The 115,343-nt window shown below is 39.5% G+C and carries 70 protein-coding genes (2 of these 70 running past the window's edge); 58 read left to right on the forward strand and 12 right to left on the reverse strand.

What is annotated here, in order from left to right:
• Nucleotides 1-2,801, forward strand: partial view of a SusC/RagA family TonB-linked outer membrane protein gene (locus H7U17_RS04045; RefSeq protein ID WP_186755122.1) — the 3' portion only. It extends 487 nt beyond the left edge of the window; 2,801 of the gene's 3,288 nt are visible here — the last part of the coding sequence; its start codon lies off the left edge, out of view; its stop codon occupies nt 2,799-2,801.
• A gap of 19 nt (nt 2,802-2,820) precedes the next feature.
• Complete coding sequence (locus tag H7U17_RS04050; RefSeq protein ID WP_186755124.1) at nt 2,821-4,356, forward strand: SusD/RagB family nutrient-binding outer membrane lipoprotein; 1,536 nt, start codon at nt 2,821-2,823, stop codon at nt 4,354-4,356.
• Between the two features lie 369 nt (nt 4,357-4,725).
• Here H7U17_RS04050 and H7U17_RS04055 read toward each other — a convergent pair whose 3' ends face one another.
• Nucleotides 4,726-4,980 carry a hypothetical protein gene (locus H7U17_RS04055; protein ID WP_186755126.1) on the reverse strand — a complete coding sequence of 85 codons (255 nt, stop codon included), beginning with the start codon at nt 4,978-4,980 and terminating at the stop codon, nt 4,726-4,728.
• A gap of 1,128 nt (nt 4,981-6,108) precedes the next feature.
• Here H7U17_RS04055 and H7U17_RS04060 point away from each other — a divergent pair.
• From H7U17_RS04060 to H7U17_RS04085, 6 genes are all read left to right on the forward strand, one after another.
• Nucleotides 6,109-9,636, forward strand: a complete 3,528-nt coding sequence (locus H7U17_RS04060; RefSeq protein WP_186755128.1) for a sulfatase-like hydrolase/transferase — start codon at nt 6,109-6,111, stop codon at nt 9,634-9,636.
• 133 nt (nt 9,637-9,769) lie between these two features.
• Complete coding sequence (locus H7U17_RS04065; protein ID WP_186755130.1) at nt 9,770-10,147, forward strand: nuclear transport factor 2 family protein; 378 nt, start codon at nt 9,770-9,772, stop codon at nt 10,145-10,147.
• A 299-nt stretch (nt 10,148-10,446) separates the two neighbouring features.
• Nucleotides 10,447-12,078, forward strand: coding sequence for a peptidase domain-containing ABC transporter (locus H7U17_RS04070; protein WP_186755138.1), 1,632 nt, complete (start codon nt 10,447-10,449; stop codon nt 12,076-12,078).
• 6 nt (nt 12,079-12,084) lie between these two features.
• Nucleotides 12,085-13,461, forward strand: a complete 1,377-nt coding sequence (locus H7U17_RS04075) for an HlyD family secretion protein (protein ID WP_186755140.1) — start codon at nt 12,085-12,087, stop codon at nt 13,459-13,461.
• An 8-nt stretch (nt 13,462-13,469) separates the two neighbouring features.
• Entirely contained in the window at nt 13,470-14,870 is a 1,401-nt protein-coding gene (locus H7U17_RS04080) for a TolC family protein (RefSeq protein ID WP_186755142.1), read from the forward strand.
• 262 nt (nt 14,871-15,132) lie between these two features.
• Nucleotides 15,133-15,702 (forward strand): hypothetical protein, encoded by a 570-nt coding sequence (locus H7U17_RS04085; RefSeq protein WP_186755144.1) that lies wholly within the window; start codon nt 15,133-15,135, stop codon nt 15,700-15,702.
• A gap of 12 nt (nt 15,703-15,714) precedes the next feature.
• On the opposite strand, the gene H7U17_RS04090 is transcribed toward H7U17_RS04085, so the two are convergent.
• Nucleotides 15,715-19,806, reverse strand: a complete 4,092-nt coding sequence (locus H7U17_RS04090; protein ID WP_186755146.1) for a hybrid sensor histidine kinase/response regulator transcription factor — start codon at nt 19,804-19,806, stop codon at nt 15,715-15,717.
• A gap of 211 nt (nt 19,807-20,017) precedes the next feature.
• Between H7U17_RS04090 and H7U17_RS04095 the strand changes: the two genes are divergently transcribed.
• The 22 genes from H7U17_RS04095 (at nt 20,018) to H7U17_RS04200 (ending at nt 52,681) form a co-directional block, all read left to right on the forward strand.
• Nucleotides 20,018-23,113 (forward strand): SusC/RagA family TonB-linked outer membrane protein, encoded by a 3,096-nt coding sequence (locus tag H7U17_RS04095; RefSeq protein ID WP_186755148.1) that lies wholly within the window; start codon nt 20,018-20,020, stop codon nt 23,111-23,113.
• Between the two features lie 11 nt (nt 23,114-23,124).
• Nucleotides 23,125-24,825 carry a RagB/SusD family nutrient uptake outer membrane protein gene (locus H7U17_RS04100; RefSeq protein WP_186755150.1) on the forward strand — a complete coding sequence of 567 codons (1,701 nt, stop codon included), beginning with the start codon at nt 23,125-23,127 and terminating at the stop codon, nt 24,823-24,825.
• A 62-nt stretch (nt 24,826-24,887) separates the two neighbouring features.
• The gene (locus H7U17_RS04105; RefSeq protein WP_230981258.1) at nt 24,888-26,459 is read left to right on the forward strand and encodes a glycoside hydrolase; all 1,572 of its coding nucleotides are present in this window, start codon (nt 24,888-24,890) and stop codon (nt 26,457-26,459) included.
• A gap of 14 nt (nt 26,460-26,473) precedes the next feature.
• A complete protein-coding gene (locus H7U17_RS04110; protein WP_186755152.1) occupies nt 26,474-28,876 on the forward strand; it encodes a glycoside hydrolase family 2 TIM barrel-domain containing protein in 2,403 nt (800 codons plus the stop codon).
• Nucleotides 28,877-29,204: 328 nt separating this feature from the next.
• The gene (locus H7U17_RS04115) at nt 29,205-31,496 is read left to right on the forward strand and encodes an FdhF/YdeP family oxidoreductase (RefSeq protein ID WP_186755154.1); all 2,292 of its coding nucleotides are present in this window, start codon (nt 29,205-29,207) and stop codon (nt 31,494-31,496) included.
• Between the two features lie 222 nt (nt 31,497-31,718).
• Nucleotides 31,719-33,032 carry a Gfo/Idh/MocA family protein gene (locus tag H7U17_RS04120; protein ID WP_186755156.1) on the forward strand — a complete coding sequence of 438 codons (1,314 nt, stop codon included), beginning with the start codon at nt 31,719-31,721 and terminating at the stop codon, nt 33,030-33,032.
• A 315-nt stretch (nt 33,033-33,347) separates the two neighbouring features.
• On the forward strand, nt 33,348-33,968 hold the full coding sequence (locus H7U17_RS04125; protein ID WP_186755158.1) for an RNA polymerase sigma factor: 621 nt from the start codon (nt 33,348-33,350) through the stop codon (nt 33,966-33,968).
• A 9-nt stretch (nt 33,969-33,977) separates the two neighbouring features.
• Nucleotides 33,978-35,036, forward strand: coding sequence for a FecR family protein (locus H7U17_RS04130; protein ID WP_186755160.1), 1,059 nt, complete (start codon nt 33,978-33,980; stop codon nt 35,034-35,036).
• A gap of 164 nt (nt 35,037-35,200) precedes the next feature.
• Entirely contained in the window at nt 35,201-38,587 is a 3,387-nt protein-coding gene (locus tag H7U17_RS04135) for a SusC/RagA family TonB-linked outer membrane protein (protein ID WP_186755162.1), read from the forward strand.
• 12 nt (nt 38,588-38,599) lie between these two features.
• A complete protein-coding gene (locus tag H7U17_RS04140) occupies nt 38,600-40,063 on the forward strand; it encodes a RagB/SusD family nutrient uptake outer membrane protein (protein ID WP_186755164.1) in 1,464 nt (487 codons plus the stop codon).
• 323 nt (nt 40,064-40,386) lie between these two features.
• Nucleotides 40,387-41,085, forward strand: coding sequence for a response regulator transcription factor (locus H7U17_RS04145; RefSeq protein WP_186755166.1), 699 nt, complete (start codon nt 40,387-40,389; stop codon nt 41,083-41,085).
• A complete protein-coding gene (locus tag H7U17_RS04150; protein ID WP_186755168.1) occupies nt 41,082-42,467 on the forward strand; it encodes a sensor histidine kinase in 1,386 nt (461 codons plus the stop codon). The genes H7U17_RS04145 and H7U17_RS04150 overlap by 4 nt, the downstream gene beginning before the upstream one ends.
• A gap of 84 nt (nt 42,468-42,551) precedes the next feature.
• A complete protein-coding gene (locus tag H7U17_RS04155) occupies nt 42,552-43,058 on the forward strand; it encodes an adenine nucleotide alpha hydrolase family protein (RefSeq protein WP_186755170.1) in 507 nt (168 codons plus the stop codon).
• An 11-nt stretch (nt 43,059-43,069) separates the two neighbouring features.
• Nucleotides 43,070-43,546 (forward strand): hypothetical protein, encoded by a 477-nt coding sequence (locus H7U17_RS04160; protein WP_186755172.1) that lies wholly within the window; start codon nt 43,070-43,072, stop codon nt 43,544-43,546.
• Nucleotides 43,547-43,548: 2 nt separating this feature from the next.
• Nucleotides 43,549-44,346: a YoaK family protein gene (locus tag H7U17_RS04165; RefSeq protein WP_186755174.1), complete on the forward strand. Its 798-nt coding sequence runs from the start codon at nt 43,549-43,551 to the stop codon at nt 44,344-44,346.
• Between the two features lie 260 nt (nt 44,347-44,606).
• Nucleotides 44,607-45,350 carry a FadR/GntR family transcriptional regulator gene (locus H7U17_RS04170; RefSeq protein ID WP_186755176.1) on the forward strand — a complete coding sequence of 248 codons (744 nt, stop codon included), beginning with the start codon at nt 44,607-44,609 and terminating at the stop codon, nt 45,348-45,350.
• Between the two features lie 9 nt (nt 45,351-45,359).
• The gene (locus H7U17_RS04175; RefSeq protein WP_222439132.1) at nt 45,360-46,007 is read left to right on the forward strand and encodes a bifunctional 4-hydroxy-2-oxoglutarate aldolase/2-dehydro-3-deoxy-phosphogluconate aldolase; all 648 of its coding nucleotides are present in this window, start codon (nt 45,360-45,362) and stop codon (nt 46,005-46,007) included.
• Nucleotides 45,994-47,151 (forward strand): galactonate dehydratase, encoded by a 1,158-nt coding sequence (dgoD, locus tag H7U17_RS04180; RefSeq protein ID WP_186755178.1) that lies wholly within the window; start codon nt 45,994-45,996, stop codon nt 47,149-47,151. The genes H7U17_RS04175 and dgoD overlap by 14 nt, the downstream gene beginning before the upstream one ends.
• 311 nt (nt 47,152-47,462) lie before the next feature.
• Entirely contained in the window at nt 47,463-48,785 is a 1,323-nt protein-coding gene (locus H7U17_RS04185) for a GntP family permease (protein ID WP_186755180.1), read from the forward strand.
• Nucleotide 48,786: 1 nt separating this feature from the next.
• Complete coding sequence (locus H7U17_RS04190) at nt 48,787-49,827, forward strand: SMP-30/gluconolactonase/LRE family protein (protein ID WP_186755182.1); 1,041 nt, start codon at nt 48,787-48,789, stop codon at nt 49,825-49,827.
• A gap of 446 nt (nt 49,828-50,273) precedes the next feature.
• Nucleotides 50,274-51,329, forward strand: coding sequence for a c-type cytochrome (locus H7U17_RS04195; protein WP_186755184.1), 1,056 nt, complete (start codon nt 50,274-50,276; stop codon nt 51,327-51,329).
• Nucleotides 51,326-52,681, forward strand: coding sequence for a hypothetical protein (locus H7U17_RS04200; RefSeq protein WP_186755186.1), 1,356 nt, complete (start codon nt 51,326-51,328; stop codon nt 52,679-52,681). Before H7U17_RS04195 ends, H7U17_RS04200 begins: the two co-directional genes overlap by 4 nt.
• 55 nt (nt 52,682-52,736) lie before the next feature.
• On the opposite strand, the gene H7U17_RS04205 is transcribed toward H7U17_RS04200, so the two are convergent.
• Nucleotides 52,737-53,102 carry a winged helix-turn-helix transcriptional regulator gene (locus tag H7U17_RS04205; protein WP_186755188.1) on the reverse strand — a complete coding sequence of 122 codons (366 nt, stop codon included), beginning with the start codon at nt 53,100-53,102 and terminating at the stop codon, nt 52,737-52,739.
• Between the two features lie 131 nt (nt 53,103-53,233).
• Here H7U17_RS04205 and H7U17_RS04210 point away from each other — a divergent pair, with 131 nt between their 5' ends.
• Nucleotides 53,234-54,121, forward strand: a complete 888-nt coding sequence (locus H7U17_RS04210; RefSeq protein WP_186755190.1) for an SDR family oxidoreductase — start codon at nt 53,234-53,236, stop codon at nt 54,119-54,121.
• 466 nt (nt 54,122-54,587) lie between these two features.
• Nucleotides 54,588-56,111 (forward strand): arylsulfatase, encoded by a 1,524-nt coding sequence (locus tag H7U17_RS04215; protein WP_186755192.1) that lies wholly within the window; start codon nt 54,588-54,590, stop codon nt 56,109-56,111.
• Nucleotides 56,112-56,674: 563 nt separating this feature from the next.
• On the opposite strand, the gene H7U17_RS04220 is transcribed toward H7U17_RS04215, so the two are convergent.
• Nucleotides 56,675-57,532, reverse strand: a complete 858-nt coding sequence (locus tag H7U17_RS04220) for a phytanoyl-CoA dioxygenase family protein (protein WP_186755194.1) — start codon at nt 57,530-57,532, stop codon at nt 56,675-56,677.
• Between the two features lie 103 nt (nt 57,533-57,635).
• Between H7U17_RS04220 and H7U17_RS04225 the strand changes: the two genes are divergently transcribed.
• The 4 genes from H7U17_RS04225 to H7U17_RS04240 all read left to right on the forward strand — a co-directional run bounded on the left by H7U17_RS04225 (nt 57,636) and on the right by H7U17_RS04240 (nt 61,047).
• On the forward strand, nt 57,636-58,529 hold the full coding sequence (locus H7U17_RS04225; RefSeq protein WP_186755196.1) for an AraC family transcriptional regulator: 894 nt from the start codon (nt 57,636-57,638) through the stop codon (nt 58,527-58,529).
• A gap of 310 nt (nt 58,530-58,839) precedes the next feature.
• Complete coding sequence (locus H7U17_RS04230; protein ID WP_186755198.1) at nt 58,840-59,679, forward strand: PAS domain-containing protein; 840 nt, start codon at nt 58,840-58,842, stop codon at nt 59,677-59,679.
• Between the two features lie 69 nt (nt 59,680-59,748).
• A complete protein-coding gene (locus tag H7U17_RS04235; protein ID WP_186755200.1) occupies nt 59,749-60,453 on the forward strand; it encodes a DUF434 domain-containing protein in 705 nt (234 codons plus the stop codon).
• A gap of 219 nt (nt 60,454-60,672) precedes the next feature.
• A complete protein-coding gene (locus H7U17_RS04240) occupies nt 60,673-61,047 on the forward strand; it encodes a c-type cytochrome (protein ID WP_230981259.1) in 375 nt (124 codons plus the stop codon).
• A 60-nt stretch (nt 61,048-61,107) separates the two neighbouring features.
• On the opposite strand, the gene H7U17_RS04245 is transcribed toward H7U17_RS04240, so the two are convergent.
• Nucleotides 61,108-61,488 (reverse strand): hypothetical protein, encoded by a 381-nt coding sequence (locus H7U17_RS04245; protein ID WP_186755204.1) that lies wholly within the window; start codon nt 61,486-61,488, stop codon nt 61,108-61,110.
• A 450-nt stretch (nt 61,489-61,938) separates the two neighbouring features.
• On the opposite strand from H7U17_RS04245, the gene H7U17_RS04250 reads away from it, so the two are divergent.
• Nucleotides 61,939-64,830, forward strand: coding sequence for an NPCBM/NEW2 domain-containing protein (locus tag H7U17_RS04250; RefSeq protein WP_317172683.1), 2,892 nt, complete (start codon nt 61,939-61,941; stop codon nt 64,828-64,830).
• Between the two features lie 360 nt (nt 64,831-65,190).
• Here H7U17_RS04250 and H7U17_RS04255 read toward each other — a convergent pair whose 3' ends face one another.
• The 4 genes from H7U17_RS04255 to H7U17_RS04270 all read right to left on the reverse strand — a co-directional run bounded on the left by H7U17_RS04255 (nt 65,191) and on the right by H7U17_RS04270 (nt 70,945).
• Nucleotides 65,191-65,559, reverse strand: a complete 369-nt coding sequence (locus H7U17_RS04255; RefSeq protein WP_186755206.1) for a GreA/GreB family elongation factor — start codon at nt 65,557-65,559, stop codon at nt 65,191-65,193.
• Nucleotides 65,560-65,823: 264 nt separating this feature from the next.
• Nucleotides 65,824-65,991 carry a hypothetical protein gene (locus H7U17_RS04260; protein ID WP_186755208.1) on the reverse strand — a complete coding sequence of 56 codons (168 nt, stop codon included), beginning with the start codon at nt 65,989-65,991 and terminating at the stop codon, nt 65,824-65,826.
• A 54-nt stretch (nt 65,992-66,045) separates the two neighbouring features.
• Complete coding sequence (locus H7U17_RS04265; RefSeq protein WP_186755210.1) at nt 66,046-66,858, reverse strand: LytR/AlgR family response regulator transcription factor; 813 nt, start codon at nt 66,856-66,858, stop codon at nt 66,046-66,048.
• A 64-nt stretch (nt 66,859-66,922) separates the two neighbouring features.
• On the reverse strand, nt 66,923-70,945 hold the full coding sequence (locus H7U17_RS04270; RefSeq protein ID WP_186755212.1) for a hybrid sensor histidine kinase/response regulator transcription factor: 4,023 nt from the start codon (nt 70,943-70,945) through the stop codon (nt 66,923-66,925).
• Nucleotides 70,946-71,356: 411 nt separating this feature from the next.
• On the opposite strand from H7U17_RS04270, the gene H7U17_RS04275 reads away from it, so the two are divergent.
• From H7U17_RS04275 to H7U17_RS04300, 6 genes are all read left to right on the forward strand, one after another.
• Complete coding sequence (locus tag H7U17_RS04275; RefSeq protein WP_186755214.1) at nt 71,357-74,443, forward strand: SusC/RagA family TonB-linked outer membrane protein; 3,087 nt, start codon at nt 71,357-71,359, stop codon at nt 74,441-74,443.
• A gap of 30 nt (nt 74,444-74,473) precedes the next feature.
• Entirely contained in the window at nt 74,474-75,976 is a 1,503-nt protein-coding gene (locus tag H7U17_RS04280; RefSeq protein WP_186755215.1) for a SusD/RagB family nutrient-binding outer membrane lipoprotein, read from the forward strand.
• A 119-nt stretch (nt 75,977-76,095) separates the two neighbouring features.
• A complete protein-coding gene (locus H7U17_RS04285; protein WP_186755222.1) occupies nt 76,096-77,031 on the forward strand; it encodes an alkaline phosphatase family protein in 936 nt (311 codons plus the stop codon).
• A gap of 14 nt (nt 77,032-77,045) precedes the next feature.
• Nucleotides 77,046-77,966: an endonuclease/exonuclease/phosphatase family protein gene (locus H7U17_RS04290; RefSeq protein WP_186755224.1), complete on the forward strand. Its 921-nt coding sequence runs from the start codon at nt 77,046-77,048 to the stop codon at nt 77,964-77,966.
• A 318-nt stretch (nt 77,967-78,284) separates the two neighbouring features.
• Nucleotides 78,285-79,802 (forward strand): sulfatase, encoded by a 1,518-nt coding sequence (locus H7U17_RS04295; protein WP_230981260.1) that lies wholly within the window; start codon nt 78,285-78,287, stop codon nt 79,800-79,802.
• Between the two features lie 202 nt (nt 79,803-80,004).
• Entirely contained in the window at nt 80,005-81,609 is a 1,605-nt protein-coding gene (locus H7U17_RS04300; protein WP_186755226.1) for a sulfatase family protein, read from the forward strand.
• A gap of 28 nt (nt 81,610-81,637) precedes the next feature.
• Here the strand turns inward: H7U17_RS04300 and H7U17_RS04305 are convergent, their stop codons facing one another.
• The 3 genes from H7U17_RS04305 to H7U17_RS04315 are packed head-to-tail and all read right to left on the reverse strand — an operon-like array spanning nt 81,638 to nt 87,330.
• Entirely contained in the window at nt 81,638-82,516 is an 879-nt protein-coding gene (locus H7U17_RS04305) for an AraC family transcriptional regulator (protein ID WP_186755228.1), read from the reverse strand.
• 28 nt (nt 82,517-82,544) lie between these two features.
• A complete protein-coding gene (locus H7U17_RS04310) occupies nt 82,545-84,074 on the reverse strand; it encodes a sulfatase family protein (protein WP_186755230.1) in 1,530 nt (509 codons plus the stop codon).
• A 16-nt stretch (nt 84,075-84,090) separates the two neighbouring features.
• Complete coding sequence (locus H7U17_RS04315; RefSeq protein WP_186755232.1) at nt 84,091-87,330, reverse strand: glycoside hydrolase family 2 TIM barrel-domain containing protein; 3,240 nt, start codon at nt 87,328-87,330, stop codon at nt 84,091-84,093.
• Nucleotides 87,331-88,255: 925 nt separating this feature from the next.
• Here H7U17_RS04315 and H7U17_RS04320 point away from each other — a divergent pair.
• The 15 genes from H7U17_RS04320 to H7U17_RS04385 form a co-directional block, all read left to right on the forward strand.
• Entirely contained in the window at nt 88,256-88,885 is a 630-nt protein-coding gene (locus H7U17_RS04320) for an RNA polymerase sigma factor (RefSeq protein WP_186755234.1), read from the forward strand.
• A 134-nt stretch (nt 88,886-89,019) separates the two neighbouring features.
• Nucleotides 89,020-90,048 carry a FecR family protein gene (locus tag H7U17_RS04325; RefSeq protein ID WP_186755236.1) on the forward strand — a complete coding sequence of 343 codons (1,029 nt, stop codon included), beginning with the start codon at nt 89,020-89,022 and terminating at the stop codon, nt 90,046-90,048.
• A gap of 129 nt (nt 90,049-90,177) precedes the next feature.
• On the forward strand, nt 90,178-93,672 hold the full coding sequence (locus H7U17_RS04330) for a TonB-dependent receptor (RefSeq protein ID WP_230981262.1): 3,495 nt from the start codon (nt 90,178-90,180) through the stop codon (nt 93,670-93,672).
• Between the two features lie 13 nt (nt 93,673-93,685).
• A complete protein-coding gene (locus tag H7U17_RS04335) occupies nt 93,686-95,665 on the forward strand; it encodes a RagB/SusD family nutrient uptake outer membrane protein (protein ID WP_186755238.1) in 1,980 nt (659 codons plus the stop codon).
• A gap of 115 nt (nt 95,666-95,780) precedes the next feature.
• On the forward strand, nt 95,781-96,644 hold the full coding sequence (locus H7U17_RS04340) for a glycoside hydrolase family 16 protein (protein WP_186755240.1): 864 nt from the start codon (nt 95,781-95,783) through the stop codon (nt 96,642-96,644).
• A 176-nt stretch (nt 96,645-96,820) separates the two neighbouring features.
• Nucleotides 96,821-97,342 (forward strand): glycoside hydrolase family 20 zincin-like fold domain-containing protein, encoded by a 522-nt coding sequence (locus H7U17_RS20560; protein ID WP_222439133.1) that lies wholly within the window; start codon nt 96,821-96,823, stop codon nt 97,340-97,342.
• On the forward strand, nt 97,300-98,904 hold the full coding sequence (locus tag H7U17_RS04345) for a family 20 glycosylhydrolase (protein WP_222439134.1): 1,605 nt from the start codon (nt 97,300-97,302) through the stop codon (nt 98,902-98,904). The genes H7U17_RS20560 and H7U17_RS04345 overlap by 43 nt, the downstream gene beginning before the upstream one ends.
• A gap of 216 nt (nt 98,905-99,120) precedes the next feature.
• Entirely contained in the window at nt 99,121-101,361 is a 2,241-nt protein-coding gene (locus H7U17_RS04350; RefSeq protein WP_186755247.1) for an alpha-L-fucosidase, read from the forward strand.
• Nucleotides 101,362-101,701: 340 nt separating this feature from the next.
• A complete protein-coding gene (locus H7U17_RS04355) occupies nt 101,702-102,313 on the forward strand; it encodes an RNA polymerase sigma factor (protein ID WP_186755249.1) in 612 nt (203 codons plus the stop codon).
• A 161-nt stretch (nt 102,314-102,474) separates the two neighbouring features.
• Nucleotides 102,475-103,524 (forward strand): FecR family protein, encoded by a 1,050-nt coding sequence (locus tag H7U17_RS04360; RefSeq protein ID WP_186755251.1) that lies wholly within the window; start codon nt 102,475-102,477, stop codon nt 103,522-103,524.
• A gap of 160 nt (nt 103,525-103,684) precedes the next feature.
• On the forward strand, nt 103,685-107,152 hold the full coding sequence (locus H7U17_RS04365; RefSeq protein ID WP_222439135.1) for a TonB-dependent receptor: 3,468 nt from the start codon (nt 103,685-103,687) through the stop codon (nt 107,150-107,152).
• Nucleotides 107,153-107,170: 18 nt separating this feature from the next.
• Nucleotides 107,171-108,937, forward strand: a complete 1,767-nt coding sequence (locus tag H7U17_RS04370; protein ID WP_222439136.1) for a RagB/SusD family nutrient uptake outer membrane protein — start codon at nt 107,171-107,173, stop codon at nt 108,935-108,937.
• 84 nt (nt 108,938-109,021) lie between these two features.
• On the forward strand, nt 109,022-111,445 hold the full coding sequence (locus tag H7U17_RS04375; RefSeq protein ID WP_186755253.1) for a hypothetical protein: 2,424 nt from the start codon (nt 109,022-109,024) through the stop codon (nt 111,443-111,445).
• Nucleotides 111,446-111,466: 21 nt separating this feature from the next.
• Nucleotides 111,467-114,331, forward strand: a complete 2,865-nt coding sequence (locus H7U17_RS04380; RefSeq protein ID WP_186755255.1) for a hypothetical protein — start codon at nt 111,467-111,469, stop codon at nt 114,329-114,331.
• 36 nt (nt 114,332-114,367) lie between these two features.
• Nucleotides 114,368-115,343: the beginning of an alpha-galactosidase gene (locus tag H7U17_RS04385; RefSeq protein ID WP_186755257.1), read on the forward strand. Its footprint extends 1,106 nt past the window's final position; only the first 976 of its 2,082 coding nucleotides appear in the window; the start codon lies at nt 114,368-114,370; its stop codon lies beyond the right edge, outside the window.

Below are 115,343 nucleotides of genomic sequence, written 5' to 3' on the forward strand. Positions count from 1 at the left end.
CTACCGAGGTGGTGGTATCTCCCGGTCAGACTTTGGTGAATATTAGTCTGAGTGAAGATGTCAACGAATTGGAGCAGGTGGTTGTAACAGCGTTAGGAGTGAAGCGTGAAGAAAAAGCTTTGGGCTATGCTGTTCAAAAGATTTCTGGAGAAACCTTGCAAAAAGTGAAAGGGGTGGATATTGGTACCACTTTGACAGGCAAAGTTGCAGGGTTAACGGTTAAGAACTCCACAGAGTTTTTTGAAAAGCCCACAATTACCCTTCGTGGGGCTTCACCGCTTTTAGTGATCGATGGCGTACCTTACGGAAACATGACTCTTCGAGACATCAGTATGGATGATGTAAAGAGCATGGATGTCCTTAAAGGTCCAACAGCGTCAGCACTTTATGGTGCTAGAGGAGGAAACGGTGCCATTATCATCACCACAAAAAGGGGAGCTGATAAAAAGGGTGTTACCGTTTCAGTTAACAGTAATAATATGGTTTTTTCTGGCTTCTTGATGCTGCCTGAGGTTCAGTCTTCCTACAGTGCCGGTTATAATGGCCAATACAATACCGATGACTACGTATGGGGAGATAAGCTGGACATAGGAAGAACAGCCATGCAGTGGGATCCAATTGCCAAAGAAATGAGGGAAACTGAACTTACTTCAAAGGGGAAAAACAATTTCAGAAACTTCCTTCAGCCTAGCTTTATTACCAATAATAATGTCAACATCACCCAGCAAGGGGAATTTGGAAGTGTTAGGGCATCCTTAACCCACGTACTCAATAAGGGACAGTATCCTAATACCAAGTTGAATATGATCAACTATTCCATAGGCGGAGAGATGAAGTTGGGCGAAAAATTCCATTTGGATGGAACCATGGGCTATAACAAAAGAAAAGCCCCTCAAATCGCCGGTACAGGCTATGGTTCACAGGGGTATATCTATAACCTTTTGGTTTGGACAGGTCCTGAATATGATGTAACCCAATTTAAGGATTATTGGATCAAGAAGGATGAAGTACAAAACTGGCATTACACCGCTTGGTATGATAATCCATATATGATGGCTTATGAAAAACTTCATAGCATAGACCAAAACACCTTCAATACGGCGATGACAGCCAATTACAAACTGGCTGAAGGGGTAAAGATCTTATTCCGTAGTGGTTTAGATTATTATATCAACCAAGATATCAGAAGAAATCCTCCAGGTATTTTCAGTACCAGGGGATGGGATGCCAAGGGGCTGTATTCTGTGGATCAAAGAAAGGGCTTCAGTATTAACTCTGACCTGATGTTGATGGGGGAGAAGAAAATTGGAGACTTTGGATTTGAGGGTATCTTGGGAGGAACCATCTATTACTATGAAGATGAAGGTTTGAGCAGTAGTACTAGAAGTGGTTTGGCCATTCCAGGTTTCTATTCCCTTAATTCCAGTGTGGAAACTCCAAATGTTTCGAACTGGATCAGTAGAAAACAAGTGAATAGTATGTTTGCCAAAGCAGGCCTATCCTATAAAACCAGCGTGTTCTTGGATTTGACAGGAAGAAATGATTGGTCTTCTACCTTGCCGCAAAGTACTAGATCTTATTTCTATCCGTCTGTGGGTTCCAGTGTGGTGCTTTCAGAAATGATCTCCAGTCTTCCTAAGTGGGTTGATTTCTTGAAACTTAGAGGCTCATGGGCATTGTCCAAGCGGGATTTGGGAGTATATGCCACTAACAGCGTGTTCTCTGTAAGCAATAATGTTTGGGACGGTATGAATACTGGAAGGTATCCGGACAATATTAGGGGGGCAGAAGTAGCACCGCAGACCGAAAGGACTTATGAGTTTGGATTGGCTACGCATGTTTTGAATAATAAGTTGAAATTGGATGTGGCTTACTTCAATAAGTATATCTATAATATCCAAGCTAATGCAACCATATCAGCCTCATCTGGGTTTAGCAGTAGACTGATCAACACTGATGAGACCTTTGAGCGTAAAGGATTGGAAGTGACAGCAGAGGTAACTCCAATTAAGAATGAGAAGCTACAATGGAATGTGATTGCTAACTGGTCAAAGAGCCATCGTTACTATAAACAACTGGATCCAGTTTATTCGCCTGACAATCCTTGGGTGAAAGAAGGTGGAAGAACGGATTTGTATTTATCCAGAGATTGGGAAAAGGATCCTTCGGGGAATTTGATCAATTATAATGGATTCCCGCAAAGAAGCCGATATAATTCACTTATTGGGACATTTGATCCTAATTGGATTTGGGGATTGACCAATGTGGTTAACCTTGGGCAGTTCACCTTTAGCTTAAGCTTTGACGGTCGAGTTGGAGGACTTTCTTATTCCTCAACCAACGCAAGATTGTTCCAAACAGGAGCCCATCCTGATTTGGATAATGAATATAGGTATGAGGAGGTTGTGAATGATAACCTGACTTTTGTAGGACCTGGTGTGAAAGTAGTGTCAGGAGATGTGATCTACGATAATTATGGAAATATTGTAGAGGACTCTAGGGTGTTTGAGGCTAATGATCAGATTGTGTCCTTTGAGTCATATTACAAAGGTTATGGTACAGGAAGCCAAAATATCTTTGATGAAACCTTCCTGAAGCTTAGAGAAGTATCCATTGCCTATCAGTTGCCTACTTATTGGGCATCCAAAATCAAGGCTAGATCCGCTTCAGTGGCCTTGACAGGACAGAACTTGTTCATCTGGACAAAAGAGTATCGCTTCTCTGATCCTGACAAAGCTTCAGATGATTTGAACTCACCATCCATCCGATATACAGGGCTTAATCTTAAGTTAACTTTCTAACATGCCAAAACACTCTAATATGAAAAGTAGCAAGCAAATAATTGCCATCTTCCTGTTTTTGGCAATGATCATTAATACAGGTTGTTCAAACTTTGATGAAATCAATACCAATCCGAATACACCAAGTAGGGTTAGTTCTCAAATGTTGGCGACCACCTTGATTTTAGATATCATTCGGCAGCCAACCCAGAAATCGTTCCTTATCGATGATTTGATGGGGAAATATATTGCTTGGTCCGAATTTGTTCAGGGAGAGCAATATAACAGAATCGAGAGGGTTGATTTTGATGAATTGATTGTATTGAACAATATCGATAAAATGGTAGCGTTCGCTCCGAGTGATGAACTTAGAAATAGTTATATGGCACTTGGTCATTTTGTGAAGGCCTATAAATATTTTGAATTGACCATGCGGGTAGGAGATGTTCCCTTTAATGACGCTTTAAAAGGGGAATCTGAAACGATTTATTATCCAGCTTATGATAGCCAAAAAGAGGTGTTTATTGGAATTCTGAATGAATTGGCTGAAGCGGACCGATTGTTTGCAATAGGTGCTGATTTTGATGGTGATCCAATTTATGGAGGCAGCACAGTGCGCTGGAGAAAGCTGGCTAATACATTTGCACTAAAGGTTTTGATCAATCTTAGCAAGAAGGAAGGAGATGCTGATTTGAACGTAAAGGGTCGTTTTTATGAAATTTTGAATACTAAGCCGATCTTTGAATCAAATGGTGATAATTTTCAGATAGTCTATTCCGATAAACAAAACCAGCGATATCCTTTTCATAAACTGGGCAACAACTTCATTATTTATAATATGGTAGGATCACCAATTATTGATAGTTTGAAGTCGCTCCAGGATTATCGGTTGTTTTACTATGCAAAACCTTCTCCTGTAGCCTTGTCAGGAGGAGCACAAGCCAATGAGTGGGACGCATATAAGGGAATAGATCCATCTGTGGAGTTTACTGCGTTGAGTGAGGTAGCTTCTTCGAAGGATTATTCACCAATGAATGACCGGTATACGGAAATTCCTGAAGGGGAACCCACATTCTTGATGAGCTACAGTCAGATGAACTTTATCATAGCTGAAGCAGCTGCCAGAAATTGGGTTAGTGAGAATGTTGCTGAATACTATGAAGAGGGTATTCGATCTGCCATGAATTTTGTGGCAAGCCATACACCGGATAATGAGCAGTTCCACCATGGTAGGCAGATCACATCAGCCTATGTGGACCAGTATTTGGCCTCAGCTCCTGTACAGTTAAAAAGCACCTTTGAGGAGCAGCTTAAGCAGATCATGACACAGAAGTATATAGCAAACTATTTGCAAACTCCTTGGGAAACCTATTTCGAATATCGCAGAACAGGTTATCCTGAGTTGCCAGTAAATCCCCAAACCAATCTGAATGAGGTGAAAACCCAACTTCCTAAAAGATGGATGTATCCGCAGGATGAGTTGGATTATAATATGGAGAATGTAAGTTCAGCGATCGATTCACAGTTTGGAGGCAACGACAATGTCAATGCCATCATGTGGTTGATCAAGGAATAAATGAGTACCCAATAATAAGAAGGAGATTTCGTCTAAACTTCATAATTCTCATTATGAAAGGATAGTTTTTGTAGAAAGCCAAGCTGGAAACCAGTTTGGCTTTCTTATGAAAAATATTACCCTAAATAAAGATAGATTATGCTAATTAAAAGTTAAAAATACCCTAAGTGGGGTATTTTTTGGTTTCTGGATATTTAGTAGGTTTAACGATTAATTTGTTTGGATACGATTTTTCAAGTGAACATCCGAAGAGAATTACCCATAGTTTGAGTGCTTTAATTAACAACCTAAATCCAGTGCATAGAATGCGCTGTAGCTAGGATAACCAATAGGAGATATCATGACACCAAATTCACAAAATCAATACGGTCAAAAAGTGATTTTTTCGCCGGATCCAATTGCTTCCAATGGAGTAGGAATTGCAGGACTTGTCATTTCTGTACTGGGGATTTTTCTAGGCTGGCTACCATTTTTTGGATGGATAGTTTGGGGCGTCGGTTTCGTATTGTCACTTATTGGTGTTTTTAAGCCAAAGCCTATTACCGCAATTGTAGGTTTAGTGATCTCGGCACTTACAGGTTGTTTCGTGATTCTGCCATTTATCTTATCGGTTTTGGCAGCCATTTTTGGTGTTTTCTTTATTTTTTAGAAAAGTCAAATAGTATCTCATCTGAGAGAAATGTATACCCAAATTCACACAGTCTGTATCTAATTGTCCTATAGATGGATTTTATTAGAATTAAAAAAGGTTAGAATTTTGTTTGAAGGAAATCAAAAACCTTATCCTCTTTAATTTTTTTATCTGATTATCCGCAATGATTCCAGTAACCATAAATCCTGTGCTCAAGTGGTCAGAAGCCTGTCTAACTGCCAAGTAGAACTGAAGACTGAAGCAGTGGATTCTTAAATCAATCAAAATGATCGTTTCCAATCGCTATTAATCTTTACTTGTACAGTTTGGGATACCCCTATTGTTAAAAATGTTTCCCTATAAGTAAATCACTTGTTTAACCTATTAAATGTATTAAAACAAGCATTTACAATATAGCTGTTCCTTCAGTATGCATTTATTAAAGCTCGATGCTACAATTTGACCAGGGGAGGATAGAAACCTTTGTGTTCATTGAAATCTGTTGCATGAAAGAAAATCTTATCTGAGCTATATGATACCCCAACAATTCGAAAAATCAAATCAGCCATTCAGATCCTTAATGGTTGGAATAATATTGGCTTATCGCGATGATGGCAAGAAGGGTTTTGAAGCTTCTTATAGGCAAAATATTGAAAGGTGTGCCACCTTGCTTTTTGAGGACTTAAGGTGTAGACTACCCTAAGTCCCTGATAAGTGAAACACGGCTAAAACACGGCTAAAACACGGGATAAACACGGCTTAACTAGGGGTTAAATACGGGTTAAAGAAGGAAGGTTAAAAAGGTTACATTCATTAATATGGACCATTTTCATACCATTAACCTGATTTCTCAAAGCCCGACCGCCCACCGCGGGGGGCCATAGACCAAGCTGGCCGGCGGACAGATTTAATTAATCATTTCTGTGAGATCTGTACTGTTTTTGAGGCTAAAATATACTGGTGAATTGTGGACATACAGATTTTTTTATTAAAAATGTAGAAAACCAATAAGTACAGGACAGTCATGTTATTTGTTTGATGTAGCTTGATGATTACTCTCTGGATTATTTTAAATTAAGGGTAGTTTAAGTTTTTGGAGACCAAAAAATAACCGACATTAAATGAATAAGTATACTGTTTTTTTTATTCTGATTTTAATTGTTTTTGGATTTAGACAAGGATTTTCTCAAGTGGCTAGGGATGAGGGAGAAAAGCCTAATATTATTTTTATTTTAACTGATGACCAGCGTTTTGATGCTCTCGGGTATGCAGGGAATAGATATATTGAAACTCCAGAAATGGATGATCTGGCCAGATCAGGCTCCTTTTTCGAAACAGCTATTGTCACCACCCCGATCTGTGCAGCAAGTAGGGCCAGTATTTTTACAGGACTCCATGAAAGGTCCCATAATTATAATTTCCAAACAGGAAATATTAGGGAGCAGTACATGGAGGATGCCTATCCAGTTGTTCTCAGAAACAATGGATACTATACAGGGTTCTACGGGAAATATGGTGTAGGGTATGAAAACCTTTCTGAGCAATTTAATGAGTTTGAATCCTATGATCGCAATAATCGCTTTAAAGATAGAAGGGGGTATTATTATAAAACCTTGGAAGGTGATACAGTGCACTTGACCCGATATACCGGCCAGCAAGCATTGGACTTCATTGATCGAGCTCCTAGGGATCAGCCTTTCTGTTTGTCTTTGAGTTTTAGCGCACCACATGCGCATGATGGAGCACCGGAACAATATTTTTGGCAAAAATCAACTGATGAAATATTAGAAGATATTACAATACCAGGTCCCTATTTGGGAGAAGATAAGTTTTTTGAATCACTACCTTCATTTGTAAAAGAAGGGTTTAATAGACTCAGGTGGACTTGGAGATATGATAGTCCAGAGAAATACCAAAATAGCCTTAAAGGTTACTACAGGATGATTTCTGGAATTGATAAGGAAATAGGAAAAATTCGTAAAAAGCTGAAAGAAAATGGGTTGGATGAAAATACAGTAATTATTATCATGGGCGATAATGGCTACTTTTTGGGAGAACGACAATTGGCAGGTAAATGGTTGATGTATGATAATTCCATAAGGGTTCCCTTGATAATATACGATCCAAGAGTTTGGTGGCAACGAAATATCAAGGATATGGTTTTAAATATTGATGTGCCTCCTACTATTGCTGACCTTGCTGGAGTAGATGCCCCTGATAGTTGGCAAGGACAAAGTTTATTGCCTTTGGTAAACAGAGATGAAAGGCATATTGCGCGGGATACGGTACTCATTGAGCATATTTGGGAATTTGATCATATTCCTCCAAGTGAAGGAGTACGTACCGAGGACTGGAAGTATTTCCGCTACCTCAATGACAAATCCACTGAAGAGTTATATCATCTTAAAAAGGATCCAAATGAAATCAATAACCTGATCAACGATGTAGAATATAAGGAAGTTGCAGATAAGTTGCGGTTGAAATGTGATGAGTTAATCAAGGAATTTGGCAACAAATATAGAGAAGGACCTTCAGCGCTAACTGTTGAGCTAATCAGAGCCCCTGAGCAAGGGGTGAAGGTATTGGATAAGCAACCTGAGTTTGGTTGGAAAGTGCCTGAACTATTAAAATACCAGTCTGCCTATCAGATTTTGGTCGCTTCTGAGAAGGAATTTATTGATTTGAATAGTGGGGATGTTTGGAACAGTGGGCAGATTAGATCTAGTAATTCCACTAATGTAGAGTATGAAGGCAACTCATTGGAAATTGGGAAGACCTATTATTGGAAAGTCAGAATTTGGGATGAAGAAAACCGATTGGTAGATTATTCGAAGCCCCAGAAGTTTACAGTAGGGGAAAGTAATGATTATATGATCTCTACTGAAAATTCCAATGAGGTTAGTAGAATAAATCCAGAGTTGTTTGAAAAGAGAGGAAATGTTTATTTCATGGATTTTGGCAAAGCAGCTTTTGCCACCATGGAGTTTAATTATAAGACTGATAAAGTGGATACTTTGATTTTTAGACTGGGTGAAATGCTGGATGGGAAAACTATAAACCGTACACCGCCCAAGAAGAGTACAATTCGGTATCAGGAAATAAAGGTAGTTGTAGGTCCTGAAAGTAGTATATACCAATTGCCGATTAAAAAGGATATTAGAAACACTTTACCCAATAAGGCCTTGGCTTTACCGGCCGGAATCCCAGTTTTGATGCCCTTTAGGTATGTGGAGCTTGAGGTGGGCAGGGAATCCCTTGATAAAAATGATTTTGTTCAGTTGGCTTACCATACCTATTTTGATGATCATGCAAGTGATTTTCAAAGTTCTGACAGTATCATAAACCAAGTATGGGACTTGTGCAAATATTCTATAAAGGCCACCACTTTTAACGGCCTATATGTTGATGGCGATAGAGAGCGAATTCCTTATGAGGCAGATGCCTATCTAAACCAGTTAAGCCATTATACCACAGATAGGGAGTATGCGATGGCCAGAAGAACCATAGAGTATTTTATGGAACATCCCACATGGCCCACAGAATGGCAGCAGCATGTGGCTTTAATGTTCTATGCAGATTATATGTACACGGGAAATACAGAACTTATTGAGCGTTATTATGAAGCCTTGAAGCACAAAACACTTTTTGAATTGGCCAATGAGGAGGGATTAATAAGCTCTACCAAGGTGGATCACGATTTTATGTTGAAATTGGGTTTTAAGGAGGGATACAGTAAAATGTTGACAGATATAGTTGATTGGCCTCCGGGCTCCTTTACAGGTTCGAAAGCTTCATTAGGTGAAAGGGATGGATTTGAATTTATGCCTTATAACACGGTGATCAATGCCTTTTATTATAAGAATATGCTGATCATGGCCGAGTTTGCAAAAATCATGGGCAAACCTCAAGAATCTATTGATTTTGCTCTGAGGGCAGCGAAAGTTAAAAAGGCATTAAATGAAAGGATGTTTGACCAAGAAAGGGGAGTGTATATAGATGGTATTGGTACTGGACATGCTTCTTTGCATGCCAACATGCTTCCTTTGGCCTTTGATCTAGTTCCTGAAGAACATAAAGAATCGGTATTGAAATTTATCCAATCCAGAGGTATGGCATGTAGTGTTTATGGTGCACAATATTTAATGGATGGGCTCTATAATGCTGCTGCGGAGGATTATGCTTTGGAGCTTTTGACCGACACCAGTGATAGGAGTTGGTATAATATGATTCGAGTGGGATCTACCATTACGCTAGAGGCATGGGATTATAAGTATAAAAACAATTTGGACTGGAATCATGCGTGGGGGGCTGTTCCTGCAAATATAATCCCAAGGGGCTTATGGGGAATCAAACCCAAAACACCAGGCTTTGGGATTGCCACTATCCATCCTCAGCTAAGTAATCTGAAATCTAGTTCAATTGTAGTTCCCACAGTAAAAGGAGGCATAAAGGGGAGGTATATAAATCACGGCCCTAGATTGCAGACCTATGAAATCGAAATTCCTGCTAATATGGTAGCTGAATTTTCATTGAATGAGATGAAAGAGAAAGAGATCATACATAATGGAAAAAAAGTGTCTTCTGCATTTGAAACAGTTCGGTTGACACCGGGCAAGCATACCATTGTATTAAGGATAAACTCTTTTTAGTCCTAGTTTTACTTAGGAGTAGTTATTTCTGTCCTTCCTTTATCAATTAATTATGACAGTTTTATAGGTAATTTAATAAAACGATTAATATCATTAAATTGGAGATAGCTTTTTTCAATTGATACTGTCAAACATGGATTTACAGAAGAACAAAGAAAATGCGATTGCATTTTATAAAATGACCTATGAAGGCAAGCCAAAGCTGGCTTTAGATAAATATGTAGGAAAGGAATATATTCAGCATAATCCAGATGTGGCGGATGGTCTAAATGTGTTTGAGGAATATTTCGATAGCATGGAAAGAGAATATCCCGAAAAATCAATTGAGTTTGTAAGGTGTATCGGAGAAGGGGACTTGGTAGCGCTTCATACCCATCCGATTTGGCCAGGAAATGAAGAGTATGTGACCATGGATTTCTTTCGTTTTGATAAGAAGGGAAAAATCTGCGACCATTGGGATGCCATACAAAAGATTCCTCCAGAGCCAAAAAACAATAATAAAATGTATTGACAATAATTGGCCGTGAATATTATCCCATTGATTGGGAGGGATTAGTTAAATTGAGCAAAAATGTTACACTGAATATAAATCATTCTTTATTGTATGTTGAAAAATATGAAACTTGACATTCTCTTTAAATACTATAATCATCTTTCAAGAAGGAGATAGGACATTAGAATGTGATTAGAATAATATTAGAGTGAAACTTTTTTTTTGTTCATTGGTTTATATTTGTTGATCTAAGAGCGAAGTTTTTAGTATTACAGTGGAAATAAGCCAAACGGTTTAATTAATTCTCGATCAATATAATGACGACACTAACACCTATACAGCGGCTTTGGAGGCTGTTAAAAATATATAAACCAGAAATAAGACAAATTTATACCTATGCATTGTTCATTGGTATAGTAAACCTGTCTTTACCGCTAGGGATTCAGGCCATTATCAATTATCTGCAAACAGGAGAGCTTTCCTCTTCTTGGGTAATACTTGTTACTGTGGTATTGGTAGGTATCACTACAGCTGGTTTGCTTCAAGTGCTTCAGTTAAGGATCGTTGAAAATATTCAACAGGACATATTCGCCAGGTCTGCTTTTGAGTTTGCTTTTCGACTTCCCCAAATTAAGCCGAAAGAATTAGACGGTCAGCATGCGCCTGAATTGGCCAATAGGTTTTTTGATACATTGACCATACAGAAAGGATTGCCCAAAATGTTGATAGACCTTTCTGTGTCTGCGTTTCAGATTTTGTTTGGCATGATACTGCTTTCCATTTATAGCCTTTATTTTATTTTACTTGGCCTTGTTTTGGGCTTTGCCCTTTTTATGTTAGTAAAGGTGACGGGGCGTATTGGATTGGAAACCAGTATTAAGGAAAGCAAGTACAAATATAACCTGGCACATTGGCTGGAGGAAATTGGTCGCGTGAGAAGGACTTTTCACCTCTCTCAAGACCCATCCTTTCATTTGAAGAAAAGCGACGATATTACTGTGGATTATATAAGGTCAAGAGAGTCACATTTCAGGGTATTATTGGATCAATTTAAAGCCATTATTGGATTTAAGGTTTTTATAGGGGCTGGAATTTTGGTTGTTGGAGGTGTTTTGGTATTCAACAATCAAATGAATATTGGACAATTTGTGGCTGCTGAGATTGTAATTATCTTGGTGATCAACTCTGTGGAAAAGCTGTTGAATGTATGGGATAATGTATATGATGTACTTACTGCTTTTGAAAAAATAGGTTTTGTAACTGATATGAGCTTACAAAGTGAATCAGGAAACCAGAAAATCAAAAAGGAATCTCCCAGTTCGATAGTATTAAAAAATGCCACTTTTAAATACCCTACTGATCAGTCACCGGTATTTAAAAATCTCAATTTTGAAATACCCGAAAGTTCACGTGCAGTAATCACAGGTAAGACAGGGGCAGGAAAATCCACTTTATTACAGATTTTGGCAGGTATCCAGTTTATTGACTCAGGGGATATCCTCATCAATGATATTCCTTATGAGAAGCTTGATAAGAAAAGCTTCCATCAAAACCTTGGTGTGGTATTGGCTTCCAATCAAATTTTTGAAGCCAGCATTCGTGAGAATATCCTTGTAGGAAGGAATATACCAGATAGTGCCTTGGCCGAAATGCTCCAGAACTTGGGGCTAGCATCTTATATTAAAGAATTACCCAAAGGATTGGATACGGTATTGGATAGCGGTGGTCGCAGAACGCCTCGCTGTATCATCCAAAAGATTCATTTGGCCAGAGCTATTTGTCATCAACCTGGTCTTTTGTTAATGGAAGACCCTTTGGTCAATATTCCAAAAAACGAAAGGCATGACCTTATCAAATTCTTAACAGAGAAGAGGCATAATTGGACTTTGGTAGTCATCACCGATGAGGATGATTGGATAGAAAACAGTACCCAAACTATTAAGTTGTAATCAGCCATGTTGAATATATCTGAAAATAGTATAGCCAAGCATATCAAAAAGAATGACTTTAGGGCGTTTAGGGTGCTTAAAGAATTCAGCTACTTCCAGTTTTCCAGGAAATCAGTTTCTGTAATTTTTGCTGTTTTATTCATTTCACTCTTTTTACCCTGGACACAAAATATCCAAACCGATGGATATGTAACGACTTTGTTTCCAGAGCAACGACCCCAAGCCATTCAGTCTGTCATCTCTGGAAGATTGGAAAAATGGTATGTTAGGGAAGGGGATTTTGTGGAAAAAGGAGATACTGTGGTGTTTATTTCCGATGCAAAAAGTGAGTATTTTGATCCTAAGTTGATTGAGCGGACCCAAGAACAATTGGATGCTAAAATTGGGAGCTCTTCCTCTTATGAAGCAAAAATAGCCGCCATAAATGCCCAATCAATCGCCCTTCAAGAGGCCATGCAGCTAAAGCTTCGTCAACTGGAAAATAAGATTCTTCAAGCCAATAATAAGGTTCAAATGGATAGCATTGATTTGGTCGCTTATAAGACCAATCTTCGCATAGCTGAGAACCAATTGACACGAACGCAGGAATTATACGACAAGGGACTTAAATCCCTCACTGAGCTTCAGGAGAAAGAAATGAAAGTGCAAGAGGCAAATGCCAAGGTGACCGTGCAAAGTAATAAGCTGGTCAATCAGCGCAATGAGTTATTGAACCTTGATCTTGAGATGTCTTCGGTGGAGAGAGATTATCGTGATAAGCTGGCAAAGACGCAGTCGGATACCCAGTCTGCCTTGTCTGCCAAACTCGGTACAATGGCCGAAGTGTCAAAGCTGCAGAATCAATTGAGCAATTATGGCCAAAGAGCTAGCTTGTATTATGTTACGGCCCCGCAATCCGGATATATCACCAAAGCAGTAAAGAAGGGCATAGGGGAGTTGATCAAAGAAGGGGCAGACATCGTGTCCATAATGCCTCAGGAATATGATGTGGCAGTGGAGGTATACGTAAGACCTCAGGATTTGCCCCTTATTCGACAGGACAATAAAGTGAGCTTACGTTTTGACGGTTGGCCAGCGATTGTTATCAGCGGATGGCCAGAAGCCTCGACGGGTGTCTTTACTGGTAAAGTGGTGGCCATTGACCGTTTTATTAGCGCAAACGGCTATTACAGACTACTTGTCAGCCCAGATCCAGACGATAGGCCATGGCCAGAAAAACTGAGTATGGGGACTGGAGTAAGGACCTTTTTATTGCTGAATAATGTGCCTATTTGGTATGAACTATGGAGACAGCTGAATGGTTTCCCTGCCGATTATTATACAAAGGAAAAAACCAATCCTAAGCCATTAAAATTGAAGGCACCATTGAAATCGGTAAAATAATTCCCGAAATGCGTACAAGAATATCGATATATTATCTTCTTTTTATACTGCTGAGTTGGCCTGTTTTCAGTGATGCCCAGTCTATGGATACTTTGGATTATGAGGTGTTTATAGAAAAAGTAATCAATCATCATCCGCTTTCACAAAAAGCCAAATTAAATGACCTCAAGGCTGAAGCAAGTATAAGGGCGGCTAGAGGGAATTTTGATCCGGTATTGGAATCTGATTTTAATCAAAAGCATTACGCAGATAAGATGTATTACCGGAGATCAGCTTCAAGTTTGAGGATTCCTACAGTTGCTGGACTTGATGTGGTAGCTGGTTATGAGAAAAATTCAGGAACATACCTGAACCCCGAAAGCCAAACCGGATCAAATGGCCTTTGGAATGCAGGCATAGAACTTAATGTTTTGCAGGGATTGCTGATGGATGAGGGGAGGACCGCTCTGAGGCAAGGGAAAGCATATGCTGCTATAGCAGAGCAACAAAGGACCCTTCAAACCAATGACCTTTATTTCAGTGCAACTGAAGCTTATCTTTATTGGGCAAACAGTCATGAAGCCTTGAAAATTGTTAACGAAAGCATACGCTTGGCCGAAAATTATTTTCAGAATACGAAAACATCTTTTATTAATGGTGAAAAAACAGCCATTGATACTGTGGAGGCTTATATAATGTGGCAAGACAGGAAGAACCTTCTCCAATCTGTAAAATCAAGTAATACTGCTACGCAAAAAAATCTTGAAAATTATCTTTGGGATGAAGATGGTTGGTATGCCTCTGATCAAATGATTCCAGATAGTCTGTTGGTTATAAATCAGCAGGATGCTATTGATAACTTTTCTTTGGATACCTTGGACAGCCATCCCATGATTCAAGAGGCCAGATCCAAAGTGGCTGTAATGGAAGCAGAAAGAAGGATGAAACAAGAAAAGCTACTGCCTAAACTGAAATTGAAATACATGCCCTTGTTGACCCCTGATGGGGAGGGACTGCCGGGCTATAATAACAATGACTACAAATGGGGCTTTTCTTTTAGCTTCCCGCTGCTTTTAAGAGGAGAAAGGGGGAATTTACAGTTGGGCAAGGTAAAGGTGATGGAAAAACAGCTGGAGTTGGAGAATAAAACCATTAAACTTCAAAATAAGGTCCTCAATAGCTTAGCACAGATTGATTACTTAAAGGCCCAGGAGTCTATTCAGATGGAAAATGTCCAAGGTTATCGAAAGTTATTATGGGCAGAAAATGAGAAGTTTAAAATGGGGGAAAGTTCAGTTTTTCTCCTAAATAAAAGGCAAGAAAAATACCTCGAGGGGCAGTTGAAATTAATTGATCTCATCACCAAGCGCCAACTGGAGCAACTGAAGTTCAGGTATTATACCAATACCTTGGTTCCTGTAGGTGAATAAGCATGGTTCAATAGAAAAATTAGTAAAAAGCTTTATCAATAATTGTGTATGAATCCCTTTGTACATTAAGTTCAAGGGGATTTTTTATTTGGAATTTCAAGTCATTTGAGGTTTTTATTTTTAGAAAAGACTAACTAAATTATAAAGGGCTGTTGCATAGCTATTTGTTTAATTTTTTAAATGAAATGTTTCAAGGATTAAAGGTAAATGGTTTTGTTTTATCAGTAAAATAGGATTGTTCTTGGAAAAAAAATATAAGGTAATGAAACTGAAGGAGCTAGCTATCAAGAAGAAATTAAAAGATCCAGAAGCTAGTTTGATTTGGGATGAATATAAGTATCGGCATGACCTTATCTGGAAACATATGATCAGGTCTACTATTGCAGTAATCGGATCCATTACTCTTCCATTTACAAAAAGCTATCTCTTGGAAAATAGCGCAAAATCATATCCTTTGCTAATAATGCTTTCAGTTGCCCTGTTAATATATGTTCTTTATACTGTTTTAATAGTTAATAAAGAAATTAACATATTAAATACGATAAAGGAAATTCATAGGTCAGATCAACATATTAAATTTGGAGCTCATTCAGAATATGTACATAAAAAAGAACAAGGATCTGACAAAGTTATGATACGAGATACAGGGAGTAATCATTCTTCTGTATTTATTGAAATGTTTGAAAAGTTCAATTTTAGAAAGCGGGTGAATGTTTTTTTGATTTTACTTTTAATTGTAGCACTTTTTAGTCTCATATTACTATTTCAAAGAAGCATTACAATAGATTTGGTTGATTTGGATGGGAATGTAAAGAATGGAGTGATTTTTTGAATTAGTTGCTTGTTAATTGCTTGTTTTTTTGTTGGAGGTGATTTCAGATGGTAAAAATCCGTATTGTTCTTTGAACAGTTTTCTGAAATACTTGGGATTGCTAAAGCCTATTTCATAAGCTGCTTGGGCAACACCCAGGTTTTCCTCTTTGATCAAATAGGCTGCTCTTTTGATCTTTACACTGCGTACATATTGGTTGATGTTCTTGCCTGTTAAAGCCTTCAATTTACGGAAGAGAGAGGTCCGGCTCATTCCCATCAATTGGGAAAGTGTATCCACGTCAGTTTGTTGTTCAGCAAGCTGTTCCAATATATGATTTTCCAAGCTCTGAAGGAATGCTTTCTCTTTTGAAATCGCTGTTTTCTGTCCATCATTTAGCTTATGATCATCGGCCAGTTCACCAAGATAATAGTCTCTCAATCTGATTTTTGCATCAAGCAGATTTTTTATTCTCGATTGAAGAATTTGACCATTAAAGGGTTTGGTAAGGTAGTCATCTGCTCCCTCGCCAAATCCACTGGTGATGCTTTCTACATTGCCTTTCGCAGAAAGTAAAATTATGGGAATATGGGTAGTGGCCTTTTTGCTTTTTAGCTCTCCACATAGATCGATTCCATTTTTTACAGGCATCATAATATCGGAAATGATGATATCAGGTACATACTGGAGGGCCTTCTCCAATCCTTCTTGTCCATCTCCTGCATGAATAAGATCGTAGCTTTCTCCAAGCAATTGATCCAAATAGGATAATATCTGTGGATTGTCATCTATCAGGAGTACAACTTGTTTTTCTTCTTTAAGATCCAAGTTCGATTTGGGAATGGGCAGTGTTTGATTGTCCAACTGAGGAGACCAAAGAGTTGTATTGGGAAGATGGCTGTTTTCAATCATTTCTGTATCAGCTTCCAATTTTTGTAAGGGCAAAGTCACTGAAAAAGTGCAGCCCATTCCTGGTTGGCTGTCTAAGGAGATATGTCCTTGATGTTCTTCTACCAGTCGCTTGGTAAGTGCTAGTCCGATGCCTGTTCCCTGTGAGGTATTGGTAGCCCCACTTTGATAATACCAGTTGAAGATCCTGGTTTGATTTTCTATGGGGATGCCAGGACCATTATCGCTGACCTTGATGGTATATTGTTTCGTATATGTTTGCAAGCTGATGCTAACCTTATCACCAGGTCGGCAGTATTTCAGGGCATTGGAAAGCAAGTTGTTTACGATGATATGAAGCTTTTCTAAGTCAATAGCCGTTACAAAGTCCTCATGAGGAAACTTGGCCTCCAGTGCTATTTTTCTATGTTGTGCCAGTGGTTGGTATTCTTCCACCCATTGCTGTATAGGGTGTAGGATATAATGATTTTTTAATTGCAGTTTATTGATGTCCAGTTCTGACTTTCTAAATTCCAATAACTTATTGATCATTTCCAACAGGTACTGGGCATTTTTTTGGACAAGTAATAAGCCCTTTTTTTGTGGGGTGTTTTTGGCCTCTAGAAGCATATCCTCGACTGGGGCCATGATCAAGGTCAGTGGCGTTTTAAGTTCATGGGAGAAGCCTGTAAAGAATCTTGCACGTTCTTCATTGAGCTCATGTTCTAAGCTTCTCTGCTTCTTCTCAAAAAGTAGAGAGCTTTTTAATTTCAATCGATCGGCATAATATTTCATTCCTCCTGTAATCAGTCCCATCAATACGATGAAGTATATCAAATAGGCTGGCCAGGTCTTCCAAAAGGGAGGAGAAATGATTATTGCCATTTGATTTTCTGCAAAATGACTGGAATTGCTATGGGCACGGACTTTCAATACATAATCTCCAGGAGGAATATTACTCAGGTTGGCCGTGCCTATATGACTGGTTTCTATCCATTGGTCATGAAAAGGTTCAAGTTTATAAGCGTAACTGATATCATTTCCATTGGGAAACTTTAGTGCCACAAAATCTAAGGAGACCAAAGATTGATCATGGTCAAGCTTAAGTTCCTGTAAATAGGGGATGTTTTGCGAGATGCTAAGCTCTTCTTCCTTATTGCCAATATTTACTTCTTTGTTCATCAGCCTTAGTCCAGTGAAGATTAAGGGGTATTTATTGGTTTGTTGTTTTAGCGCCGTTGGAGAGAATACATTGATGCCCTTGTTTCCACCAAAATAGATCAGTCCAGCCTTACTGGTCAAGGCAGCGCCTATATTAAATTCACTTTGTTGGATATTATTGAAAGCGTTAAGATTACCTGCTTCATTGGTGATTGGATCAAAAAAACTGATTCCCCTAAAAGTTCCCAACCAAATTTTGCCGTCATCACCTACAGTGATGCTGTTGATGGTATTGTTGCTTAATCCTTGGTCTTCTGTGAATACAGCCACGGTTTTGTTGTCGGGGTCTAAGCGGATCAAGCCTTCATAGCGGCTGCCAGCTAGTATATCACCATTTTTTAATCGTTCTATGCTAAAGATGATATTGCTCGGAAACCCATAGACGGTAGATTCATTGAAGTGTTCTTGCTCTCCTGTAAGGTAGTTATATCGTATGATCCCATTACTAAAAGTCGCCAACCAAAGGTTCCCCAGATCATCTTCCGTGATATCACGGATATCTATTTTCCCAAGCTGTTTGACATAGTCAAAATCGTCAATAGGAGGATGATAGCGATAAAGCCCACCACGGTTGGTGCCGACCCAAATTTGCCCCTTTTGTCCCTCGAAGATAATCCGTACATCATTGCCCTTTTCTTGCCCCCCTTGCAAATATTTTTTGAACTCTCCTTTGGGGTCAACCAAACGATTAAGCCCTCCCTGATAGGTTCCTGCCCAAACCCTTCCTTTGCTATCTTCTAGGATGGAAAGGATATAATTATTGGATAAGCTTTTTGCTTGATTTGGCTGATGCTCATAATGGGTGATTTGGCCTGTTTGGGGGATATAATGATCCAGCCCACCGCCATCTGTTCCTATCCAGATGCCATGGTTTTTTCCAGATGCCAGGGAACCAATTCTGTTATGGGAGATCGTTTCACTTATAGATAAATTGCGTTGGATCAATTGTATAGGGTCACCATTTGGGTTGACTACATTTACTCCTGTACTGGTGCCGATCCACATATTGCCATCCTTGGCGAGTTTCAATGAAGCGACCGTCCTATTATAAACACTCGCTCCATCATTTCTAGGAAGAAACCATTGAATGGCCAGTTGGTTCTTATTCAATAATTTGGGTGGATCAATGATGTTTAGACCGCCATTTCGAGTACCTACCCACATCTTCCCTTGTTGGTCTTTTTCAAAACAAAGGATGTTTTCATCAGAAAGACCACCTTTGGGAGAGGAAGCGGCCTGTATATTGAGGGTGTCTCCTTTATTGGTAATAACTTGAATTCCTTTGTTACCACCAATCCATAAATTTCCCAAATCATCGGCGAAAAGGCTGTTGATAGTTGAAGGGATTTTTCTTGAGTTGACGCGCTGAAGGGTCTTGGATTTATAGTTTATCTTATTCAGTCCGTTGTCAAATGTCCCCACCCATAAAATGGAATCCCCCTGAAAGGCCAAAGCGTTTACCTGGTTGGAGGAAAGAGATTGTTTGTTTTCTGCTTGATGAGAAAAAGAATAAAGTACCTTTTCGTGGTCAATGATCTGTAAACCTCCCTGGTAGATGCCAAGGGCTGTATGTCCATCAGGTGTATTGATAGTGCAATTAACGTTGTCTTCAATAAGTCCGAAGTTTTTTCCCTTCAATTCAAAAAGATCAGTTTTGGGATCATATATGCTGAGCCCAGCCCCTGTAGAAAGTAACAGTTGATTGTCTCGGTTCAGCTGGATTTGCTGAATATAATTATCTGCGGGTCCTTTATTGGGGACGTTATTTCGTTTGCGATAGACAGCGAATTTTTGGCCGTCATATCGATTCAAGCCCTCCAAGGTGGCAATCCAAATAAAGCCTAAGGAATCCTGTTCGATACTATTAATATAATTATGGGAAAGTCCAGACTCTACATCCAAGAGGTAAAAGGTGAGCTTGTTTTGATCCTCAAAAATAGATCTTTTTTGGTCTTCCTGAGCAAAGCTGGCAGTAATGAAACTGAAGGTAAATAGGGTTATTAGGGAAATTTTCATCGGTGTACAATCACGATATTTGGACTCAAAAATGCCAATAAAATCGAAAATAAACATCATTTGGCCATTTTATACCCCATAGTTTGCTGATTTATATCCCCTCTCAATCTAATACAATTCCGAAAATTGCTTAAGTATTTGATGCAATAGGAAAAGCCTGTTGGGCATCGAAACTTAAATCAAGAATTATAAACAATTAACCTAAAAGAACATGCCAACAAAATTACAAGCCAAATTATGGCTTTTTTGCATGTCATTAGTTTTTCTAATGCTGTGCACAGTGCCTAATGTTTTTGGTCAGCAACAAGTAAATGGCCAAGTTTTCGATGAGAACGGTATTGGACTTCCAGGTGCGTCTGTACTTGTATTGGGAACTTCCAATGGAACCGTCACCGATTTGGACGGTAATTTTAAATTAGTTATTTCATCAGAAAATCCTGTATTAAAAGTTTCCTTTATCGGGTATGAGTCACAGGAAATTACTTTGGATGGTAGAAGTGCTATTGAAGTAAATCTTCAGCCAGACATGCAATCTCTCAATGAGGTAGTGGTAGTGGGCTATGGTGAGCAAAAGAAAGCTACTTTGACCGGTTCTGTTTCCCAAGTAGATGGTAGGGATTTACAAAACAGTCCCCAGCCAAACGTCTCCAATTCACTCGCAGGTAGGTTTTCAGGAATTATTGCCAATAACCGGGGTGGAGAGCCAGGGTATGACGGGTCCAGTTTTAATATCCGTGGATTGGCTACTACTGGCAATAATGATGTATTGGTGGTGATTGATGGTGTCCCAGGACAGATAGGAGGATTGGAGCGTTTGAATCCAAATGATATAGAGAGCGTATCTGTATTGAAAGATGCATCTGCTGCGATTTATGGTTCCAGAGCTGCCAATGGAGTGATTTTGGTAACTACCAAAAGAGGCCAAGAAGGCAAGCCAGTCATTTCTTATAGCTTTAACCAAGGCTTTTCCTCACCTACAAGGATGCCGGAGATGGCTGATGCTGTGACTTATGGACAGATTAGGAATGAAATTGCCTATTATAATAACCCAGATGGGGGACTCAACCAAATTTATTCCGAGGAGCAATTGGGACTTTTTGGCAATGGCTCGGACCCATTGAATTACCCAAATACAGATTGGGCAGCGGCTGCGCTGAACAATGTAGCATTACAAAATCAACATAATTTAAGTGTTCGTGGTGGATCAGAATCAGTGAATTATTTTGTGTCGTTGGGTAAAACTGGCCAAAATGGTTTATATAAAGATGGAGCAACCCGATACGATCAATATAGCTTTAGGACCAACTTGGATGCAGACATTACTGACAGACTTACTGTAGGTCTTTCCCTAGCTGGTAGAAAAGAAGATCGTCAATTCCCAACTTCAAGTGCAGGATCGATATTTAGATCTATTTACCGTGCTTATCCTACCGTATCTGCCGTTTATCCAAATGGACTGCCTTCTTCAGGTATTGAGAACAGTAATCCTGTGATGATGGCAACTGAAGCAGGCGGTTTAACACAAAATCCGAAATATGTGTTTAACGGGATTTTGAGGGCCAGTTATGATTTGCCTTTCCTTGAGGGCCTATCTGTGGATGGTTTCTTCTCTGTTGACGAAAGCTCCAATAGAAGCAGGACATTCAGTACACCTTATACACTCTATAACTATGATTCAGGTTCGGATGCTTACAATCCAGTAGTAGTAGGAGGAGGTCCTGATCAACAGGCTACACTCTCTGAAGAACATTATACCCAATCCATGATGGTATCCAATATCAAACTGAACTTTAAGCATTATTTCGGAGATCATTTTGTGGATGCATTTGTGGGCTATGAACAGAGTGAAAACAGAACCCATACCATGGGGGCTTCCCGACTGCATTTTCCGACAACAGAAACACCTGAATTGTCTCAGGGAGGTGCCGCAGCATCCGATTATGACAACTGGGGTAGCAGCTATAACTATACCCGAAAAAGTTATATTGGTCGTTTAGCCTATAATTTTCAGGAAAAATATCTTGCTGAAGTACAAATGAGGGTAGACGGTTCTTCTAACTTTCCTTCTGGTGAACGATATGGTTTTTTCCCTTCAGTGTCCGCAGGTTACAGGATTTCAGAAGAAAATTGGTTCCGTAATAATGTAGGATTCTTCGATGATCTTAAAATAAGGGCATCCTATGGTAAGCTAGGAAATGATAATGTGGGACAATTCCAATATTATGATAACTACTCCTTTAATAACCGTTATGTGATCGGTGATGAAGTGGTAACAGGGATTGATTTGACAAGATTGGGTAACCCTAATATTACCTGGGAGGTAGCTACCAAAACCGATATTGGATTCAATGCAGTTTGGTTACAGAACTTTACCACTGAATTTATTTATTTCCGACAAGACAGAAGTAAAATATTGACCACTAGAAATGCTTCTATTCCAGGTACTTCAGGTATAGTGAACCCTTATGATGGAGAAACTTTAGTTCCTGCAGAAAATATAGGAGAGGTGAAAAGCCAAGGTATCGAAGCCACTTTAGGTTATAACAACAGCAAAGGTGAATTTACCTATGGAGTGTCTGGAAACTTTACCTATGCCAAAAATGAATTGTTGTTCATCGATGAAGCAGCAGGGGTGTTGGATTACCAGCGTCAGACAGGTCGCCCGATGAATACTTATTTACTGTACAACGCCATTGGTATTTTTAGAACCCAAGAGGATTTGGACAACTATCCTCATGTGCCTGGTGCACAGCTTGGGGACTTGATCTATGAAGATTACGATGGTGATGGGGAAATCACCGCAGATGATATGACCCGTTCCAAATACGGAAATATTCCTCAAATTACTTTTGGTATGACCCTGCATGCAGAGTATAAGAATTTTGATTTCTCTGCAGTCATCTCAGGACAAAGTCAGGTTAACCAGTATGTACTGCCAGAGTCAGGTACTGTAGGGAATTTCTATAGCAGCTGGGCAGATAACCGTTGGAGCCCTACCAATACCGAAGGGAGCTTTCCAAGAGTAAGTGAAAGGGCTTCTTCTGCTGTAAGTGGAGGGCTTTACCGAAATAATTTCTGGTTGAATGATGCCACCTTTGCCAGATTGAAAAATATTCAGATCGGCTATAATCTTCCTCAAAGCTTTTTGGATAAGTACTCTCTTGGTAGCCTAAGGGTGTATGCCAATGCATTTAACTTGTTAACCGTTACAGGTGTAAAAGATTATGATCCAGAAGGATCCAGCGAAAGTGGACAATTCTACCCGCAGCAAAAGATCATTAACCTGGGTGTAAATATTCAATTTTAATTCCGATCGAAATGAAAAGTAACTATATCATCAAACCATTTATGGTCATTGCACTGATCGGTTCATTACTGGTCGGTTGTAAAGAAGACTTTCTGGACATTGTTCCTACAGACAGGGTCTCCGACGCCTCCATTCTTTCTGATTCCACTTTGTTTGAAGCCTATGTCATTAATCGTTATTTGGGCACTAGGTTGACCAATAAAGAAGGTGATGCCTATCAGCCAGGATTTGGGCGTGGCTTTGAATATGCACTTTGGAGTTCATTGACTGATGAGTCCATTTATAATAATGACGATAATACCTGGTTTATTCAGCAAGGTCAGCTTTCTCCTGAAAACACGGGGATTGCCGGTACATTTTGGGGTCGTTCATATCGCAGTATTAGGGAATGTAACTATGCCTTGACCAATATCAGTGAATTAGATATGAGCCAAACAGGTAAAGATCGTTTGATTGCAGAATTGAGGTTTATCCGAGCTTTCCGATACCACGACCTTATCCGTAATTACGGAGATGTAGTGATGATGGGGGATCGTGTTCCTGAATTAGGAGAAGATTTTACAGACCCATCTTTCTATGATAGAGTGGAAAAGCAAGTCGCGATTGATTATGTAGTGGAAGAGCTTGATGCTGCAGCAGCAGGTTTGCCATTAGTGAATGATGGGACTTGGCAGGAAGGAAGGGCCACAAGAGGAGCTGCTTTGGCCTTGAAGTCGAGGTTGTTATTGTATGCTGCCAGTCCATTGTATACAGATGGAAGTAATGATATCCAAAAGTGGCAAGCAGCGGCAAATGCTGCAAAAGCAGTGATGGATTTGCAGCAGTATAGCCTTTACCAAGGAGGTTACAGTCAGTTATTTCTTACTCCAAACAGTAATGAGGAAATTATTTTTGCCCGCTATTATAATATCAATGCCCGTCATACGGCACTTGAAATTGCCAATGGTCCAAATGGCTATGATGGCTGGGGGGGGAATGTTCCTTTGCAGAACTTGGTAGATGACTATGAGATGATGGATGGTACTCCTTTTAGTTGGGACAATGAAGCCCAAGCGAGTGCTCCTTATGAAAATAGAGATCCAAGGTTTTATGAGACCATATTATATAATGGTGCAGATTATCGCGATCGCCAAGTGGAAACTTTCCTTCCGGGAGGAAGAGATAGCCAGGATGGGCCTTCCAACTGGAATACTACGAAGAGTGGCTACTATTTGAGGAAATTTATCAATGAGGAATTGCCAATTAGAAATCCTTGGGAAGTAGCAGGGACACAAAACTGGATTTATTTCCGCTACGCTGAAATGCTATTGAATTATGCCGAAGCGCAAAATGAAGCAGTAGGGCCAGATGCCAGTGTTTATGATGCTGTCAATGCCATCAGAAGCCGTTCTGGTGTAGAAATGCCAGCATTGCCAGTTGGTCTGAGCCAAGATGAAATGAGGGAGAGAATTCGTCATGAGCGAAGGATTGAGTTGGCTTTTGAAGAGCACCGCTATTATGATGTGAGAAGATGGATGATTGCTGATGAGGAAGAGAATGAGCCTGCTTATGGTATAAATATCACCAAAGCAGCGGATGGTACACTTAGCTATGAGCGTAAGATAGCCTTGGAAGGCAAAAGTTTTATGGATAGACATTATTGGTTACCAATTCCTCGATCAGAGATCTTGGCATCTGATAACCAGCTTGATCAAAACCCTGGTTATAATTAATTTATTCGGAAAGAGAAGCCATATTGGTTTCTCTTTTTCCTATTTTCAAGGGAGAAGAATTTATGATGAAAAAAGAGAATTGGAGTCTTTATGCTTGCCTTTTTGCCATAGGCATGATTATCTCTTCTTGCAATTCAGAGGGTAGAGAAAAACAAGTAGATCCTGAGCGTAAGGAAGTAGTCAGTATTGACGCAAATACGACAGTTGCCTATCAGAGGGTGGAGCATTTTGGTGCTTCAGATGCTTGGTCTTGTCAGTTTGTAGGTTTATGGCCGGAGGAGAAAAAAAGAAATATTGCTGAATTGTTATTTAGTCAGCAAAGAGATGAGACAGGACAACCAAAAGGTATTGGACTGTCCTTATGGCGTTTTAATATTGGCGCAGGAAGTGCTGAGCAAGGAGAACAAAGTGGAATTGGAGATGAATGGCGTAGAGCAGAATCCTTCCTCAACAGTGATGGGACTTATGATTGGGAAAAGCAGGCTGGACAGGTTTGGTTTGCCCAAGCTGCCCAGGAGTTTGGTGTAGAGCACCTGTTGGTATTTCCCAACAGTCCACCAGTCCAGATGACACGAACAGGTAAGGCCTATGCAGAAAATGGTCAATCCAATTTGGATTTTGAAAATTATGATGACTTTGGTGAATACCTGACCAATGTGATCAAAGGCCTGCAGGAAAAAGGCCTGAAGGTAGATTATATCAGTCCGGTCAATGAGCCACAATGGGACTGGTCGGATGGTGGCCAGGAAGGTACACCGTTTTGGAATAATGAAATAGCAGGAATTGCCAGGGCCTTAAATGATGCATTGGCGGCTGAAAATTTGGAAACCAAGATTGATATAGCTGAAGCAGGAAAAATCAATTATTTGTATGAGCAAGCAGATAAAGAAGGTAGAGGGCAACAAGTAGCTGACTTTTTTGATGCTTCTTCCAAGAATTATATTGGGGATTTAAGCCATATGGGCAATGCTATTTCTGGGCATAGTTATTTTACTACTTCTCCTTATGAAGTGGCTGTACAGCTTAGAAATAAGGTAAAGACTGCATTGGAAGGAATGGAGGGCAGGAACTTTTGGATGAGTGAATACTGCATTTTAGGTGATAATGCTGGGGAAATTAATGGCTCTGGTAGGGATTTGGGCATTGATCCTGCCTTGTACATGGCCAGGGTGATTCATAACGACCTTACTGTATCCAATGCAAGTGCCTGGCATTGGTGGTTGGGGGTTTCACCTTATGATTATAAAGATGGCTTGGTATATATCGACTATCAAAAGCAAGATGGTAACTATTATGAAAGCAAAATGCTATGGGCACTTGGAAATTATAGCTTTTTTATCCGTCCGGGTTATCAAAGGATTGAAACTACCATTGCCGGAAGGTCCAACCAATCTCCTGATTTGTTAGTGTCTGCCTATCAACATCCAGACAAAGAGGAGGTAGTCTATGTTATCATCAATTCGGCCAATAAGGAAGCTGATGTGGCCCTGACCCTTGATGGTTCAGTCCTAGAGGATCCAAAATATTATATTACCAATAAGGACATGGATTTGACCCCAGTAGAACAGGAAGAGCAATCCGGTAAATTGCTTATTCCTGCTAGGTCAATCATGACTATTGTTTCTAAACCCTAAAACTCATTGTAACCGTGTTAAATAACCTGAAGCATATAACCCTTTTATTCGTCCTATTTCTTTTTTGTAATTGTCCGCTGCTTTTTGGTCAAGAGCAAGCTAAGGTATTATTTAATGACAATTGGGAATTTGTTAAAGCTGATGATATTACAAGCCTTAGAGCTCTTGAAGCTGCTTCTGGCGATGAACTCCCATGGAAATCCATCACCTTGCCCCATGATTGGTCAGTAGAAGGTCCTTTTAGTAGTGAATGGGCCAGCGGTACAGGGTTCTTGCCTGGAGGTATTGGCTGGTACAGGAAGAGGTTTGATCTTAAAACATTGGAGGATGACAAAGAATATGAACTTTATTTCGATGGGGTTTATAAAAACAGTGAGGTGTGGATCAATGGTCATTATCTAGGTAAAAGGCCTAATGGATTTATTTCATTCTTCTATGAAATAGGACAATATCTTAAGCCCACCGAGAATGAGATAATTGTCAAGGTTGATCACAGTGAATATGCAGATTCAAGGTATTATACTGGTTCAGGTATTTATAGAAATGTCTATCTGATTACCAAATCACCTATTCACTTCAAAACTTGGGGCGTGTTTTTCAGTACGCCTGAGGTGAGCAGTGAGAAAGCCATGGTAAAGGTCCAGGTTGATATTAAAAGTAACGATGAGAAGACTACTGCTGTACAAATAAAGGCCCGATTATTGGATGCTTCCAATGAGGTAGCCGCGACAGAATTTGGTTCATTTGTTCCTGCGGGAGATGAAAACCATGAAGCATTGTATATGGAGGTGGATCGACCAAAACTATGGTCTCCTGATGATCCAAATTTATATAAACTGGAAGTGAGTCTTTGGACTGATGGTCAGCTACTCGATAAATATGTGGACCAAGTTGGATTTAGAAGTATTCGTTTTGATGCTAATGAAGGCTTTTTTCTCAATGGTGAGAATATGTTGATCAAAGGAGTATGCATACACCATGATGCAGGTACATTTGGTGCGGCTGTACCAAAGGCTGTTTGGGCAAAGCGCTTAGAAACGTTAAAGGATTTAGGCTGTAATGCAATTAGAATGAGTCATTACCCTCATCAAGATTATATTTATGACTTGTGTGATGAAATGGGCTTCTTGGTACAGGATGAGGCCTTTGATGAGTGGGAAAGGGGCAAGAATAAATGGATAGAAGGCTGGAATGTGGGTACGCCAGGCAATGACGGTTCTTATGATGCATTTGAAGAGTGGGGACATCGGGATGTTCAGGACATGGTATTAAGATCGAGAAACCATCCTTCTATTATCATGTGGAGTGTTGGGAATGAAATTGACTATCCAAATGACCCTTATAGTCACCCGGTTTTGGATGAAGGTAGGAATCCTCAGATTTACGGTAAAGGGTATCAAAAAGCTAATCCGCCGGCCTCTCAGTTGGGACCTCTGGCAGAGGGATTGGTGGCAGCAGTAAAGGCTGCAGACACTACCAGGCCAGTTACCGCTGCATTGGCTGGAGTGACCATGTCCAACCATACCAGTTATCCGGAAGCATTGGATATTGTTGGGTATAACTATCAAGAGTACCGATATCAAGAAGATCATGAAGCCTATCCAGATCGCGTGATTTATGGTAGTGAAAATGGAGATGCCTTGTCTGCTTGGCAGGCCGTGACAGAGAATAAGTTTATTGCTTCCCAGTTTTTATGGACGGCATTTGACTTTTTAGGTGAAGCCAGACCTTGGCCGGTGAGGAGTAGTGGGGCTGGAATCATTGATATGGCTGGCTATCCTAAGCCTGATTTTTATTTCAGGAAGAGTTTATGGAATGACACTCCCATGGTCTATATGGGGGTAACAGAAAAGGAGGAAAATGTACACAGACGTAGGAGAATTCAGGATAGCTGGACTGGTGAGGATGGAGAAGAAAAATGGGTAGCTGTCTATGCCAATGTTGATGAGGTAGAATTGTGGCTAAACGGTAAATCCCTCGGGAGAAAAGCTATAGAATATTCTTCAGAGGGAATGCCAGGATGGCCAGTTATATTTGAGAAGGGAACCTTGAAGGCTGTGGGCTTTAATAATGGAGAAGAGGTAGCTACTTATAAAATCAATAGTCCCGGAAAGACAGATCATTTGGCAGTTAGTTTTGATGAGGGAGAAAGTGGTATTGTATTGATGGATATTGAGTTTCAGGATAAAGATGGAAACAGGGTGTTTTCCGATGACAGAGATATTCAATTTGAATTTGATGGATCAGCGAAACTGTTGGGACTGGAGAGTGGTGATTTGAGCAGTCATGAGGATTACCGTGCTGATCACCATAAGACCTATCAGGGAAGGCTGAGGGCCTATATTCAGGTTAAGGGCGAAGCAAAAACAAAAATCAGTACCAAAGGATTAAAGCCAGTAAGATTAAAAATGAAGTAAATAACAAAATGGGTTTATTGAGATTAAAAAGCTGTCTGATTACAGGCAGCTTTTTTTGTATAATTGATTGTCAAAAACTGTCAGTACTTAGTTGTTTATATGTTTTTTCAATATCCAAGCTGATACATTAGTTAATATATCCATTATAAATTCAGAGGATTTATAATGTAGAAATAACCAACATTATATTCCTGGAAAAGTGGGTCATTATGCATGATTATTTCTTATTATGGCTCAGGTTAATTTTTCAAGTGTATTTTCAATTCAAATAATCTTAACTTGGGATTAGCAATATTAATTGCTATTAATAGGCTTACTTTTCAAGAAAATGGACAAAGACGATCGAGCTAAGATTTCCCTTATTGGACCTGATGATGTTATTGGAGGTAGAATTACTACCCCTCAAAAATATGCTGCGGGCATTCCGGCTGTAAAGGTGGCCTTGGAGCACGCAATGAAGGAAATGGGGCTCAAAAGATCAATAGCTACCCTTTCCAAGCTTAATCAAAAAGAAGGTATTGACTGTCCAGGCTGTGCCTGGCCTGATCCAAAGAAACGATCTTCTTTAGGGGAATTTTGTGAAAACGGAGTCAAAGCCATCGCTGAGGAAGCCACCACTCATACGGTCGGGCCTGATTTTTTTAAGGCACATTCCATTAGCGAGATTTCTACTTGGACAGACTATGAGATTGGGAAAAGTGGTCGCCTTACAGAACCAATGGTGCTTCGGCCAGGCAGAAACCATTATGAACCTATTTCTTGGGAAGCGGCATTCGAATTGATCGCTGAGAACTTACATTCTCTGACAGACCCCAATGAGGCGGTTTTTTATACTTCTGGTAGGTCTAGTAATGAAGCTGCTTTTTTATATGGCCTGTTTGCCAGAAGTTTTGGTACCAATAATATGCCTGATTGTTCGAATATGTGCCATGAATCCAGTGGCGTGGCACTCACAGAGACACTTGGTATAGGAAAGGGATCTGCAAGCTTGGAGGATCTATATGAGGCAGAACTGGTCATGGTCATTGGCCAAAACCCTGGGACGAATCACCCAAGGATGCTTTCAGCATTGGAAAAATGTAAGGAAAATGGAGGAAAGATCATTGCAGTAAATCCATTGGAGGAAGCTGGTTTGATCCGCTTTAAAAATCCTCAGGAATTTTCAGGGGTCTTGGGTGGAGGGACGGCCATTACTGATCTATTCTTGCAGGTGAAAATCAATCAAGACGTAGCCTTGCTCAACCTTTTAATTAAGAAACTGATTGAAAGGGATGAAAAGGTAGGAGGGATAGTTGACCATGAATTTATCCAAAAAAACACCCAAGGTTTTGAAGAACTAAAGCAAGACCTTGAAAAATACGGCGAAGAAGAGCTTTTAGCATTATGTGGAGTTCCTGAAGCAGAGGTGGAAAAAGCAGTTGAGCTATTGGTGGAGCGGAAAAAGGTCGTGGTTTGCTGGGCAATGGGGCTTACCCAGCACAAAAATGGAGTGGATAATATCAAGGCTTGTGTGAATTTGTTATTGCTCAAGGGAAGCATTGGCAAAAAAGGTACCGGCACCTGTCCTGTAAGGGGGCATAGCAATGTTCAGGGTGACAGGACCGTAGGAATTACCCATCATGTTTCCAAAAATCTCAATGATGCATTTCAACGGGTATTTGGTTTCAATCCGCCAGAAAAGGAAGGCTTGGATGTGGTGAAGTCGATCAAAGCCATGTATGAGGGGCAAGCCAAGGTTTTTGTCGCTTTGGGAGGCAACTTCCTCTCTGCAGCATCTGACACCTTGTATACTGCAAAGGCCCTTCAAAATTGTGAATTGACTGTTTCCATCAGTACAAAACTGAACAGAACCCATGTTGTCACTGGAAAGACAGCCTTGATCTTGCCGACTTTGGGCAGGACAGAGCTGGATGTGCAGGATGGTCATAGAAGGTATGTAACTGTGGAAAATAGCATGGGTAGAGTGCATAGATCCATGGGGAATTTGGCCCCTCATTCATCAAAGCTTAAAAGTGAAACTGAAATCGTCAGTCAAATAGCCCAAGCCTATTTCCAATCGAACTCAAGTATTGACTGGGAAGCACTGGGCAAGGATTATGATTTGGTTAGAACCAAAATCTCCCAAATGTTCAAGGGATTTGAGCAATATTCTGATCGGTCAAAAGGGGCTGGGTTTGATTTGCCAAACAATGCCAGAATGGGTGATTTTTCCATGCTGCCAAATGGAAGGGCCCAGTTTAGTGTTTGTAGGCTCCCAAATCATCAGTTGACCTCTGCACGGTTTTTATTGATGACCATCCGATCTCATGATCAATTTAACACCACAATTTATGGTTTGGATGATCGCTATAGAGGTGTTTTCAATGAAAGGAGGGTCTTGTTTATTAATCCAATCGACATTGAGGAATTGGGCTTGAAAAAGATGGATATAGTCAATTTGGTGAGCAACTACGATGGTGTTGAAAGAATGGCCAAAAACTTTTTGATAGCTCCTTATAATATCCCGAAGGGAAACCTGGCAGCTTATTTTCCAGAAACCAATGTTTTGGTTCCAAATAATCATTATGCAGATAAAAGTCATACCCCCATCAGCAAATCTATTGAAGTGGACATTGTATAGAATAGTTAGAAGCTATCATGAGTATTCACCCAGTATTTGAACTGTTTGTAGGATGTGAAAATAGCAAGAGAGGTTGGCGAGGTTTTCTTCCTGAAAATATTACCCTTTTTATCAAGTAATTTTGCCTTTTGTGTAGGTTTATACTTTCAATTTTAATTTTAGCCTTATATTATTTTTCAATTTCGTATAAAGTGTAGAATAATTAACAATAACCCTATTGAAATGAATGATGATAAATTATCCAAGGGACTAAAAAAGTCCGACAGAAGAGATTTTTTGAAATCTTCCTTACTGGCCTTGGGAGGAATAGCTATAGTGCCACGACACGTACTTGGAGCGGGATACACAGCTCCTAGTGATATGATCAACCTTGGCGTAATTGGCCTAGGTAAACAAGGAGGAATTCTTAGCAATGCATTTTCAGGCCAAAAAGGAGCACGTATCGTGGCGGGAGCAGATGTGTGGAGCACCAAGAGAGACTGGTTCAAAGGTTTTGTTGCTGAAGCATATGCCAAGCATGATGTGAAAGTGAAGCCTCAGGATGTTATTACCTACAGTAACTATAAGGAATTACTTGAAGATAAAAACATAGACGGAGTCATTATAGCTACCCCAGACCATTGGCATGCATTAAATGCTATTGATGCGATGAAGGCGGGGAAGGATGTGTATTGTGAAAAGCCACTTACCCTAAAAATAGATGAGGGTATCAAAATGGTGGACACTTCCAGAAAAACCAAAAGGGTGGTACAGACAGGCAGTATGCAGCGTTCTTGGGATGGATTTATCAAGGGCTGTGAGTTAGTAAGAAACGGATATATTGGTGAGGTCAAGCAAGTTTTGGTTCAAGTGGGGGCACCGTCCCGGCCATATGATTTGCCAAAAGAACCTTTGCCTGCAGAGGTGGATTGGGATCAATGGTGCGGTCCAGCTCCAATTTTAGGCTATCACCATACAATTGCTCCAGCGGTCAATGAAACCTATCCTGATTGGAGGCTTTTTGATGAAACTGGAGGAGGTATTTTGACTGATTGGGGGGCACATATGTTTGATATAGCTCAATGGGGCTTGGGCATGGACCGCACAGGACCTGTTAAGTTTATTGCTCCATCGGGAGTGTCCAGTCCTCAGACAGGCCTTAAAATGTACTATGAGAATGGTGTCGAAATGATCCACCAAGATTTTGGACGTGGTTTTGGGCTTAGATTTATCGGTACAGAAGGAAGCCTTGATGTAAGCCGTAGCTATATGGATCCATCCAATGCTGCACTTAAGGATATTCAGTTGAAGGCTGATGATATTCGTTTGGGTAATCCCGATGGGGACCATTATAAAAACTTCTTGGAATCAATGAAGTCCAGAAAACAACCTCATTGTGATGTGGAAATAGGTCACCGTTCTGCAACCATCGGCAATATTGCCAATATCGCTTACCGTTTGAACAAAGATCTAGATTGGGATCCAAAAAAAGAAAAATTCATTGGAGACAAGGATGCCAATAAAATGATGAGTTATAAGTATAGAAAAATGGTTTAAAAACTATCCTTTAGTTGACAGATATAGGATAAGCCTTGGCATTTTGTCAAGGCTTTTTTGTGTCTTACGGTCCAATGTAATTTTACTTATTGTATGGTTTTACACTTAATCTTGAAAAATTAAGTTTTAAAAGTTGATGTTTTGTTGAAATATTGGGTGGTTTATTGAGTGATTTTTAAAGATAACGTTTGCAATATTTAAAATGTGTAAATGTTTTAGTTTTGGTATGTTTTTTTTCGATTTCATGGGGTTATTTTCCTTAAATTCTATCTCTTTATGCTGTATGATGGCGGTATTGCCAAAATAAAATTTGATATGGAACCCATCAAATCACCCGAAATAACCGATTCGACCCAAAGGAAGTATACAGAAAAGGAGTACCAAGAGATGCCAGATGAGCTGGTTTGGAAATTCTTTTGTAAGGGCAATGAATTTGCTTTTAATTATATCTATAAAAATTATGCTTCCGACATTTTTTCTTTTGGATACCAGTTCTGCGGAGATTCCCACCTCGTGGAAGATTGTATACAAAATGTTTTTATTTATCTAAGAAGGAAACGAGAAAAGCTTGGTGAAGTCAAAAGTATCAAGTCCTACCTTTTTAGATGTATCCAATGTGAAATCATCAAAAGACTTAAAGAACGGGGGATGCTGGTGGATACTGACCAACTCCAATATAAAAAGGCTTTCAATATTACCCTATCTCCCGAAACGATTATGATCGAGTCCGAATCACAAGAACAGAAAAAACGGATGATCAATACAGCGCTAGACAAGCTAACGGTGAGGCAGCGTCAAGCCCTTATTTTACTCTATGAAGAAGAGATGAGTTATAGCGAAATCGCTGAAGTGATGGGCTTTAATGAAGTGAAATCAGCAAGAAAGCTAGTATATCGGGCACTTGCTAGTTTGAAAGAAGTCATTAATCCATTTTAATGTCATACCATGGATAAGGAAAAAAATATATTGAAATATAAAGATTATAAACTGGAGGATTTTCTGGGCGATGAATATTTCATTTCTTGGGTAAAGAATCCAAAGGGAAACAACAATCATTTTTGGGATAAGTGGATAGCAGAAAATGGGGACAAAAGCGATATGGTGATACAGGCCGCTTCCATTATTCGATCTATGAGTTATGAGCATAAGCCTTCATTGTCTGACAAGGCTTATTTGGAGATTTTTGAGAATGTGTTGAAATCCGAGCCTAGGATTGACCATAAAGAGAAAAACAAGAGACAAAACAATAGGTCTATTTGGAGAAGTCTGTTTGGTTTACAGAAAGTAGCAGCAGCTATTTTACTTATTTTTTGTGCTTGGGTGATCATCGATATTTATTGGGTGGAAGAAGAACAGGTACCTGTTCCCATAAAATGGGAAGTACGCGAAAATCCTCCAGGGATCAAATCGACCATTAAGATGGGCGACGGTTCAGTAGTTAACCTCAATGCCAACAGTAAGCTGAGTTTTATGGAGAAGTTTTCTGACAGCCTCAGGATGGTAAAACTTGAAGGTGAGGCTTTCTTTGATGTGGAGAAGGAGGATAGACCTTTTATAGTGGATTTGGGTGAAAGCCAAATAGAAGTCATGGGCACCACCTTTAACGTCAAAAACACCCATGTGGGTAATGTTTCAGTGGCATTGGTTAGTGGGAAGGTAAAAGTTAAGGATGAATCTGGAAATCAGGTAATCCTACATCCTTCAGAAATGCTGGAAATCAATGAAAAGGGAAAGCTTACCATCGCCACTTTTGATGTAAGGGAAATTACTGCTTGGAAAGATAAGCTACTTATTTTTAAAAACAGCAATAAATCAGAAGTTATCCAAAAGATCAGTGATTGGTATGGTGTGGTAGTGGATGCTGATGAAGGGATCAAGGATAACTGGGCATATTCAGGAGAATACCATAATGAATCCCTTGAAAATGTACTTGAAGGAATAAAAAGAACATTGAATATAGGATATAAAATCAGCGGAAAGAAAGTACAATTAATTAAAAATTAACCCTAAAATAACCTAAAACTATGGTGGAAAAAAACAATTCTAGTTAGCAAAGAGACAGATAGAATTCCGGTGAGAATTCCATCTGCCATACTCTATTCCTGTCCAATGCTTTGGTCGGTACAGACAGGATATTTAAGCAGTTACTACTTAAACATTTTAAAACTATGGAAAAAAAAATACTGAGACAACTAATAATGATGTCCATGAGAGTTTTATATGGCTTTCTCATACAGCTGATATTCTGTTCGGTGCTGCTAGCCAATACTAGCAATGCCCAACGGAAGACAATAGAAGATGTTCGTGTGGAACTACAGTTTGAAAATAAGAGCCTAAGAGCAGTTTTCAACGATATTGAGAGAAAAACAGATTTTAGGTTTACTTTCGATGCCAATAATATCGATACATCTACACGTTTGAATGCGATTTCGCATTCAGGGACTGTGTATGACCTGCTCGTTAGCCTATCTCGTCAGACAGGCCTAAGTTTTACGCAGATCAATGATAATATTCATGTAAATGCCAATTCCCAAAATAAGGCTGTGGCCATTGCTGAAGCAGTAGAGATCAAGGTCTCAGGAACAGTGGTGGACGAAACAGGAGCCGCAATGCCAGGGGTGACGGTAAAAGTAGAAAGTACAGGTCAAGGTACGGTGACAGATTTGGATGGCAAATACCAAATCGAAGTAGAAGAAGGTGAGGTGTTGATTTTCTCCTTTATAGGTTTTGTGACCGAAAGAATAGAAATAGGTAATCAGTCCATCATAGATGTGGAAATGCAAGAAGATACCCAAGCTTTGGAAGAAGTTGTAGTGGTTGGATACGGAACAGTCAAAAAAAGCGATTTGACAGGATCAGTAGTTTCCCTAAGATCAGATGAACAGAATCAAGGAGTTAATACCTCAGTGGACCAACTGCTAAAAGGAAAGGCCGCCGGTGTGAACGTGGTACAAAACAGTTCCGAACCGGGAGGAGGAATCTCTATTAGTATCCGAGGTGCCAGTTCGGTAAATGCTGGAACAGGTCCGTTATATGTTATTGATGGTTTGCCAATTGATAATAGCGCAATGACTACAGGTGGAGGTAGCAACTATCCAAGTGTTCGTACGCCTACCAATCCTTTGGCGGCAATCAACCCTAATGATATTGAATCCATTGAAATCTTAAAAGATGCTTCTGCTACTGCTATATACGGTGCACGTGGTGCTAATGGAGTGATCATGGTGACCACAAAGAAAGGTAGAGCAGGACAGATGAGAATCAATTATGATGGCTATGTAGGGGTGCAAAATGTGGCCAGAAGACTGGATATCCTCAACCCGGAGCAATACCAAATGGTCATGAATGATATCATCGCTGATGGCGGTGGGATTGCAGATCAAATGGTCGATGTGATTGAGGATGGAGGTACCGACTGGCAAGATGAGCTTTTCCGTTCAAATGCACCGGTGACCAATCAAAACCTTTCTTTTTCTGGAGGAAATGAAAAGACAAATTATTTTGCCGCTTTGAATTACTTCAACCAAGAAGGTGTGGTGAAGAGTTCTGCCTTTGAAAGGTACAGTGCTCGCTTAAATCTGGAAACCAAGTTTTCAGATCGTCTGACATTGGGATTGAATATGAATGCCTCTTTCAGTGAAAATGATCAGGTACCGGCACAGTCTTTTGGAGTGAACGAAAATAATGGAGCCCTATATGCTGCATACAATTTTGATCCTACATTGAGTATTTATGGCGATGATGATCGCTATAGGATTTCTCCTTTTATCTCGATAGATAACCCACTGGCCATCGCCTATGGAAAAAATGCCATGATCGAGCGTTATAGGAATATGGCAGTGGCATATGCTGATTATAAAATTCTTCCAGAATGGTCGGTAAAAGTGAATGTTGGTACAGATGTGACCAATCAAAGAAGAGATGTATATATCGATCGTTCTACAAAAGACGGTTTGGCCAATGGAGGGATTGCGACGATCTTGCAAGAGCGTCAGTCCAATTACTTGATGGAGCTGACGACCACTTATGATAAGACCTTTGATGATCATCACCTTACTGCAGTGGCAGGTGTGACCACCCAGAAATTTGCTAGGGCCAATACGACCAGTCATGGAAAGAGTTTCCCTTCTGATGCTACAGGAACGGACAATATAGGTCTGGGTGATCCTTCCCAGTTTAATATCAATAGTTTCCGTGCTACCAACCGCTTACTTTCTTATTTAGGCAGGGTAAACTATACCTTGATGGACAAGTACCTTCTTACAGGAACACTTCGTGTAGATGGCTCGTCCAGATTTGGAGAGAACAATAAGTTCGGTTATTTCCCATCAGGTGCTTTTGCCTGGAAGGTGAATGAGGAGCCCTTTATGCAGGATTTGGAAACCTTGAGTACCTTGAAATTCAGGGCCAGCTGGGGACAGACTGGTAATCAGGAGATTGGTAATTACCTTTCCATTAGTACTTTCGTTCCTGGACCGGATGCTGTTTTCAATGATCAAAAAGTATCCACCACCCAGCCAGCGCGTATTCCAAACCCTGACTTGAAATGGGAAACTACTGAGCAGTGGGACATCGGATTGGACTTTGGTCTGTTTAGGGATAGGGTTTTTGGTAGCTTGGATTATTTCAGGAAGAATACATTTGATATGCTCCTTTATCTACCAATTCCTACTTCTACAGGATATACCAATAGGATCACCAATATAGGTAGTGTGAAAAATTCTGGTATTGAAGCAGCCATTACTTCGGTGAATTTCGATGGGGAGTTTTCTTGGACCACAACACTTAATCTGGCAACTGTGAAAAATGAGGTGACCAGCCTTGGTGGAGTAGATCAAATCATTGGAGGAAGTGCTGGATTTGCCAACCAAATTTGGATTATCAAGGAGGGCTTACCGATGTATTCCTTTTATGGTTACCAAGTTGATGGGGTTTGGCAGGAAGGTGATGACTTTGATCAAACCACTGACAATGTCGCACCAGGAGATTTGAAGTTTAGGGATGTCAATGGCGACCAAACGGTCAATGCGGACGATAGGGAAGTCTTGGGGAATTCCTTCCCAGAGCTTGCCTATTCCTTTGCCAATACTTTCGAATACAAAGGATTCAGCTTATATGTTTTCTTTGAAGGGGTACATGGTATCAGCATGTTGAACAATAACCTGGTGGACACCTATTTCCCGATCAACTTTAGAAGAAACAAGTTTGCAGAACCTTATCTCAACAGATGGACGCCAGAAAATCCTTCTACACTTTATCCTTCTTTTGTTAACCCAACTGCACAAGGGCAGAAAGAAGTTAATTCCTACACTGTGCAGGATGCATCTTATTTGAGATTGAATACCGTCACCTTAAATTATAATATCCCAATATTGCAGAGCAATACCTTCCGTTCTGCACAGGTGTATGTTACTGGAACCAATTTGTGGACTATCACCAATTATGACGGGGTAGATCCTGCAGTCAATCCAAACGGCAATGCCAATATTAGGATTGATTATAATGCTTACCCTACAGCAACATCGTTTTTGTTAGGTGTAAAACTTGGATTTTAAACTTGAGGAGATATGAAAACTTTAAAATTATTAAAATATAAAGCTTTATTGCTCATGCTGATATTGTCATCGGCATGTTCTGATATCTTGGACGAGGAAGTGTTTTCACAGCTATCTCCAGGAAACTTCTTGACCACTCAAGAAGGAATTAAATCAACTTTGGATGCTGCCTATGCAGCCGGATATCTCAATGGTTATTCTCATCACAGTGTGCGAAATATCGAAGAGTGGTGTACGGACATTGAATGGGAGACAGGCGGTGGAGAAAACCGTACTGCTGTTTTGATGATCAACTTTACCTGGGATGCGTCTGTAGGCTGGATGTACGGAGATATGTGGCTTAAGCCTTACCGGGCCATTCGAAATGCTAATGTTGTCCTTGAAAATGTACAAGCTGCGGATATCAGTGAAGAAGTGAAGCGTACTTATGCAGCGGAGGCGAGGTTTATCAGGGCTTTGAGTTATTATTATTTGCACTCTTGGTTTGGTCCTGTGCCATTGAGACAGAGTTCTGAGGATGAGCTTTATCTGGCCAGACCATCAGAAGAAGAGATGCGACAGTTTATTGAATCAGAATTGCTGGCGGTGATTCCTGACTTGCCTAACCCAGGTGACGAACAAGCTTATGGAAGAGCTAACAATGGGGGAGCAAGGGCTTTGTTGACTAAATTTTACCTCAATACCAAGCAATGGCAAAAGGCCGCTGATATGGCGGAAGAAGTGATGGATATGGGAGATTACAGTTTATATCCTGATTATGCCATGCTTTTCAGGGTGGAGAATGAGCAAAATCAAGAATTTATTCTTACTTATCCACAAATCCCCAATGGGCCGGGCAATAATTATATCAATGGAGCATTTCCAGGAGGATTTGCCAATGACCCTAAGACGGGTTTGACATTTAATAATTCATGGAGGAATTGGGCAGCTCAGTACCGCTTGTACGATAGCTTTTATAATTCTTTTGAGGAAGGTGATAAGAGAATGGACCTGATTATCGACAGCTATATTAATGGAAAAGGCAACACGGTTTCCTTGTTGAATAATAATAATACCAGATCTTTTAAATATTGGCCAGATCCTAATGGATTGGGAAATGAGCACGGTAATGATGTGCCTGGAGTGAGATATTCTGATATTCTCCTCAGTAGGGCAGAGGCACTCAATGAACTTAACGGGCCTACCCAAGAATCTATTGATCTGATCAATATGGTTAGGAATCGGGCAGATTTGGAAGATTTGCAACTAAGTGATTTTACTTCCACCGAGCAACTAAGGGAGCATCTGCTTAATGAGCGGGCTTGGGAGTTTTACACAGAAGGTAAAAGAAGAGAAGATCAGATCAGAATGGGGACATTTGTTTCCTCTGCTATCGATCGTGGTATTACCAATGCCAAACCTACGCATGTTCTGTTCCCTATTCCACAAGCAGCTTTGGATGCCAATGAGATGTTGGTACAGAATGATGGATACTAATTAATTGTTATTGAGACTCAAAAACCTAAGGGTAGAGGCGAAAGTCCCTACCCTTTTTTTTGTCTTAGTATGAAATAATTAGAAGGAATTGTTAGAATATACAAGGTAACCCTTGAGAAGTTTTTATCGTCTGATTTTATTTGATAATTCTTTATTAATATTGCCCAATATTAATTTTGGTGGCTTATTAAACCGTCTTAATTATTCCTTATAGGAAAGTAGGAAAGATTTTTAGTGGGTATGTCCATTAGAAAACTTGGTAAGCTGCTTTTTGGGTATAGTCATGATAGGTTTAATAAATAAGTACCCTAACAAAGAATACTTTGAAGAAAATATTATTAGTAGAAGATGATAGCCACGTAAGTGCTTTTATTAACAAAGGCCTTTCCGAGTCTGGATATGAGGTAACTTTGGCAATGGACGGGAAAATGGGGAGGGATTTAGCGCTGAAGGGTGATTATGACCTTATAATCCTGGATATCATGTTGCCTTCCATTAACGGCCTTGAATTGTGTAAGGAGATAAGGACAAAGGTGTTGGATACCCCTATACTATTTTTGACTGCTTTGGGAAGTACCGAAAATGTGGTGCTCGGGCTGGACTCAGGAGCAGATGATTATTTGGCCAAACCTTTTAAGTTTATGGAATTACAAGCCCGCGTAAGGACATTGTTAAGGCGGTCCAGGTTCAAAAATGCTACAGAAGAACCAGCTGCTGAGCATATTTATCGGTTTGCGGATTTGGAAATCGATGATGAGTCCAAAACGGTTTTAAGGGATGGTATGGATATTTCTTTGACTTCTACGGAATATAGATTGCTTTTGATGTTGGTTAAAAACCAACGTAGGGTACTCTCGAGGATGGATATTTTGGAAGAAGTGTGGGGGATTGGTTTTGATATGGGAACGAACGTGGTCGATGTATATGTGAATTACCTAAGGAAAAAAATGGAAAAATATGGTGGTAGCCGATTGATACAGACGGTTATTGGGATGGGTTATGTTTTAAAAGAAGGGGAATGAAAGTGCAGAATAAGATTATTTACGTCCTAATTGTCATCTTTGTAAGTTATACTTTGCTTTATAGTGGTTTTATCTACTATTCCATATCCAATTATGCTTTTACGGATTTCTATAAACGATTGGAAATAAGGGCGATTACTACGGCTAAGTCTCAGCTAGAGCATGAAAGTGATGTAAATATTATCAAGGAACTTCGACAGGAATATTTGGAAGAACTTCAGGATGAGGAGATTCGTATTTTTCCTTTAGAAGGAAAGAGAAACCTCCCTTTAGACCATGATATTTCAAATTATAAAGTGAGCTTTTTAGAGGAGGTGCTGGCAGAAGGTAAGGCCAACTATAATGATAATAAGACCTATTACTATGGGACCGTTTATACCTCTACTTCGAATAAGGATTATCTTGTCATAGTTTCTGCTGAAAACTATTTTATTACCCATCATATCCTTTATTTGAGGAATTTGTTGTTTACCTCTTTGGTGATTGCCTTGATCATTATTTTGGTGGTTTCTATTATGTTTTCTCGTAGAATCATCAAGCCCATTAATGATATTATTGATAAAGTGAAGGAAATCAGTTCTGATAATCTTTATCTTCGCCTTTCAACGCCTAAGGAGAATGATGATACGATTAGTAAGTTGGCGCAGACCTTCAACGACATGCTCAATCGCTTGGAAACCTCCTTTGAAACCCAGAAAAACTTCATCAGCAATGCTTCCCATGAGCTCAATACGCCATTGACTTCCATTATTGGAGAAGCAGATGTCACCTTAAGCAAAATCAGGAAGCCTGAAGAATATATAATTTCCTTGCAGACTATACTTGAAGACGCTGAAAAACTAAACAAAAAGACCAAGGCGCTTTTACTTTTGGCACAGACGGGTTTTGATGGAAAAGGGCAGAGGTTCAAAAAACTCCGCATAGATCAATTGATACTGGATGTTATTGATACTTGCGAGAAAATCAATCCATCTAATAAAGTTTGTTTAGACTTCAGCCTGCTGCCGGAACACCCAGAGTTGTTGAAGGTTAATGCCAATGAAGCACTTTTGCATTTGGCCATATCCAATATCATTCTTAATGGCTGTAAATATTCAGATGGTAAACCGGTACACGTAGCATTAGGGGTGGCTGATAAAGAAATTATCCTTATCATCAAGGATGATGGTATAGGCATACCCAAGGAAGAAATCAAGTATATTTATGATCCTTATTTCAGGGCCTCGAATACCAAAAATTATGAGGGCTATGGAATTGGTTTACCCTTGGCAAGGAATATTGTCAAGATCCATAAGGGAGACTTGCAAGTCTCTTCTGAGGCTAATAAAGGGACTACTGTGAAGATCAACTTGGCTGTTTATGGAACACAACTAAATAAGTGAATTCTAATCTCATCTTAATCTTATCCTTAGATGGTTCTAATGATTGGGTAGTATTTTTAACCTTGATCCATTGAAAGTAATAAGATGAAGAAAAAGACAATACTTATTCCTACTGATTTTTCAGTAAAATCCTTGAATATTGTGAAATCAGCTCTCAGTATTAACGGTGACTGTGAGCTGAGAATTCTGTTGGTGCATGGTCTGGAGTTGCCAGACTCAATGACGGATTTGTTGCTGTTTTCCAAGAAGAAATTATTGGAAGAGCTGGAAACAAAGGAGTTTCGGGCAAGCTGCCAGATGCTTATCAGCAAATATGATTCGAATTTAATTGAGCTATCAGTTGATATTTTTTCCGGTTATAATAAAAGAGCTTTTGAAAATTATATTGAAGCCAATGAGGTAGATGAAATTTATGCTTTGGCAGATCATGATTTTTTACCCAGGCACAAAAGCAGTTTTGACCTGATGCCTTTTATCAATAAGTCCTCTACAAATTTAATTAAGGTGAAATGGATGAGCCTAGGAGAAAATTTCAAACAGGAACGGGATGAGCTTTCCGGGATTTTCTTTAATCAATTGTCATCCATATAACCTTAGCTGCTATGAGAGTGGTTATTGTTTATCTTGGGGTTATAGTCTTGCTGACAAGTGGGGTCATTAGTTTGATGGCCAATGATATAAGCCCTGAAAGTAAATTATTGGGTGAGTGGAAGGAAGTTTCATGGGAATTTGAAAAACTCGATGAGACAGGTGGTCAGGAGTTCTGGGGCATATCTAAAAGCATTACAGATCAACTTAAAAAGGAAATAAGTAGGGAGCTGGCCTTTCATGAGGCTGAAACTTGGAAATTTTATCCAGATGGAAAAATCAGTCTTGAGGGTGAAAACGGAAAGCGTTCTTCCCTTTTCTGGAGGTTGAAAGGAAGGGGGCATGTACTTAAATTATTTGGTCATGCAGATAGTATTGAACACTACCAAATCCAGAAATTAACAGAGGATACCATGGAAATTCATTTCAATACGGATCTACAAGCCAGGGGGATAGTGAAGATGACTTTCAAGAAAATAATGAATCAATAGTTATGCTAAGAAAATTTAGTAATAGCCGAACTTTGGCTGATAACGTCAAACTGGGATCATTAACAGCTTTTTCTTCAGGGATGGTTAATGTCATCTCCGTGATCATCTTTTTTGCATTTACTTCAAATGTAACTGGGCATTATGCAGTATTGGCAGAAGAGATCGCAAAGGGTAATTGGTATCAAGCTGGAGTAGTAGCATCTTGGATCTTATTGTTCTTTTTTGGAGGATTCACGGCTAACCTCATCATCATTAATTTCAATAAGACCAATTCCTATTTGGCCCATTCAGTTCCCATTATACTGGAAATCATATGTCTCTTGATTGTGGGAAGTTATATCCAGTTTTATTATAAGGAATCCCTTGTGGAAACAGAGGTTTTGGTTGGTCTGATGCTCTTTGCCATGGGGATACAGAATGGACTTACAGCAAGTATATCCAATTCAGCCGTTAAAACCACCCATTTAACTGGACTTACCACAGATTTGGGGATGTTGTTTTCTATGTTTACCAAAAAGGAATATAGGGAGAATAAGCAGCTGAGAGAAAAGGCAAAAGTGCAAGTGACTATTATGTCTTCTTACCTTTTAGGGGGAATTGCTGCAGGTTTGATTTATTTAAATATTGCCTATAATGTCTTTTATATTGTATGTCTTTTCCTATTGGTGGTTATAGGTTATGATTTTTATAGATTGAGGGTGTCCAGGTATGTAAGCGCGAGCCAACCCTTTTTAAGAATTCATTACTATGGAAGGAATAAAAAGCGGAATGGCAAAAGAAATGAACTGCAAAAAGTTTAAAGCAGCTATTATTGTTAAATTAAGTTGATGTGATTGAAAGGAGGAGATATTTTGGCTCCTTTCTTCTTTAAGAGATTTTTCCGATTACTTGAAGTGTTTAAATCCTCTTTCCTTATAATCTTCGATGCTTCGAAGGGCTCAGTAACCGAAGATTTTTTTGATTCTTGAATAGAATTCATTGGTATTTTGGTTGAGATTTTTGAGACGTTAATTTGTATGATGTATGACAAATTTATATCTTTTGAAAAATACAAGAATTTATGTTTCAACAGATTGGGAAGAAGAAGCCTTTAAGCCAGCAAATAGTAGAAGATATAACCCGTTCCATTCGTGAAGGGAAGTATTTGCCCGGTCAGCAAATCCCGACAGAAAATGCCCTTTGTGAAATTTTTAATGTGAGCCGTACGGCTATCAGAGAAGCCATAAAGATATTAAGTGCAAGAGGAATAATAGAGGTCAAAAAGGGCAGTGGTGCTTTTGTTACGGAGGTAAGTGTGCAAAATGCCTCAGAAATATTGAATATGTTTTTTGAGCTTTCCTCAGACACAGACCTGATCCTTCAGACCATTGAGACCAGGCAGCTGTTGGAACCGCAGATTGCCAGGGAAGCTGCTGAAAAGAGAAATGAAGACCATATCAAATTGCTGGAGAAAAATATGCGGGCAATGCAGCAATGTCCTTTGGATAAGAAGAAAAAAGAGGCAGAGCTGGACAATGAGTTTCATAGGATTTTATTGACAATTACAGGTAATAAGGTACTCGTATTATTATTAAGCCCTGTTTTTAACCTCATGCCCAAATTCAAAGTCAATGTTTTTGCCAAGCCAGCGGCAGGGGATTTGGAAGCCGAGAAAATCAATATGCTCCGGCACCATGGTGATATTCTCTCAGCCATTAAAGAAAAGCATCCTGATGCTGCGGAAATGGCGATGAGAAAACATTTGAAAGATACTTGGGACAATTACTATAAATCCCTACCCAAACCGGAATCAGGCAAGTCTTAGATGTTAAATATGATGAGCAAAGAAGAAATAAAAGATTTTATCCTAAAGGAAAAACTCATAGCTATAGTCAGGACGAGGACGCAATCGGAAGTGCCTGTAATTATTGAAGGACTTTCGGCCGGAGGAATCAAGGTCTTAGAAATCACCTCCAATACTTCCGGTTTTGAGAGAATGATAAGGGAAAGTCGCATGAAACATCCTGATGCTGTCATCGGAGCAGGGACCGTTACCAATGTGTCCGTGGCTGAAAAGGCCCTAAAAGCAGGAGCCCAGTTTTTGGTGTCTCCCAATACCCGAAAGGAGTTGGTGAAAATGGCCCATGAACATCAGGTACCTATTGTAATGGGAGCCTTGACACCAACGGAGATAAGCGATGCAGTGGAAGCAGGAGCAGATATTGTCAAATTATTCCCTGCAGCCAATTTTGGTAACAACTATTTGAAAGCGATTAAAGGTCCCTTTGATGAAGTGAGTTTCTTTGCTGTGGGAGGGATTAACTTAGACAATATGCTTGAATGGTTGGAGGCAGGAGCTGCTGGTCTCGGCTTGGGGAGCGTGTTGACTAATATTGAAAAGGGTGAATTCACTAAGGGAAATATTGAGAGCAAAGCCAGGGGTTTTGTGGAAAAATTAAAGAGTTATCATGGGAGATCTTAAAATTGAGCGAATAGAATTATTTAAAGTACCACCACGCTGGCTATTTATAAAAATCACCACCAAATCCGGAATTGTGGGCTGGGGTGAGCCAGTAATTGAGGGCAAGGCAGCTACCGTTGAGGCCTGTGTGCGGGAAATGGAACAGTACCTGATCGGCAGAAATGCCAATGAAATAGAAGATATCTGGCAGGTGCTTTACCGTGGAGGTTTTTATAGAGGAGGGCCGATTTTAATGAGTGCCATTTCAGGTATTGATCAGGCCCTTTGGGATATCAAGGGCAAACACCTGAATGTGCCGGTATATGAGCTTTTGGGTGGGGCAGTCCGCAAAAAGATGAAAATGTATTGCTGGATCGGCGGAGATCATCCAGAGGTGGTTTTGGAGCAGGCGCAGGAAAAGGTGGATGCGGGATATAAGGCCGTAAAAATGAATGCCACAGGAGAATTGGATTGGGTGGCTTCAATAAGGGATGTAAAAAAGGTAGTGGATAATATCAAATTGCTCAGAGAGACTTTCGGATATGATCTGGATGTAGGTTTGGATTTTCATGGAAGGGTGCACAAACCTATGGTGAAAAGATTGATAGATGAATTGGCCGACTACGAGCCACTTTTTATTGAGGAACCAGTGTTGTCAGAAAATAATGAAGCCTTAAAGCATATCTATGCCTATACTTCAATTCCAATTGCCACTGGGGAAAGGATGTTTTCGAGATGGGATTTTAAAGCATTATTGCACGAGGGAGTGGTGGATATTATCCAGCCTGACCTAAGTCATGCAGGTGGAATTTCAGAGGTCAGAAGGATAGCGGCGATGGCGGAGGCCTATGACATCACCTTGGCACCGCATTGCCCTTTGGGGCCTGTTTCACTTGCTTCGGCTTTGCATGTTGATTTTGTTTCCGCCAATGCCATTATTCAAGAAAGTAGTTTGGGAATACACTATAATAAAGGTTTTGACCTGTTGGATTATGTGTTGAATCCAGAGGCATTTGAACTTGAAGATGGCTATGTCAAGCTCTTTGATAGACCAGGATTGGGGATAGAAATGAATGAGGAAAAACTGTTGGAAGGACAGGAAATTGGCCATAACTGGGCCAACCCGATTTGGAGAAACAAAGATGGGAATTTTGCAGAATGGTAATATGAAGTATTCAGTATCCAGTAGTGAGTATTGAGTCATCAGTATCAAGATTGAAGAACAATGTTTGGAGGTACGAATTAGGAAGTTGTAATTAAGGATAATCTGTGAATCCAAAGGTTGTACCAAGTCTTCGACCTGGTACTTGTAAATTTGAGCCTCTGGCCCAAAAAATAGAAATGAGCCAAGAAAATTCAGGTTGTCATGCCTTGTGTCTGTCTTCCAAAAATGCAGATCAGATTAATTGAGCTTAATTCGAGATGACATACTTATTGACCACCTTATAAACAATTAACTTAATAAACCCTAACCCAATGACCTATTTGATTGCACTTTTGATTTCCTTGACCCTTCTGGTGCTGGGAATAGTCAAGTTTAAAGTACATCCATTTTTTATGTTGCTCATTTCTGCCCTAAGTTATGGCTTTATCTCAGGTATGAGTACTGAACTAATCCTAGATGCTGTCAATAATGGCTTTGGGAACATTCTAGGTAAAATTGGCTTGATTATTCTCTTTGGGGTAACCATCGGGACCATATTGGAGAAATCAGGCGGGGCCTTGGCTATTGCAAACCGAATTCTTCAAAAAATTGGGAAAAAGTCCATTCATTTGGCCATGATGCTTACGGGGTATTTCCTTTCTATACCCGTTTTTGCAGATAGTGCTTTGATGATGATGAATCCATTGAACAAGATGCTTTCCTCCAAGGCTGGAGTGTCATTTGCGGGGACCACCGCTGCCTTAGCCATGGGCTTGACAGCTTCACATGTGATGGTTCCACCTACTCCGGGGCCGATTGCCGCTGCAGGCATTTTGGGAGCAAATCTGGGCGATGTGATCAGTTGGGGGATTTTGGTGAGTGGCTTGTCTCTTTTTACTTGCTATTGGTATGCAACTAGGGTGGCTTCTAAAATCAATTTGCCTGTTGAGGTTGATGTGGTAGTGGAAAGAGGTGAAGAACCTAAACTCTGGAAATCCATTTTAGCAGTGTTGATTCCCCTGATATTGATTTTGATAAAATCTGTGTTGGAATACCCCAGTGTTCATTTGGAACCATCCCTTTGGGTGGATATTTTAACCTTTTTGGGTACTCCAGTAATAGCCTTGTTTGTGGGGGTATTGCTGGCTTTGACTTTACCTAAAAAACTGGATGAAAGGGTTTTTTCCTCAAAGGGCTGGATAGGGGAATCCCTGCGGGTGGCAGCTCCAATAATACTGATCACAGGGGCCGGAGGAATATTTGGAAAAATGCTCCAAAACTCCGGGATAGCAGAAATGATCACAGGTAGTTTTGTTGGAATGAAATGGGGCTTGTTTTTCCCTTTTATTTTGGCTGCAAGTTTAAAAACTACCCAAGGCTCTTCCACGGTGGCCTTGGTGACCACTGCATCCATTTGTGCCCCATTAATGCCAGTATTAGGACTTGATAATCCCTTTATGCAGACCATGACAGTATTGGCCATCGGTGCAGGTTCTTCTGTAGCCTCTCATGTGAATGACAGTTTCTTTTGGGTGCTCACCCAACTTACTGGAATGAACGTAAAACAAGGTTACCAGGTACAGACGGCCGGGACATTTATCTTTGGTACCACAGCCATGTTATTGATCTTTATTATCACTCAAATATTTGCCTAAAATGAAAGCTAATTACCTTGTTTTTGCCCTATGCCTATCTGCTTTGACAGCTTGTCAAAAAAACAAAGAATCCCAAACTGCTGATATTGATGATTCAAAAGTTTTGGTGGAAAAAGAAAGTCGTTATACTGTTGAGATATTGGATGATGAGGCCTTGGAAATCATTTCTACAGATGTCGAAATAAGCCTTTTGGCAACAGGCTTTACCTGGACCGAGGGCCCGCTTTGGGTGGAAGAAGGGCAATATTTGCTTTTTTCTGATATCCCCCAAAATAAGGTCTATAAGTTAGACGCAGCAGGTGATACCAGTACTTATTTGCAGCCTTCAGGTTATTCGGGAAAGGGCAACTATAGCAATGAGCCAGGCTCCAACGGCTTGATCTTGGATAGCAATGGGGATTTGATCCTGATGCAACATGGGGATAGGAGGATCGCTAGAATGAAGGCAAGACTGGATCAACCAAACGCAGATTTTGAGACTTTAGTAGATAAGTACCAAGGTCAGCGTTTCAACTCACCCAATGATGGGGTGTTTGATAAAAAAGGAAACTTATATTTTACTGATCCTCCCTATGGTTTGCCACCTGAATTTATGGGTAAGGAACTGGACTTTCAAGGCGTTTATTGTTTCCTGAATACCGGTGAGCTGTTGCTTTTGGACAGCCTGTCCAGGCCCAATGGGATAGCACTGTCTCCAAAAGAGGATAAACTCTATGTGGCTGTTTCGGATGAAAAGCATGCAGTATGGTATCAGTATGATTTGGCTGCAACAGGTAAAGTGAGTAATAAGAAAATCTTTTACGATGCAACAGGTTTGGTAAAACCCGGGGGAGCCAATGGCCTTCCTGATGGAATGGAGGTTCACAGCAAAGGCTATCTTTTTGCAACCGGACCGGGAGGTTTATGGATCTTCAGTCCTGAAGGGAAAGCCCTGGCCAGAATATATACGGGACAACTTACTTCCAACTGCGCCTTTACTGCTGATGAAAAGTACCTATTCCTCACCGCACATAAAGATATTTTAAGGGTACGACTGAATTAAAGTGAGATGAAATCAACTTTTCAAAATTTATTGGGATTTAGAGTTTGTTAATTACTAATTGCTGTAAACCATTAGGAGTTGACCAGCATGTTTTTTAAAGAACTACAGATGGCAATTGTAGACTGGTTTTATCCGATTTTAATACCTGCCTCTTATCCAATAGGGTAGAACGGGGATTTTAGACAGACAATTTTAATTGGTATAAAGACGAGCGGTCTATTTTTTACAATTTAACAGGGGCGGTCCTCCATAAAAAGTCTTCCTGCGCTAAGGATGATGTATTTCTATTTTTCACTCATCCAATAGCCTACTTACATATTTTTTATTGAAGGAAAGCAAGTTAGGGATTTAAATAGTCTAAAACCACCTTAAGTGATTCTTGTCACATCCTTTGGTGACAAAATTGAAGATTTTTGAGAATTACTAGAACGGAAAAATTCAATCTAATGAAAAAAATAATACTATGGTTCTCCGCTTTGGTAGGACTTGTAGGCATATTGATAGGCTTTGTGCTGGTGCTGGTCTTGATCCTGTTTCTTTCGGAACAGGGAGTGGAATTGCCCACTTTTGTGACTGAGGAAGTGCAGAAAGAGCTTCCTGTGGAAAGCACAATAAGCAAGCTGTTGCCTTTGGCAGCAGCAGAAGGAATGTGGCAGGCACCCGATTGGAAAGCTGTGGAGGATGAAGAAAATGCCCAAGATATAAAATATGGAAAAGAGCTGGTTGTGCATACCGCAAAGTACCTAGGGCCAAAAGGAACAGTGATGGCTATCTCCAATGGTCTGAACTGCCAAAATTGCCATCTGCAGGGTGGTACGGTGCCTTTAGGCAATAATTATGGTGCAGTAGTTGCTACTTATCCCAAAGTCAGGGCACGTTCTGGCAAATTGGCCGATATCGCAGACCGGATAAACGGTTGCTTTGAGCGTAGTTTGAATGGAAAGCCATTGGACCGGGAATCAAAAGAGATGAAGGCCATGGTAGCTTATATGAAATGGTTGGGCAAGGAGGTGCCAAGCGGTGAAAAGCCAATGGGTACGGGGATCTATGCCCTTGGATTTATGGACAGGGCCGCAGACCCGCTCAAGGGTAAGGCGGTCTATTCCAATAATTGCCAATCATGCCACCAAGTAGACGGGCAGGGCATGCTGGACCAAGCAGGTCAGGAATATATTTATCCCCCACTATGGGGAGAAAACAGTTATAATCAAGGGGCAGGGCTATACAGGATGTCCCGTTTTGCTGGTTATGTGAAGGCCAATATGCCCTTGGGGGCGAGTTTTGAAAATCCGATGCTCACTGATGAGGAAGCCTGGGATGTGGCGGCTTATGTGAATAGTTTGGATAGACCTGAAAAGGACCTTTCCAGAGATTGGCCGGACATTGCCAAAAAGCCTTTGGATCATCCCTTTGGACCTTATGCAGATGAATTCACTGAGGAACAACATAAATTCGGGCCATTTAAGCCTATTCAAAATGCCAAAAAATCCATTGCGCAATGAGTAGAAAGTATGTATTGATCATATTGCTTTGGAGCATATCCCTATGGGCAGTGGGGCAGGTGCAGGAGGAAAAGGACTGGGAGATTTCCCCAGATGTCCATTATAGGGCCTTTTGGATGAACACCACTTATCCCGGATTTGATTTTCGCTCGGATTATGCCCTGGGAATGAGCCTTAACTTAGGGGCCAAGCTCAGCTACCGAAAAAATTGGCATTTTGGTGTAGGCTATCGCATGTTTGGCAATGTGTTCAGTTCCGAGTTTTGGACCCCTGATCCTGTATCCGGAAGACCTAGTCGCTACGAGCCAGGATTATTTGATCTGAAAGATCCCCAAGACAAGTTTTTTGGAAACCTTGAAACCCGTTATCTAGGCTATGAAGGTGCAAAATTTGGTGTCAATATCGGCAGAATGGGGATTGACCAAGACTGGATCAATGCCCAGGATGGACGCTTGGCACCAACCGTAATAGAAGGTTTGCATACCTGGTTCCGTCCTGATGACCGCTGGAAATTTTCCCTTTGGGCCATCAATAGGTTTGGTGTCAGGGGCAGTAGTTCCTTTTTCAAACCTGGAGAAAGCATAGGCCTTTTTCCTGTTGGCAGATCTGAACAGGGAAGCCCTTCCGAATATGCAGGCAATACCCATAGCCCTTGGGCAGGAATAGTGGAAATAGACCGCATCTGGAAGGAAGGATGGAAGCTGCATTATTCCAATACCATGGCCGCGAATCTTTTTACCACTTCCATGCTGCAAATCGAAAAAAGGAGAAAACTGGAAAATAGTTCCTGGGTGTACGGCGTTCAAATGGGCTATCAAAGTGGGATAGGGGAAGGCGGAGATGCAGATCCTGTGGTGCGCTATAAGAATCCTGATGATAGGAATTATTCCATTTCTACGCGGCTGCTCTGGAAGCCGAGGAACTGGACCCTTCATGTGAACTATACGCATGTGGATGGAAAGGGGCGCTGGTTAAGCCCAAGGGAATGGGGCAAGGATGCTTGGTATACCTTTATTCCAAGGGAAAGAAATGAAGGGAATAGCCAATTGGATGCCCTTACGGCCCATGTGGCTTATAGGCTGAAAAATATTCCGATGAGTTTCTATACCTGGGGAGGATTACACTGGCTGCCCGATCTCAATGATGCCCAGTCTAATAAGTACAATATGCCCAGCTATAGGCAAATCAACTTTGGCATGAAATACCAACCAGAAAATATCAAGGGACTGGATGTGCACCTTATGCTGATCAGCAAGGAGCCCATGGACAGTGAAGGCCTAACCAATGGACAGATTTTCAATAAGGTAGAAATGCTCCATTTCAATGCTATTGTCAACTGGCGGTGGGAGTAGGATATAGCGTGAGATTAATTAAGAAGTTTACTTCTTAAATACGACAGGTAATATATCAAGAGCCAAAACGCTCCCGGGACTGTTTAATTGGAATAAAATTATCTTTGGCCCATTCTGCTAAACTGAGTAAATGGGGAATTAAACTTTCAGCTCTTGCAGTCAGCCTATATTCTACCTTGGGAGGAATAACTGGATAAACCTCTCTTTCTATTAATCCATCCGCTTCAAGGTTCTTAAGTGTAGTGGATAGCATCTTTTGTGAAATCGACCCGATTACTTTATGAATCTCATTGAATCTCAAAACATCTGATTCATTTAATACTAATAGTACCAACATAGACCACTTGTCACCAATTCTGTCTAATACATTACGAATTGGACAATTGTCCACATCAGCATAAATTTCCAAATTATTTTTCATTGTAACTTATTGATATTCAGTATTACTTACTTTTGGGTAAGTGCTTGAGTTTTGTGTAAGTTCTTGATTAAAAGTTAGTTACTTTTTAATTTTAACTTACTAAAAGTAATTTAATATAGATAAGGAACCAAATGAAAAAAGTATTAATTACAGGGGCAACTGGAGGATTGGGATCAGCAGTAGCTCATTATTTGAAAAATAAATCCCTAGAACAACCAATCGCGGTTTTAGTGAGGGATGGGAAATCCGAAAAGGCACTTAAGTTTAAGGAGGAAGGATTTGAAATTAGGGTGGCTGATTATAATGATCCTTCAGCATTGACAGAAGCATTTACAGGAATAGATATTCTGTATTTTGTTTCAGGAAGTGACATTGCTAAGCGCGACGTTCAACACAAAAATGTGGTAGAAGCAGCTAAGTCAGCAGGTATCGATCATATTTTGTATACAAGTGTGAGCCTTAATCACCTTTCTCCTGAAGCACCTCTATATGGTGCCATGAAAATTCATATGGACACTGAGGACTGGATTAAAGCAGCGGGATTAAAATATACATTTTTGCGCCATAATCTTTACAGTGAGATTATCCCAATGTTTTTAGGGCCTAAAGAACAGTTAATGGCCAGTAAAGTAGTTTATCTTCCCACTGGAGAAGGTAAAACTGCTTTTGTTCCGAGAGAGGAATTAGCCGAAATTGGAGCAAATGTTTTGGCAGATGCCGCTATTCATGAAAACAAAATCTATGAATTAAATGGAACGGATAAAGTTACTTTTGCCCAAGTGGCAAAATACTTATCTGAAATAACAGGGGAGAAAATTTCATATATATCGCCAGAAGTAAGAGAATTTGAAAGCACCATGAAGGCCAATGGAGTTCCAGCAGAATATATTGGTATGATGACTATTTTCGGATTGGGCATAGCAGATGGAGTATTTGACGCTCCAAATTCAGATTTGAAAAAACTGCTTGGTAGAAGTTCCCTTCCTATGGTGAAGTTTTTATCACAAATTTATAAATAATAGTAAATCCCGATTATTATTTATTGGGGATGAAATGTAATCATCCCCTTTTTTTATATAGTACTATTTTAATTTTATTGTGTTTTAATTACTTATATCATGTGTTTTAGGCCTGTGTGTGATGCGCTAATAAAGTAGGTTCTCCTATGGATGCTCCCAGTCCTCGTATACCCCTAGTATAGGATACGTTTACTTTTGGCTAAAATCCAAGAAATCGTTGTATTTTATTGATGTGATTTTTACCCCTTTAAATTTTTTAATAAAAGAGCTAAATCCTGCGCTAATCTTGTTCTAAGATTTATCAAAGCCTAAAGCGGGAATAGATATGGTATTAGACCATGGAAAAGAATTAAAATGAAAAATCAATTCATTTTTCTATAGTATTTATCAACTAAATAATATAATTTATTCAGTGTTGCTCAACGGGTACTTTAAAATTATATTTTGTAATTAAACATTGTTTAAAATGGAAAGAAGATTAAGCTTATTTGTATTACTGTTTGGTTTTATACTCACCGCCTCGGCCCAGGAGGAAAAACCAAATATTCTAATTATTTGGGGGGATGATGTAGGTATGTGGAATATTAGTGCTTATCACAGAGGGATGATGGGCGGTACCACGCCTAATATTGACCGCATTGCCGATGATGGAATGATTTTCATGGATCATTATGCCCAGGCATCCTGTACTGCAGGTCGAGCTGCCTTTATTACAGGTCAATACCCCATGCGTACAGGATTGAGTACGGTTGGTCTTCCAGGGGCTCCTCAGGGATTGCAGGATCAGGACCCCACCTTGGCACAAATGCTTAAGCCATTAGGTTATGCAACTGGTCAGTTTGGTAAAAATCACCTTGGGGATCGGGATGAGCACTTGCCTACCAATCACGGATTTGATGAGTTTTTTGGTATACTTTATCACCTCAATGCAGGAGAATACTCAGAGCAATATGATTTCCCCAAAAATGAAGAATTTATTGAGGAGAATAATTTAAAAGAACGTGGAGTGATCCATTCTGTCGCCAAAGAAAATGGAGAGCAAGAAATTGAAGACCTTGGTCCCTGGGGAAAAGAGCGCCAGCGTAATATAGATCAGGAAGTCTTAGAGCAATCGAAGCGCTTTATTACGGATGCGGTAGAGGATGATAAGCCATTTTTTGTTTGGCATAATATGACACGTATGCACTACCGTACGAATCTAAATGAGCATTATGATGGGATTACAGGATATGGCTTATATGCCGATGGAATGAAAGAAATGGATGATGACGTCGGAGAGTTATTGGATTTGCTAGAAGAACTTGGAGTGGATGAAAATACCATTATTATGTTCTCCACGGATAATGGTGCAGCCTCCAATAGCTGGCCTGATGGTGGCAATCAGCCTTTTCATGGTGAAAAAGGTGTAGGTGGCTGGGAAGGTGGCTTCAGGGTCCCTATGCTGGTAAAATGGGATAATCATATCCCAGCGGGTACTGCTACTGGTGAATTTATGACCATGGAAGATTGGGTTCCGACCATTATGGCCCAGTTAGGACAAAAAGACCTGAAAGAAGACTTGAAGAGTGGGAAAAATATTGGAGGAAATAACTTCAAGGTGCATCTAGATGGTTACGATCAAAGTGATATTATCTTGAATAATGGTAAAACCAAACGAAAGGAATTTTTCTACTTTACAGAAACGACCTTACATGGTATGCGCTATGGGGATTGGAAAGTACTATTTAGAGACCAAGAAAAATGGTTCCGTTCACCACAAACTGTTTTAAGTACACCGATCATTACCAATTTAAAATTGGATCCTTTCGAAAGGTTCCATAAGGCCAGGGGCTACGATGAGTGGGCGGAGAATAGAAGTTGGGTATTGGGACAGATAGGAACGCACTTAGGGGCATTTTTGCAGACTTTCAAGGAATTTCCTCCAAGCCAGGAAAGTTATTCGGTTCAGTTGGACGATTTTAGTACGCTATTGAAAACAGTCAATAATTAAAAAGCATCAGAGGAAATCTTAGCTAAAGGTTCGGTTGAATAAGCCGAACCTTTTTTATTGGGTGAAAATAAGATTTAACAACGGAGAACACAGTGGGGCAAGTGCAGGTTCAAATTGCCGAGCCTGTCGGGTTGCTGAGCTTTTCGAAGTACCGAAACTCCCTCTTACACTCTTACAACTATTTTATACAAATTGTAAATCTACTAAATGCTAGGACTCAGCCTGACAAAATCATCCTAATCAATAAGGTTTAATAGAGAACACAAAGAACTGTCATCCTGTCGAAAGTAAGGATATCTTCCAGTAATTGAGTGCTATTGCTTTTTAATACTTCGTCTATGGCGTTTTAATGATGAGCTTATTGCCTTTAATAGTAAAATCAGAAAATCGCATTGGGTTTAAGTAATCTCTTTGGTTATATAATGCTATAAGAGACTCTCTGCCTTAGGTAGACAGGTTTGCTTTGCTCAGAGTGATAAAATATTCTACACGGAATGCTTATTGTATTCACCCTTAACAATCCGCTTAATAGATCAAATACCAAGTTTAAATAAAAGGATAAATCATTCCCCAATAACATCTTTCCAATCCAATTTATCATTATGGGAATGAGTGAAGCCCATGGATCTTTCTTCTTTGATGGTTTGAGCATCTCTAAAAGCCATCACGTAGGTCTTTCTCCATGTTTGTGCCAAATTCCCGCCGGAACCGTGAACAATTCGCTCATCATGGATGGTGATGCTCCCTCGCTTTACAGGCAAATAGACAATTTCGTCAGTGGCTTTGCTTTCTATGACCAGTGTATGGGCATCGCCTCTTGAGTCATTTTCTTTGGATGCATTAAAACTTATGGGCTTATGCTTTCTTAATTCTACTTCTTTATTGGTGCCTGGAACCACTTGCAAGCAGCCATTTTCTAGTTCCGAATCGGTTAGTGCTAAAGAAAAGGTCGCTGTCCAGGTGTTTTTGGTTTTCGGCCAATAGCCCAGGTCTTGGTGCATGGCAAATTCAGCTCTGCTTTTGGAGGGCTTTTTTCCCAAAAACTGTTCATAATCCATTTTGGCAATACCCTCTGTGTAGAGCTGGTCAGCGATACTCTGGGCCACTTTAGTGAAAATATTGTCCTTCAATTCTGGGGCATATTTACTGGGAAGCATGGCATTTACCAATTGGAATTCATCGATGGGCGTTCCATAAGGTTGGCTCATATCACAAAAATCCTTGCCCATGCGTTCCTGTTCTTTTCCACTCATAAAATGGTCAAACCAAGGATCCAAAAAGCTCAGTTCTTCTTCTGTCAATACATCATTCAATACCAGATAACCCAAGTCCTTATAGCTTTGGATTTCTTCTTCAGTGATTAAATAGTGATCGCCTTTTCTTCTTTCTTTGCCAGAATTCGTGTTTTCTATTCTTTTCATTTATATTAATATTTAACGCACAAAAACTTATCAGGACAATTTACAGCAGTTTATTAGAAGTTTCTACCTGTAAACTGCTCATAAATGGCACTATTTTAAGCTTATGAAAATTTCTTTGGAGAAAATCAATACGCTGCCCCATCAATCCTTTTTTGTCAAGGAAGTCAATAAGCCGTATTTCACGGCCCCTTTACACTTTCACCCAGAATTCGAAATATTATTGATCTTGGAAGGTCATGGGAGCAAATATATAGGAGACAGCATCGAACCCTTCGGTCCAGATGATTTGGTTCTGGTAGGTTCCAATACACCCCACCTTTGGCAGTGTGATCCTGAATTTTATAATAATGATCCTGACTTGAGGTCGCGGGCCATTTGTATTCAATTCAATATGGATTTTTTGGGAGGTGATTTTCTCTGTATCCCTGAAATGGAGAAGATTAATCAGTTACTTCAAAATTCAAGCAGAGGTATTAGGTTCTTTGGGAAAGAACAGAAAAAATTTAAAATGAAAATTCAAGAGCTTGCAGGATTGGATGGAATGAGCAGGGTGACTTCCCTGCTGATGTTGCTGGAATCCATGTCAACCGTCAGGCATAAAAAGTATTTGAGTTCACCGGATTATAAGCCAGATCTGCATTATCAAAAGGATTCGGGTAAGATAGAATTGGTTATTAATTATTTATTACAACATTTCAGAGAAAAAATCACCTTATCTGATATGTCCTCCTTGGTTTATATGACTCCGGAATACTTTTGTAAGTATTTCAAGCTTCATACCAATAAGAACTTTTCAGCCTTTTTAAATGAGGTAAGAATTGGGAATGCCTGTAAGCTTTTGATGAAGACCGAGCTAAATATTTCCCAGATTTGCTATGAATCGGGCTTTAATCACCTTTCCAACTTTAACCGGCAGTTTAAGAAAATAAAGAATATGTCTCCAAGAGATTACCAGAAGCAATACTGGAAGTTAGATGTAGGAGAGTTTCCCAAGTAGGAAGGGGTTTAATTCTTTACCATGGAGAGAGAAGAGTAAGCTATTTTACTATATTAATTGCAAAGAAACTCAAATAAGAAATGGCAATTCAAAGTTTTTATAGTTCTCTAGGGGAGGGATTTGATGCTTTTGTAATAGGAATGTTCATATATAGTCTGATCGTGATCGTTTGATTTTTTCTAATCTTATTAGAATTAGTTAATTTTATTGATAATCAAGTTCTTGTTATGTCTGGAGATAGACTCATTTTTTAGACAGTTCAGCGAAATAGCGAATACCTTTTGGTGTGTTTTTATCATTTAAGCTGATCATGATTGAAGGGATTTTAAATATTATTTATGGATTGATTGCCTCGGCAGTATTTGTGGGCATTGGATTTTTGTACGGTAGGTATCAGGAAAGGAAGAAAAACAAAGGCCAACCACTTGAAAGGTATAAGTTTTATCCATTTTCTCTGGATGATAAGAAAATGCTTCAGTTTGATTTGGCTTTGTTCAAAGAGGCTGTATCGGGACTATTAAAAGAAAAGGACTTTCAAGCAGGGCAGCAATTGGTGTTGATCGGGGAGCAAAACAATGCCCGGCAGCTGCTGAAAGGCTATTTATTGGATCAATATGAGCAACTTTATAAACTATATAATGGGGATAAGGTACTGGATGAATCCGTACAATTTCTTGAAAATTACAAGCGGATTGTAATATTGATTGGAGAAAGTTTTCCCGATTGCGGAATTGAGATATTACTACATAATCTTAGCAACCCCTCCAAGGCTTTGTATTGCATAAAAAATAATGTTACAGGAAGAAATATTGAAGCTCCTGCAACGAATCTAGTAATGGACCTAAAAAGGCGAGATACCAATAATCAGGATAAACTCAACTACCAACTTAATATTGGCAGTCGAAGATTCAAGTGCACCACCATTCCTATCTATAAGAATAAAATGGGGATAGTTGGGGCTATCTGCATTAATGTGGACTATAATTATATCAATGAGGTAGTTCGCAAAGACCCGAAGTCCATCAATGATTTTTTAGATGCCATCTGTAAGGTGAACATGGTCTTGGACGAAAATATTTTAAGTAAAAATGAATACGAAAAGGCGCTTAATGGAAAGCGTCATTTCCGAGACTTTTCCAAAAAGTCCTAAGGAAAGAGATAAATAATGTTTTGTTTTCATAAAGATGTATGATCTGGGAAAGCAAAAAATAGATATTATATGATAAGAAATATAGGTAAATCTTCGAGTGATGATAAATGGTTTGCTCCAAAATGGCAACCTGTGTTCAAGGAAGCTGTTGATGACCTCTGTTATTTTTTGAGCCGTGGATATGCGGAAAGATCCGCTTTACAGCTTGTAGGCAACAGGTATAAGCTGAACAAGCGACAACGAAAAGCCATTTATAGAATAAGTGTTGGTGAACAGCAAATAACCAAAAGAATTCAGTCCAGCTGTGCCATAGAAAATGTGAAGCAGGAGGATGTAGAAATAGATGGTTTTAATCTTTTGATTCTTTTGGAAAGCATATTGTCTGGAGCCTACGTGTTTAAAGGTAGGGATGGGCTCTTTCGGGATATTTCTAGCGTGCATGGTTCCTATCGGCGGGTACTTGAAACCGACCATGCGATTGTTTTGGTAGGTAAGGCCTTGAAAGAGTTACAGGTGAATTCAGTTAAATGGTATTTTGACTATCCTGTTTCCAATAGCAGAAGAATAAAGAACAAGGTATTGGAAATTAGTGATAATAATGGTTTTGGCTGGTCTGCAGACTTGGTTATGAATCCCGATAAGATTTTGATCACGAGTAGTAATGTTGTGGTTACTTCGGATGGTGGGATTTTGGACCATGTTAGGAGATGGTTTAATCTTGGGGCATATTTGATCAATCACCACATTAACCATTCCAATATTATCGCAGTATGAGTAGGGCGTAAATATAATTGAACAGGATTTTATAAAGAATACTCAATTCTGTCTTCCTGACGAGAGGAAGGATCTTTTTCCAGTAATTTGGTATTATTGTTTTTTTTATCCTCTAATTTATATTTTTATGAAAACTTATGGTCACGCCCACGCCCCATTATGCCTGCAATTACCGCAATAACAAATATCTTGGTTAGTTTTCTTTGCTTGGTTTTTATCTTGTTTTCATGTCAAGCAGAAAAGGAGGTTGATAGTGCTTCGAAAAAGAAAGAGGTAAAACAAAAGGAGTTTTATGTGGTGCCAGGGGAGGATGAACCCATTGATTCAGTTTTGGTGCAAAGGGGGCAAGTATTGGTGTCCTATGCAGATTGTTATGAATGCCACAGGGAGAAAAGCGCGGGTAAAGGCCCAACATTTTTTGATATTGCCAGGAGGTATCCTTATAATCAGGTTTATTTTAAACTCTTGGGCAGAAAGGTGATTTCGGGAGGTAGTGGGACTTGGGGACATCCAGTCATGAGCCCTCATCCCAAATTGGAATTGGAAGATGCCAAGGCCATGGTTGCCTATATTTTGTCCTTGGAAGAAAGGTAAGGCAGGAAAAAAGCAAGAGATGATCGCTTCTCCTGCTTTTTGAGCTTGTTAAATGGTAGTTTAATTGGCAGATTTTTTTTCTAGCTTTAGGTTCATTTGTCCTTCTGGTGAATTGACCTTACCGATGTACTTAGCTCCTTTTTGTTCTAAGACAGTTTTTACACTATTACCTTCCACCCAAATCTCAAAAGAAAGTTTCCCTTCTTTGATTTTTACATTGCTGCCCGTGGCCGAATCACCGTCATCAAAAATCACCTTTACCGAAGTCTTATTATCCTTTTCTGTTATTACAATGCTACCTTCATGATATGGATAAGGGGCTTCATTACATTCATAGGTCCAAGTTCCCAAGTATTTTGAGGCGGGGGAAAGTTCCTTGGCTTCTAAGTGGGTAAATGTTAGAGAAATAATGCTCAAAAATAATACTACTAGATTTTTCATAATGTGATAATTTTTTGGTTAAACATGATGAAACAAATGTAGTAGGCTCAGGAATGCAAAATGGATTTATGGGGCCTATTGGTCTATTTAGGGATGAACAGCCTGTTTTTCTAAAGAAATAAAATAACTCTAGGGATGAATTATGCCATTTAGGGCTCAATGACATCGCCTATTAGCCTTAATATTGGGAGTTTTATGCATGAAGATTTATTTTTTATGATTGATCCCTTATACCAATGTTTAGCGGGAATATTGGTATAATGATGAGGACTTATATTTAGGGAATCAGCATAGCTCCTTATGGTCAGGGCAAAAATATAACAAGAAAAAGAAAACAATTGATTTGTATATTAAATCTATTGTTTTCGTTGTTTTGATTTATTTGGTAAAAGAAAGTGATTAATTAATTTTTTGTTATTTTTCCTTTTGTTATAGTTGATTTACTTGGTCGTGAATGAAGTTCAAGAAATTAATTATAAGATAGAGCAAGTCCATATCAAATCCTGTTATGGAAATTTATATCTATATAAATTCAGTAATATCAAAATGAAGGACAAAGTGAAGTATAAATTATCGCTATCAGTAATGTTACTGTTTCTGGCCGCGTTTTGGAGCAGGGCACAGACGGTTACAGAATTGCAGGAATTAGAGATTTCAGCAGGGCAGCAGACCTATGCTGCACCAGCGAAAAACAAGTCAGTTACTGGGGAAGAATTGTCTGTTGGGGGAGAGAAGTTTTCCAAAGGCATAGGAGTGCATTCCCATTCGGTAATAAAAATCAAAATGAATAAAGGAAGTCATTTTTCCGCAAAGGTGGGGGTAAATGACTCATATATCGATTATTCGGCTGAAACAGTGAAAGCCATTCCTTTAACAGATGGAAAGCGCATCTTTTATAATGTTACGGATACTAAAAAGCAGTTTGTAGGAGTGGAAGGTGAGGATGGAACGGTTGACCGGGGAACTGTGGTTTTTAAGCTCCTGCACAATGGTAAGGAGGTTTATAATAGTGGTATCATGAGGCGTGGGGATGCTGCCAAGGAGGTAGATCTGGATGTGAAGGGAGGTCTGCTTGAAATGGTCGTAGAAAATGCTGGAGATGGAGAAAGCGGTGACCATGCTGTTTGGATCAACCCTGCTATTGAATATTTTGAAATTGCCCCCAATATTGCCCCAGGGGATTTTTCTGGAGAAAAAGTGGAGCAGTCTAGTGAGGTCAAAGATCATTTGATGAAGCGGTTAGCTGGATTTCCAGAGATAGACATGCCTTTATCCCAGCCTGAATATGACTGGTTGGTGGATAATTCCAAAGCCAATGCCGCTGTTTACAGAGATGATGACGATAATATTGTGCTGAGCAATGGACTGATCGCAAGGGTGTTTAAGCTGAGTCCGAATTTGGCAACGATTGATTATATCAACCAAATGACTGGCGAAAGCTTATTGAGGGCGGTATCTAATGAAGGTGTTTTGACCATAGATGGCAAGACTTATGAGATCGGTGGCTTAAGTAAACAAAGAGAATATGGCTACACCCTGATGAAATGGGTAGAGGAGCTTAATGCTACCAGTAATTCTTTTCAGATTCAGGATTTTGAGGTGAAGGACCTTACTGACCGTCTTGAATGGAAGCAGGTACGCTGGGCCATGAACAAGGAAATGCCCACTGGTAAGGAATTGGTATTTACCCTTAGCAAAGATGATGTTTTGGTAAAAGTGCATTATGCGCTTTATGATGGAATCCCAACACTTTCAAAATGGATAGAGGTCATCAATAATGGAGACCTTATGGTGCAGCTGAACAGCTTTAAGTTGGAGCAATTGGCCATGGTGGAGGGAGAGAATTTGGTGGATATTCCAGAACATTGGGTGAAGCCAAATATTCATATTGAAACGGATTATGCTTTTGGTGCCATGCAGCAAAAAACTTCTGATAAAACGACTTATTGGGAGAAAGATCCAAGATACACTTCACAGACCAATTACCCCATGAGTGTTCCTTGCTTGCTAGAAGTGAAGCCACCGTTGGGCCCTGATACTGGAATTTCAGCGGGGGCTTCATTGACTACTTTTAGGGTATGGGAAACACCTATGGATACCCGAGAACAGGAAAGACAAGGCTTGTTCAAAAGGAAAATGTACCGAACTATTTCTCCCTGGACTACTGAAAATCCGATATTTCTACATTTGACATCCACCGATCCACAAGTGGTGAAAACAGCTGTTGATCAATGTGCTGAGGTGGGCTATGAGATGATCATCCTGAGTTTTGGTAGCGGAATGAATATGGAGGATGAATCAGCAGAAAATTATGCGAAATTCAGAGCGTTGAGAGAATATGCCAATTCCAAAGGCATTGAATTGGGCGGTTATTCTTTGCTTTCAAGCCGCTGGATCAGTGAAGAAGTGGATGTGATAAACCCAAAAACAGGCAAGCGTGGTGGTATGATTTTCGGTTCTTCTCCTTGCTTGAGCAGCGAATGGGGTTATGATTATTTTAGAAAGATCAAAAAGTTCTTTGACGAAACAGGTATGCAGGTATTTGAGAACGATGGATCTTACCCTGGAAATGTCTGTGCGTCCACTAGTCATGCCCATCATAATGGACTGGGGGACTCTCAGTGGAAACAATATGCTCAAATACAGGACCTTTATAAATGGATGCGTGCAGAAGGAATATATATGAATGTACCGGATTTTTATGTCAATTCGGGTACCAATAAAACAGGCATAGGTTACAGGGAAGTCAACTGGTCACTTCCTAGGGAAAGGCACCTTATGCATGGCCGATTGAATATTTATGATGGACTTTGGGACCGTATCCCAAGTATGTGCTGGACTTTTGTGCCGCTTACCCAATACCATGGAGGTGGGGCTGCCGCTACTTTGGAGCCTCTAAAAGACCATTTAAAGGACTATGAGAATCATATGATGCAAAACTATGGATCAGGAGTTCAGGCTTGCTACAGAGGTCCAAGGCTATATGATTCGCCTGCAACAAAAACTTTGGTGAAGGAGGTCATCAGTTGGTACAAGCAATACCGTGAAATACTGAACAGTGATTTGATTCACCTGCGCCGACCCTCAGGAAAAGATTGGGATGGGTTTATGCATGCCAATCCAGCCTTGAAAGAAAAGGGATTGGCCATGTTTTTTAACCCCACTGGAGAAGATATAAAACGAAAAATCAAATTGCCACTTTACTATACCGGTTTAAGTGAGACTGCCAGGGTAAGGGTAAAAGAAGGAGAACCAATGGATTATAAACTGGCTCGTGACTATTCTATCGAGGTAGAAGTTGATATCCCTGCTAATTCATATACTTGGCTGGTAATCGAGTGAAAAAATGAAAAAGTAATCTATCTGTTGCCCCAGGTTTTTAACATGGCTTTTCTGTTGTGACAATATTCAGAATGCTTGTAAGACAAATTTGTACTATTAATAAGAAACATTAATGAATAAACTATTGAGATAACAGATAATGGGGGATATTTCAAAAACGAGGCTTTCTCAAAAACAGATAATGCGCCATCAAGGATGAAGTGAAATCAATTCATCTATTTGAGGAGAGACTGCTTCTTAAAAAGAATACAGGCAGACCCTTTCTGATGTTCATCGGACCTGCCTTCTGAAGACAGGATTGCATTGATCTAGCACAAATGAGACCGCCTCGTTTTTGTTTTGTTCGAATGGAAAAACTTTTTATTTAACGGATAAAATCTTTAACCTTCTAATGCCAGCGGGCATTTGCCATGTAACGATTTTGCCTTTTTTAAATCCAATTAAGGCGACTGCTAATGGGGCTAAAATGGATATTTTTCCTTCCTTGAGGTCGGCTTGATGCGGAAGGACAATTTTTGCCTTTATGACCTGAGTATTGTCCAAATCCTTTACTTCAATTTCTGAACCTATTTTTACCGTGTTTTTGGGGACTTCACTGTCTTCAACAATCTTACAATTGGCCAGTTCCTCCTGTAATTGTCTAAGGTCAATTTGTAAACCATTGGTGTTTCCAGAAATGATGATGTTTTTAATGGTTTGATAATCAGTTTTTTTTAAGATCGGTTTCATGATGTTGATGTTGTTTTTAAAACATATGTTTTCAGGGCACATTGGATAATGGCCGTTCACCTGAGTAATCAGGTTCTACCTTTTTTTAAAAGGGAAAGCTCTCCACTATCTACTCGTGGAGAGCAAAGTGATAAAGGCTTTGTTACATGAAAACATGAGAATAACATCTCTTCCCGTATTGCAGGAAATCACTTCATACTGGATAATATGTTCATTTGAATGCAAGATGTTGATGAATTATGTTAAGAAAAATAAAGGCTAATATTAACTATTGGGATGGCTATCCTGATTCTTTTTAGTAGTAGTTGGAAGCCCATCAAAAAGGTATTGGGGATCAATATCAGGGTCCAGTAAATAACATACAGGAGAAGCCATAGGCTTTAATTTAACCTTGCTTTTATCTGCGTTATTATGTGGTTTGAATGCTTTCATCCCTATATTGTTACTGGATTATTATAGGGTTTAACGTAAATTTTAATTTACGGTTTAAAAATTTTTGAAATCAGGTAAGTACTTCCTTGATATCGGAATGATGGACTCTGTACCCTCAAGAAAAAGTAGGCTTTTTCCATTTGCTTTTTTTGCCATTTTTATTTGTTGAATATTTACAAGGTAGGATCTGTGGCAACGTTTAATGCCAAATGGACTGAGTTGCTCTTCCACGGACTTTAAGGTATTTCTGAGCATTTCTTTTTTCAAGATCCTGCCATCTAAATAATGTATAGTCACATAGTTGTCCGCAGATTCAAGGTATATGACGTACTGGGGCTTAATAGATAATTTGTTTTGCCCATATTCATCTTTTAGCTGAATGATTTCAGCTTTGGGAGCTTCCACAGTTTGGATTTTTTGCTGTTGTTTTATGATCAAGATCACAGCTATGGCCAGTAAATAGGGAATCAATAAGCCCAAAAAAGTATATTTAATACTTTGGAGGTATTCTATTCCAAAACTATTGTAATGGTTTCCATAGATCAGAAAAAACACTAGGCTCAACAATAGAATTTCCAACAGAAACCATATTCCAAAGATTCCTAGGGTCCACTGGTTTTTTAGGCTAAGGGGGCGCAGGATAAATTGGGAAATGACCAAGAACAAGCCTCCAATAATGCCAAAGGCAGACAAGCGGAAAAATTGACTCATCCCGTTGTCATTTGCCCAATGGTTGATATTGAAGGGGGTGTAAATATTGATGAACAAAATGGAGAAGACGGCACAAAAGCCTATTAAAAGCCATCTTTCCCAAGGTTTTTCTAATATTGGAAAAGTTTGGAAGAACCTTTTCTTAAAATCTATCATAATTAACTGTATGCCCAAAAATATGAGATAGTCTTGCTATTTTAAAGGATTATTGGAAATTAACCTATTGGGATTTTGTTTTTTCATTTTGGCTAAGGTATTCACTTGGGGTACAGTCAAATTGTTTTTTAAAAGCAAGTCTAAAGTTTTTGACGGTTCCAAAGCCAAGTTCATAGGCTACCTCAGAAATATTCAATCCACTGTTTACAAGTAAGTCTTTGGCTTTGTTCAATCTATAGGATTGTAAATAGGAATGTGGGGTGTTTCCGGTAATTCCTTTGATTTTACGGAAAAGCTGACTTCTGCTCAATGCCATAGATGCAGCCAAACAGTTGATGTCATATTCTGGATTGGTATAATTGTCCGCAATGAACTGATTGACAGCTTGGAGAAAGTCTTTGTCCATTTCTGTCAAATTCAGTTTTTCAGGTTCTTTAGACGAGGATTGGTTATAAATGTCTTTTAATTTTTTTCGTATGGAAATGGTATTCTGCACTTTGGTTTGCAAAATGTCAGGACTGAAAGGCTTGGTCATATAGTCGTCGGCTCCAGTTAATAGACCTGCTTGAATATCCGCTTCTTCCGCTTTGGCAGTCAAAAGTATCACAGGTATATGGGAGGTCATGAAATTCCCTTTCAGCATTTTCACTAGTGAATGTCCGTCCAGGTTGGGCATCATTACATCACTGATGATAAGGTCTGGCTGCCACTTTTCTGCCATTTCTTTACCTTCTATTCCATCATTTGCCAATTGTGTTTGGTAGCTTTCCTTGAAACAGTCCCAAATAAAACTTTGCATCTGTGGATCATCTTCAATGATGAGCACCTTGTCTGTATGGCGGACTTTAGGGATATTGTTGGTTTCTTTATCCTGCAAAATCAACAGGCTGCTGTTTTTGTGCTCTGGTCTGTTTTTTTCGCCTTTCTTAATATTATCGGGTAAAAATACTGAGAAGATACTGCCCTCACCTATTTTGCTTTTTACTTCAATCCTGCCTCCCTGCAATTGTACGTAGGCTTTGGAAAGGGGCAGGCCAATACCTGTCCCTGGTAAACTATGGGAGCTTTGGTAGAAAGATTCGAAAATATGCTCAAGTTCATTGTTTGGAATTCCTATTCCGTTATCCTTGACGTAAATTTCAATATCTGCACCACTTGTCCTGAGTCCTAGAATTATCTCTCCTCCTTTTTTACTAAACTTAAAGGCATTAGAAAGTAAATTGTATAGGATGATATCCAATTTGTTTTGGTCCAACTCAATGGATTTATTAGAGAATTCAAATTCAGTCTTTAACTTGATTTGCTGCTGTTCAGCGAGAAAGCAAAAATTTTCTAAACAATTATTTAGGAAGGATACCAGTTCGATTTTGCTGGTGGAGATAGTGACTTCTCCTTCTTCTGCTTTTCGGAAATCCATTAATTGATTGATCAGTACTTCTAACCGTTTGGCATTTGACTGTATTAGTTTTACATGTTTGTTGCTCTTTTCATTCAATTGTTGTTTTAGTAGGGATTTGGCAGGACCAATGATCAGGGTTAAAGGAGTCCTGAATTCATGGGAAATATTAGTGAAGAAGTTGATCTTTAATTTTGAAAGAGCCTCTTGCTGCTGCTTCTCAATCCTTTCCATTTTCAAGGCATTCAATAATCGCATTCTGTGTAATGATGCCCTGCTGATTCCATAGATGGCTCCAATAATCAACAATAAATAAAGAGAATAGGCCCACCATGTTTTCCACCAAGGGGGCAAAATGGTAATTGATATTGTTTTGGGAATATCATTCCAAAGACCATCATTATTGGCGGCCTTGACTTTGAAAACATATTCTCCAGGGTCAATATTGGTATAAATAGCTTTTCGTTCGTTACCGATATTAATCCAGCTCTTGTCAAAGCCTTCTAAAATATAAGCATATTGATTCTTCTCTGGGGAAGTGTAGCTTAAGGCGATAAACTCTATGGTGAAATCCGATTGGTTATAATTTAGGGTAATATGGTTGGTATGGGATAAAGCTGAATCCAGAATGCCCGTTTTATCATCTTTATTGATTGGAAAGTTGGCAATATATAATTGAGAAAGGTAAACCCTAGGAGGAATTTTATTCTTTTTGATATTGTCAGGGTGAAAGGAAGTTACTCCATTGACACTTCCGAAATATAACTTTCCTGATGGATCTTTCAGGATGGCATTTTCGTTAAATTCTATACCTTGAATGCCATCCTGGTAACCATAATTGGTAAAGGAATTGGTTTCCGGTTCAAAATGGGAAATGCCCCTGTTGGTGGATACCCATAGCTCGTGGTGATCATCAAGTATGATACCTTTTATGGTATTACTGGGTAGTCCGTGGGATACATTATAGGAAGTGAATTTTCTTGTATTGACATCAAGGTAATTTAGGGATTTGTCTGTAGCCACCCATAGATTCCCCAAACTGTCTTTGCATAGGGAATAAACCAATGTCCCCTGCAGGCTTTCTGGATTATCTGGATTGTTTTGGAAGTTCTTAAACTCACCGCTCCTTTTGTCCAAAATGCCCAGTCCGCCAAAAGTTCCTATCCAAAGGTGGTTTGGATCCTTTTCCAATATGGTGGTTACGTGATTATGGGGCAGTGAGCGCTCATTACCGGGGAGATGCTTGTAGTTGGTGGAAAAATTGAAGTCTTTATCTACCTGAATCAAGCCTTGGTTCCTGGTGCCAAGCCATAATGATCCATCCTTTTCTTCATAAAAGGCCTTTACATAAGTGGCTCCATACATCCAGTTATCCTTTAGATAATGCTCAAAGTTTTTTTCTCCTTGCTTGAGCCTGCCTAGACCATAAAGGTAATATCCTAGCCAAAGGTTTCCATTGCTGTCTTCCATGAGCCCATTGATGACGTCATCAGCGGGACTTTGCTTTGAAGGGGAGGGAGGAGGGAAATATTTGAACTGCTTTGATCCCAAATGGTAATAATTGAGTCCCCCATGGTCCAGACCTAGCCATATTCCTCTGTTTTTGCTATAGGATAAGCTTAACACTGATTTTCCACTTAATCCGCTGTTGGGGTCATTGGTAAAGGCCCAATGGTCGATTTTGCTTTTATGGGGGTCGATTTTGGACAAACCTCCATTAACACTGCCCACCCAAATGATTTGGTTATTATCTTCCAGCAAATAAGTGATGGCCTGGCTATTCATGGCTTTGTTTTCCGCTAGGGAGCTGATTTGGCCTTTTTTAATATCAAATTCTGTAATGCCGTCCCCATCAGTTCCCAACAGAATGTTGCCATCAGCTTTTTCGACCATATGATAAATTAGGTCAGTATGGGCTGTTTGAGTATTTATCTTTTCTAATTGTTCCTTGCCAAGGTCCAGTTGGTACAATCCTTTATTATAGGTGGAAATGATGATTTTGTTATCACTTTTTAAAAGCTGTGTGACCGAAAAGTCAGGAGGGATCAATCCTTTTTGGGGCTCCAGATATTTTTTTTTCCTCATATCAAAAATGGCCAGCCCTCCTTTTTTATTTCGCAGGACCCAAGCGCCATATCCGATCAGTAACTTTTGGTCTTTGGTTTGGATAATATCCCTTATTTCTGCCATGCCATTTGTGGGGAAATGCTCAAAAGCATACTTGTCATCTTGGTACCTATAAAGTTCTCCACTACCAGTACCCACCCATAGCTGATCTGAATTGTCAATAAACAGCTTGGATATATGGTTCCCCTTTGGCTTGGCGCTTTCAAATTTTATCTGTTGGATTTTATTTGAACCGCTTTTGATCAGGTTCAGTCCTTCATTGGTAGCTAGCCAAATATTTCCCTTTCCATCCTGGGCAATATCCAGTACCATACTACTCGAAAGACTCAGGCTGTCACTGGGATTATGTGTGAAGTGCATAAAGTCCAGGCCGTTGAACCTGCTGGCTCCTTCTTTTGTGCCGATCCATATGAAGCCTTCTTGGTCTTGATATATGCAGGTGACATAATTATTCAAAAGGCCATCCTTAGTGGTGATATGGTCGATGGCTGATTGGGCAAAAAGGAGATTGTGACCAAAGGCAAGGATGGCACAGAGGAAGAACCTTATAATATAGCTAGTCAAGTACCTAGGTGACTTTGGGTAATGGTGATACAAGGCTTTTGTTAATTTGGATGAATCCTAAAAGTAAAATTTTTTTGATTTGAAATGAGGATTTTCCCACAAATATTATGGCCACAAAAAAAATATAATCCCTTGATGGCCTGCTGCAACAAATAGGTGCTTAATTGACCAGTTTTTTCCCCTCAAATAAGCCTTAATAGGCTAAAATTGAAGTATCCTATTTGATTTTTATTAAAACTACCCGATGAAAAATAACTTAAGAAAGAAGTATATACGATGGCTTTGGATAGAAATAATATGCGTAGCGGTCATCATAGCAGTGGTGATTTTATTGATTTCAATAAAGTAATTCCCGTCCAGGTATAAACGAAATACACCTTAAGCAAATATTAATTATAAAACCCAAAAACTATGAAACAACTCAACTTTCAGCGTCTTCCAGTGGCATTCCTAAAGCTCTTGGGAGTAATTGTTTTAATCTTTTGTAGTCATTCCTTGTTGGCTCAGTCAGTCATCAAGGGTAAAGTCTCCTCTTCAGATGGGGAAAGCCTTCCAGGAGTAAACATCTTGGTCAAGGATAGCGGAAAAGGTACTGTCACCAATATAGACGGTGAATATGAAATTTCAGCAGTATCTGACGGCATATTGGTCTTTAGTTTTATTGGTTATGAAACCCAGGAAGTAGCAGTCAATAACCGTAGTATCATTAATGTCACCTTAGGACAAAACGAGCAGGATTTGAAAGAGGTGGTGGTAACGGCCTTGGGTATCGAAAGGGATAAAGAGGCCTTAGGATATTCAGTCAGTGAGGTAGAAGGTAAAGGCTTTACAGAGGCAAGAGAAACCAATGTGGCCAATGGTCTGGCAGGTAAAGTGGCCGGGGTGAATGTGAGTAATGTAGCCTCTGGACCTGCTGGTAGTTCAAGAGTGATTATTAGGGGAAATACCTCTTTGACCCAAAATAATCAGCCATTGTACGTAATTGATGGGATACCTATTGATAACAGTAATTTGGGATCAGCAGGAATGTGGGGAGGTAGAGACCAAGGAGATGGTATAGGTAATATCAACCCAGATGATATTGAGAGCATGACCATTTTGAAAGGTAATACAGCGGCTGCCCTATATGGATCTAGAGCCTCAAATGGTGTGATCTTGATAACCACCAAGTCTGGAGCAAGCAAGCAAGGACTTCAATTAGAAGTGAATTCCAATTTTGTTGTAGATAAAGCCATTAATAGGTTGGATACCCAAAGAGAGTACGGCCATGGTCTGAATGGCCAAAAGCCTACTACATTAGCTGAAGCCCTTGCGGGTGGAGATACTGCTTGGGGTGCCAAACTGGACGGTAGTCCAGTGATACAATTCGATGGAGTAGAACGTCCATATTCCTATAGCGGTGATAACTTTGATCGATTCTATGAGACAGGACATACCTTTACCAATACCATTGCCCTTTCTGGCGGAACAGAAAAAATGGGCTTTAGATTTTCTGCTTCAGATTTAAGCAATAAGAGTATTGTGCCTAATTCTGGAATGGACAGAAATAACTTTTCCATAAATGCGCAAGGTAAGGTGAGCGAAAAATTAACATTTAATGCAAGTGGAAGCTATATCATCCAAAATGTTAAGAATCCACCGGCTCAAGGTGACTTGGTCAGTAATGTCAACTATACTGTTTGGAGTTTGGCTCCGTCTATCAATGTCTTGGACATGAAAGGAGATCCTGATAGATTGGGTGCTGAGCCAATCACAGGTAAAGAGTTTCTTCCCGCTCAAACCGTTTATTTTGAGAACCCTTACTTCAGTGCGTACCAAAAAAGTAATTTGAGCGAGAGAACAAGGACACTTGGTAGCTTTTCATTAAACTATGATTTTACAGATTGGCTTTTTGTAAAAGCAAGAACGGGAATTGACCAGTGGAACAGAAGTAATGAAGGTATCACACCTTACGGTAGTGCACAGCAACCTTTGGGTTCTATTGGGGAAAGCCAAACCAAGCATAAGGAGATCAACAGCGATGTCATGTTAGGCTCCAAAATGGGTTTTTCCAATGGTTTGGAATACAATGTGCTGGTAGGAGCCTCCAGCATGAAGCAGGAAAGGTATAGCAACAGTACTAATGGTAATGATTTTGCCATCCCGTTTTTTAATAACTTTTCCAATACAATTAGAAGATCGGGAGGAACAAGCTATTATTCTAAAGGAATCAACTCGGTATACGGACTGGCAGAGATTTCTTATAAAGCGGCTTTGTTCTTGACTGCTACTGGCAGACAGGATTGGTTCAGTACTTTGAACGGTAGAGGAATTTTCTATCCTTCAGTCAGTACAAGTGCAGTGCTTTCCGAATTGATGGAAATGCCTTCCTTTATGGATTACTTCAAGTTAAGATTGGCTTGGGCCCAAGTGGGTGGAGATACTTCTCCTTATGTCTTGAACCAAACATATTCTTTGGGTACACCTACCAATGGTATCCCCCAGGGTGGTATTGCACAAGGCTTTGTAGCCAATGCTGCATTGGAGCCTTTATTGGCGACAGAATTTGAGGCAGGTTTTAATGCCCAATTCGCCAATAGCAAAATCGGTTTGGATTTCACAGTTTATCAAAGAACCACTGAAGGAGATATTTTACCAGCTACCATTTCCAAAACCTCTGGTTACTCATCAGCACAGGTGAACGTCGGAGAAGTAAGCAATAAGGGTTTTGAATTATTAATTACCGGCAGTGCTATAAACACGAAGACCTTTACTTGGAATACTTCCCTTAATATGGGCTACAATAAAAGTGAAGTAGTGAGCTTGATAGATCCTGAGGTAGATGGGGAGCGTTTGCAATTGGATCAGAACAGGGCACAAACAGCTTATGTGCACAATATTGAAGGAATGCCTTATGGTCAGGTAACCGGATACCAATACCTACGTGATGCATCTGGAAATATCATGCACAATGCCTCAGGTCTACCAATGAGAGATGATGAAGCAGGTATTGTACCATTCGGAACAGGTGTACATCCATTTACAGGAGGTTTTTCCAATAATTTCACCTATAAGAACTTTGATTTTGGTTTCTTGATCGATTATAAGATGGGTGCGGTAATCTTTAGTGGAACCAACTCTTGGTTATACAGAAGAGGTATGCATAAAAATACTTTAGTAGGCAGGGAAAATGGAATAGGTGATGTTCCTGCAAGTGAAATGTCTACCTACTATAATGAAATCAGAAACAAAATTGCAGAGCAGTTTATATATGATGCTGATTTTGTAAAGTTGCGTGAAGTTACTTTTGGTTATTCCATTCCAACTTCTTTCCTAAGCAAGTTCAAGGTAAGGGCTGCTAAACTTTCCTTGGTGGGAAGAAATTTATGGTTGATCCATTCCAAGGTGGAAAATATTGATCCTGAATCTACTTATAATGAAGGAAATGCTCAGGGAATGGACTTTTTCCAATTGCCTCAAAGTAGAAGCTATGGGGTGAACCTTAATATCAAATTTTAATTCATAGCTAGAACTAAAATGACCAAAAGAATGAAATTCAATATCATAAATATATCCAAGAAAGCATTACTGGCACCGGCCCTTGCTTTGTTAGTCTCTACGAGTTGTGTAGAAGACCTTAAAGAAATGAATGTTAATCCGAATCAGATAAGTGATCTGGATTATGGGATTCAATTGACCAAAATGCAGATGGCATTTACAGGAGGAGCCCATGAAATTTTCAGGACCTCTTTGGGATATTGTTTTGCTTCCATTCAGCAAATGGCAGATTTGGAGAGCCCTGTTTCTGGGGTTTTTCTTCCTGGGGATAAATATTTGAATGATCCTTTATTTGCATCAGCATTCTTTGATGAAGTTTATAATAACGAATTTAGGGATATTGCTGATTATGTGAATAGGACTTCAATGGATCCTGAAGCCGTTAATTATTATGCCATAGGCAGGGTTTGGAAGGTCATGTCTGCACACCGTATCACGGATATTTATGGTGATGTGCCTTATTTTGATGCGGGAATGGGCTATATCAATAATGTATGGTTGCCAAAATATGATTCCCAAGAGCTGATCTACAAAGACATGCTCAAGGAGCTTGAGGAAGCAGTCCTTTCTTTTGATGCCACTAAACCAACACCAGGAAACCAGGATTTGTTGTACGGGGGAAACATTGACCAATGGAAGAAATTCACTTATTCTTTGATGTTGCGATTAGGATTAAGAATCTCAAATGCAGCGCCTACCGAAGCCGAAGCTTGGGTGAAAAAAGCGATCCAAGGAGGTGTAATGTCCAGCAATGCAGATATGGCTAGAATACTGCATGGAGAACAAGGGGGCAACAATCCTTTCTGGTCTGGATTTAATACTCGAGATAGAATTAGGCTGTCAGATACTTTTGTCGGTTGGATGAAAGACAAAAATGATCCTCGATTGGGTATCATCAGCTGGGTAGAAAATGGAGGAGAGCACATGGGCTTGCCAAATGGGTATGATAATACCACTATTATTGATTACCCTGGTGGAGGCGACTTGGCCGCATATTCCAATGTCAATCCAACTCTAAGACAAATTACTTCGCCTTCCTTGCACCTTACTTATGCTGAAGTAGAGCTAATGCTGGCTGAGGCAGCATTAAAAGGCTGGCATAATGGTTCGGTGGAGGAACACTATAATAAGGGAGTAAGCGCAGCGATGAAGCAGTGGGAGATTTTTGGAATCTCTGCTCCATCTGATATGGAAGTAGCCGCTTACCTGGCTGCACATCCTTATGATAGTTCAAAAGGTATGGAGATGATTGGAGAGCAGTATTGGGCAGCTACCTTCTTGGTGAACTGGGAAGGATATAGCAAGTGGAGAAGAACAGGTTATCCTGAATTGACTCCAACCAATTATCCTGGAAATGTTACGAATGGTCAGATTCCTAGAAGAATGACCTATTCAGGAGAAGAGTACAGCATCAATGAAGAAAATATCAATGAAGCAATCAGTAGACAAGGTGCCGATGACTTTATGACACGTATTTGGTGGGATAAAGAGTAATTGCTTTATTTAGACTTTAATTTGAAAAGAGGGGCATTGTGACGGATAGCCCCTCTTTTTTGGCTATTATTTAATGATACAATAACAATTTATTTACCTTAAGATTAGTCCATTATATTATGAGAAAGTTTTTTATAGCATTTTTAGTTTTACTGCTGATCAATGGTTGGGCTTTTGGGCAGAAAGAGAAAAAAGTCCTGTTTATCGGGACTGATGGAACTCGGGGCGAAGTACTGAGAAGTATCCCCACTCCCAATATAGACTTGCTGACTCAAAAGGCTATTTATAGTTATGATGCCATCAATAATGGGATTACCATCAGTGGTCCCGGGTGGTCAAATCTGTTGACAGGAGTAGGAGAGACCAAGCATAAGGTGGTGGATAATTCATTTAAAAATAATGACCTGGCCAATCATCCAGATTTTTTGACCGTGATAAAAAATCAATATCCCGAGTATCACACGGCTGCTTTTTATACTTGGTTACCTGTGGGACTTATTCTGGATCAGGTAGACCTCCGTGTAGCTAAAAAATATGCCCATGATGGCGATGCCTATATTCACCAAGCAGCTGTGGAATACCTTTCAAATGAAAAAGCCGATGCCACTGCAGTTTATTATGGAGATGTAGACATTGCGGGGCATAACCATGGTTTTTACGAGAGTGTGCCTGAATATTACAGGGAAATCATTCAGTTTGACAGATATGTGGGTGATTTGATGGATGCCATCAACAGTCGCCCCAACCGGGAAAATGAGGAATGGTTGATCCTGATGAGTACTGATCATGGTGGATATAAAACGGGTCATGGTGGAGCTACACTACAGGAGAGAAATATTTTTGTAATTGTGGCTGGCGATAATATGGTCGGACAGGAGATAGTACCAGGAAATGGACCTGCTTTGGAGCAGGATGATCAGCTTAAACTAGTGGACCTGGAGAAATATGGTTATGACCAAGTACCTACACAGCTAGATATCGTTGCTTCGATCTACGATTATCTGGATATTGATCCAGCGCCGTACGGTTTGGATGGAAAATCCCTGTTGAAGTAAGATTTTAATTATATATGATGAGAAGAATTGCATTTACAAGTTTAGCCTATTTGGTGGCGATTATATTTCAGTTGACTTTTTCTACTAATGCAAAAGCTCAAAAGTCTCCAGAAGATTTAAAAATAATATCTTATAATATCTGGAATGGCTTTGATTGGGGCAAGGACCTTGAAAGAAAGGGGGAAATGGTCCAATGGGTCAGGTCGCAAAACCCAGATATCCTTGCCCTTCAGGAGTTATGCGGATATACACATGAGCAATTGTTATCGGATGCCAAAAAATGGGGGCATAATTATGCGGAAATCCTAAAAACTTCCGGCTATCCAGTGGGCATTACTTCCAAATATCCCATCGAGGTAAAGGAAAGAATTTTGGAGAATATGCATCATGGAGCCTTGCACTGTAAAGTGGCAGATATTGATTTTATGGTGATACATTTCTCGCCATCAGATTATAAAAGAAGGCAGGTGGAGTCTAAGATCATTAGGGAAAAGTTGTCCGATCTTGATGAGAACCAGAAAAAATACATAGTACTAGGTGATTTCAATGCTCTGTCTCCCTTTGATGGTGATACTTATAAAACCAAAGCAAGTTTATTGGATGCGAGACGGAAATCAGATGCCGCAAATGAAAATAATAGTAATTTAATTGATGGAGAATTCGAATATGGGGTGATTGGAAGTTTGTTGGGCTATCCCTTGATAGATATTAGTCAGAGGTTTACCTCGGAATGGGACGATCGAATAAGTTTTCCTACCCAGGTTTTTGAAAAGCAAAAAGGAGAGGGAAGATCAGAGAAATCGGTTCGAATAGATTATATTTTGGTATCTCCATATCTGGCCACCAAATGTGAAAAAGCCAAAGTATTAAATGGAGAGGCAACTTATTATTTGTCGGATCACTATCCAGTTATGGCAGAATTTAAAATGGATTAGATTTTTATCTCATAGATCTTAAAGGATATTATTTAAGGTGTAGCCAGTCTGCTACACTTTTTTTATTTAATGTGTTTGTGGGTTTTATTCCGCTTATTGGGTGGTTTGAAGTATAATTTCTAACCTTTGACGAATTTTTCTTATTGTAAATGGTCAAGTAAATTTAATTTTGCTATATACCAATTAATGATTAAACCCAAGTGATATGGTGTTATTGTTTGAAGATTTCTTCTATAGGAAAAGCCTCATTTTATTTTCTTGGGTATGCTCATTTTTTGGAATGGATGTGCATTTATTAAACTCAAAATAAAATTTAGTATGAATTTAAAAAGCAGGTTTTCCACCATAATGATTTGGGGAACTTTTCTGATTTTGGCTTGTCTGGTTTCGGAAACGACCATGGCCCAAGAGAAATCTTCCAAACCCAATATTTTGCTACTACTTGTAGATGATCTTAAGCCTAATTTGGGTGTGTATGGTGATCCCGTAGCAGTTAGTCCCAATGTGGATAAACTGGCCAATAGTGGGATGCGATTTGATATGGCATATTGTAATCAAGCCGTATGTGTGTCTTCTCGATATAATTTGCTTTTGGGTTCAAGATCAACCAGTACTGGCCTGTACAATTTTGGCAAAGAATTCAGGGATGTTATTCCTGATGCAGTGACCATGCCCCAATATTTTATGAATGCAGGCTACCATGCTGAATCCATGGGTAAAGTTTTCCATATAGGACACGGTAATACCAATGATAAAGCTTCCTGGAGCATTCCTCATTGGAAAGAAAAAGTGATAGAGTACCTGGATCCTGAAAGTACTAATAGGAAATTGACCCGTGAGGAAGCCTACTTCGAAAATACCAATATGTATATTGAAGATACGCCTAGGAATCATGAATTGCCAAGGGGAGCAGCTTGGGAAAGTCCAGATGTATTGGATGAAGGTTATGCAGATGGCCGAGTGGCCCGTCATGCCATTGATAGGTTAAGGGAGCTAAATAAAAATCCTGAGCAGCCTTTCTTTATGGCTGTAGGCTTTGCCCGTCCGCACTTGCCTTTTAGTGCACCAAAAAAATATTGGGACATGTATAATCCTGATGAGCTACCCATGCCGGAGTTTGAACAAGGACCGGATGGTGCTCCTGGTTTTGCAGTAAAGCGTAAAGGCGAAATAGTACAGTTTTTTCCTGTTCCAGTAAGGGAAGATATTTATGAAGAAGATTTGAAGCGTAAATTGATACATGGCTATTATGCCAGTTTGAGCTATATGGATGCCCAGCTGGGGAAAGTGGTGGATGAATTGAAGCGTTTGAATATGGATGAGAATACCATTATTGTGTTATGGGGTGATCATGGCTGGCATTTAGGAGATCATGGGATTTGGACCAAGCACACCAATTATGAGCAAGCCAATCATATTCCTTTGGTTTTTGTGGCACCTGGAGTCACTCAGGAAGGAAGTTCTACGAAACAACTGGCGGAGACAGTGGATATTTTTCCAACCTTGGCTGACTTGGCCGGATTGGAAAGACCTGATGGTCCACAGCCTATTGATGGAATCAGCCTGAAGCCAAGTTTGCTTGATGGATCAAATATCATTAAGGATCACGCTTATCATGCTTATCAAATGGGCGGACACATGGGAGAAGCCATCAGAACGGAACAATACCGTATGGTCAGATGGACCCATTTGAAAACAGGAGATGTGGTATACGAATTATATGATTATGATAATGATCCAGGAGAGAAAAAAAATATAGCTAAAGAAAAGCCTGAAATTGTGGAAGAATTGGTGGCTAAATTGGAGAAATATCCAAAAGCCAAAAGACTGCCTTAAGGTAAGTTATTGTTATCAATTGATCTTAACCAGTTACATTGAAAATGTGACTGGTTTTTTATTTCTGAATATTAGATAAGGATAAAAATTGTCAAGGCTTTTATTTATTGGTTAATTGGTTTTGAGATGGGCTTTGTATTGCATATTGCTGGTTTAATGATAAATTGTCCATGCAATAATGATCCCTTAATCCAAAAAATCCATGAAGAAGACTTTTCTCCCATTGGCCTTGATCATATTAGTAGCTTTTTGGAGCTATATTCAAAAGGAGCGGAAGAATAAAACGACGAAGCCCAATATACTTTTTGCCATTATGGATGATGTTACTTACATGCATATGGGGGCATATGGCTGTGATTGGGTCAATACACCCAATTTTGACAGGGTTGCTGAAGAAGGCATTCTTTTCAATAATGCCTATACACCAAACGCAAAATGTGCCCCTTCCAGATCGAATATCCTGACGGGGAGAAATTCCTGGCAATTGGAAGAGGGAGCCAACCACTGGCCTTATTTTCCAGCCAAATTCAAAACCTTTGCAGAGGTGTTGGATGAAAATAGTTACCATGTAGGTTATACGGGGAAAGGTTGGGCGCCAGGGCGGGCCAAAAATGAAGATGGTTCAGCAAGGAATTTATTGGTAAACAATTACAGTCAAATAAAAACCATACCTCCCACACCCCATATCAGTAATGTGGATTATGCAGCCAATTTTGAAGCCTTTTTAGAGGATAATGCTGAGGAAGAACCTTTTTTCTTTTGGTACGGGGGATTGGAACCCCATAGAGGTTATGAATATGGCTCTGGCATAGCGAAAGGAGGCAAGTCTGTAGGAGAGGTGAATGATGATCAGGTATTTGATTTTTGGCCTGCAAAAGATTCTGTAAAAACAGATTTGCTGGATTATGCCTATGAAATCGAATATTTTGACAAGCAGCTGGGCAAGATGATGGCAGAGTTGGAGGAACGAGGCGAATTGGATAATACCATCATTATAGTGACTGCCGATAATGGAATGCCTTTTCCGAGAGTGAAAGGACAGGAATATGAATATAGCAATCACCTTCCTTTGGCGATCCGTTGGGGAAATGGAATTATGACTACTGGGCGAAAAATAGACGACTTTATCAGCTTTATTGATTTTGCACCTACTTTCCTTGAATTAGCAGGAGTGAAAGAAAAGGACAGTGGTATGGAGGCAATTACAGGCAATAGCTTTTCTGATATCTTATTTTCAGATCACTCAAACATGGTTGATCCCAAAAGAAACCATGTTTTGATAGGCAAGGAAAGACATGATGTGGGCCGACCTGATGATCAAGGCTATCCCATCAGGGGGATAGTGCAGGACAGGATGCTTTATCTGAGGAATTTTAAACCTGATAGATGGCCAGCAGGCAATCCAGAAACTGGATATTTAAACACCGATGGTGGGGCTACCAAGACCGTCTGCCTTAATTCAATCTATGATGCAAGCACATTTGATTATTGGGCATGGTCTTTTGGAAAGCGTCCTGCAGAGGAACTTTACAATATCAAAGAAGACCCAGATTGTGTGCACAATTTAGTGCTTAGTGGTGATTTTGATAAGGAAAGAGAAAAGCTTAAAAAGGCCTTGTTCAAAAAGTTAAAAGCACAAGGTGATCCTAGAATGTTTGGCAATGGAGACATCTTTGATCGATATAAATATTCGGATCTCAACAGCGCGGACTTTTATTCCAGGTATATGAAGGGTGAGAAGTTAGATGCCGGCTGGGTAAATGAAAGTGATTTTCAGGAGGTTGAGAAGATTCTTGATTTTCAGTAAGCATCCCCATGATTTGGATTGGAAAATATCAAAGATAGCTTTTTCTGTAGAAATTGGGAGAATAGCCCATGTGCTTTTTAAATAATCTGGAAAAATAATAAGCATCTTCAAAGCCCAATTGTGAGGAAATCCTCTTGAGTGTCCAGTCAGTGAACTGCAGGTATTGGCAGGCTTTTTGGATTTTAAGATGATTGAAATAGTTGATTGGGGTATAACCGGTTTTTTGCTTGAAAGTATATGAAAAATGCGAAATCGATAAATTGGTTTGATTGGCCATTTCCTCTAATGTCAGGAGGGATTCAACATTCTCCTTCATAAACTCAATGGCTTTTTCAACCTCTTCTTGTCGGGGAGAAGCTTCTTCTAGTAATAGTTTTTTAGGGTAAATCAATGAGAATAATATTTGCTGCAATAGCGGCATTACATTGATTAAATTTTCTTTACTGTAACCAGACTCTAGTATGTTGATCAGTTGATGAAATAACTTTGTCCGAGCATCCACATAAGGGGAATGTTGGACAAAACGCTCTTTATTCTGAATGAGCAAATTATTAAATTCCTCGGCAGCTGTTCCTTTATAGTGAATCCAATAAATGCTCCACGGTAGATGCTCATCTGCAGCAAAGGAGTTAGGGGTGCCTTCAGGAATGATCAAATAGTCGTGAGGATTGATTTGAAAAACTTCATTATTGATAATGGCAGTCCCTTTACCTTCAATACAATAGATCAGGATATTTTCGTTTGCACCTTTTGGTCGTTTGCGAAAGTGGTGTTGTGCCCTTGGGTAATAGCCAATATCCGTTAGGTATAAGGAAGACAGTATGGGGTCTTCCTTGCAAAACCTACGGATGTCGTTGGGAAGTACTATGGCTCTTTGGCCTTTGAATCCTTCTCTTTTTTTGGTCATATCCCAAAGGGCTGGTTGGTAACCTTGTTTAATTCTTCTTATAATTCCCGTAATTCGCCTCCATTCCCTTAAGCCAAGATTGGCGAAGGGTTTGCATTTCTTTGGCTTTTATACTGTCCTGTTCAATAAGGTTATGTCGCTCTCCTGGATCCTTTTCCAAATTGTAAAGCGCTATTTTTCCAGGGTTGGAGCCCAACATGATTTGACTGGTAATGGGCCTGTTTTTAGGGTTGTAATCATTGGCAAAAACCAATTTGTAATTCTGGTCAATGACTGCCCATTGGTTAGCAAATTGAAAGAATAAAGGCTTTTTTGCAGACTTGCTTGCCTTGTTTTCTTTGATGGGTGTAATCAAACTACTGCCATCAAGTTCTCCATTTTGTGGTATTTCAATTCCAGCAGCCTCCAAAAAGGTAGGGAAAATATCCAAAGTGGATACCCTGTGTTTATAGTCTTTTTCTTTTGGCAAACCATTTGGCCACGATAGGATCATAGGAACACGGATACCACCTTCATGCATGGTGTACTTGCTTCCTGAAAGTGGTAGGTTGTTGGCACCAGCCAATGGTTCACCGCCATTGTCCGATACCAAAAGAATCAAGGTGTTTTCCAAATTTCCAGCAGCTTCCAAGGCATCCAAAAGTCTTCCTATATTATCATCTAAGCAATTAAGATTAGCCAGGAAGTATTTTCTCATTTCTTCGTCAGAGATTTTACCTACTTGGGTATAATCCCAATAGTAGTCTTTATACTTACCATAACTACTATCATAATTGGCCACTTTTTTTACATCCCATTTTTCTAGATATTCATCCGGCACTTCGTGAATAAGGTGATGAACGGCATTGTAGGAAAGGTCCAGGAAAAACGGTTCATCTTGGTTTTTATTAATGAATTCAATGGCCTTGTCAGTGAAAAGTTCCGTGGTATAAGTGTCCTCAAAACTAGTTTTTGTACTATCCACGAAAATCCTTCCTAAGGAGGCACTGGTGCCATAAGGGTCAGGGGTGCTTTTTTCGATCTTTTCGTCGAGTAAGAAATAGTCATGAGCGTGTGCACTGAACCCAATAAATGATTCATAACCATGTTGAAGAGGGAATTCCCTTACTTGGGCATTGTGATAGTTAGTGCCAAAATCACTTTTACCTATTTTCCCAGTGGAGTATCCTGCATTTTGAAGTACTTCCGCTATAGTGTTTACATTATGGGGAAGTCCAGAGGCCCAGGCCATTTTAGGGTCCCATTTTTCTTGGTATTGGCCTGTGTAGATAGCAGCTCTTGAGGGACTGCATACAGGGGCAGTCACATAGGCATTGTAAAATAGTACCCCATTATTGGCTATCCTGTCCATATTGGGTGTTTCGCAATGCTTGGATACATGGTCATAAGCGCTTAGATCAGCATAACCTTGGTCATCAGTGACGATCAAAATGATATTAGGCTGTTTTACTTCTTTTGACTGATCTGTTCCTTTGTTCTCACATGAGCCAAGGAATATCCCCAATCCAATTAGGATTAAGGAGCAAAAGCCAGATCTTGTTTTGATGTTTTTTTTCATTTCAGGTATTTTGAATTTATTCTTGGTCTATTATCATTTCACTGATCATTAAATTTCCTCCGTTTGTCACATTGGCTTTTAGAATGATTTTTCCATCATTGCTGTCTTCTCGCATAATATGAAATTTCACCCATTTACCTCCTTCTTCATGATGTTTTCCTAAGCGCACTTTTCTTCCCTCGAATGTCAAAAATCCATCGCGTCCTTGGTTGTTCCAATCATCAAACAGCACATAAAAACTTCCGAGGATTCCATCTGGTACTTTTATCTCCAAAGTGATTTCCTTTCCATGCCAGGCACTGCCTTTATTGTCTTTCCATACACCAGTTGCTTTGACTTTATAAGATAGGTTTTCCGCGATGTTTATCACATGGTCCTGCGCTGTACTCCAGGGAAGGGAGGTGTTTTTCTCTGTGGCATTTTCCCCTGCATTGACTCTTAGGATAATATTATTGTATTGACCGTCTGTCTGCTCTTCTTCTGCCACTGGGATTTTAGGGAACAAGGAAGATAAATATGTAATATCAACCTGTGATGAAGGGGCAAAATCCGGTGACTTCATATATTCTACTAAACTGTACCGTAATTGCTTGGCAACAGGCAAGTCCGTATTTTGTATATCAAAGCCACTCACTAATAGTTTACCTTTTCCAACAGCAAATTCAAATATAGCTCCTTCTTTATTGTTTCGGTGGAAATCGTCCACTACCTGTACTATTGGCTGGAATGATTTTGGGGTGTTATTCAGGATAAACCCTTTGGCTCCTTTGCTGATGCTTTCCCATTGCCAATTGGAATGGTAGTCAGTAGGGAAATTGGCAAGAGCAGGATGTTGGTCCTTGATCAGCATGCCAATATTGGTCTTTCCTTGACCTGGGAAGAAGGTCAGCGACCAGTATAGCGGGTAAAAACTAAGGTTGACACTGTTTTCCTCGGTCCCTAATTGGTTGGCAATCAAGAGTACTTTTTTACCTGCTTCCAAAGCAGCATAGCTAGCACTGTCCATTTGGTCAGTGATGATAATTTCATCCTCTGAGGGAACAGGGAGTTTTGTCGGGTATACCCAAATATCCCAGGAGTTTTTGAATGTTGTTCCTACTAGGCTAAGTGCTATATTTAATTTTTGCGCTGTATGAATATTCTTTAGGGAGAATTCAATTTTACCAATATCATTGAGAGAGCCTCTTTTGATATTGGTGATAGGCCAATTTTCCTGATGGATTGATTTTCCTGAATTGTCCGTAATATTAACTTGAATTTCTCCCTTGGGGATGTCAAATTGTCCGAAATGAGAGAGTTGGGCTGAAGCGTTAAATGTCTCTCCACTTTCCCATACGAATTTTTTCATTCTTAATAATGGGACAGTTTCATCAAAGTGCTCTCTGAATTTTTCTGGTGTGGTTATTCCTTTGCTTTCCCAGTGGGCATCTAGCCATCCGATCAATGCTTCGCCTTGTCCTTGATAATCCTGCATGCTCAATAATTGGACGCCGGCACAGCTTTTTGTTCTCAAGAAGGATTCTGTTTCATATTTGTACATGATCTGGTTCAGTGCTCCAGAAGCCATTTTGAAATCATCAGCTTGATGGGCAATGCCGTTTTTCTCAGCCATTTCTTTGAATTCCATGAAATTTCTGGCTTTTAGAACACCGGTATATTGATCAATTTCACTCCAAGAAGGATAAACAGGCCATTGACCAATTTCATGTGCAATAATTGGAATATCCATTTGACTGTAGATATCCTCAAAGTCCCAGTCTGTATGAGGGCCATTTAAACCTCTTGTCCTACCAACTCCCTTGATATAATGGGTGGCATTATATTGGTCTACTTCAGTGATGGTTCTGGCAGTAGAAACCGCATAAAGGTGTCTTGGGTCTTTTGCTTTAAGGTCAGCCACCCATTCTTTCATGATATCAAAGTCTGAATTGCCCAATTCGTTGCCAATACAGAACATGGAAAATGAAGGGTGATTACCATATTCGTCCACTACTCTGTTCATCTCTGCCACCACAAAAGCATCTCTTTCAGGGTCTTTTCCTAGGCCTTGTGGAAAGCCTTTTGTATTCATCTCTGGGCGACCGCGTTCAGTGTTATCTACGCTCATCCACCAGTCGATCCAGATCGAAGCTTCCGCCTGCATATAGATGCCTATTCTGTTGGCTGCTTTAAATGCCGCCTCGGGAGGACACCAAGAGTGAAAACGGACATGGTTGAGTCCATAGTCTTTGTATATTTTAAAGATCCTTTCCCAATCTTCTACCTTAGCAGAACTATAACCGGTAAGTGGGAAATGAACACAGTCAAGGTTGCCCCTTAAGAATACAGGTTCTCCATTGACCAAAACATGGGTGCCGTCATGACTGTAGTTTACAAAACCGAATTCTGTTTCTGCTAAATCCTCGAATTTTCTGGTTTTTAACCTGACTTCAAGTGTATAGACGGTAGGGTCAAATTCATTCCATTTTTTTAGGGCCCCGTTAAGGCTCAAAGGAATATTGAGCTCTTGGGTGCCAGTTTGGAGTCTTTGATGTAAGGTGCTCTGGAAAACTGGTTCTTTATGGCCTATTTGAGTGATGCTGATTTCAAACTTAGCCTTCTCAGCCTTTTCAGCATCTACTATAATATTCAGGTCCAAGTGATCATCAGCAGTGTTTGGAAATGTTCTCAATTGTGAGATGGCGCTAAGGTCATGGGCCCTGAGTTCTATTTTTCCAACAATGCCATTCCAAATACTTTGGGTATATTCTCCATAGGCATGTCCCTTATCACCGATATTATGGATCATGTCATTATTTATCCTTATTGTCAAGGTATGTTTTCCTGGACTAAGTTGACCAAGATCATGGTAATGAGGTGTGCCCAGTGCATCAGCAGTTCCCATCTTTTGGCCATCAATAAATACTTTTGATTGCCATAAAACCCTTTCCAGCAAAAGCGTTAGTTCTTTATCTTTCCAAGTTTCTGGAATAATGATTTCTCTAGAATATTCTGCTTCTCCAATATATTTGAACGCTGGAGTAAGGACCCCAAAGTCTGACCCAGTGGTTTTTAAACCAAATCCATTTTCAGCCAATGATCCTGGTAGTTGGATTTTTCCTTTGGTTTTGGAACCTTCTCGAAAGTATTCGGAAGAAGAATCTGTTTTGATCAGATTTACATCCCATTGTCCCGACAGATCTATTTTCTGGGCCAATGCTGAGAAAGAAATAGCTAAAGCAAACAGTAATATTGTAAGGTTTTTCAAGTACTGCATAGTTTACGGATAATCAATTAAATAAGGTAGAAACAAAAATAAACTGTTTTATTTAAGATTAAAAGAGTACTTGTTTTTAGAGATGGATATCATAATATAGTCCATTAATTGAGGCGATTGAATTGTAAAAGATTTAGGTGGATTTTTTATTTTAATTTAATAATAATCAGGTTTTTTGGCCTTTTTTTCTTGGCCTGTATCCTTATTGTTGAAAGATATAATCCATTATGAATCAATTTCGAATGGCTTCGATTATCGTGTTTCCTTTAAAATAAATGTGGGTTAGCATTATAAATGGAAGTGGATGTTTGGTTTTTAATTTGTCGATATCCTAAGGATTAATCCTAGATAACTAATATATAAGATATGGAGTTTTTTATAGGTGAATTACAGTTTATAGGTGAATAAGTGATTGCTTATGATTGGGGATTGTAATGAAAATTCAAGAAATGAAACATTTTATGGTTTTCGTTTTAAGCTAAAATCTGAAATGGAATCCCAATCTATCATCTTTTTGCTAAATCGAATTTGCATCTCTTTATCTTCCTCTATTAGACTAATCAAATGATGAAGTGGTTTTCCTTTTAAGAAAATATTGTAAGAAATAATTTTTTAGTTAAAAAATTATCGAAAGGAAGTTTAAAAGATAATTATTTGTTGTAAATTTTATTATTATCAAAAATAATTACTTTATTTAATGATCATTGAATGAATATTTCTTTAAATATTGATGAAATGAAGTGGTTTGAGATTGGGCAAACGCCTCGAATGTGTTCGTGTCAAATATTTGTTGATGACTTTATTTTCATTAGAGGAAATTTACTCTTTGGGAGGTGCTGATTTGAATTGTTCCAGAGGCTAAGTGCTTGAAAATAAAAGTGTAATAAAGATTCCAATTCCCCTATATGTCATCAAAAAATAAGTTGTGACCATTAATATTAAAAAAATTACTGATATGGACTATGGAAGGTTGAATGATCAAAAATTGTGGGCTCGAGTAGTTGAAGGAGATGATAAAGCTTTTGAGTTTGTTTACAGGGCGCATGCAAAAAAGTTATATGTTTATGGGTATCGTTTTACACGGGATTCATCCATAATCGATGATGCAATACAAGAAGTCTTTATTTCCTTGTGGTCTTCTAGACTACGAATAGATATTTCTAAGTCCTTAAGCCATTATATTTTTAGTTCCTATAGACGTTTGATTATTAAAAAGATTAATGAGGAACAGTTTTGTGAGTCTATTGATGATCCCAATATAATGTTGGATTTCCATCATTATATGCAAGGGGTATTAGAAGAGACCAATATTACTGATTTTGAAGGTGGTAAAACCATTTCGGCCCTAGAGAAATTGCCAAGCAGACAAAAAGAGGCCATATATCTCCGTTATATAGAAGAATTGCCTTATGAGTCTATTTCAGATATTATGGGCGTTCAAATCCCTTATATCTATAATTTAATTTTTAAAGGGTTAAAAACCCTAAAAGAAAATGTTAATATTTCACGATTGGCTAAAATAATCATTCTTTTGCTGTTGTCGATATTTCATTAAAACTTCCTTTTGGTTCAAAATGTTTTAATGATTTTAGTTATATTTTTTAAATTCTGTAAAAATTAATTTTTTATTACCCTCAAGGTGAGATTAAGCAATTTTTATTACTCTATACTATTGAAAGACAAAAATAAATGAGATCCTTTGATAACATAGAAGATATTCTAGGCTATTCCCCATTTAAGGACTGGGTGCATTCAGGTGCAAGTAAGGATGATGAGTTCTTTATTTGGTTTAAGGAGAATTATCCTGATAAGCTGGATTTACTACTTAAATCCAAAATGGTTTTGGAAGAATTAGAAGCACCTGCAAATGATTGGTCAAAGCTTAAAGAGGATGAATTGTTTAATAACATTTCATCTCAAATAAGGCCTGTTGGGAGATTTTATGGTAGAAGAAAAGCAATGAGTATCCCTACTTTGTTGGTGGCCATGTTGGTGATATTGCTAAGTGGTTTGTTGGTATGGAATACTGAACTGGAAAATTATTTCGGAGCATCAATTGAGGAGGTTGTGGCTGAGAAGTGGACCGTCAGAGATGCAAAACTTGGGCAAAAAAGCAAAGTGTTTCTCCCTGATGGCACAATGGCCTACTTGAATTCTGGTAGTCAGATTAGGTATGACAAGGATTTTGGAATAAAGCACAGAGAGCTCTTTTTAGAAGGTGAGGCTTTCTTTGAAGTGGCAAAGAATAAGAGAATTCCATTTAAAGTTAAGAGTGGGGATGTAGTCACTGAAGCAGTAGGGACAGCTTTTAATGTGAAAGCTTTTGACAGGAAGGATATTGGGGTTCAATTAACAGAAGGAAAGGTAAAGGTTTACCCATTTAATAAGCCAGATGAAGAGCTATTATTGATGCCAGGAGAGCAAGTGGTTTATCAGGAGGGCGAGTCACCTAAGAAAGACCGTTTTGATCTTGACTATTATCCCTTTTGGGTAGAGGGAACCCTATGTTTCGACAAGGCTAGATTGTCCGAAGCAGTAGGCCTGTTGGAGAGATGGTACGGGGTAAAAATAGAGGTGCATAACGCTCCTGAAAATGAGTTCAGCTTTAGTGGCAAATATAGAAAAGCCACCTTAGAGCATGTTTTAGAAAGTATGTCACACTCTCTTCATTTGAATTATAAAATCGAGAATAAAAATGTCACTTTAAAATTTCAATAAAAACCAATCGCCTATGATCAAAAAAAGCCAATGATGAACATTGGCCCTTGTTGGCAAATAGAAAGTTTCTCAGGCTACACTATTTGCTGGCGTTTAATGCAATTCCAATTACAAAAAACATTCTAATTTATGAAAAAAACATTACATGCGTTACGTATGATAGGAAAATTCTATCTGTACGGGTTCGTAGTCCAATTATTTTTCCTGAATTTCATCCATGCAGCACCCTCCAAAGCTCAGGAATCATTGGATTTAACCAAAGTACATCTAAGTCTTAATTTAAATCAGACTTCTTTAGAACAAACTTTTGAAGAGATCAGCAGCTTAACTGATTTTGAATTTAGTTATAAGGAAAAGCTAGTAAGGAATGCTTTGCCAGTGAGTATTAATGTCGAAAACATTTCGCTTGAGGAGGTTTTGATGGGGCTGTCCAGAAGTCATCAACTCTCTTTCAAGCAGGTCAATGGCAATATAAGTGTAGTAGCAAGGGATGTGGCTGGTAGTCAGCAGGCTTTGATAAAAGAAATTACTGTAAAAGGACAAGTTGTGGATGAGGTAAATAATCCTATTCCCGGCGTAACAGTTTTGCAGCAAGGAACAAGTAAGGGTACTGTAACTGATCTTGATGGTAACTATACCCTTAGTGTTGATGAAAACAGTTCTTTGAGCTTTTCATTCATCGGATATGTGACAGAGATTGTGCCGGTCGACGGGCAATCCATCATAAATGTCCAACTGATGGAGGATACCAAAAGCCTTGAAGAAGTAGTAGTTGTGGGATTTGGTGAGCAGAAGAAGGCTAATCTTACCGGTGCAGTAACGACAGTGGATTCTAAGGTTTTGGAGTCAAGACCAGTTCAAAGTGTGGGGCAGATGCTTCAAGGGGTTATTCCAGGATTGAATTTTCAAACTGCCGGCCTGGGAGGTGAATTGAACCAAAATCTCAGCTTTAATATCCGTGGTAATGGTACTATCGGAGCGGGCTCAAATTCTGCGCCATTGGTTTTGATCGATGGAATGGATGGTAACCTAAATGCTTTGAACCCTCAGGATATAGAAAATATTACGGTGTTGAAAGATGCGGCAGCGGCTTCTGTTTATGGTTCAAGAGCTGCTTTTGGGGTTATTTTGATCACTACAAAAAGCGGTAAAAAGGGTAAGGTAAAAGTGAGTTATAATAATAACTTCAGGATGTCCAAGCCTATGGGACTACCAGAAATGATGGATTCTTTCACCTTCGCCAACTACTACAATGAGGCAGCCATCAATGCTGGTAGAACTCCTGTATTCAGTGATGAGGTGATGGAAAGAATTGTGCAGTACCAAAACGGTGAAATTGATTACGCCACTGTTCCAAATAACAATGGAAACCGTTGGCAGTATTATTCAGGGTCTCATGGTAATACAGATTGGTTTAAAGAACAATATAAATCCCAATCATTTTCTCAAGACCATAATTTAAGCGTGAATGGTGGTAATGAGAATGCTACCTATTTCCTTTCTGCCAATTATCTTGATCAAGGAGGTTTATCACGCTATGGTGGTGACCACTTTAACAGGTATTCATTAGCAGGTAAGTTCAATATCAAAATCAATGAGAAGGTAAGCTTTAATTATAACTCGAGATTTGTAAGGGAGTATTTTACCAAGGCTACCCATTTGAATAACCTATTCTACCATAACGTGGCCAGAAGATGGCCTACCGTTCCTTTAAGAGATCCTAATGGTTATTTCTCTCAGCCTAGTGAGATCAACCAAATGATACAAGGTGGTACCCAGGACAACTATAAGGATTTTTATTATATCCAGGGACAGGTGAAATATGCTCCAGTTAAAAACTGGAATATTTATGCCAGTGGTAATTATAGGATTATCAACCAAAATAATGCTGGCAATTATCTGCCTGCTTATGCTTATGATGTAGAAGGAGAGCCTTTTGCTATCCCTGTGTTCTGGTCTTCTGCAGGACATACGGCAGTTTCTGAGTATAACCGTAAGGACAATTATTTTAATTCTAATATTTACTCGGATTATTCCTTCGATTTAAATGAAGATCACCAGTTTAAGGTAATGGCTGGGTTTAACTCGGAACTGAATAAATACAGAACTGTTCAGGCAGCTAGAACAGGGTTGATCACCCCAAATGTAGTTTCCATTAATACGGCAACAGATAATTTTACCAATGGAGGTGAGTATAACCATTGGGCAACAGCAGGTTTCTTTGGTAGGGTAAACTATAACTATAAGGAGAAATACCTTTTTGAATTCAACTCCAGATACGATGGGTCTTCCAGATTTATCAGAGATAAACGTTGGAATTTGTTTAATTCAGCTTCTTTGGGATGGAATATTGCCAGAGAGGAGTTTTGGAATATCGATCAGGTTCAGATGTTGAAACTGAGAGGTTCCTATGGTGAACTAGGTAACCAAAATACCAATAGTTGGTACCCGTTCTATTTGACTCAACCCTTTTCTGTTAATAATGGAAGTTGGTTGATCAATGGTGCCAGACCAAATACCTCTTCTGCTCCAGGCATCATTAGTCAGTTCATGACTTGGGAGAGAGTGAAAAGTTATAATGTGGGGATTGATGTGGGGGTATTGGACAACCGATTATTGTTGAATTTGGATTATTATAACAGATATACTCTTGATATGGTAGGGCCTGCAGAGGAATTGCCAGTAATTCTGGGGACTGGTGTGCCAAGAGTAAACAATGCCGATTTGAAGTCTTATGGTTTTGAATTGGAAATTAACTGGAGAGATAAAGTTGGAGACCTTTCATATAATATAAGAGGTGTGCTCTCTGACGATCAACAAAAAGTGACCAAGTATCCAAATGATACCAAGAATCTTTCTCAATGGTTTAGTGGTAGAAAAAGTGGCCAAATTTGGGGTTATACCACATTAGGTATTGCCAAAACCGATGCAGAAATGGATGCTTATCTAGAAAATGTCAGTCAAAATCAAATGGGCAATAACTGGCAAGCAGGTGATATTATGTATGCAGATATCAATGGTGATGGAACCATCAATAGCGGAAACAATACCCTTGATGATCCAGGAGATAGAAGGGTGATTGGTAATAGTACCCCGCGATTTAGGTATGGATTAGATATTACTGGCCAATATAAGAATTTTGATTTCAGAATTTTCTTCCAGGGCATTGGAAAGCGTGACTGGATGCCAAATGGCCCTTATTTCTGGGGTGCTGGTGGACAAAACTTATGGCAGTCTGCAGCATTTATGGAGCATATGGATTTCTTCCGTGATGAAAATTCTCCAATGGTTCAGGCCGGAGCTGCTGAAGTTAATTTGGATTCTTATTTCCCAAGATTGGCCTTTGATAGAGGACAAAATAACCAAACACAAACCAGATATTTGCAAAATGCAGCTTATCTACGTCTGAAAAATCTTCAGATTGGTTATTCTTTGCCGCAGTCGATACTTTCCAAAGTGGGGATGGGCAGAGCTAGGTTCTATGTTTCTGGTGAAAACCTCTTGACCTTCACCAAGATGTCCAAAATATTTGACCCAGAAACAGTTGGGTTGAGTGGATGGAATGATGGTAAGACCTACCCATTTGCGACGGTTTACTCATGTGGTCTGAATATCAACTTCTAAACGCAATTTCAATATGATTAAGAATAAATTTGTATTAAGACTATTCCTGATTGTTGTTGGATCAGCACTTTTGGGAGCTTGTAATGATTTTCTAGATCGTGAGCCATTATCAGTGGTTACGCCAGATGCCTTTTTAAATAGTGAGGCTGATTTAGCATCCTATACTATCAATGCTTATGGATTTCCTACGCATTCAGGATGGAATGTGGGGACTTTTGGATATGATAACCATACCGATAATCAGGCAGCAACTGATGCCAGCAATATCTGGATGCCAGGAGAAAAAAGGGTGCCTCAGTCAGGTGGTGCCTGGAACTTTGGTTCTATCCGGAATATGAATTATTTCCTTGAAAATGTGGTGCCAAAATGGAAGGCTGGTGAAATATCCGGTAATAGTACCAATGTGGACCATTATGTTGGAGAAGGATATTTTCTAAGGGCTTATGAGTATTTTGAAAAGGTACAGACTTATGGTGATTTCCCTATTCTAAAGACTTCTCTTCCTGATGACAAGGAAATGTTGATTGAAGCTTCTGTAAGGGAACCAAGAAATGAGGTAGCCAGATTTATCCTATCAGATTTGGATTCAGCGATCATGCTATTGTCCGAAAATCCTCCGGGAGGAACCAATAGGCTTTCCCGAAAAGCTGCTTTATTGTTCAAGTCCAGGGTGGCTTTGCATGAAGGTTCTTGGTTGACTTACCATAAAGGTACAGCCCATGTTCCAGGTGGTGCGGGATGGCCAGGAGAAGGATATTCCTTGAATATCGATGAAGAAATCAATTTCTTCCTAACTGAGGCAATGGATGCTGCTGAAGAAGTGGCAGATCAAGTAGAATTAACCGTTAACATGAAGGATGACGGCTATGATTCCTCAGGTAATCCTTATTTTGCCATGTTCGGTTCCCAAGATTTGTTTGGCTATTCCGAGGTATTGTTTTGGAGAGCTTATGATCCTACTCTTGGGTTAAACCATAATGTAAATGCTTATGTGAACCAAAATGGAGGTAACACTGGATTTACCAGAGGGTTTGTAGATAATTTCTTGATGTCCAATGGGTTGCCGATTTATGCGGCTGGGTCTGGTTATCAGGGAGATGATTTTATTTCTGATGTAAAAGTAGATAGAGATAACCGTTTGCAATTGTTTATGAAAACTCCAGGAGAGTTGAGGATAAATGACGCCACAGGTTCTGATGGATCTCCTTTATTGATAGGGGAGCCAAATATCCTAGATATTAGAGAATCTCGGTATGTAACAGGTTATGGCCTTAAAAAGGGTATGAGTTATAGAAATGACCAAGCTACAGGAAATGTTGGTGAGACCGGTTCTATTGTCTTCAGAGCAGCGGAAGCATATCTTAACTATATCGAAGCATCCTATATCAGGGATGGTGCGATCAATGGTAAAGCGGATAGCTATTGGAGAGCCATTAGAAATAGAGCTGGTGTGAATCCAGATTATATGGTTACGGTAGGAGCTACAGATATGTCAGTGGAGGCAGAGAATGACCTTGCTTCTTATTTTGCTGGTGTGATGCTTACCGATCCGATACTGTATAATATAAGGAGAGAAAGAAGGTCTGAATTGATAGCTGAAGGAATGAGGATGTTTGATTTGAAGCGTTGGAGAGCTTTGGATCAATTGAAAACTGATCCATATATCGTGGAAGGGTTCAAATTGTTTGGCCCAATGGAAGAATGGTATGAAAATGAAGATGGTACCAGTACATTAATTCCAGCAGGTACTTCAGGAACGCCAAATGTTTCCAATCCTAATGAAAGTGAGTATTTGAGACCATACCGAATCAATTTGTCTTCATCTAATTTTGTTCAGGATGGTTATAAATGGGCTTATGCACATTATTTGGAGCCTATCGCTATTCAGCATTTTATTATCACTACACCTGATGGTTCTGGATCCCCAGAAAACTCAGTAATATATCAAAACCCGGGATGGCCTTTACAGGCTAATTCTGCAGCAATCGAATAATTAAAAGCATGTCAAAGAGGTCACAGGAGGGGTGTAAGCCTTTCCTGTGCCCTCTTTTTTATGTTTAAAAGATTTTTTTGACTGTATATTTTTAGAACATTACCAATAAACCAAAATGCAAAAACTACTTTATAGAATTAAAATTTCTGGAATTTCCATGATTCTTTGTTCCATGGTTTTTTATTCATGCAGCAAGGGGAATAAGGGTATTATCGATGACCCTGCACCGGATGATGAAGAGGTGAAATGGGAATTGATTTTTGAAGATGAATTTGAGGGGGAGGAGTATAATGGTGATAATTGGGCTAGCTATCAGACGCAGCCTTGGTCTTCCCCATGGAATATGTATGTGCTTCCCAATGAAAAGGAATTGGCTGAAGTTAAGGATGGCAAGCTGCATATTAAGGCTAGGTGGAATGAGGAAACTGACTTACCTGAAACAGGGGCCATACAAACCAAAGACAAGTTTAGTTTTACCTATGGTAAGTTAGAGGTCAAAGCCAAATTTTTCCATATGGGCAAGGGTGCATGGCCAGCTATTTGGTTGATGCCCCAAAACCCGGTTTATGCTGGCTGGCCCAGTGGAGGGGAGATTGATGTGATGGAGCATTTGAATACTGATGATATGGTTTATCAAGTGGTCCACCAATCCGCTTCGGAAGATGAAAAGCTGGAACCAGCACCATCTATGACCACAAAGGTGGATTTGGAAGATTTTAATACTTATGGCATTATCAAATCACCAGATAAAATTGAATTTTATGTCAATGGTGAAAAAACCATGACACATAAAAAAGGTAGTGATAATGCAGGTATGTGGCCATTCGAAACCGATTTTTATATCATCCTCAATCATGCATGTGCAGATAAGGGCCAATCAGGAAAATACTTCTGGCCGGGATTAGTAAGCTCTACGGATGACTTTCCCTATGAAATGGTCATCGATTATGTAAAGGTTTGGGAAGAAGTTGAAAAATAATAATTAGATATAAATAATATGGATTTAGCGATATCAGGTGACGGATTGATATTTTGGCAAATTTTAGGCTTCCTTATTTTTGGTGGAGTAATTTATGCAGGAATAAAACTGTATATAGTTATTTATAGGTATTTTAAGAATAGGCAATAAAAATTATCTCATATACAAATTACCTTATGTTTGTCAGAACGAATGTTTGCAGGAAATTAAGCCGCCTAAACTATATTCTAGGATGCTTAGTCCTTTTGGTTACCAGCAATGAAATTTATGGACAGGAATCTTCAGATGCTTTTCAGGCTCGCTACGAAGCTAAAGAGTTGATGGATGCCCCTGTGAAGTTGATTCCTTATCCAAGAGAGGTGAATTGGTCTGGTGGCAATATGAATTTTCAATCTATTTCAGTAAAGAACCCAAGTTCAGTATCCAGGCTGATAGAAAAGGAACTATATGAAATTTTTAATAGTCACAGGGTCGAGGTCAATCCGGAGGCCAATTATAGTTTGGAGTTTTTGCAGGAAACTAGCCTTGCTGATGAAGCCTATAAATTGTCTGTGACTTCCCGAAAAATCACGGTGGTTTCAGCAACTGAAACCGGTCAATATTATGCCCTTAAGACTTTGAAGCAACTTATTAGCCTTAAAGGAATTCAGCCGTTTTGCCCTTTTGTAAGATCAGTGATGCGCCTGCTTATCCGTTAAGGGGATTTATGATAGACGTGGGGAGGAATTATCAGTCTTTGGAACTGCTTAAGGAGCAGCTGGATATTATGGCTGATTATAAATTGAATACTTTTCATTGGCATTTAACTGATAGGCCAGCATGGAGAATTGAAAGTAAAATCTATCCCCAATTAACCGAAAGCTCTAATCATAGGTCTAGCCGAGATCCTGGTATGTACTATACCTATGAGGAAATCCGGGAATTGATCGCTTATGCAAATGATAGGGCAATTCGAGTAATACCGGAAATTGATATGCCAGGCCATAGTGATTCCTTTATTACCTCAATGGGTTTCCGCATGGAATCCGAAAAGGGAATGGAAGCATTGGAAAATATTTTGCAGGAGTTTTTTGAAGAGATTCCTTATGAAATGGCCCCGATCATCCATATAGGTTCAGATGAGGTGCATATTCCTAATCCGGAGGAGTTTATTACTAGGATGGTCAAAAAGGTGCAAAGTGATGGTAGGGAAGTGGTGGTTTGGAGTCCTGGCTTAAAGACTGATAGTTCCGTGATCAGGCAGTCCTGGGGAGCAATGGATACTACCAATATGACAAAAGGGATCAAAGAAATTGACTCCAGGAAAAGCTATATCAACAGTGGTGAGCCAATGACCTATGTCAATAAGATTTTCTTTAAGCCGATTATGGCGGCTCCCGGTAATGAAGCAATAGGCGGTATATTATGCTTATGGCCTGATGTAAACCTGAGAAAAGGTATGGATGCATTTAAGGAAAACCCGGTTTATTCAGGCCTGCTGACCTTTGCTTGGGCAACTTGGACAGCGGATATTCTGGCTGCTCCCCAAGAGTATTGGACAATGATGCCTAATAAGGAGACTGAAGCAGCAGACTATTTTTCTGCTTTTGAGGAATATTTGATGGTGCATAAGGAAGGGTATTTTAAAGGGTTACCATTTTCTTATTTACCGCAAAGTGATAAGGAGTGGAGGCTAGCAGGTCCCTTTAATATGGAGGAAGAAAAGAAATTCCTAAAAGCTTTGGAAGATGGGGCAAAAATGGATGGTCAGGACTTGGAATGGAAAGATGCTAGAGGGAATACATTAATCATCACTGACCGATTCAATTTGGGCGGATATTATCCTGAAGCAAAACCAGGGGAAAGCGTGTATGCCTTGACCTATATTCATAGCGATAGGGATAGATCAGTGCCTGTCTGGATAGGCTTTGAAACACCGATGCGAGCCAACAGGATTTTTACTGGAATAGCTGAAAATGGCAGCTGGGATATCAATGGAGGTAAGATCTGGTTAAATGACCAAGAATTGGAAGGGCCTCAATGGGAAAGACCAGGGTGGAAGCCAAGTAAACAAGAAGGCTGGGGCAGCAAAGTGGACCAGGAAATACCTTGGACAGTAGAGGAACTTTATTGGACCAGAGATCCTGCAATGATTAGTCTAAAAAAAGGTTGGAATAAAATTCTGGTCAGAATACCAGGGGCTACCTCTTACCAAAACTGGATGTTTACCTTTGTTCCGTTGGAAATGGATGGATGGAAGTTTTCACCAAAACCTGAATAAGTCCAGATTTCATTTTGAGTATCAAGCAAGAGATGAGGAGTAAAATATATATGTAATATGGGTAAGAATCTCCTTGTTTCTTTAATTTCTTTTTGAGAAATATATTTTCCTTTTGAGAAAAAATCATAAAGGTGATAAATTAGTAAATCTTAAACTCTTTAGGTTTAAGCAGTTTAATTGAATACGGTCTGATCCAAACTAGAAATTAAATTTTCCATGAAAATACAATTAATAACAGGTTTGCTTTGCGCAATGACAATTGCCTGTAACAGCAAAATTGAGGGTAATTATATGCCCCCAGCATCAACCATAGCCATTGATGCTGATGATACTGAAGACAGCATTCGTATCAAGGCTGCCCATGTGGTTCCTACAGCCAATCAATATGAGGCTTTAAAGGATGAATTTATAGCATTTGTCCATTTTGGTCCGAATACCTTTTCGGGCATGGAATGGGGATCTGGATTTGAGGAGCCAAGTATTTTTGAATTGGAAAATCTGGATACGGATCAGTGGTGCGAGGCCATGAAGGATGCAGGAATGACCAAGGTGATCTTGACGGTTAAGCACCATGATGGTTTTGTGATTTGGCAATCAAGGTATACGGAACATGGTATTATGTCCACAGAATTCCAAGATGGCAAGGGGGATGTGCTTAAGGACCTTTCTGCTTCCTGTGAGAAATATGGTTTGAAATTGGGCGTTTATCTTTCTCCTGCAGATTTATACCAAATTGAGAATGAAGAGGGGCTATATGGCAATCTTTCCAAGAAAACTGAAAGAACCATTCCAAGAGCAGTTGAAGGAAGGCCTTTTGAAAATAAGACCACTTTTGAATTCAAGGTAGATGATTATAATGAGTATTTCCTCAATCAGCTTTTTGAGTTGTTGACGGAATATGGAAGAATTGATGAGGTTTGGTTTGATGGGGCGCACCCGAAAAGAAAGGGCGGACAGACCTATGATTATGCCGCATGGAAAGAATTGATCAGAGAACTTGCTCCTCATGCGGTCATCTTTGGCCGTCAGGATATCAGGTGGTGCGGAAATGAGTCAGGCAAGACCAGAGAAGCAGAATGGAATGTGATTCCTTACCAAGAAAATCCTAATGAAATGAACCGGTTCGAGGATATTACTGGTGAAGAGGTAGCCAGTCTAGAAAAACTATATGATGCGAATTACCTGCATTATCAGCCTGCAGAAACCAATACTTCAATTAGGGAAGGTTGGTTTTATAGGAATGATGATGAACAGGGAGTAAGAAGTGCAGATGATGTCTTTGACATTTATGAACGCTCTGTTGGAGGAAATTCCATTTTCTTGCTCAATATTCCACCTAATACTGATGGATTATTCCCTGAAAGGGATGTGGCTGTGCTGAAAGAGGTAGGCAAAAGAATACGAGAAACATACAGTAAGGATTTATTGGAGGAAGCAGATGGTGAACCGGCTTTATTGGATAATGATCCAAAATCCTTTGTATTGCTGCCCAATCAAGAAGAGGGCTTTATGATAGAAAATGATGAGGCCATTACCCTTAATAGATTTATGATCCAGGAAGCGATCAGTACACATGGTGAAAGGGTTGCCTCCTTTGCTTTGGATGCTTGGGTTGATGGTGCTTGGAAGGAAATTGCAGAAGGAAAGAATATTGGTTATAAAAGGATCCTGCGTTTTCCCGAGGTGACTACTGAAAAGTTAAGGGTAAGGATTTTAGATGCTAGGTATATTCCAGCAATAGCTGAGGTTTCAGCATACCTATACCATACCAGGCCGCCACAATTGGTCATCAGTAGAATTAGAGAAGGGGAAGTAAGCATCAGTGCTGCAGCTGGATCATTTACTTGGAAAACCTACGATCAGGATATTGCAGGAAGTTTGAATCAAGATTTGTCCATTCATTATACTTTGGATGGGGCTGAACCTAACAAATCATCCCCAACCTACGATGGACCATTTGAATTTGGTCATGGTACAATAAAGGCCATTGCTTTTGGAAAAGAGGATAAGGGGCCTATTGCAGAGAAACTCTTTGGGCTAGGTAAAGCTAATTGGAAGGAGGTTAGTTCAAGCAGTGCATCACAAGGATTTGAGGCTAATAAAGCCTTTGATGAGAATATAGAGAGTTATTGGAAAACTGATAAGAACAGAAACTCTGGCCAAAGTTTGGTATTGGATTTAGGGGAGACCATTGATATTACAGGCTTTACCTATGCACCACCATTGAATGATAAAAAGGGTATGATTCAAGAAGGTAAATTCTATGTATCTGAAAATGGTATAAGCTGGGTCCTTGCAGATGGCTTTATTTTTGGAAACCTGATCAATGATCCTTCTGAAAGAAGGCATGAATTTGAAAAGGCATTCCCAGCAAGATATGTGAAGATTGAAGCCAGCCGGATATCAGGGGGAAATAAAAGGGCTGCCATAGCTGAAATAGGGATATTAGTCGAATAGTTTGAATGCCCTGCAAGAAATTGCAGGGCATTTTTTGTTTTTAGAAAGTTTGATTTTTTGTATTCGTAAATTTTTAGTCCCTTATGCCGTATTAAATTTTGAATTAATCTTTGAATTATAGGAGAATAGGTAATTCATTTTGATTTTATATAAGGAAATAAAGGTTGATAGATGTTTTTTGAAAGGTTTGTGAATTTTTAAATTTTGATTCCTGTTGTTTTTGCGTTTTATTATTGTTTAATTAGATGGAAATAGTATTAAATATTTTAAATCCTTATGGATTTATAGAGTTTGTTGAAGAGAAATAATTAGTAAAAAGGGAAACAAACATCTCATAAGCATGAATGAGGAATTGCAGTTAGTAGAAGAAAAAAACTCAAGCAGTCTAAGGTTGTTGAGCCAAGACTATCAGCAAATGAGTGATGCTGCAATTTGGTCGGCTTTTAAAGCTGGAAATGAATCCGCATTTATTTTCATTTACCAGAAATTTTTTGATTCACTATTTGAATTTGGTGGCTTATTCTGCAGGAATGAAAACTTGGTTAAGGATGCCGTACAAGAACTGTTCATTGAGATAAGAAAGTCCAGATCAAAATTAGGAGGTACCAATAATATCAAGTTTTATTTGTATAAATCCTTAAAAAGAAGGGTTTTGAAAGAGCAAAAGTCCGGGTTTTATAAATTACTGGACTTAAAGAATGATTATTCATTTTCTGTTCAATTTTCACATGAGCAATTGTTAATTGATAGACAGCTAAGTCAGGAGATGGTTGAGAAATTAAATAAGTCTATTCAACAATTACCTCCCAGAAAACGGGAAATTATTTATTATTTTTATTACGAAAATCTTTCCTACCAAGAAATAAAGGAGATCATGGGCTTTTCAAATGTGAAATCTGCTCGGAATTTGCTTTATAATGCTTTAGATTTTTTGAAAAGCAGTTTGCTTTAAGCTTTATTATTTTCCACTTTCTTAAAAATAACTTGCCTTTATTAATGTTTCAAATGATTCATTTTCAAGGATTTTTGGTTTTTTTCAAATTTATTTCAGAAATATAGATGTCATTTTGAATGTTTTCTTCTTATATCTATAGAAGATAGAAAATTATTTAAATGAATCAATTAACCGAATTTTTAACTAATCCTGAGTTTGTCAGATGGGTTAAAAACCCTGATGAGGAACTGGATTTGTATTGGTCTAACTGGATAAAAGCAAACCCTTCTAGGATTAATGATATTAAACTAGCGAGAGAAATTGTTTCAGGTATTGGCTTCCATCTGAAATCTCCTTCCCAAGAAATAAAGGATGAGGTTTTGAATAATATATTGAGTGATAAGGTGAGAGGACAAAATGGAGACCTTCTATTTAATAGTCCAAAGGATGACATCATTCATTCCTACCTGTCGTGGTTTCAGTACAAACAAATTTACCGCGTTGCCTCCATTATTATTTTGGTTTTCGGGCTTTCATTCATTTTTCATTCTCTTTGGAATTGGAGTAACAAGGCTCCAGTTGAGCAGGTAGTGGCCATGTTAGAAAAGTCCACTAAGCAGGGAGAGCGACTTAATTGTAAACTACCAGATGGAACAATAGTTCAGCTCAATAGTAATAGTTCGATTCGCTATCCAGAGGATTTCAAAGGTGAATCAAGGCCTGTGGAATTGAATGGAGAAGCATTTTTTGAAGTGGCACATAACCCTCTAAAACCATTTAGGGTAACTTCTTCTGATCTGGTGACCACAGCACTCGGAACCTCATTTAATATTAACAACAAAAATGATGTGATTTCGGTGGCACTGGTGACGGGTAAAGTGGAGGTCAAAAACTTAGCTGATAAGGGAAGGAACTTACTAAAGCCTGGTCAAGAATTAATTTATTCCGCTGAATCCAGAAAGACCAATATAGGGGAATTTAATATGAACAGTGTCCTTGCTTGGCGAGATGGGATATTAGTGTTCAGTGAAAATAATTTTGAAGAGGTAATAGAGGGATTGGAAAATTGGTATGGGGTAAGCATTAATTATGAAGGTAATCCAAAGCGGGAATGGAATCTTTCTATACAGTTTGATAATGCCAGCTTAGAAAGGGTCTTGTCCAGGATTGCTTATATCGAAAAGTTCAATTACGAAATGAATGATAAAACAATTACAATCAAATTTTAACCAAATGGAAATAGAATACTCAAACACCTCATGAAAAAACCTACCGGAAAATCCGGTAGGTCGTAGCGTGATGATTAACAGTGTGTTGCATTGGGGAATGGAAAACAACTGATTAACATCACCCTACATTAAATTATTATTAATCTAACAACTCAAAATTATGAAATTAAAACTACAAAAGACAATTTATATGTTGTCCAAATATTTCCTCTATGGGTTTGTAGTGCAGCTGATGTTCTTCAACCTGGTGATGGCATCAGAGGTTAATGCCCAATACAAAAGTATTGATGAGGTGAAAATGCAGGTTCCTAGTCGAACCATGACATTCGATCAAATCATTCAACACATCGAAACCACTACAGATTTTCAATTTGCATTTGACAAGAGTGATATTGATAGGGATCAGGTTATCATGCTTAATAAAAGAAATGATACTGTAGAAGGAATCTTAAGGCAAATAGCTGCCCAAAATGACGTTTCATTTAGGCAGGTTAATAATGGTATTGATGTAAGCAGGGTCCACAGAAAACGATCTCAAATTCAAGAGATTCCTGAGCAAACCATCAGAGGCACCATTAAGGATGAACAAGGAAATCCAATTCCTGGGGCAACCATTTTGGTGAAAGGGACTACTATTGGGACTGCGGCAGACCTTGATGGTAATTTTTTATTGGACGTGCCTGAAGGAGCTACCATTATGGTTTCTTTTGTGGGCTTTGTTACTCAGGAATTTGAGATAGGTAATCAATCTAGCTTTGAAATTGTATTGGAAGAAGATTCGAAGCAATTAGAAGAGGTAGTCGTAGTAGGTTATGGTACTCAGAAAAAAGTCAATCTTACCGGTTCTATTGCAGCAGTAAAGACTGACGATATTGTTGATGTTCCTTTGGCCAATTTATCCAATGGCTTAGCAGGTAGGGCACCGGGTGTGCAAGTGGTCGGTACTTCAGGTCTGGCTGGTGCGAGTTCTTCTATTCGAATCAGAGGAAGCTTTGGTGAACCACTATACGTTATCAATGGTGTAATTAGAAATAAATCTGATTTTGATGCCTTGAATCCCAATGAAGTTGAAAATATCAGTTTTCTAAAAGACGCTGCTAGTGCCGCTATTTATGGATCTAGTGCAGGTAATGGGGTAGTATTGGTGACCACCAAAGGAGGTAGCAACCAAAAACCAGTTTTTGAATATAAGGGGAATTATTCCTCTTCAAATCCAACACAACCCATTCAAGATTATTCTGCTCAGGATGAGTTAAGGTATCTGAATAATGTAGCTGATTCTAGGGGACTTCCCCATCCTTATGGAGAGGAAGTGATGAATTATTTTTCAGATAAGTCTTACAGCATTAATGATTTGATTTGGCAAACTCCTACTGTTCAGGAACATAATTTAAGTGTAAGGGGCGGGACGGAAGATGTGAACTATTATGTTATGATGGGCTATCATACTGAAGAGGGATCTTATAAGAACCTAGGTTATGATAGGTATAACTTTAGATCAGATATTTCTGCAAAGATTACCGAAAAACTTAAAATGAGCCTAAATATCAGTGGAAACCAAAGGGATTATAATAGATGGTATTGGCCATATGATGGAGCAGAAGATTTTAACGTGGGTGATTTTTACAGAGCAACATTCAACTGGACCAGATTATATCCTTTTTATGTAGATGAAGCAGGAAATCCTACCAATAATCCAAATGATATACCCGTGAAAACATCAGGAGGATGGCATCCACCTCAGTTGATGCTTAATGAGGGTGGTTATAGGGATACCCGATACAGAACGTTTGATGGTATCCTAAAATTGGATTTGGATTTGAGTGATATTACAGAGGGCTTGAGTACCAGTGTTCAAGGCAATATCAATGCCTATGATAGGAATATGAAGTCCTTCGTGGTACATAATAAATACTATATTTTCCAGTCTGCTGATGCGAGTAATAAATTTATTCCAGGCCCGGTGAATTTTAACCAAATGGGTAGTCATAACCTGAGTTCAGGTTATGAAAATATACAGGAAAATATTACCCTATCTAATGCCTATCAGTTTAACTGGTTCCTGAATTATCAGCGATCTTTTGGGAAACATGATATAAGTGCATTGGCAGTTTATGAGCAAGCTGGATCGAAAAGCAAGTATATCAATGGTCGTGCCGAGGATTTACTTTCCACTACCATCGACCAAATCTATAATACATCTTCTGATACGGAGAGACGTTGGTTTTCCGGTTCTGAGGGTGAATTTGCCAGGGCTTCGTGGATAGGTAGGGCCAATTATAAATATGCTGAGAAGTACATTGCTGAATTTTCTTTCAGGTATGATGGGAACTATAAGTTTGCACCAGGTAAAAGATGGGGATTCTTTCCATCAGGCTCATTAGCATGGAGATTGAGTGAGGAAGAGTTTATGAAGGACTTATCCCTATTTGATGAATTGAAACTCCGTGCTTCCTATGGTACTACTGGTAGTGATGGGGTAGATGCATGGAGATGGAGTCAGGTATATCAAAAGTCAGGAGGTTATGTGTTTGGCAGCTCTCTTTATGATGGTCTTGTGCCTGGGGCAGTCCCCAATCCTGATATTACTTGGTCCACCATTTCTATGTGGAATACGGGAATTGAATTTGGCTTGTTTAATAACCGATTGGTAGGTGATTTTGATGTTTGGGGAAAAACAGAGAGTGATATTTTGAGAAATAGACAGGGGACTACGCCTACCACTTATGGTGCCGACTTGCCAGCCATTAATTATGCGGAAAGATCCTGGAAAGGTTTTGAAATTAATTTGGATTGGAGAAACCGCATAGGTGAATTGGAATATAGTATTTATGGCAATATGGGCTATGCCAAGGACCAGTGGGATATCTTAGATGAGCCTGAATCCTTCACCGACGGAACGTATGAAGGCAATTGGAGAAGTAATATCGGACATCCTAATAATAGATTGAGTGGCTATATTTCAAAAGGTATCATTAGAACCCAGGAACAATTGGATGCCTTGCCAGAAGGTTTTACCCAATTTGGTAGGGAGCCAGTTTTGGGTACCATACTTTTTGAGGATATCAGAGGAGCTAATTATAGTGAAGGCGCAGATGGAAAGATCGATGGAAATGATCAAACTATTTTAAGTGATAATGCCACCCCTAGAATTAATTATGGTTTAGGCTTTAGAGGGGAATGGAAAGGTTTTTCACTTAATGTCCATTTCCAAGGCGTAGGAGCTTATGATAGAATGGTAAGAACCAGAAATGGTGGTGGTGTATTCCAGATTGGTGATAGACCATATTTTGAACTGTGGTCTCAGGACGAATACTGGACTCCTGAAAATACAGATGCCAAATATCCAAGAGTAGCCGGTGTCTGGATGCAACCGGAATATGGTGGTGGCCCATCAACTTTCTGGATGAGAAATGGTGCCTACTTAAGGCTTAAGAACCTCAATTTAGGTTATACTTTACCACAAAAATGGTTCAATAAAATTGGACTTAATAGGGTGCAACTTTATGGGAATGCCACCAATTTATTTGTGATCACAGATCTAAAAGAGCATGATCCTGAACAGGCCACCCTAGACTCTTATCCGTTGATGAAAACTTTCACCGGTGGCCTTACTGTACAGTTTTAAACCTGAAATCTGAAAATCATGACAATTAGAAAATATAAAACCTGGATATATAAAGCATTCGCTTTGATACTAAGCTTAGGCCTAGTTTTATCTTCCTGCGATAATGTGTTGGATGAAGTGGACGATCTGAGTAATTACCCAGGTCAGGGAACTTTTGATGATGTGCAGACGGTAAATGCGTACTTGTCGGCTTTGTATGGCAGTACCTTTGGAGGCTGGCCTTTAAATGAAGGAAACAGAGCTGATGAAAGTGGTGGAATCATAGGTCCAGACTGGATTACAGAAAACAACGGAACCATGAAGTTTTGGCCTTATGATATTGTAAGGCGGGTAAATATCATGCTTGAAGAGCTTCCTGCTGGTAATATTGATCCTGAGGATCAGTCTGAATTGATCGCACAAGCTAAATTTATTCGCGCCTATCTTTATTTTAAAATGGTGTACTACCATGGTGGTGTTCCGATTATTACGGTGCCTCAGCAATTGAGTGATGATTTGGAAGTACCAAGGAATACTACAGCAGAATGTTTTGATTTTATCATTAAGGATCTTGATGAAGCCATTAGTAATCTTCCTGTAAAATACTCAGGGGATGATTTTGGAAGAATTGATCAAGCCACAGCCAGGTCCTTCAAAGGCAAGGTGTTATTGTACAAAGCTTCTCCACAATTTAACCCATCCAATCCTTATGATAATAGTCATTGGCTAGATGCCTATCAGGCCAATTTATCTGCAAAGGAATTTTTGGATGCCAATGGTTATGGATTGTTGGATAACTATACCGATGTATTTGAAACTTCTGATCATAAGGAAAATATATTTTCCGTGGTTTATGTGGATCCCATTAAGACCAATGGAAGAAGGGAAGATGCTGTAAGGCCACTTTCTGAATCAAAAAATGCTACTGGCGGTGATCAGCCAATTTGGGCTTTGGCAGAGGCATTCCCTATGAAAGATGGAAAAATGCCAGGTGACCCAAGCTCAGCATATACCTACGATGTCCAAAGTTTCTGGGAAAACAGGGATCCACGATTTGCAGCTAACCTGGTTTGGAATGGTGAAAATTATCCTTTGAGTGGTAAGACTGACAGAAGACAGTATACGATGACCAATATTGCCCTTTCTGTGGATGCCTTCGGGTATATTATCCAAGGGGAATCCGCCTATAGAACGGGGCTATTTTGTAGAAAAGGCATCATGGAGGAACTTCCTCCAGAGTTGGTGAATATCAATGATGTAGATTGGCCAGAAATGAGGTATGCTGAGGTATTGTTCAATTATGCAGAAGCGGCCAATGAAACAGGTCATCCCAATGAGGCTATCCAAGTACTGAAAGATATTCGCGCCAGGGCAGGTATTGAGGCAGGAAATGATGGTATGTATGGATTGACTCCTGGAATGTCCAGAGAAGAAATCAGAGAAGCGATTCTTCATGAAAAGTACATCGAGATGGCCTTCGAAGGTCAGAGATTCTGGGACCTAAGAAGGCACAGAATGCTTGATCGATTGGATGGTATGCACAAATATGGGGTGATGGCTTTGGAAGTCAATGGCAGAACTTATGACCAAGTTACGCCAGAGGATGTTGCAGCAGCCAATAATAACTCCCTGTTGCCAGGTGATTTCTCTTATGAAGTGGTAGAATTAATTACTACAGGACCTAAGGAAATGAGTATGCCTGAGAAATATTATTTCTTCCCGATACAACTTAACCACTTGGACAGAAATCCAAACTTGGAACAGAACCAAGGTTGGGAAGGTGGGACTTTTGATCCTACACTTTAATAAAATGAATGACTCATGTGGTGTTGACCTATTGGTCAATGCCGCATGGTTTTTTTTTAGTCCTCAATTTAGTTGAATAAAAAGATGAAATCGATTTTCAAATTGTCCTGGTTGATGCTGGTGTTTATTTATGCCTGTTCCGAGAAAAGTGTCAGCCTAAAATCAGAGGGACTTTTAATCAAGCTGAACAATAAAGGTGAATTAGTATCTCTTGTGGATCCAAATTCCACGATTGAATATTTAAGTGATGTTGAAAAATCTTTCTTGCTTTGCCTTGGGGCAAATGGAAAGGAATATATGCCCCAATCGGCTGGTATAAATGAAGAAACGGGGCTGATAGAACTTGGGTTTGATGAGCTTGGGGTGAATGCCAGCATATCTTATGAAGAAAAGGGCAACTATGTCAATTTTGAACTAAAGGAGATTTCAGGTGATAAATCTGTGGATTATGTTATCTGGGGGCCTTATAAGACTAGTCTATCAAAGCGTATCGGTGAAACTGTTGGAGTTGTTCAAGGTGATGATTACGCAATCGGCATTCAAGCATTGAATATTAGAACATTGGGAGGTTATCCTACTAACGAAGATGATACTGAGCCTGCCTATGATATTTTTGCTTCCAATGATTTGGTAGATGTATCAGACAGTATAAAAGTGCTCTATAGGGGACAGACTGCCAGAAAAATGGAATATGGTAGTAAGCTTCAAGCCTATTCAAGGAACAGAGATGAGGATAAAGTAATCCCTGTTTGGGGGCATGACCAATACCAAGTTTCAGCATTTGAGGATGAGGGAGTTATTGGATCCAAGATTGCTCTTTACGGCAGTCAGCCAGAAAAGGCCCTTGAAATCATTGGAGAAATAGAGCAGGCAGAGGGTTTGCCACATCCAAAGATCAATGGTGAATGGATCAAGACCAATCCTGAGGCAACTTCATCTTATTTAATCATGTCTTTTGGGGAAGGAAATATTGAGGAAGCATTGGGTTTGACCAAACAAGCAGGCCTTAAGTATTTGTACCATGGTGGTCCATTTGTAAACTGGGGCCATTTTAAATTGAATGAAAAGTCTTTTCCAAACAACTGGGAAAGCATGAAGACTTTGGTAGAAAGGGCAGAAAAGGAAGGTATCCATCTGGGAGTGCATACCCTGTCCAATTTTATTACCACCAATGACCCATATGTAAGTCCAGTGCCTGATGAGCGATTGGCCAAAGTAGGCTCATCAGTATTAGTTGGAAATATCGATGAATCAGCAAAAAACATCCCTGTAGAAAGCCCAGGTTACTTTAATCAAATGAAGAATAATAATCTCCATACTGTACAAATTGGGGATGAATTGATTCGATATGAAGAGGTTTCCACTGAAAAGCCATGGAGATTATTAAACTGTGAACGGGGAGCTTTTGGTACTCAAGCTTCCAGTCACAAGGATGGAAGCAAGGTGTCTAAGTTAATGGATCATGGATACAAGACTTTTTTAGGCAATGTTGAGCTGTCAGAGGAAATGGCAATTACCATTGCGGATTTTTGCAATACTACCGGAATTAACCAAATTTCATTTGATGGGCTTGAGGGGAACTGGGCCAGCGGCATGGGCCAGTATTCCCGTCAACTTTTTGTTAAAAAATGGTATGAGCACCTTAAACCTGAGTTAAAGGGAGAAATCATCAATGATGCCAGTAATCCAGGTCATTATTTTTGGCATATTTTCACCAGGATGAACTGGGGGGAACCTTGGTATGCAGGTTTTAGGGAGAGCCAGACCCAATACCGTTTGATGAACCAGGATTATTTTGATAGGAACCTCATGCCTAATATGCTGGGATGGTTCTCGCTTTCATCAGGCACCAGCTTGATGGACGCTGAGTGGCTTTTGGCACGGGCAGCAGGATTTGACGCCGGCTTTGGATTGTCCACTTCTTTTCAGGCCATTAAGGAAAATGGTAAATCAGGTGAGATTTTGAATAAAATTGCCATTTGGGAAGAAGCAAGGCTAGCAGGAGCTTTTAATGTTGAACAAAAAGAAGGGCTCAAGAATATAGATAAGGAGTATAGTCTGGAAAAAATCGGAGAAAATCAGTGGGCTTTATCAGAAGTTATTTCTGATATTCACAGAATTGCCCAGATGGAAAAACAACCTGGTGAGCCAGTTTTTAACACCTTGGGATTCAACAATTCCTTCGAAAAACAGCCTTTCAGTTTTGTTATTAGCACTGAAAAAGGTCAGGGCCCTTCTAAAATTAAAATGGAGATTGATAATTTTTCTGAGTTAGAAATATCCGCTGATTTAAGTGGTGGAAATATGCTGGCCTATGAAGGAGGTGATCATGCCACCCTTTATGATAAAAACTGGAATAGCTTAAAGAAAATCAAAATAGACCCTTCCAAGCTGGATGTGTCAAAGGGAACTCATGAAATTATTTTGGAAATGAATGCGGAAAACGGTACAGAGATCAAATTTGAGTTAATCCTTAAAGGAGAGCCATCCATAATTAAGGGGGAATAAAGTTTCATGAGTTTATGTAAGATGAATACTCGAAGAATAAAGAGTCCCTTGAAATCTTTTTTCAAGGGACTTAAGCTGGCTGTTTTGGTGATGTCTCCCATTGTCTGCCAAGCGCAGAATACACAAGGATTGCCCATATATAAAAAAGAAGTAATTGAAAAAGATTGGTTGGTGGAGCCCATTGGTAACGCTACACAAATTTACCGAACAAATGAGGGTAATTTAGTTTTGAGCAATGGTTTGGTGAGCAGGGTTTTTGATGTCAAAAAGGGAGGAGCCACTTTGGGCTTGGATAATCTGATGACAGGAGAGAATCTGTTACGCTCCATAAGGCCCGAGGCAATGGTGGAAATCAATGGGATAAGCTTGCCTGTAGGAGGATTAATAGGACAGCCCATCCATAATTACCTATTGGATGAATGGATTGAGGATATGGAGGTGAATCCTGGGGGGCTGAAATTGAAAGATTTTAAAGTGGGCAATACGGAGGCCAGGTTTGACTGGCAAAAGCGAATGGAGTGGATGCCCAAAGACCTGCCTTGGCCTGCTCCGGGCAAGCAACTTACATTTGTCTATTCCGGAGATGAGAGCCTAATAGCCTTTTTGGCCACACAGGGAAATACTGATGCAGGAAGAAAGCTTCTGTTTCAAGATGAATTTCAATCCTTGGCAGATCATTGGGAGGTGTATACCTCCAAGGGGGATGAACGAAATTCCTTTATAAATGAGGGAAAAGTGGGAGAAATAATGGCCTTGGCCAATCAAAGTGTTTTTGCGGAACTCCCTAATCCCTCTGGGGCTAAGGTGTGGATTGTAGAACTGGATCCAGGTACAGACCAAGCTGCAAGTTGGGGACTAGGTATGGCTTTGGTCGACAAGGATGGAACTGCTTATAAATTTAATGTCCGTACAGGGGAGCAGGCATTTGGTATATACAATGGGAAGCAAGAAAGAAAAATCAAGGGCTATCAGTCTGGTAAGTCCGTTTTTTTAAGGATTGAGCAAAATCCAAAGGGCCTTTCATTTTCCTATTCTTTTACAGGGAAACATTACCAAACGATAGGAGAGCTGGCTTCAACGAACCCGGAGGTGAGTAAGGTAAGAGTGGGGAAAATGGATCAAAAAGGTGGTTTTTCGGATTATTCCGCCCCTGGGCCTAGAGGAAGAAGTAGGATTAAGCAAATAAAGGTATTGGGTTCCCTTAGTCAGGATAGCCTAGGGTTTGTTGCCGATAAATTTCAGTTTTTGAAAGACGTACAAGTACACGTCCATTATGAGATGTATGATGGTATTCCATTGGTTTCAAAGTGGATAGAGGTAGTGAATGATTCAGAGGAAACGATTGTTTTGGATAGCTTTAAAAGTGAAATTTTGGCCTTGACAGAATCAGAAAGTGCTGTTGATGCAAAAGTGGAGTGGAGGAAGCCCAATATTACCATTGAAACAGATTATAGGTTTGGCGGGATGTCAGATGATAATTTGTATTTGAGCAGTATTGCCTGGAATGAGGATCCGCTCTATAAAACCCAAGTCAATTATGGATTGAATACTCCTGTACTATTGGAGGCCTATCCAAAATTGGGTCCAATGAAAACCCTAAAGTCAGGAGAAAAACTAACTAGTTATAGAACTTGGGAATTGTTTCATGATAGTTGGGATAGGGAGAGAAAAGGTTTGGCTGTTAAAAGGATGTACCGATCACAAGCACCTTGGACAACGGAAAACCCCATCATGATGCATGTTAGGAATGCGGATAACGAATCGGTAAAAAAAGCGATTGACCAATGTGCAGAAGTAGGCTTTGAAATGGTAATTATGACTTTTGGAAGTGGTTTTCAAATAGAAAATGATAGTCCGGAGAATATTGGTAGAATGAAAGAATTGGCAGACTATGCCCATTCAAAAGGAATTGCTTTGGGTGGATATTCCTTGTTGGCTAGCAGGAGTATCGATAAGGAGAACGATGTAATCATGCCAGAAGGTAAAAAGCCAAGATTTGGAAATTCACCATGCTTAGAAAGCGAATGGGGTATCAATTATTTCAATAAGCTATATGATTTTTATAAAAAGACGGGACAGGATATTTTGGAACATGATGGAAGTTATCCGGGGGATGTCTGCGCCAGTCATGCACACCCAGGACATAAGGGACTGGAGGATTCCCAGTGGAACCAGTTTGAGCGAATCAGCAACTTTTATAAGTGGGCCAAGGGTGAGGGGATTTTCCTCAATATACCGGACCATTATTTCATGAGTGGAAGCAATAAAACGGGGATGGGATATAGGGAAACCAATTGGTCCTTGCCAAGGGCCCAGCAAGAAATCATCGAAAGACAAAACATATATGATGGAACCTGGACCAAGACCCCGAGTATGGGCTGGATGTTTGTTCCTTTGGTAGAATATCATGGAGGCGGAAAGGCTGCAACCATTGAGCCATTGAAGGATCATTTGCCCCATTATGAGCAAAGGTTGGCCAATTTGTTTGGCGCTGGTGTGCAGGCTTGTTATCGTGGACCACAATTGTATGATAGTCCTGAAACCAAGAAAGTGGTTAGCAAGTGGGTGGATTTTTATAAGGCACACCGAGATGTGTTGGATGCAGACATTGTCCATATCCGAAGGGCCGATGGAAGGGATTATGATGGTCTCATGCATGTAAATCCATTTGGGGAAGAAAAAGGCTTGATCATGCTGTATAATCCTTTGGATGTGCCCATTGTAAAGGAAATTAAGGTGGGCTTATACTATACTGGACTTACAGAAAAGGCACAGCTTATAGATAGCGAGGGAAAAACCTCTACACTTGACCTCGATCGAGCATATAATATTTCACTTCCCATAACCATTCCAGCAAATGGTCAGCAATGGTTTGTAATCAAATAATTTCAGAAGTAACAGTAAAAAAATATGATAAATGGAATGAAAAATTTGAGGGGCACACTATGCTTTTTCATGGTTGTGTTATTTATTCATTGTTCACAGGCAAAGGAAAAGATCTACAGGATTTCCAATAAAAGTATTTCAAGAAATATCAAGCTTGAAAATGGAAGTTTAAAAACCATTTCATTCGTCAATAAGAACACAAAGGAAGAAATTCCGGTCAATACCCTTTATGAGTTTCAATTGAGGATTTCAGAGGGAACTGATAAAGAAGGAACAGATCGACTTGTCAATTCAGATGCCTTCCAGCTTAAGAAGGTATTGAAAGAGGAAAAAGAACAGCTTTCTTTTCTCTTGGAGAGCAAGCAATATGGACTGGAGGTAGAATTGGATTATGCCCTAAATGAGGGTGAATTTTATACCAACAAAAAATTAAAGATCAGGTCCCAAATGCCCATAACTATAGAAAGGGTGGACTTGGAACTTGTGGATGGTGGAGTGTTTCAGCCCTACCAGAAAAAGCTAATCACAGCCAAAGGACCAGCTCAATGGAAGCCAGGTTTGGGCCAGCCTTTATTTGGTGAGGATGCACCTTTCTTTATGGGGGTGGAATTCCCTGCCAGTTATAATTATGTGGAGGAAGGAAAGGCATACTGTGGGTATTTAATAGGGAAAAGTTTAAAGGCAGGGGAAGCTTACAGCAGTTATAGTTCAGTATTTGGTCTAGGTGAGAAGCAGGAAACTATTGAAAGGACTTTTCAAAAGTACATAAGTGAAAAGAGGGTTAGGCCTTTGAGGCTACAGGTCCAATATAATAGCTGGTTTGATTTTGGCGGTAGTGTGGATAAGGAAAAGTTCGCCCAAAGTGTGGCAAAGGTCCATCAAGAATTGGTATCCGAAAGGGGAGTGCCTGCATTGAATGCTTATGTAATCGACGATGGATGGCAGGATGTACAAGCTGATTGGTCCGATAAGGTATGGAAAGTGAACGGCAAGTTTGATACTGATTTCAAAT

The sequence above is a fragment of the Echinicola salinicaeni genome (genome assembly GCF_014280965.1).
Classification (GTDB): Bacteria; Bacteroidota; Bacteroidia; order Cytophagales; family Cyclobacteriaceae; genus Echinicola; species Echinicola salinicaeni.

Coding starts and splice junctions, on each gene's coding strand:
- H7U17_RS04050 (WP_186755124.1), top strand. CDS start 2,821: ATGAAAAGTAGCAAGCAAATAATTGCCATCTTCCTGTTTTTGGCAATG.
- H7U17_RS04055 (WP_186755126.1), bottom strand. CDS start 4,980: ATGGCTGCCAAAACCGATAAGATAAATGGCAGAATCACGAAACAACCT.
- H7U17_RS04060 (WP_186755128.1), top strand. CDS start 6,109: ATGAATAAGTATACTGTTTTTTTTATTCTGATTTTAATTGTTTTTGGA.
- H7U17_RS04065 (WP_186755130.1), top strand. CDS start 9,770: ATGGATTTACAGAAGAACAAAGAAAATGCGATTGCATTTTATAAAATG.
- H7U17_RS04070 (WP_186755138.1), top strand. CDS start 10,447: ATGACGACACTAACACCTATACAGCGGCTTTGGAGGCTGTTAAAAATA.
- H7U17_RS04075 (WP_186755140.1), top strand. CDS start 12,085: ATGTTGAATATATCTGAAAATAGTATAGCCAAGCATATCAAAAAGAAT.
- H7U17_RS04080 (WP_186755142.1), top strand. CDS start 13,470: ATGCGTACAAGAATATCGATATATTATCTTCTTTTTATACTGCTGAGT.
- H7U17_RS04085 (WP_186755144.1), top strand. CDS start 15,133: ATGAAACTGAAGGAGCTAGCTATCAAGAAGAAATTAAAAGATCCAGAA.
- H7U17_RS04090 (WP_186755146.1), bottom strand. CDS start 19,806: ATGAAAATTTCCCTAATAACCCTATTTACCTTCAGTTTCATTACTGCC.
- H7U17_RS04095 (WP_186755148.1), top strand. CDS start 20,018: ATGCCAACAAAATTACAAGCCAAATTATGGCTTTTTTGCATGTCATTA.
- H7U17_RS04100 (WP_186755150.1), top strand. CDS start 23,125: ATGAAAAGTAACTATATCATCAAACCATTTATGGTCATTGCACTGATC.
- H7U17_RS04105 (WP_230981258.1), top strand. CDS start 24,888: ATGATGAAAAAAGAGAATTGGAGTCTTTATGCTTGCCTTTTTGCCATA.
- H7U17_RS04115 (WP_186755154.1), top strand. CDS start 29,205: ATGGACAAAGACGATCGAGCTAAGATTTCCCTTATTGGACCTGATGAT.
- H7U17_RS04120 (WP_186755156.1), top strand. CDS start 31,719: ATGAATGATGATAAATTATCCAAGGGACTAAAAAAGTCCGACAGAAGA.
- H7U17_RS04125 (WP_186755158.1), top strand. CDS start 33,348: ATGGAACCCATCAAATCACCCGAAATAACCGATTCGACCCAAAGGAAG.
- H7U17_RS04130 (WP_186755160.1), top strand. CDS start 33,978: ATGGATAAGGAAAAAAATATATTGAAATATAAAGATTATAAACTGGAG.
- H7U17_RS04135 (WP_186755162.1), top strand. CDS start 35,201: ATGGAAAAAAAAATACTGAGACAACTAATAATGATGTCCATGAGAGTT.
- H7U17_RS04140 (WP_186755164.1), top strand. CDS start 38,600: ATGAAAACTTTAAAATTATTAAAATATAAAGCTTTATTGCTCATGCTG.
- H7U17_RS04150 (WP_186755168.1), top strand. CDS start 41,082: ATGAAAGTGCAGAATAAGATTATTTACGTCCTAATTGTCATCTTTGTA.
- H7U17_RS04155 (WP_186755170.1), top strand. CDS start 42,552: ATGAAGAAAAAGACAATACTTATTCCTACTGATTTTTCAGTAAAATCC.
- H7U17_RS04160 (WP_186755172.1), top strand. CDS start 43,070: ATGAGAGTGGTTATTGTTTATCTTGGGGTTATAGTCTTGCTGACAAGT.
- H7U17_RS04165 (WP_186755174.1), top strand. CDS start 43,549: ATGCTAAGAAAATTTAGTAATAGCCGAACTTTGGCTGATAACGTCAAA.
- H7U17_RS04170 (WP_186755176.1), top strand. CDS start 44,607: ATGTTTCAACAGATTGGGAAGAAGAAGCCTTTAAGCCAGCAAATAGTA.
- H7U17_RS04175 (WP_222439132.1), top strand. CDS start 45,360: ATGATGAGCAAAGAAGAAATAAAAGATTTTATCCTAAAGGAAAAACTC.
- dgoD (WP_186755178.1), top strand. CDS start 45,994: ATGGGAGATCTTAAAATTGAGCGAATAGAATTATTTAAAGTACCACCA.
- H7U17_RS04185 (WP_186755180.1), top strand. CDS start 47,463: ATGACCTATTTGATTGCACTTTTGATTTCCTTGACCCTTCTGGTGCTG.
- H7U17_RS04190 (WP_186755182.1), top strand. CDS start 48,787: ATGAAAGCTAATTACCTTGTTTTTGCCCTATGCCTATCTGCTTTGACA.
- H7U17_RS04195 (WP_186755184.1), top strand. CDS start 50,274: ATGAAAAAAATAATACTATGGTTCTCCGCTTTGGTAGGACTTGTAGGC.
- H7U17_RS04200 (WP_186755186.1), top strand. CDS start 51,326: ATGAGTAGAAAGTATGTATTGATCATATTGCTTTGGAGCATATCCCTA.
- H7U17_RS04205 (WP_186755188.1), bottom strand. CDS start 53,102: ATGAAAAATAATTTGGAAATTTATGCTGATGTGGACAATTGTCCAATT.
- H7U17_RS04210 (WP_186755190.1), top strand. CDS start 53,234: ATGAAAAAAGTATTAATTACAGGGGCAACTGGAGGATTGGGATCAGCA.
- H7U17_RS04215 (WP_186755192.1), top strand. CDS start 54,588: ATGGAAAGAAGATTAAGCTTATTTGTATTACTGTTTGGTTTTATACTC.
- H7U17_RS04220 (WP_186755194.1), bottom strand. CDS start 57,532: ATGAAAAGAATAGAAAACACGAATTCTGGCAAAGAAAGAAGAAAAGGC.
- H7U17_RS04225 (WP_186755196.1), top strand. CDS start 57,636: ATGAAAATTTCTTTGGAGAAAATCAATACGCTGCCCCATCAATCCTTT.
- H7U17_RS04230 (WP_186755198.1), top strand. CDS start 58,840: ATGATTGAAGGGATTTTAAATATTATTTATGGATTGATTGCCTCGGCA.
- H7U17_RS04235 (WP_186755200.1), top strand. CDS start 59,749: ATGATAAGAAATATAGGTAAATCTTCGAGTGATGATAAATGGTTTGCT.
- H7U17_RS04245 (WP_186755204.1), bottom strand. CDS start 61,488: ATGAAAAATCTAGTAGTATTATTTTTGAGCATTATTTCTCTAACATTT.
- H7U17_RS04255 (WP_186755206.1), bottom strand. CDS start 65,559: ATGAAACCGATCTTAAAAAAAACTGATTATCAAACCATTAAAAACATC.
- H7U17_RS04260 (WP_186755208.1), bottom strand. CDS start 65,991: ATGAAAGCATTCAAACCACATAATAACGCAGATAAAAGCAAGGTTAAA.
- H7U17_RS04265 (WP_186755210.1), bottom strand. CDS start 66,858: ATGATAGATTTTAAGAAAAGGTTCTTCCAAACTTTTCCAATATTAGAA.
- H7U17_RS04275 (WP_186755214.1), top strand. CDS start 71,357: ATGAAACAACTCAACTTTCAGCGTCTTCCAGTGGCATTCCTAAAGCTC.
- H7U17_RS04280 (WP_186755215.1), top strand. CDS start 74,474: ATGAAATTCAATATCATAAATATATCCAAGAAAGCATTACTGGCACCG.
- H7U17_RS04285 (WP_186755222.1), top strand. CDS start 76,096: ATGAGAAAGTTTTTTATAGCATTTTTAGTTTTACTGCTGATCAATGGT.
- H7U17_RS04290 (WP_186755224.1), top strand. CDS start 77,046: ATGATGAGAAGAATTGCATTTACAAGTTTAGCCTATTTGGTGGCGATT.
- H7U17_RS04295 (WP_230981260.1), top strand. CDS start 78,285: ATGAATTTAAAAAGCAGGTTTTCCACCATAATGATTTGGGGAACTTTT.
- H7U17_RS04300 (WP_186755226.1), top strand. CDS start 80,005: ATGAAGAAGACTTTTCTCCCATTGGCCTTGATCATATTAGTAGCTTTT.
- H7U17_RS04305 (WP_186755228.1), bottom strand. CDS start 82,516: ATGACCAAAAAAAGAGAAGGATTCAAAGGCCAAAGAGCCATAGTACTT.
- H7U17_RS04310 (WP_186755230.1), bottom strand. CDS start 84,074: ATGAAAAAAAACATCAAAACAAGATCTGGCTTTTGCTCCTTAATCCTA.
- H7U17_RS04315 (WP_186755232.1), bottom strand. CDS start 87,330: ATGCAGTACTTGAAAAACCTTACAATATTACTGTTTGCTTTAGCTATT.
- H7U17_RS04325 (WP_186755236.1), top strand. CDS start 89,020: ATGAGATCCTTTGATAACATAGAAGATATTCTAGGCTATTCCCCATTT.
- H7U17_RS04330 (WP_230981262.1), top strand. CDS start 90,178: ATGAAAAAAACATTACATGCGTTACGTATGATAGGAAAATTCTATCTG.
- H7U17_RS04335 (WP_186755238.1), top strand. CDS start 93,686: ATGATTAAGAATAAATTTGTATTAAGACTATTCCTGATTGTTGTTGGA.
- H7U17_RS04340 (WP_186755240.1), top strand. CDS start 95,781: ATGCAAAAACTACTTTATAGAATTAAAATTTCTGGAATTTCCATGATT.
- H7U17_RS20560 (WP_222439133.1), top strand. CDS start 96,821: ATGTTTGTCAGAACGAATGTTTGCAGGAAATTAAGCCGCCTAAACTAT.
- H7U17_RS04350 (WP_186755247.1), top strand. CDS start 99,121: ATGAAAATACAATTAATAACAGGTTTGCTTTGCGCAATGACAATTGCC.
- H7U17_RS04355 (WP_186755249.1), top strand. CDS start 101,702: ATGAATGAGGAATTGCAGTTAGTAGAAGAAAAAAACTCAAGCAGTCTA.
- H7U17_RS04360 (WP_186755251.1), top strand. CDS start 102,475: ATGAATCAATTAACCGAATTTTTAACTAATCCTGAGTTTGTCAGATGG.
- H7U17_RS04365 (WP_222439135.1), top strand. CDS start 103,685: ATGAAATTAAAACTACAAAAGACAATTTATATGTTGTCCAAATATTTC.
- H7U17_RS04370 (WP_222439136.1), top strand. CDS start 107,171: ATGACAATTAGAAAATATAAAACCTGGATATATAAAGCATTCGCTTTG.
- H7U17_RS04375 (WP_186755253.1), top strand. CDS start 109,022: ATGAAATCGATTTTCAAATTGTCCTGGTTGATGCTGGTGTTTATTTAT.
- H7U17_RS04380 (WP_186755255.1), top strand. CDS start 111,467: ATGAATACTCGAAGAATAAAGAGTCCCTTGAAATCTTTTTTCAAGGGA.